We start from the raw sequence: 110,780 nt of genomic DNA, 5'->3' as shown, positions 1-110,780 counted from the left end.
ACGGCACGCACACGCCGCCCGTGATCCTTCGCAACATCCTGGAAAATCCGGGCTGGTACACGGCCTACACCCCGTATCAGGCCGAGATCGCCCAGGGCCGCCTGGAAGCGCTGGTGAATTTCCAGACGCTCATCACCGATCTGACGGGCCTGCCCGTCGCCGGCGCCTCGCTGCTCGATGAGGGCACGGCGGCGGCGGAAGCCGTCACGCTCGCCCACTCCACCCACAAGGGGAAGAGCGACGTGCTGGTGGTGGCGGCCGATTGCCACCCGCAGACCATCGCCGTCGTGCAGGTGCGCGCCGAGCCCGTGGGCATCCGCATCGTTCTCGCCGAGCCCGCTCAGCTCGCCGCCACCGTGGCCGCCGAGAAGCCCTTCGCCGTGCTGACGCAGTATCCGGGCACCACCGGCGCGCTGCGCGACATCACCTCCGAGATCGAGGCGGCGCATGCCGCCGGCGCGCTCGCCATCGTGGCCGCCGACCTGCTGGCGCTGACGCTGGTCACGCCCCCGGGCGAGATGGGCGCCGACATCGTCGTCGGTTCCTCGCAGCGCTTCGGCGTGCCGCTCGGCTATGGCGGCCCGCATGCCGGCTACATGGCGGTGCGCGATGCGCTGAAGCGCAGCATGCCGGGCCGCCTTGTCGGCGTCTCGATTGACGCGGCCGGCGCGCCGGCCATGCGCCTGGCACTCCAGACGCGCGAGCAGCATATCCGCCGCGAGAAGGCCACCTCCAACATCTGCACCGCGCAGGTGCTGCTGGCCGTGATGGCCTCGATGTACGCCGTCTGGCACGGCCCCGAAGGCCTGAAGCGCATCGCCCGCCGCGTAGCCCTTCAGGCCCGCGTTCTGGCCGGCGCCTCGCGCTTCCCGGTGCGGGACACGGCCTTCTTCGACACGATCTGCCTGGAGACCGGCGCCGAGACCGACGCGGTGATGCAGACGGCACTCGACGCCGGCTTCAACCTGCGCCGCGTGGGCGGCAATGCCATCGCCATCGCGCTCGATGAGACGGTGACGCGCGGCGAGCTCGCCACGCTCGCCGGCCTCCTCGGCCAGGGCGACCTCGCCGCCGTGACGCCCAGGGGCGGCATCCCTGCGACGCTGGCGCGCACCACCGCCTTCCTGAAGGCCGAGGTGTTCAACTCGCACCACGCCGAGCACTCCATGCTGCGCTACATGAAGCGGCTGGAGGACAAGGATGTGGCGCTGAACCGCTCCATGATCCCGCTCGGCTCCTGCACCATGAAGCTGAACGCGACGGCGGAGATGATCCCCGTCACCTTCCCGGGCTTCGCCGATATCCATCCCTTCGCGCCGGTGGATCAGGCGCAGGGCTATATCGCGATGATCCGGCAGCTGGAGGAATGGCTCTGCCGCGTCACCGGCTTCGCCGCCGTCTCGCTGCAGCCCAACGCCGGCAGCCAGGGCGAATATGCCGGCCTGCTCGCCATCCGCGCCTATCACCAGGCGCGCGGCGAGGGGCATCGCAACATCTGCCTCATCCCGAGCTCCGCGCATGGCACCAACCCGGCCTCGGCCGTGATGGCGGGCATGAAGGTCGTCGTCACCGGCTGCGACCGCGACGGCAATGTGGATGTCGAGGACCTGCGGGCCAAGGCCAGGCAGCACGGCCCGAACCTGGCCGCGCTCATGGTCACCTACCCTTCGACCCATGGCGTCTTTGAGGAGGCGATCCGCGAGATCTGCGCGATCATCCATGCCGAGGGCGGGCAGGTCTACATGGACGGCGCCAACATGAACGCGCAGGTGGGCCTGACGTCGCCCGCCTCGATCGGTGCCGATGTCTGCCACCTGAACCTGCACAAGACATTCTGCATCCCGCATGGCGGCGGCGGGCCGGGCGTGGGGCCGATCGGCGTGGCCGCACACCTCGCCCCGCATCTGCCGAACCACCCGCTGGTGGCGGAAGCGGGCCCGGCCACGGGTTTCGGCCCTGTCTCCGCCGCGCCCTTCGGCTCGGCGGCCATCCTGCCCATCAGCTACGCGTATATCCGCATGATGGGCGGCGAGGGCCTGACGCGCGCGACGCAGATCGCCATCCTCAACGCCAACTACATGGCCGCCCGCCTGCGCGACCACTTCCCCATCCTCTACCGCGGCGGGCAGGGCATGGTGGCGCATGAGTGCATCCTGGATTGCCGGGGCTTCCAGCAGAATGGCGGCGTCCTCGTCGAGGATATCGCCAAACGGCTGCAGGATTACGGCTTCCACGCCCCCACCATGTCCTGGCCGGTGACTGGCACGCTCATGGTGGAGCCGACGGAGAGCGAGACGAAATCCGAGCTCGACCGCTTCTGCGACGCGATGATCAGCATCCGCGCCGAAATCCGCGCCGTCGAACAAGGCCGGATGGACCGCGCCGACAACCCGCTGAAGAACGCGCCGCACACCATGGCGGAAGTCATGGCGAGCGAATGGGCACACCCCTACTCGCGCGAACAGGCCGCCTTCCCGCTGCCCTATGTGCGGATGAACAAGTACTGGCCGCCGGTGAAGCGCGTGGACAATGTCCATGGCGACCGGAACCTGGTCTGCACTTGCGCGCCGCTCGAAGCCTATGCGGAGACGGCCACTTTGCAGGCGGCAGAGTAACCAACTGGGGAGAGCTCTGCTCTCCCCAGACCCCTCTCGCCGAGGGGCTCGCCCCTCGGAACCCGGGACTAGGCCTGCGGCCGCGTGAACGCCTGGCGCGCGTAGAGCTTCCAGGCGCCGCCCTGCTTCTTCCACACCTGCAAAATACCGATGTTCACGGGCGTGATGCGCCCGCCACCCGTGGTGTGGCCGGTGAAGACATGGCGCACGATCGCGTCATCCCCATTCACCTGGATGGTCTGGTTGGTGATGTTGATCTCGCCGAAGGGGTTGTTGCGCTCGACGATGTTGCCCACGAACTGCGCCCGGTTCTCGATGCGCCCGGCCGAGTGGCCATAGCTCAGCCCCTCATGCGTCAGCGCCTCCAGCCCGGCGCGATCGGCCGCCAGCATGGCGCGCGTGAGTGCCGCGACGGCCTGGGCGATGGCCTGCTCATCGGCGGATTGAGCGTTCGCGAGAACGGGGGCAAGCGTGGCGGCCAGAATGGCGGCCCCGCCCAGATGGCGACGATTGATTGGCATGATGTCCTCCCTGGCCGGTCTGATGCCGGCTGCGGGAAGGCTAGGCCCGGCGCGCGCGCCCGTCCATCAGGTTCGCAACACCGGCTCCGGCGCCGGCCCCACCAGCCGGCGGATCGCCGCCACGAAGGGCGCCGTGTCCCAGGCCGCATCGCCCTCCAGCCGCGCCCGCTCCTGCCCCTGGCGATCCACGATCACCGTCGTCGGCAGGCCGCGCGCCCCCAGCGCCCGGGCCGCCGCGCCGCGCGGGTCGAGCCAGATGCCAAGCCCCGTCAGCCCGATGCGCTGGTAGAAGGCCTCCACCACCGCCCGCCCGCCGCGGTCGGAGGAGAGCGGCAGCACCGGGATGCGGTCCCCCGCCAGCGTCCGCGCCAGCCGCTCCAACGCCGGCATCTCGGCCACGCAAGGCGGGCACCAGGTGGCCCAGAGGTTGATCACCAGCCCCTGCCCCGGGAAATCCGCGAGGCTCTTCTCCGCCCCCTCGGCATCCTGGAAGGTGATGGCGGGCATGGGGCGCGTGCCCTCGCGCAGCCGCTCGATGCCCGCCGCCGCCCGCGCGGCTTGCGTGCCGAGCAATGCGGGCGCTAGGACCATGCCAGCCAGAGCGCGGCGCGACGTCAAAACGGAAGCCATATCCTCGTGTCCATCCCGAACGAAACCAACACCAACCAGCAATGGGGCGGCCGCTTCGCCGAAGGCCCCTGGGCGATCATGCAGGCCATCAACGCCTCGATCGGCTTCGATGCCAAGATGTGGCGCCAGGACATCCGCGGCAGCCTCGCCCACGCCGCCATGCTGGCCCATGTAGGGATCATCAGCGCGGATGACGAGGCCGCCATCAAGCGGGGCCTCGCCGAAATCGCCGCCGAGATCGAGGCCGGCCGCTTCGAATGGTCCGAGGCGCTGGAAGACGTCCACATGAACATCGAGGCGCGGCTGACGGAGCGCATCGGCGAGGCCGGCAAGCGCCTGCACACCGCGCGCAGCCGCAACGACCAGGTGGCCACCGATTTCCGCCTCTGGACGCGCGACGCGATGGATGGCCTGGCCGCCCAGATGCTGGACCTGGTGCGCGCGCTCGTCGCCCGCGCGGAGGAGCATGCCGGCACCATCATGCCGGGCTACACCCACCTCCAGCCCGCGCAGCCCACCACCTTCGGCCACCATATGCTGGCCTATGCGGAGATGATCTGGCGCGACCGCGGCCGCATGCTGGATGCCCGCGCGCGCCTCAATGAATGCCCGCTGGGTTCGGCCGCCATGTGCGGCACCGGCTTCCCCATTGATCGCCACGCCACGGCCGCCGCGCTGGGCTTCGACCGGCCGACGCGCAACAGCCTGGACGCCGTCGGCAGCCGCGACTTCGCCATGGAGTTCCTCGCCGCCTGCGCCATCTGCGCCACGCATCTCTCGCGCCTCGCCGAGGAGATCGTGATCTGGACCAACCCCTCCTTCGGCTTCGTGAAGCTCTCGGACGGGCTGACCACCGGCAGCTCCATCATGCCGCAGAAGCGCAACCCCGACGCGGCCGAGCTGGTGCGCGGCAAGACGGGGCGCATCAACGGCAACCTGGTCGGCCTGCTGACGGTGGTGAAGGGCCTCGCGCTCACCTATGCGAAGGACCTGCAGGAGGACAAGGAAGGCGTCTTCGACTCGGCCGAGAACCTGACGCTCTGCCTCGCCGCCAGTGCCGCGATGGTGCGCGACATGCAGCCCAACATCGCCCGCATGGCCGCCGCCGCCGGCGATGGCTTCTCGACGGCGACCGACCTGGCCGACTGGCTGGTGCGCGAGCTGAAGCTGCCCTTCCGCGACGCGCATCACGTCACCGGCAGGCTGGTGGCGAAGGCGGAGAGCATGGGCGTGGACCTCTCCGGCCTCACCATCGCCGAGATGCGCGAGGTGGAGCCCCGCATCAACGACAGCGTCTTCGGCGTGCTGACGCCCTCCGCCTCCGTCGCCTCGCGCCGCTCCTATGGCGGCACGGCGCCGGACAATGTGCGCGCCATGGTGGCCGAATGGCAGGAGCGCCTCGCATGAGGCGCCTCACCGCCCTGGCTCTGGCCGGCCTGGCGCTCGCCGCCTGCGGCCGCGTCGGCCCCCCGCGCCCGCCGGGGCCGCAGGAGGCGATCACCTATCCGCGCTCCTACCCCGCGCTGACGGCCGAGGAACGCGCCGAGCTCAACGCCCGCCGCGCCGCCCAGGGCCTGCCGCCCCTGCCCGCACCCCGGTAGAGCGCCGCGGTGAGGTTGACTCCCCCGCCGAGCCCGCCTATTTCGCGTGCTCCCCGGGGTCGGCATCGCTTTCCCCGCAACCTTTTTCGTGTTTCGTGAGTTCGCGCCATGAAGATCCGCAACAGCCTGAAATCCGCCAAGTTGCGGGACAAGAACTGCGTCGTGGTGCGCCGCCGCGGCCGTCTCTACGTCCTCAACAAGAAGAACCCGCGCTTCAAGGCCCGCCAGGGCTGAACCGCTTCCGGTTCGACGGATGATGACGGGGGGCCTGGCCCCCCGTTTTCATGTCCGGTGCCTAGACATCCAGGGCGAGTTGCCGCCGCGCCTTGGCCTCACGCCGCGCCGCCCTGGCGCGCTCGCCCATGGGGTCGTCCTGCGCGAATCGCCGCTGCCGGCTGCCATGCTTCTGGAAGACGCGCCGCGCCTCCGCCTCGAAGCCCGCCACCCGGCGAATCCCGCTGATCCGATCGCGCGCCGCCTGCAACGCGGCTGACAGCTCCACCACCGGCGCGGGATAGCCCGCGGGCGGCACGTCCAGCCGCCAGGGCATGTGGCGCAGGCCGGACGGCAGCGCCGCAACCTCCGGCACCCAGCGCGCGATGAAGACGGCGTCGGGGTCCTGGTCCAGCCCCTGCTTCACCGGGTTGTAGAGGCGCGGCGTGTTGATGCCGGTGGCGCCCGATTGCATCTGCACCTGCGGCCAATGGATGCCCGGCTCGTAATCCACGAAGAGGCGGGCCAGATGCGCCCCGCTCGCCGCCCAGTCGAGCCCCAGATGATGGCTCGCGAAGCTTTGCAGCATCGCCCGCATGCGGAAATTGATCCAACCGGTCGCGATGAGCGAGCGCATGCAGGCATCGAGGAAGGGATAGCCCGTCCGCCCCTCGGCCCAGGCGCGCAACAGAGGGTCATCCGGCGCGGTGGGCCGCCGCGCCGCCTCGGCGGCCGGATGCGCGGCGCGGCGTTCCAGTTCGGGCTCGCTCTCCAGCTTCTGGATGAAGTGGCAATGCCAGTGCAGCCGCGAGGCGAGCGATTGCACCGCCCCCACCGGCACTGGCCGCTGCCCGGGCGGCAGCGCCGCGAGCTCGCGCGCCGCGCGGTCCACGCGCTGCACCACCTCCCGCATGGAGAGGCTGCCCATGGCCAGATGCGGTGAGAGGCGGGAGCAGGCCATGGGCGCGCTGAGCGGCGAGGACATCCCACGCCGGTAATCCGCGCCACGCCCGGCAAAGAAGCTCTCCAGCAAATCAAGCGCCACCGCGCGCCCGGCCGGCTGCGCGTCAACCAACCCGTCCTCGGGGTTCCAGTCGAACGGTTCCGCCGGAATCGCGCCCTCGATCACCTCGGGCGCAACCAGCCCCTGCGGTGCCGCCAGAACCGGCGCGCCCATGAAGCCCGCCCAGCGCCGCGCCCAGCCATCGCGCGAGCCAAGCCGTCGCACCACGCCGAATTGCGGGTATTCCTGCCAGGGCACGCCCGCCTCCCGGCAAAAGCGTGCCACCGCCCGGTCCCGCGCATAGGTCCAGAGGTTACCCGTCTCCTCGTGGCTGTGCAGCGCGCGGATGCCCCGCTCGGCATGCAGCCGGGCCAGCAGCGTCACCGCATCGCCCTTGCGCACCACCAGCGGCAGGCCGAGCGCGGCAAGCTTTGCCCGCAGATCCTCCAGCGCCGCGCGGAGAAAACACCATTGGCGCGGCGCGGCATCCGCGCCGCGCCAATAGGCCGGCTCCACGATGTAGAGCGGCAGCACGGGCGCGCGCGCCGCCGCCAATGCCGCATGGTCGGCCACGCGCAGATCCCGCTTGAACCAGACCACGTCGAGCATGCCCCTGATCTGCCCGCTTGCGCGCATCCGGCAAGGGGGAGAGGCTGCGGGAAAGCAGGGAGATCATCATGGACGTGCGTTGGGAGAGACTGACCGGCCCCGAACTCAAGGCGCTGGCCGCGCGCGGCGCCTTGCCCGTGCTGCCCATCGGCAGCCTGGAGCAGCACGGCCCGCACCTTCCCGTCTGGACCGACAGCTTCATCGCCCATGCGCTGAGCGTGGAGGCCGCGAAGCTGGCCACCGACATCCCGGCCATCGTCCTGCCGCCGCTCTGGACCGGCCTCTCCGAGCATCATCTGCCCTTCGGAGGCACCATCACGCTGGATCACGCGACGCTGCACGCCGTGCTGCGCTGCGTGGTGCGCAGCCTGCAGGCGCAGGGCTTCACGCGGCTGCTCATCGTCAACGGGCATGGCGGCAACATCGATCCGCTGAACGTCTCGGTGCGCGAGCTGGCGCATGAATTCGGGATGCCCGTCGTCACCACCACTTGGCCGAACGTGGCACCGGTCGAGATCGCGAAGGCGCTCACCACCCAGCCCGGCATCATGCATGCCTGCGAGGGCGAGACGGCGCTCTGGCTGGCGCTGGACCCCAGCCAGGTGCGACAGGACAAGATCGAGGAGGCGGCCGGCGGCAATGCCGGCGTACAGGCGCCGGCCGGATTCTCGCGCTTCTACAGCTTCGCCGAGCGGGCGCCCCGCACCGGGGTGAAGGGCGACCCGCGCGCCGCCACCGCCGAGAAGGGGCAGGCGATGATCACCGCCATCGCCACCAACCTCGCGCGCGCCATGCGGGACCCGGTGCTCTGGAGCAGGCCGGAGAAGGTCTGGGAGGCGTGAGGGCCGGTCGCTACCCCACCTTCTGCTTCAGCCGCTCCAGCAGCGCCGCGCGCTGCACCGGCTTGCCGAGGTAGTCGTCCATCCCCGCCGCGCGGCACTGCGCCTCGAAGACCGGGCCGACGGCGGCCGTCAGGCCGATGATGCGGGTGCGGCGATTGGGGCCGGGGGCCGCGCGGATCTGCCGCGTGGCCTCCAGCCCGTCCATCACCGGCATCTGCAGGTCCATCAGGATCACGTCATAAGGGCTGGCATGGGCCATCCGCACCGCCTCGCCGCCATCACCCGCCACATCCACATGGCAATGCGCCTTGCCGAGGATGGTCTTCATGACGAGCTGGTTGGTGGCATTGTCCTCCACCAGCAGCACGCGCTGCAGGGGGGCCTCCTCCGTGGCGGCGGGGGCGGGCTCCATCGCCGGGGGCGCATCCGCCTCGGCGCGGGGCGCCAGCGCCGCCAGCAGGCTGTCGCGCAGCCGGGCCGGCAGGGCGGGCTTGAGCAGCATGCCCTCGACCAGCCCCTCCTCCGGCTGGTCCTTGCCGAGCGAGGCGCCGGAGGAACAGAGCAGGATGGCCGGGCGCGGCAGGCCGGGCTCCGCGCGGATCTGCCGCGCCACGTCCAGGCCGCGCGCATGCTCCAGCTGCCCATCCAGCACCACGGCGCGGATCGAGCGGTCGCGCGCCGCGGCCTCGCGCAGCAGGGTCAGCGCCTCGGCCCCGTCGCGCGCCAGGACGGGCTCGGCCCCCATGCTGACGAGCTGGCGCGCCATGATGTCGCGGTTGAGCGCCAGGTCATCCACCACCATGACCTTCACGCCGGCGAGCGCCGTGGCCGGCGTGGCCTCGACGGGGCCGGGCGGCTGGCCGAGCTTGGCCGAGAAGGTGAAGCGGCTGCCCGCGCCGCGCGGCTTGGTCGGATCGCGCGGGCCGGCCTCGATGCCCCCGCCCATCTCCTCCGCCAGGCGCCGGCAGATGGCGAGGCCGAGGCCCGTGCCGCCATATTTCCGGCGGATCGAGGCATCGGCCTGGGTGAAGCGTTCAAAGAGGTGCGGCACCTGGGCGGGGTCGAGGCCGATGCCGGTGTCCAGCACCGCGCATTGCATCAGCCAGCCGCGGCGCTGGCCGAGCGGCTCCAGCGTCACGTCGAGCTGGATCCAGCCCTTGTCCGTGAATTTCACGGCATTGCCGACCAGGTTGAACAGCACCTGCCGCACGCGCCCCGGATCGCCCACCATGATGCGCGGCATGTCGCCCGGCAGCGCCACCAGGAGCTCCACCCCCTTGCTCGCCGCCTTGGGCGCGAAGAGCTCGACGATGGTGGCGAGTTCCTTCTCCAGCTCGAAGGGCACGCGCTCCAGCTCGACCGCGCCGGCCTCCAGCTTGGAGAAGTCGAGGATGTCGTTCAGCACCATCAGCAGGTGCTCGGCCGAGTTCTGGATGGTCTCGGCGTAGCGTCGCTGCAGGTCATCCAGGCGGGTGTCCAGCAACAGGCCGGTCATGCCGATGACGCCGTTCATCGGCGTGCGGATCTCATGGCTCATCGAGGCCAGGAAATCCTCCTTGGCGCGGGAGCCGGCGCGGGCCGCGGCCTCGCTCTCGGCCAGCTTGTCGCCCTGGGCGCGCAGGCGCTGCGCCTGGCGCACCATGAGGCCGAGCGCCATGAGGATGAAGGCGCCGGCGCCGGCGACACCGAGGCCCAGCAGCAGGCCGAGCGCGCGGTTGGCCGCCATCGCATCGGAGCGCGCGCGCACCACCTCGACCACGAAGAGGCCCTGGCGCGTGACGGCGAAGCTGGCCATCACGTTCTCGCCATCCTGGTCCACGCCGACGAAGCTGCCGCGCTCAAGGCGCGGCAGGAAGCTGCGGAAGGGCCAGGCGCCCGGATGGATCTGCCCGATCCCCGCCCGGCTGCCATCCGACCGCGCCAGCAGGGCGCCGTTGAAGGAGTGCAGCCGCACCGTGACGCCGAAGCCCTCGGCATATTGGCGCGCGATGCTGCTGAGGTATTCCGGGTTGATCAGGGCGATGACCGTGCCCTCGAACTCGCCGCGCGCATTGCGGACGGCGCGCACCAGCGGGATGGACCAGAGGCCGGTCTCGCTGATCGGCCGTGCATTGGGCGCGGCGATGAAGCGCCCCGCCTCGGGCGCGCCGAGGCGGACCGTCTGCCCGCTCAGCCGCAGCACGCGGAACCATTCGCGATCGCCCAGGCTCTGGCCGACCAGGCCCTCGACGGTGGAATGGATGATCAGGCCGTTGCCATCGGTCACCACCAGGGCACGCAATTGGGACACGTCCCGCAGCAGGCTGGTGCGCTGGCCGGGGATGGTGTCCAGCCCCTGCCCGCTGCGCTCGGCCTGGTCGAGCATGACGATGTCCACCGTCTGCATCGCCCGCGTCAACTGATCGGCAAGGGCTTCGGCGACAGATTGCGTCAGTCGTTCCGCCTCGATCACCGCCTCCTGCTGGCCGCGATACATGACGATGCCATAGACGGTCATGAGGCATAGGATGACGAGACCTGCGACAAGCGCGTAGAGTCGGCTGGGTCGGGGGGCGACAACGGAGGCATCCGACGCCTCGCCACCCGGGGAGCCGCCCGAAGAGGCGCCCGAAGAGCCGAAGGAGAGGCGAATGCTGTTGCGGAGTGCTTTCAGGCCCATGATCCTTGCGATTATTGCAGGATTATTCCCGCTTTGCGAGGCATGGTCCCAGACGGGGATACAAAGCCCATCCCAGGCCACGCCCCCCTCCGCGCCCGCCGCGGCCCCGCCCGCCGCCGCTTCCGCGCCGGCCCAGACCTCGCGCCTGGAGTTGATCCGGGCACGGGGCGAGTTGAAAGTTTGCATCTGGCCTGATTATTTCGCCATCTCTTTCCGAAATCCTCGCAACAGCGAGCTGGAAGGGATCGACATCGACCTCGCCCGGGCGCTCGCCGCGCGGCTCTCGGTGCGGCTCACCTTCGTCGAGACCAATTTCGCCGTCTTCATGGACCGCATCGAGGCGGGCGACTGCGACATCGCCATGATGGGCGTGGGCATCACGCCGGCGCGCGCCCAGCGCGTCGCCTTCAGCCGCCCCTACCTGGCCAGCCCCATGTATGCCGTGACCACGCGGAACAATGCCCGCATCCGCAACTGGTCCGACATCGACACGACCGGCACCGTGGTCGCCGTCGCGGCCGGGACCATCATGGAACCGCTGATGAGCCGCACGCTGCGCCGCGCCGAATTGCTGGTCGTGGTCCCGCCCCGCTCGCGCGAGGCGGAGATCCAGGCGGGCCGGGCGGATGTCTTCATGAGCGACTTCCCCTACACCCGCCGCATGCTGCTGATGCATGACTGGGCGCGCGTGATCGATCCGCCCGACCGCTTCGGCGAGACGCTCTACGCCTGGGCGCTGCCCATGCATGACGCGCCCTGGCTGGCCGAGGTCAACAGCTTCGTGGGTCAGGCGCGGGCCGATGGCACGCTGGCCCGCGCCGCCGCCCGGCACGGGCTGACACCCATCCTGATCCGATAAACTACGCCACCAGGCCCGGATCGGTGTTGGCGCCGCAGACCAGCACCCCGACCCGGGCGCCCGGCGGCGGCGTCCAGGCGCCGCTGAGGAGCGCGGCGAGCGCCGCAGCGCCGCCCGGCTCGGCCACCAGCCGGGCATTTTCCCACAAGGCCCGCTGCGCGGCGCGGATCGCGTCATCGGCGACCAGCACGGAGGCGAGGCGTCCCTGGGCCGCAAGGCCGGCCACGAGGGGAAACATCAGCCCACCCACCTGCCGCGCGCCCAGGCTGTCCGCCGCCAACCCACCGACCGGCGCGGGCACGGGCCGCCCCGCCGCCAGCGCCGCATGCAGGCCCGGGCAGCCCTCCGGCTCGACAGCGACGAGGCTCACCCCCGTCGCCGCGTGCCAGGCGGCGATGCCGCCCAGCAGCCCGCCGCCGCCCACCGCGATCAGCAGATGCGTGAGGTCCGGCGCCTGCTCCTGCCATTCCAGGGCCACCGTCCCCTGCCCGGCCAGGACCTCGGGCTGGTCATAGGCATGGACCATCAGGGCGCCCGTTTCGGCCGCTCGCGCCTCGCTCGCCTGGCGCGCCTCGTCATAGGTGGCGCCGCCCACCACGAGGCGGGCGCCGAAGCCGCGAATGCGGGCGCGCTTCGCCTCGGCCGCGATCTCGGGGACGTAGATCTCGGCCGGCACGCCGAGGCTCTGGGCGGCGGCCGCCACCGCCGCGCCGTGATTGCCGCCCGAGGCCGCGATGACGCCGGCCTTCGGCACGCCCAGCGCCCGCATCCGGTTGAAGGCGCCGCGCGGCTTGAAGCTGCCGGCCACCTGCAGCAGCTCGAGCTTCAGGCAGCCCCAGCCGGGCATCTCCAGCAGGGGCGTGCGGCGGATGTCGCCGGCGATGCGACCAGCGGCGGCGGCGATGGCGGGCTGGGTGATGGCGTCGGAATCAAGGGCTTGGGACATGCGCCGAGGTGGCCCGAGGACGCCCTTCCGCACAAGCCCCGATCCTGCCATAAACTGCCCGGGTGGAACCTTGTGGACGCCGGGAATGCTCCTGCACGGTAGCTGCGCGGCCCTGGCAGGCGAAGGCGTCCTCCTTCTCTCCCCCCCGGGCGGCGGCAAGTCGGACCTGCTGCTGCGCCTCCTCGGACAAGGCTGGATCCTGGTAGCGGATGACCAAGTGATGCTCGAGGCGGATCAAGGCCTGTTGCGCGCTTCCCCGCCCGCCCCACTGGCCGGGCGGATGGAGGTGTTCGGCCTTGGCCTGCTGGAGCGCCTGCCCTGGCAGGCCGCGCCGCTGCGCCTCGTCGCCCATCTGGCCCCGCAGGCCGAAGTGCCGCGCCTGCCCGAACCCGCCGCCTGGTCCGCGCTCGGCGTGGAACTCCCCGCGCTGCGCCTGAACGGCGCCGCCGCCGCCGCCCCCGACCTGCTGCGCCGCGCGCTCGATGTGCTTTCCGGCCGCCTCGGCATGACCGCTGGCGCCTTCGCCGCATGAGCGAGGAACCACGCCCCTTCGTCCTGGTCACGGGCCTCTCCGGCGCGGGCAAGGCCTCCATCCTGCGCGTGCTGGAGGATCTCGGCTTCGAGACGGTGGACAACCCGCCGCTCGCCATCCTCGACGCGCTGGTGCAGGAGGGCGCCGGCCCGATCGCCGCCGGCATCGACACCCGCACCCGCGGTTTCGATCCGGCCCGCGCGCTGGCCGCCATCGCGCGCCTGCGCCAGCGTCCCGACATCGCCGCCACCCTGGTCTACGCGACGGCCGAGGAGGAGGTGCTGCTGCGCCGCTACACCGAGACGCGGCGCCGCCACCCGCTCGCTCCCGGAGGCCCGCTCGGCAGCCGCGTACAGGACGGCATCGCGCGCGAGGCGGCGCTGCTCGCCCCCCTCCGCGAGGCGGCGGATCTCATCCTCGACACCTCCACCCTGCCGCTCCCCGAGCTGCGCCGCCTGATCGAGGCGCGCTTCAAGCCCGAGGGCGCGCCGGGGCTGAACATCAACATCAAGTCCTTCGGCTTCCCGAAAGGGCTGCCGCGCGAGGCCGACCTCGTCTTCGACATGCGCTTCCTCGCCAACCCGCATTACGATGCGCTGCTGCGGCCGATGACGGGCCGGGATGCGGCGGTGGCGGAATATGTGGCGGCCGATCCGGACTTCCCGGGTTTCTGGACGCGCCTTGTCGGCTTCATCGAGCCCCTGCTGCCGCGCTACGTGGCCGAGGGCAAGAAATACCTCACCATCGCCATCGGCTGCACGGGCGGGCGCCATCGTTCCGTCTTCGTGTCCGAAAAACTGGCAGCCCATCTCCGCCAGCAGGGCTGGCGTGTGGATGTCGCGCATCGGGAACTGGGTCAGCTGCCCGATATGGTGTTATCAACCCCCGTCCCCCCCGCATCGCCCCCCATGCCCATTTCCGCGAATACCGAAACATGATTGGTCTTGTGCTCGTCACCCATGGGCGGCTCGCGCTCGAATTGCGCCACGCCATGGAGCACGTGGTGGGGCCCCAGGCCGCCGTCGCCACGGTCTGCATCGGCCCGGAGGACGACATGGAGGGCCGCCGCGCGGATATCCGCGCCCGCATCGCCGATGTGGACCAGGGCGATGGCGTGATCGTGCTGACCGACATCGCGGGGGGCACACCCTCCAACCTCGCCTTCTCGCTGGCGGATCACAAGACGATCGAGGTGATCGCGGGGGTGAACCTGCCGCTGCTGGTCAAGCTGGCCAAGATCCGCGGCAGCGAGCCCCTGGCCGAGGCGGTGGACCATGCCGCCAAGGCGGGCCGAAAATACATCACGGCGGCGAGCGACCTCGCAAACGGTAAGGCCACGCCCCAAATGGCGGGCAAGAACGGGAATGGAAGCGCTCAATGAACGAGTGGCCCACGGAAGAGGGCGGCACGCCGCATCTGGCCTCCGCCGCCGAGAGCCCGGCCCCGCCGCTGGATTGCGGCTGCCCGGGCGGGGACGGCATGGTGCTCAAGCGCACCCTCAAGATCATCAACAGCCGCGGCCTGCATGCGCGCGCCGCGGCGAAGCTGGTCGCCGTGGCCGAGCGCTACTCCGCCTGCCTGAACGTGACGCGCGCCGGCCAGACCGTGCCCGCCTGCTCCATCATGGGGCTGATGATGCTGGGCGCCGGCCAGGGCAGCGAGGTGACGCTCGAGGCCGAGGGCTGGGACGCGCGCGAAGCGCTGGACGCGGTGGCCGGGCTGATCGAAGCCGGCTTCCATGAAGACTGAGGCGGGCAAGAGCGAAGCGGAGCCCCGGCCGGAGAAGCCGGAGGCCAAGCCCGCGCGCCGCGGCGCGAAGCCGGCCGAGCAGCGCCTCTCGGGCATTCCCGTCTCGCCCGGCATCGTCATCGGCACCATCTACGACACCACCGAAGCGCCCGCCGAGGCGCCGCGCCGCGAAATCACCGCCAATGCGGTGGAGCTGGAGCGCACCAAGCTCCAGGACGCCGCCGCCCTCTCCCGCAAGCAGGTCGGCAAGCTCAAGACCCGCCTCACCGTCCTGCCCGAGGAAGCGCAGGAGGAACTCGAGCCGCTGCTCGACGCCTATATCCTCATGCTCGGCAATTCGCGGCTGCTGCGCGGCGCGCGCAAGCGCATCGGCGAGGAGCTGCTCTCGGCCGAGACGGCCGTGCAGGACGAAGCGGAAGCCATCGCCCAGGCCATCCTCGCCGCCAAGGGCGATGACAAGGCCGGGCTGAACCGCCGCGCCGGCGAGGTGCGCGAGATCGCCCGCCGCCTCACGCGCAACCTGACCGCCACGCCCTTCCGCAGCCTGAAGGGCGTGCCAGCGGGCGCGATCGTGGTGGCGGATGAACTCACGCCGGCCGATGCCGCGCTGCTGGAGCCGGGCAAGATCGCCGCCGTCGCCACCGAAGAAGGCGGCGCGGATGGCCACACCGCCATCATGCTGCGCGCGCTGGGCATCCCGGCCGTTCTCGGCTGCCACGGGCTGACCGCGGCCGCCCGGCGTGGCGACATGGCGATGCTGGATGGCGGCGCGGGCATCGTCGCGCTCCATCCGGATGCCGCGACCCTCACCCGCGCCAAGGCCGGCCTCGCGGCCCAGGCGAAGGAGCGCGCGCGCCTCGGCAAGCTCAAGACCCTGCCGGCCGAGACGTTGGACGGCCAGGCGGTGGAGCTGCAGGCCAATCTGGAAATCCCGGCGGAACTCCCGCTCATCGCCGAGGCCGGCGCGCAGGGCATCGGCCTGCTGCGGACCGAGTTCCTCTTCATGAACCGCGACGACCTGCCCGACGAGGACGCGCAGGTGGAGGCCTATCGCGGCATCCTGGAGGCGATGGGCCAGGACCCCGTGACCATCCGCGTGCTCGACTGGGGCGGCGAGAAGGACATGGAAGCGCTCGCCGAGGGCGTGCCGGTGCCGACCGGGCCCAACCCGGCACTCGGCCTGCGCGGCCTGCGCCTGCTGCTGAAGCGCCCCGCTTTGCTGGAGGAGCAGTTCGCCGCCATCCTGCGCGTGGCGCATCTGGGCCAGGTGCGCATCCTGCTGCCCATGGTGACCGTGCCCTCCGAGGTCGCGCAGGCGCGCGAGATCTATGAGCGCGTGGCGCGCCGCCTGCGCCGCCGCGGCGAGGCCCTGCCCGAGAAGTTGCCGCCGCTGGGCGCCATGATCGAGACGCCCGGCGCCGCACTCGCCGCCGATGCCATCGCGCTGGAGGCGGATTTCTTCGCCATCGGCACCAATGACCTGACCATGTACACGCTGGCGGTGGACCGCGCCGAGATTGATGTGGCGCACCTCTATGATCCGCTGCACCCCGCCGTCCTGCGCCTCATGCAGTTCGCGACCGAGGCCGCGCTGCGCCTGCGCATGCCGGTCAGCGTCTGCGGCGAGATGGGCGGCAACCCCAAGCTGGTCCCGCTGCTGCTGGGGCTCGGCCTGCGCAGCCTCTCGATGAATGCGAGCTCCATCCCCCGCGTGAAGCAGGCGGTGCGGTCGCTCGACATTGACGACTGCGCCCGCTTCGCCCGCCGCGTGATGGAGCAGAGCGACCCGAAGCGGATCGCGGAGCTGGTCGAGGAATTCGCGGCGCGGACGAGCGAGAAGTAAGCGCCGCGCCGGCTCAGATCAGCCCGCCATTCACGTGCCAGACCTGGCCCGTGACATAACCGGCCTCGACCGAGGCCAGGAAATTCACCGCCGCCGCCACGTCATCCGGCGTGCCGAGGCGCCCGAGCGGCACGCTGCGCTTCACCATCTCCCATTGCGCGGGCGAATAGGCGGCGTGCGCGCCGGGGTCCTTCTGGGTGAAGCCGGGCGCCACCACATTCACCGTGACACCGCGCGGCGCGTATTCGATGGCGAGGCCGCGCGCCAATGCCTCCACCGCCGCCTTCGCCGCGGACGTCGCGGGGAAGACCGTCACGTCGTTGCGAAACGTGTGCGCGACGAAGGAGGAGATGGCGATCAGGCGAGGATCGCGGCCTTCCGCCAGCACCGGGAGCGCGGCGCGCGCGAGCCGGATGAAGGCCCAGAGCACCGTGTCCAGCGTGCGCGCGATCTGCGCGTCATCGGTTTGCAGCAGTGGCGTCTTGTCGGCGAAGCCGGCATTGGCGACGACGACGTCGAGCCGGCCGAAGCGTTCGCGCGCGGCCTCCACCAGCGCGGCGGGCGTGGCCGGGTCGGCGATGTCACCCAGCACGATATGGGCGAGGCCACCCTTGGCGCGCACGGCCTCCGCGGTGCGTTCCGCGCCCTCCGCATTCTTGCGCGTGTGCACGAGGATGGCGGTGCCCGGACCCGCCATTCGCCGGCAGCAAGCGGCCCCGATTCCCGTCGCCGCCCCAGTGACAAGAACAACCCGATCCATCTCTTCTCACTCCTGGGGTCCGGGGAAGTGATCCGCCCCTTTGGCGGCCCCGGCGGGTGCAGGGCGCAGCCCCGCGATCTATCGGATTCCGACCAGCTGCCGGATGAGCTTTTTTGCAAACCCAGTCTGCGGCCGATCGAAGAGCCGCGCTAGCGCCCAGCCGCCGTTGCGCATGCGCGCGCGGGGGTTGCTGAATTCGCGGAACCCGGCCTCGCCATTGCGCCGCCCGAAGCCCGAGGCGCCGACGCCGCCGAAGCCCAAGCCCGGCAGGGCCGCGTATTCCACCGCGCGGCCGGTCACCAGCGCGCCGGACTTGGTCTGGGCGGCGACCTGCGCTTCCTCGCTCGCATTGGCGCCGAAGAGGTAGATGGCGAGCGGATGCGGCCGCGCCCGCACCCAGGCCAGCGCATCCTCCAGCGAGGCGCTTTCCTCCATGGCGAGGATGGGCCCGAAGATTTCCTCCTCCGCCAGCTGCCCGGTGGCGAGTGCCAGGCCCACCGAATGCGGCCCCGGCCCCATCCAGGCGATGGTGGCCCCCTCGCTGATGCGATCGAGCCGCGCCTGTTGGCGGGCGTTGATCACGGCGGTGCCGGTCTCGGTCACGCCGCTCTCCCGTGCCGCACGCGCGAAATCGGCCGCGCTGTGGCCGATGAGGAGCACGGTGTCGGGCGCGATGCAGGTCTGGCCCGCATTCACCGCCTTGGCGACGAGGATGTGCCGCGCGGCGCGCTTGAGGTCCGCGCCGGGCAGCACCAGCGCGGGGCATTTGCCGCCGAGTTCCAGCGTGAGCGGCGTCAGGTTCGGCGCGGCGGCGGCCATCACCTTGCGGCCGATCTCGGTGCCGCCGGTGAAGACCAGATGATCCCAGGGCTGCCCCGCGAAATCCTGCGCCACTTCCGGCCCGCCCTGCACGACCAGCGCGACGCGCGGCCCCCAGGCCTCGGCCAGGATGGTTTCGATCAGCGCCGCCACGCGCGGCGCGGCCTCGGAGGGCTTGATCACCACGCGGTTGCCGGCGGCGATGGCATCCAGCGCCGGCATCAGCGCCAATTGCACCGGATAGTTCCAGGGCGCCATGATGCCGATGACGCCCTTGGGCACCTGCTCCACCCAGGCGCGGGCGGGGAAGAAGGGCATGGGCACGGCGGCGCGGCGGGGCCTGGCCCAGCCGCGCAGCTTGCGGCGGGAATAGCTGCAAGCATCGGCGATGAGCAGCACATCGGCCAGCAGCGTGTCCTCGGCGCTGCGCGCGCCGTAATCGGCGGCCGCGGCCTCGGCGATGGCGGCCGCGTGCTTCAGCACCACGCGGCGCAGTTCGGCCAGCAGGGCGCGGCGCGTATCGAGGCTGGGCGCGCCCTCTCCCGCTTCGACGGCACGCAGGGCGGTCAGCGCATCGGCCGGCGTCATCGCAGGATCTCCCGCGCGGCGGCCTGACCCGAGCAGATGGCGGCCTCTATGGTCGCGGGCAGATCGGGCCAGGTCCAGTCTCCGGCGAGCGCCAGGTTTGCGAGCGGCCGGCGCGGCGGCGCCGGGATGGGGCCGGGGCGCTGGCGCGGCGTGGCGCGGCGTTCCTTGATGACGCGGCAGGGCGGTGGTGCCACCGGCCAGTCGCCCGGCACATGAAAAGCGCGCACGGCGGCGAGGATCTCGGCCCAGGCGCGCGGCGCCAGTTCCTCCACATCCTGCTCGGCCTCGGCATCGCCGGCGCTGACGGTGACAGCCACGCCGCCGGGGCGGATCAGCACCCATTGGCAGAGCGCGCCAAGCAGGCCGAGGAAGCGCACTTCGCCACCGGGCTGGAAGGCGAAATGCAGGTTCACGATGGGCGCGAAGCTGTCGGGCGCGGGCAGGCCGGGCAGCATGCGCGTCGCCTCCCAGGGCGGCAGGGCGAGGATCACGCGGTCCGTTTCGCCCAGCATCACGTCCTGGTCCTGGAAGGTGAGGCTGGTGGCGCGGCCCTCCTTCACCTGGATCGCGCGCAGCCGGCTGCCGGGGCGGTATTCCGCGCCGGCCGTGGCGAGCACGGCGAGCGCGGGGTCCACCAGATCCGGCCCCAGGCCACGGCTCGCCACGAAAAGGCGTGCGGCCCCCGGTGCGCCCAGCTTGCGCAGCACCTGGCCCAGGCGGCGCGTCGAGGCCTCGGCCGAGGGCGTGTTGAGGGCAGCGATGACCAGCGGGTCCACGAAGCCGCGCAGGAAGGCGGGATGCGCCGCCATGGCCTCCGCGATGGTGCGGTCCTTCAGCGGCAGCGCCATCGCCATCAGCGCCAGCACGCCGCCCCAGGAGACGCCGGCCGGCCGCCGCGCGCCATTCCACCACCCCGCGGGCGAGAGGGCCACGAGCCGCGAGGAGCCATCGGCGCAATCATGCACCGGCAGGCCGCCCGGCTGGGGCTGCACCCAGTATTGCCGCGCGCCGATGGCATCGAGGAAGCCGAGGGCCGCCATGTTGCAGCCGATCAGCGCATGCGTGCCGTTATCCGTGCCATCCGGCAGCGCGCGCGCGCGGCCACCCGCGCCGGGCGTGGCTTCGTGCAGCGTGACGGCATGGCCCTCGGTGGCCAGCGCATGCGCGGCGGCGAGGCCGGCCATGCCGGCGCCGATCACATGGATGGTCATCGGCCGGTCACCGCGAAGACGGCCATGCGGAATTTCTCGGCGCGCGTCATCCGCGCCCGTGGGCGCGCGCCGGACCAGCCACGCCGCAGCATGTGATCGAGGATGCGGCGATAGCCCCACATCATCACGCGCGCGGGGCGCAGCGCCTCGATGTCATAGCGCGGCAACTCCGCCTCGGCACGGAAGAAGCCCGCCACGGCGCGGCCCGCGAGTTCCTTGCAGATGGCGGGAAAGGCCGGATGCGTGACGATGGAGCGCGCCGGGCCATCGGGGATGCCCGCCTTCTCCAGCACGGAGAGCGGGATGTAGACGCGATCGCGCGTCGCATCCTCATCCACGTCCCGCAGGATGTTCGTCAACTGGAAGGTGTGGCCGAGCGCCAGCCCCCAGGCCTCGGCGCGCGGCTCGCCGAAGATGCGGACGGACATCGCCCCCACGCTGCCGGCCACGCGGCGGCAATAGAGATCGAGCGCCGCTTCGTCCGGCAGGCGGAGATGGTCGGAGGCGTCGGTCTCCATGCCCGCCACCATCGCCTCGCATTCTTCGAGCGGGATCTCGAAGGCCTCGCGCGCCAGCAGCAGCTCGCGGGAAAGGGCGCAATCGGGCGTGGTCATCTTCGTGCGCCAGATTCCCAACAGGCGGCGCTTCTCGCCCTCCGGCATGGCGCCATCGGCGATGTCGTCCACCACGCGACAGAAGCCATAGACGGCCCAGAGCGCGCGGCGGCGCTCGCCCTTCAGCGTCGCCATGCCGCGCGCGAAGGAGGAGCCGGCGCGGCTGACGCGATCGGCGACCAGCACCGGATCATGCGGGCCGAGCAGGGGGGCCGCCAGCAGTTCCGCCGCGAAATCGAGCTTGCCGAGCGCGACGCGCCCCAGCACCGGATCGGCCGCGCGCAGCTTGGCGAGCAGCCGCCGCGCAAGCCCGATGGTCATGGCCGACTGGATGGCGAGCCGCCGCGCGGTGCAGAGCCGCGGCAGCGCGCTCGCGCGGTCCAGCAGATCCTCCACGCGGTCGAGCGCGGCATCGAGGATCTCGCGCCGCTTCGGGTTGCCGGGTTCGAAGAAGGCGGCCTCGCCGCCCGCCAGGGACAGCCAGGATTGCGGGAGATAGACGCGGTCCAGCTTCTCGCGGTCCGGCACCAGGTCCTGCAGGTGGTTCAGAATCTGCAGCGCGGTGCAGAGGCCGTCGGCGGCCTGCTTCGCGGCCTCGGCCGTCGTGCCGTGCAGGCGCAGCAGCATGCGGCCCACCGGGTCCGCGCTGCGGCGGCAGTAATCCTCGAGGTCCGGCCATTCGGCATAGCGCGCCTGCTCGGAATCCTGCCGGAAGGCCGAAAGCATGAGGCGCGCTTCCTCGACGCCCACGCCTTCCGCCTGCATCCGCGCGCCCTCCGCGATGGGCGTGCCCGGATCGTCCAGCGAGGCCTCCATGGCATCGAGGCGCGCCAGCTTCTCGGCCGGGCTCAGGCTCTCGCTGTCGGCGATGTCGTCGGCCATGCGGACGAAGCGGTAGAAGGCCATGACCTTCGCCCGCACCGGCTTCGCCAGGATCAGCGAGGCGGTCGGGAAGTTCTCCGTGTCATGGGTGCGGTTGGGCGCACCGGGCGCGGTCACATCATTCATGGAGCCTTTGTGGCTTGTGTCGCGCGCGCTTTCCAGCCCGGGCATGACGATTGGCGCCGCCGATCCGCGCGAGAGGTGCCATTGCGTTGTCACCCCGCCCGGGTTTCGGCGACGTTCGGCGCAGCACGGAGACCCACAATGAGACCGCTGATCCTCGCTGCCGTCGCCAGCACGCTGGCGCTGCCCGCCACCGCCCAGGGGTTCTTCACCTGGCCCTCCAACCGCATCACCGTCACGCAGCGGGCGGGGAATGCCTGCCAGCCTTCCATCCTCTCGGTCTCGGGCGCACCGGGCGCGCGCTACCTCCAGATCCAGGTCAATGCGCCGGTGGATGGCAGCTTCACCGCGACGCTGGAGGTGAACTGGCGCCAGGGCAATGAGGTGCTGAGCTATCGCGGCGGGCAGAACCTGCCGCGCGGCACCGGCAGCATGAGCGTCTCCGGCCCCGCACTGCCGGCCAACCTCGCGGGCAGCACGATCGAGGTGTCGGTGGTGTATTGCGCCGTCTATCCGCGCGGCGCCCCGCCCCCGGGCGGGATCATGTAGGGCTCAGCCCTCGGCCTTGGCCGCCGCATAGGCCCGGCCCTTCCAACCCGCCTTGAGCCCGAGGGCCGAGCGCACCAGCGCCGTCCACTGGATGGCGAGCGCCACCAGCACGGTGAAGGGGTGCAGCGGCACGGTCCACCAGGGCTCGCCCGTGCGCCAGGTGACGGCGGCGCGCAGCGCGAACATCAGGCAGATGGTCAGCGCTGCCTCGATGTCGGGCAGCAGGGCCCAGGGCCAGAGATGCGCGCCCGCCAGCAGCACGGTCCAGATCGGCAGGCCGACCGGCGTGGCCATCCCCTCGCGCGCATTCTTGATGAAGCCGCCCCAGGCATGGCCGAAATTGTCATACATGCGGCAGGTGGCGAGCGGCGCGCCGTCCACGATCTCCGTGTCATGCCCCAGGTCGCGGAAGCGACGGGCCAGCGCGATGCCATCATGCAGCACGCCCTTGATCGCGGTGTGCCCGCCGATCGCCTCATAGGCCCGGCGCTCGACAAGGATGAGCTGGCCGCAGGCGGCGGCAAGGCTCGCCTTGCGCTGCACGGCGCGCCCGCCGAAGGGCAGGTAGCAGATCAGCAGGAAGTTGATGAAGGGAACGGTCAGCCCTTCGCCCAGGCTTCGGATGATCTGGCGCGGCACGCCGCTGACCATCGCGATGGACTTGCTGGCGCTGTGCGCGGCCATGGCGGCGGCCGCATGCGGCGCGAGGCGCACATCGGCGTCGATGAACAGCAGATGCGTGCCCGTCGCGGCCTCGGCGAGGCGCGCGCAAGCATGGACCTTGCCGGTCCAGCCCGGCGGCAGGCTCGGCGCCTGCACCAGGCGCACCCGCGCATCCCGCGCGGCATAGCTCTGCACGATGGCGGCCGTCGCGTCCGTGCTGCCGTCATCCATCACCACCACCTCGACCTCGCAGCCGGTGGAGGCCAGCGCCGCATCGAGGCAGGCGGCGATGTTGGCCGCCTCGTTGCGGGCGGGAATCAGGATGGAGACGCAGGTGCCGGCAGGGGGCGTGCCGCGCAGGCGCGGCATGCGGCGAAGGTTGATGATGCCGAAGATGATCGGCATGAGCGCAAGGGCCAGGGCGATATGGGCGAATTCCATCCTAGTCCCGCTGCTCCGGTCGCCGCCCACGCGTGTCGTGGCGCGGGTCATGCCGCTCTCCGCGCATGACCGATCTGATATACTGCCATGCGCCGTAGATTCCACCCATGCCGGCGCGACCATCGAGGACGATCCGGAAGCGTTCCGGATCCCGGCTGATCGCATCCTGCGCCAGGCGGTCCATGGTTTCGGTCATGGCGGCACGGATCGTCTCGGTCCGTGTGTCCCGGTCCTCCGCCAGCAGCGCGCGGGCGTCGAGCGGCGGTCCGAAGGCCATCAGCGCCTCGCCACGCTTTTCCGTCCAATGCACATATTCGAAGGCGAGCGGCACCAGCACCGCATCGGGCGCGATCTCGGGCAGGCGCGTCACCCCCGGGGCCAGCGGCACGGGCCGCTCCCGCACATCGGCGAAGCGGCCGGGCGCGTTCATCCAGAGCATGTGGCGCGGGTCCTCCAGCGCCTGCTTCGCCGTCTGGAGGAAGCGAACCGCGCCGCGCGCCGAATTCTGCTCGACGCCAAAGACGCCGAGCCGCTTCATGAAGGGGTATTTCTCCAGCGCCGCGGCGTCCATCGGCGTGAAGCCGGGGCGCTCCAGGAAGAAGCGGCGCATGAGCAGCATGAACATCACGCCGTCCCACCAGCCGGGGTGGTTGGCCAGCATGATCGCGGGCCGCCCCTCGGGCAGCGCGGGCTCACCCCAATGGGCGACGCGCAGCGCCGAGAAATGCCCCGCGAAGGTGCGGCTGAAGGCGATGTTGAAGAACGCCATCATCCGCTCGGAACGGAGCGCGACAGGGGAAGGCGGCGTCTCCGTCGCCATCGGCGTCAGGCGCCGATGAGTTCGGACTCGCGCCGCCCGGCCAGCTCCGCCTCGGGGCTCATGCCGCGGCCGCCCAGATCCTGATCGAGGCTGTCGGCCGCGATCCAGCCGGACATCATCACCATCGGCATGCCCGGGCCGGGATGCGCGGCACCACCGGCGAGGTAGAGGCCCTTCACCTGGCGCGAGCGGTTGCCCGGCTTGAAGGCGCCGAGGAAGGAACCGTGCGAGGCGAGGCCATAGATGGCGCCCTCCAGCACGCGGTAGCGGTTGTGGATGTCCACCGGCGTGAGGCGCTGCTCGACGACGATGTTCTCCTCGATGTCGTCGAGGCCCGCGGTGCGCTTCAGCTTGTCCAGGATCTTCTGGCGATAGCCGGGGAAAATCTGGTTCCAGTCGTGATGCGGGCGGAGGTGCGGCGTGTGCACCAGGGCATAGAGCGCCTCGCCGCCCGGGGGCGCGCTGGTCGGGTCGGTCTCGGCGGTGGCGGCGAGATAGACTGTCGGGTCCGGCGCGGGCTCGCCCTTCTTGTAGATCGCGTCGAACTCCTCCTCCGCATCGCGGGAGAAGACGAAGCAGTGATGGGCGAGGTGCGGGTAGCGCTTCTTCAGGCCCATATAGAGCACGACGCCGGAGCAGGCGGGCTCGAAGCCCTTCTTCTCATAGGTCTCGCCCGCCGCACCACCGACCAGCTCCTTGTAGGTGCGGATCGCGTCCATGTTGGAGATCACCGCGTCGCAGGCGATGCGCTCGCCGGTCGCGAGCTTCACGGCGACGACCTTGCCGTTCTCGATGTCGAAGCCGGTCACGTCGCTGCTGGGGCGCAGATCGGCGCCAAGCTCGCCCGCCAGCTTGGCCAGGCCCTCGGCCACGGCGCGCGTGCCGCCCACCGGATACCACACGCCCTCGCTCGCCTGCATGTCGCCGATGGAGGCGAGCACGGCCGGCGCGAGATAGGGGTTGGAGCCGACATACTGGCAGTAATGGTCCAGCATCTGCGCCAGGCGCTCATCCGGCACATTGCCGCGGATGACCTTGGCGACGGTCTGGCCCATGCGCAGGCTCAGCACATCCTTCAGCGTGTTGGGGTTGAGGTTGGCGCGCATGTTCAGCGTGTCGCCGATGCCCTCGACCGACTTCCAGAAGAAGAATTTTTCCGAGACGCCGTGCAGGTGCTTGGCCAGGCGCTGGAACTTGCGATAGCCCTCACCGAGGCCCTTGCCCGGCGCGAATTCCTCCATGGCCTTCGCCATCACGTCCACATCGGCCATCAGGTCGATGCGGCTGCCATCCTCGAAGAAGCAGCGCCACTGCGGATCCAGGCGGATCAGCGGCAGTTCCTTCGCCTGGTCGCGCCCCGCCTCGGCATAGATGCGGCGCAGGACGCGCGGCACGGTGAGGATGGTGGGGCCCATGTCGAAGCGGAATTTCCCGCTGCCATCGGGCGCGTCCAGGAACAGCTGGGCCGCCTTGCCGCCGAGCCAGTGGTTCTTGTCCAGCAGCGTGACCTTGTGGCCGCGCGCGGCCGCGGTGCAGGCGGCGGCAAGGCCGCCGAGGCCGGCGCCGACAACAACGACATGGGACATGTTCAAGCCTCCGTGGCGGGCGCGAGGGCGGGTTCGGCCGTCAGCGCCAAGTCTTGCTGGATGAGGCGCGAGGTGATGCGCGCGCCCTCATAGATCACCGGCAGACCGGAGCCCGGATGCGTGCCGCCGCCCACGAGGTAGAAGCCCTGCGTGTCGTTGAAGCGGTTGCGTGGCCGGAAGCTCAGCATCTGCATCAGGTCATGGCTGAGATTGAAGGTGGCGCCGAAACCCACCGAGAACTCATCCTGCCAATCCTGCGGTGAGACCATGCGCTCGTAGCGGATGCGGGATTCGAGGTCGGTGAGGCCCAGCACCTTCAGCCGCTGGATCGCGATGTCACGGTAGCGCGGCCCTTCCACGCTCCAATCCGCACCGTGGCGCAGATTGGGCACGGGCACCAGCACATAGAGCGCGGCATGGCCGGGAGGGGCGAGGCTCGGATCCGTCACGCAGGGGTTCTGGATGTAGAGGCTCGGCACATCCGGCAGCTCGCCATTCTCGATCTGGTGGATGTTGCGCTGATATTCCTCGGCCAGCAGCACATTGTGGTGCGACAGCTCGGGATAGGTGCCCTCGACGCCGAGATAGAGCATGAAGGTCGAGCAGGAATAGCGCGACTTCTCGATCTTCTGGTCGGACCAGGCCTTGCGGATGGCATTGGGCACAAGCTTCGGCACCGCATGCGCGAAATCGCCATTGAGCACCACCGCGTCGGCCGCGATGTGCTGCCCGCCCACCTCGACGCCCACGGCGCGGCGGCCGGCGAAGGTCACCTGATCCACCGGCGTGTCCAGGCGGATTTCCACGCCCAGGCGTTCGGCCACGCGGGCCATGGCATTGCTCACCGCGCCGCAGCCGCCCACCGGGTGGTACACGCCGTATTCGTATTCGAGGAAGCTCAGGATCGTGAAGAGCGAGGGGCACTTGAAGGGCGACATGCCCAGGTATTTGGTCTGGAAGCTGAAGGCGAGCCGCGTGCGCGGATCCTTGAAGTAGCGCTTCAGATCCTGGTCCACCTGCTTGTGCGGGCGCAGCTGCGGCAGGCTCTTCAGGATATCCGGGCTCACCATGTCGGTGTTCGAGAGGAAGGGCCGCTCCAGGAAGGGACGGAACACCGCCAGCTTCTCGCGGTTCTCTTCCATGAAACGGCGGATGCCAGGCACATCGCCCGGGGCGAAGCTGCCGATATTGCGCTCCATCTGCGCCAGGTCGCCCGTCGCATCGATGCTGATGTTCGGCTTGCCCTCGAAGATCAGGCGGTATTGCGGGTCGAGGCGGATCATCTCCACCTCCTCCTGCAGCTTGGCGCCGCAGGCCGCGAAGATCTCCTCCAGGATGCGGGGGTAGAGGAAGAAGGTCGGCCCCAGGTCGAACTTGTAGCTCTCGGGCGAGGTCAGGGTGCGGGTGCGGCCACCCACCACGCCGTCCTTCTCGAAGAGGGTCACGCGCGCGCCGGAGGCGGCCAGTTGCATCGCCACGGCCAGGCCCCCGGGGCCGGCGCCGATGACAGCGACATGCGGGCGCGGGCGGCGGACCGAAGGGGAGGAGAGAGGTGCGTTCATGCCTGATGGATATCTCGTGACCCGTGCAAGATGCTGCGTTGCGTCATTCGCGCAAGTCCCCGTGCCTTGGAAGGTCGGGCGCTTGCCGCCCGATTGTGGCGTTTTAGCGACACGACGCCCGCCTCACGCCGGGATCAGCGCCAGCACCTCCGCCGCGCCGGTCACCTCCGCCGCATGCGCCTCCGCCCGCGGCAGCAGGCGGGCGGCGTAGAAGGCCGCGATGGGGGCATAGCGCCCATCCAGCCGCGCGGCCCGGGCCAGCAGCGCCCCGCCCAGGACCCAGCCGCAGGCCTCCAGATAGGCGGTGGCGCTCGCCGCCACTTCCTCCGGCGCGGCGGAGAGGATCCAGCTCGTCGCCCGTTCCAGCGCCTCCACGGCGGGGGCGAGGCGCGGATCGGCGGCCTTGGCCTCGGCCAGCATGCGGCGCAGCAGCGCCCCCTGGTCCCGCGGCAGCTTGCGGGTGACGAGGTCCAGCGCCTGGATGCCGTTGGTGCCCTCATAGATCGGCGTGATGCGGGCATCGCGCAGCACCTGGGCGGCGCCGCTGCCCTCCACGAAGCCCATGCCGCCATGCACCTGGATGCCGAGGCTCGCCGCCTCCACGCCGCGATCGGTGCACCAGGCCTTCACGATGGGCGTCAGCAGCGCGAGCTTCGCCTCCGCCTCGGCATCGCCGGCCCGCGCATGGTCGGCCGCGATCACCGCCTCATAGGCCAGGAAGCGGCCGGCCAGGGTGGTGGCGCGGATCTCGGCCAGCATGCGGGCCACATCCGGATGGAGGGCGATGGGCTTGCCACCCTGCACGCGATCCGCCGCATAGGCCTCGGCCAGCTTCCCGGCGCGGGCGCCGATGGCCACCCCCTGCACGCCCACCTGGAGCCGCGCATTGTTCATCAGCGCGAACATCGCCTGCAGCCCGCGATGCGGCTCATGGATCAGCTCCGCCACCGCGCCCTCGAAGAGCATGGTGCAGGTGGGCGAGGCATGGATGCCGAGCTTGTGCTCAATGCCGCCGCAGCGCAGCGCATTGGGCGTACCATCGGGCAGGAGGGTCGGCGTGGCGAAGAGGCTGATGCCGCGCGAGCCGGGCGGCGCATCCGGCAGCCGGGCAAGGACGAAATGCAGCGTGTTCGCCGCGATGTCGTTGGCGCCATAGGTGATGTAGATCTTCTGCCCGTGCAGCGCGTAGCGGCCGTCGCCCAGCGGCTCGGCACGGGTGCGCACCGTCGAGAGATCGCTGCCCGCCTGCGGCTCGGTCAGGCACATGGTGCCGTTCCAGCGGCCGCTGTTCAGCTCCGGCAGCCATTTCTCGCATTGCGCGGGCGTGCCGTATTTCTCCAGCACCTCGATCGTGCCGGTGGTGAGCAGCGGGCCGAGCGAGAAGGCCATGTCGGCCGTCGCCAGCAATTCGGACATCGCGGTCCAGAGCGCCAGCGGCAGCCCCTGCCCGCCATGCTCCTCGCCGGCGGCCAGCCCCTGCCAGCCGCCCTCGACCCAGGCGCAATAGGCGTCCTTGTAGGCGGGCGGGCAGGTGACGACGCCATCCGCGAAGCGCGCGCCGATGCGGTCGGCCTCGATGCAATTGGGCTCGATCCGCCCTTCGGTGAATTTCCGCATCTCCTCCAGGAGGGCGGCGATGTCATCCGCCTCCAGCCCGCAATCGGGGAGCCGGTGCAGCTTCGTCAGCGCGAAGAGGATGTCATCTGTCTGGCTCATGCGGGGATCACCTCGTCGCCGGCGGCCCAGGCGGGCAGCGCGGCGGCTGTTGCGGGTTGCGCGATGGCGAGGGCGAGACGCTCGCCCAGCACCGCGCCGAACTTGAAGCCATGGCCGGAGAAGCCGGACATCACCCAGGCGCGGGGGCCCAGTGGTTCGATCACGAAGCGCTCATCCGGCTCCACATCATAGAAGCAGGTGGCGGAGCCGAGGCGCGCGAAACCCTCGATGCCGGGGATGCGCTTGCGGGCCAGGGCCAGGATGCGCTCCACCTCCCGCGGGTCGGGCGTGCGGTCGTCATCCGGGTGTCCCTCGCGGGAGAAGCTGTGGTCGCCGATCTTGATCGGCGTGCCCGCGACGGGCGGCACCAGGTAGAAACCGCCCTCGACCGCAAGGTCGAGCAGCATGGGGGCCTGGGCCCAGGCGGCGCTGGGTGCCTCCAGCCGAACCACCACCTGGCGCGAGGGGGTGACGCGCGTGGCGATCTCCGGCAGCAGGCGCGGAATCCAGGGGCCGGCGGCGACCACCAGCACATCCGCGCCGCGCGTGGCGCCACCTCCCAATGTCACGCTGGCGCGCGCGGCATCAAGGGCGGTGGCGCGCGCCACCTCGATCACCGCACCTTGCGCCTGCACATGCCGCGCCAGCCCCGCCACGATCCGCTCGGCCAGCAGCACGCCGCCGGCCGGGCAGAACAGCGCATCGCGGATGCCGGCGCCGGAAAGATAGGAGAAGCGCGCCTCGACCGCGGCGGCCGTCATGTCCTCATGCGCGCGGCCATCGGCGCGGAGGGCAGCGCGCGTCTCACGCAGCCAGGCGCCCTCCGCCTCATCCAGCGCCAGCACGCCGGTCGGCACATGCAGCACCTCGCCGAGATCCGCCCAGAGCCGGTCCCAGGCGGCATAGGCTTCATCCACCATCCGCATGTAGCCGCGCTGCGCGCCATAGGCGTGGCGGATCAGCCGGTGATGGTCCACCGAGGAACCGGCGGGGTTGGGCGGCGCCACCTGGTCCAGCACATGCACGGCGAAGCCCTGGCGCAGCAGCGCCCAGGCGGTGCAGAGCCCCATGATGCCGGCGCCGAGGATGAGGGCGGTCGGGCGTTTCTCCATGGCCCCATCCTGCCCGTTTCGCCCGATGCCGGGAAGCGGTTGCGGGGGGATGCAACGCATGCCAGCCTCCATCCAGCGGAACATTCCGCGATGGGAGACCCGAATGCATCGTCGTGACCTCCTGGCGGCGGGTGCCGCCCTCGCCGCCGCCGGCCCTATGGCCGCCCCCACCGCCGCCTCGGCCCAGGCCCAGACCACGCTGCGCGTCGGCATGACGGTGGCCGACATCCCCTTCACCACCGGCCAGCCGAGCCAGGGCGCGGAGGGCAACCGCTTCCTCGGCTATACGCTCTATGATCCGCTCATCGCCTGGGACCTGACCCGCGCCGACCGCGCGGCTTCCCTGCGACCCAGCCTCGCCGAATCCTGGACGGTGGACGGCGAGAACAAGAAGCTCTGGATCTTCCGCATCCGCCCCGGCGTGCGCTTCCATGACGGCTCGCCCTTCAATGCCGAGGCCGTGGCCTGGAACCTCGGCAAGCTGCTGGACCGCGACGCGCCGCAATTCGACCGCGCCCAGGCCGCGCAGGGCAGCCTCTATTCGGGCAACATCGAGCGCTGGCGCGTGCGCGACCCCATGACCATCGAGATCGAGACCAAGGTGGTGGACGCCGTCTTCCCCTATCTCATGGCCAACATCTTCTACTCCTCGCCGGCGCGGTGGGAGGAGGTGGGGCGCAACTGGGAACGCTTCGCCCAGCGCCCCTCCGGCACCGGCCCCTACATCGCGGACCGCTTCGTGCCCCGCGAGCGGCTCGAGATGGTGCGCAACTCCGGCCATTTCGACCGGACGCGCATCCCCCAGCATGACCGGCTGGCGCTGATCCCCATGCCGGACTCACTCACGCGCGTGGCGGCGCTGCTCTCCAACCAGGTGGATTTCATCGAGGCGCCGCCGCCCGATGCGGTGCCGCGCATCCGTGCCGCCGGGCATCAGGTGGTCACCAATGCCTATCCGCATATCTGGTGCCACCAGCTCTCCTTCGTGGAGGGTTCCCCGTTCCGGGACGTACGCATCCGCCAGGCGGCGAACCTCGCGATTGATCGCGCGGCGCTGGTGCAGCTGCTGGGCGGCCTCGCGCTGCCGGCCAAGGGCATGATCACCGAGGGGCATCCCTGGTTCGGCAACCCCAGCTTCCAGATCGGCTACGACCCGGATCGCGCCCGCCGCCTCCTGGCGGATGCCGGCTTCAGCCGCGCCAATCCGGTGCGCACGAAGTTCATCGTGGCCCCCACCGGCTCGGGCCAGATGCAGCCCATGCCGATGAACGAGGCGATCCAGCAGAATTTCCGCGCCGTCGGCATCGAGCTCGAATTCGAAGTGATGGATTGGGAGGCGCTGCGCGGCCGCCGCCGCCTGGGTGCCGAGGCGCCGGAGAATCGCGGCCTGCACGCCAACAACAATTCCTGGGCCTTCTGGGACCCGGATATCGGCCTGCTCGGCCCCAGCTACGGTGCGGGCCGCGTGCGTGGCGGCTTCAACTGGGGCAACTACCAGGATCCGGTGGCGGACGCGCTCGTGGTGGAGGCGCGCAACACCTTCGAGATCGAGGCGCAGAACCGCGTGCTGGCGCGGCTCCATTCGCGGCTGGTGGATCAGGCCATGTGGATCTGGGTGGTGCATGACACCAACCCGCGCGGCCTCTCCCGCCGGGTGCAGAACTTCACGCAGGCACAGAGCTGGATGCAGGATCTGACACCGATCCGGATGCAGGGCTGAACCGCAGCTCCGCATAGCCCCCCGCGGCAATCGCCTCGCCGCGGGCGCGATAGGCCGGCGCGCTGCCGCTGTAGCGCGAGAGGGTGCGGACCTGCCGCCCCTCGACATTCTTGTTCACGCCGGTGAACCAGGAATCCACCTCGTTGGAGAGCAGGCCGATGGAGCACTCCAATACGTGCTGCATCCAAGCCTCCACCGCCTCGGGCCGCGCCTCGGCCATCGTCAGGTGTTGCGCCTGCATGTGGCGCAGCAGCGCCGTCACCCATTCCACATTGTATTCGATGCTGCGCGGAATGTTGCCCAGCGCCGTATGCGGCCCCAGCAGCATGCACATGTTGGGGTAGCCCTCCGCCAGCATGCCCACCAGCGTGCGCGCGCCGCTGGCCCAGTCCTGGCGCAGCGAGCGGCCATCGCGGCCGCGGATGTCGATGCGGTCGAAGGCGCCGGTCAGGCCGTCGAAGCCGGTGGCGTAGATGATGATGTCGAATTCGAAGTCGCGCTCGATGGTGGAGAGGCCCTGGGGCGTGATGCGCGTGATGGGTGTCGCCTTGCTGTCCACCAGCTCGACATTGGGCTGGTTGTAGACCTCGTAGTAGCGAGTCTCCATCGGCACGCGGCGGGTGCCGAAGCCGTGGTTCTTCGGGATCAGCATCTCCGCCACCTTGGGGTCCTTCACCCGCTCGCGGATCTTGCGGGCGATGAAGGCGGAGAGTTCGGCATTGGCGGCGGGGTCGGTGTAGCTGTCCTTGAAATTGCCGACCCAGATGCCGAAGCCGGGCGAGGCGTAGAGCTTCTCCCAGAAGGCCTCGCGCTCCTCCTTCGGGACATCGAAGGTGTTGCGCGGGTCGGCCGTGTGCAGGAAGCAGGCATAGGTCTCGGCGCAGCGGGCGAAGATCTCGGGGTAGCCCTGCTTGATGCGGGCCTGCTCCTCCTCGGTGATGCGGCTGTTGTGCAGCGGCGTGCACCAGTTGGGCGTGCGCTGGAAGACGGTGAGGTGGCCGGCCGTCTTCGCCACCTCCTGGATGGTCTGCACGCCCGTGGCGCCGGTGCCGATGACGGCGACGCGCTTGCCCACGAAATCCACGCCCTCCTTCGGCCAGCGGGCCGTGTGGAAGGAGGGGCCCCGGAAGCTCTCGATCCCCTCGATGCGCGGCAGGGTATGGGCCGAGAGCGCGCCGATGGCGGTGATCAGGAAGCGCGCCTCATGCATGGACCCATCGGCCAGCGTCACGCGCCATCCATCGCCGATGAAATCCGCGGACTTCACCTCGGCGTTGAACTGGATGTCGCGCTGGAGGTCGTATTTCTCGGCCACGCGGTTCAGGTAGCGCAGCGTCTCCGGCTGGGGCGCGAAATGCTCGGACCAGCTCCATTCCTGCAGCAGCTCGGGGTCGAAGGAGAAGCCGTAGGAATAGCTCTCGGAATCGAAGCGCGCGCCGGGGTAGCGGTTCCAGTACCAGGTGCCGCCGACGCCCGTGCCCGCCTCGAAGACGCGGACGCTCATGCCGAGTTCGCGCAGGCGGATGAGCTGGAACATGCCGGACATGCCGGCGCCGATGATGATGGCGTCGAAGCGGGCCATCACGCGGCCCGCTTGATGAAGTCGGCGCAGCGCTCGCCGATCATGATGCAGCCCGCATTTGTGTTGCCGCTCACCACCGTGGGCATGATGCTCGCATCCGCCACGCGCAGCCCCTCCACGCCCTTCACCCGCAGCTGCGTGTCCACGACCGCGCCCGCATCCTCGCCCATGCGGCAGGTGCTGGTGGGGTGGTAGATGGTGCCGCTGTTGCGGCGCACGAAATCCAGCAGCGTCGCGTCATCGCGGCCCGCGCCGGCCGGGGGCGCATAGGGCGCCTCGACGAAGCGGCCGAGCGCCTTGGTCTCGGCCAGGCGATGGGCCAGCTTCACGCCCTCGACCATGCATTGCTTGTCCGTCTCGCTGGTCAGATAGCGCGCATGGATATGCGGCTTGGCCATGGGGTCGGGGCTCGCCAGCCTGATCTCGCCGCGGCTTTCGGGGCGCAGCTGGCAGACGCTGATGGTGAAGCCCGGGAATTTGTGCAGCCCCTCCTTCACGCTGTCGGCGCTCCAGGGGATGAAGTGGAATTGCACGTCGGGCGTGGCGCTCTGCGGCAGCACACGGGCGAAGAGGCCGGAGGTGCCGGCGGCGAAGCTGAGCGGCCCGCCGCGCGTCAGCGCGAATTCGATGCCCATCTTCGCCATGCCGATCCAGGAATTCACGCGCTCATTCATCGTGACGTTCTGGTTGGCGCGGTACATCAGCCGCGCCTGCAGGTGGTCCTGCAGGTTCTGGCCGACCTGCGGGATGTCCCGCTGCACGGCGATGCCCATCTCGGCGAGATGCTGCGCCGGGCCGAGGCCCGAGAGCATCATCACCTGGGGCGAGTTGATGGCGCCCGCGCTCAGCACCACCTCGCGCGTCACCTTGATGGTGCGTTCCTCGCCGCCCACGCGATAGACCACGCCGGTCACGCGCCCGCCCTCGATCACCAGGCGCTGCACCTGCGCATCGGTGATGAGGCGCAGGTTCGGGCGCTTCAGATTGGGCTTGAGATAGGCGGTGGCGGCCGAGCAGCGGAAGCCGTTGCGCACCGTCACCTGGTACCAGCCCGCACCCTCCTGGTCCGCGCCGTTGAAGTCGTCATTGCGGGGGAAGCCCAGTTCCAGCGCGGCATCAATGAAGGCCTGGGGCAGCACGCCCTTGTCGCGCAGGTCGCTCGTCGTCAGCGGGCCGCCCTGGCCGTGGAATTCGTCGCCGCCGCGCTCCTGGTTCTGCGAGCGCTTGAAATAGGGCAGGCAATCCTCATAGGCCCAGCCGGTGCAGCCGAGCTGCCGCCAATGGTCGTAATCCGCCGCCTGGCCGCGGATGTAGATCAGGCCGTTGATGGCGGAAGATCCGCCCAGCACCCGGCCGCGCGGCCAGGGGACGGAGCGGCCATGCAGCTCGGCCTCCGCCTCGGTCTGGTAGTTCCAGCTGATGGTCGGGTGGTACATGGTCTTGGCGTAGCCGATCGGCACGTGCAGCCAGGGATTCGTGTCGCGGGCGCCGGCCTCCAGCACCGTCACGCGGATGCGCGGATCCTCGCTGAGCCGCCCCGCCAGCGCGCTGCCGGCCGAGCCGCTGCCCACCACCACCACATCCGTCTCGTCCATGCCGCGATCCTCCCGGGTTGCATGGGATGGTCCATGCGGCTTGCGCTCGGGTCAACTCCTTGACGTGGGCGCCTCCCGGGTCTGCGATACGGCCATGTCCCCGCTCGATGCCCTGACCCAGTCCCTCGGCCCCGCCGCCTGCCTGCGCGCGGAGGCCGACATCGCCCCCTATGCGGTGGATTGGCGGGGCGTCTATCACGGGCAGCCCGTCGCCGTGCTGCGCCCGGCCGATACGGGCCAGGTCAGCGCGGCCCTCAGGCTCTGCGCCGAGCTCGACCTCTGCGTGGTTCCGGCCGGCGGCCGCACCTCGCTGGCCGGCGCGGTGGTGCCGATCGCCCAGGGTCCGGCCAGCGTGGTGCTGAGCCTGGAGCGCATGAACCGCCTGCGCGAGGTGGACCCGCTCGACAATTCCATCACCGCCGAAGCCGGCTGCACCATCGAGGCAGTGCAGAACGCGGCCACCGAGGCGGGGCGGTTCTTCCCACTGCATTTCGGCGCCCAGGGCTCGGCCATGGTGGGCGGCGCGCTCTCCACCAATGCGGGCGGCATCCGCACGCTGCGCTACGGCAATGCGCGCGACCTGGTGCTGGGGCTGGAGGTCGTGCTGCCCGATGGCCGCGTGCTGGATGATCTCCGCCGCGTGCGGAAGGACAATACGGGTTACGCGCTGCGGCACCTCTTCATCGGTGCGGAGGGCACGCTCGGCGTCATCACCGCGGCCTCGCTCAAGCTCTTCCCGCAGCTCGCCAAGCGCGAGACCGCGATGGTCGCGGTCCGTTCCCCGCGCGAGGCGCTGAAACTTCTCGCCCGCTGCCAGGAAAGCGGCGCGGAACTCGTGGCCTTCGAGCTGATCCGCAAGATCTGCATCGACATCACGCTGCGCCACGGCACCAATATCCGCCAGCCGATGGAGCTCTCCACCGACTGGTACTGCCTGATCGAGGCCGCCAGCACGCATGCCGCCATCCCGGTGCGGGAGGCGCTGGAATCGGCGCTGATGGAAGCGATCGAGGCGGGCGAGGCCGAGGATGTCGTGATCTGCGAGAGCGAGGCGCAGCGCCAGAACCTCTGGAATATCCGCGAGACCTTCCCGACCTGCTCCCGCATGGAGGGCCCGGGCCTGTCCACCGACACCTCGGTCCCGGTCTCGCGCATCCCGGATTTCCTGGAGCGCAGCCAGGCGCTGATCGACGGGAACTGGCCCGAGGGGCGGATGATCGCCCTCGGCCATATGGGCGATGGCAACATCCATCTCTCGCTGCAGGCGCCGGCCGGCATGGGCCATGCCGAATGGCAGGCTCGGGCCCCGGAATTCGAGGGGCTGATCGGCGAGATCGCGGTGGAACTGGGCGGCAGCTTCTCGGCCGAGCATGGCATCGGGCAATCCAAGCGCGCCGCCATGGCCAAGCTGAAATCGCCCGTGGCGCTCGATCTGATGCGCGCCATCAAGGCGACGCTGGACCCCGGGGGCCGGATGAATCCCGGCAAGGTTCTGCCGCCCGCTTGAAGCGCTGCCCGCGCGCGCCTAAACAGCCGCGTGACGGGGCGTAGCACAGCCTGGTAGTGCGCCTGCTTTGGGAGCAGGAGGTCGGAGGTTCGAATCCTCTCGCCCCGATATCCTCCCTACTCGATCCGGATATCCGCCCGGCGCACGATCTCCGCATGGCGCGCGATTTCGCTCGCCAGGAAGCGCTCCGCATCGGCGGGCGTGCCGCCGGCCGCCCCCTCCTCCAGCTCCAGGCCCAGTTGCGCCAGCGTCTCCCGCCCTGGCCCGGCCAGCGCCTCGTTCGCGGCCGCGTTCAGCGCCTGGATGATGCGCGGCGGCGTGCCCTTAGGCGCCAGCAGCATGAACCAGGTGCCCATCACAACGCCGGGCAGCCCCTGCTCGATCGCCGTCGGCACCTCGGGCATCACGCGGGCGCGGCGCTCGGCCAGCACGGCCAGCGCACGGATCTGCCCGCCGCGCAGCAGCGGCACCGTGCCCGGCGCGCCCAGGAACATGGAATCGAGCCGCCCGGCGATCAGATCCGTCGTCGCCGCTGCGGGCGAGCTGTAGGGGATATGGTTCAGCTCCAGCCCCGCCGCCTCGGAGAGCAGCGCGCCCGCCAGGTGCATGGAGCTGCCGCTGCCGGTCGAGCCATAGGCCAGCGAGCCCGGCCGCGCCTTCGCCCGCGCCACGAAATCGGCCAGGTTCTGGATCGGCGAGCCCTGCCCCACCACCAGCACATTGGGCACGCCGCCCATCCGCACGATCGCGTCGAAATTGCGCTGTGTCTGGAACGGCAGGTCGCGATAGAGGGCGAGGTTGGTGGCCAGGGGGCCGGCGAAGGCAAACAGCAGCGTGTGGCCATCCGGCGCGGCGCGGGCGGCCGCCGTCATCCCGACATTGCCGGCGGCACCCGGCCGGTTCTCCACCACGAATGCCTGGCCGAAACGTGCCGCATAGGCCTGCGCCAGGAGCCGCGCGATCGGGTCGCTGCTGCCGCCACCGGCGGCCGGCACGATGATCCGCACCGGGCGCTGTGGCCATTCCTCCTGCGCAAAGACCGAGGGGGCCAGGGCCGGCGTGGCCAGCGCCGAAAGGGCGAGGACGTGGCGGCGTTTCATGGCGTTCCCCCTTGGGCCAGCAAGCGTTCGGCGAGGCGCAGATGCGGCCGGTCCAGCATCTTGCCATCCATCCGCGTCGCCCCTGCGCCCCCATCGGCGAAGGCGGCGATCACACGCCGCGCCCAGTCGAGTTCCTCCGGCGCCGGCGTGAAGGCGGCGTTGGTGGCGGCGACATGGCTCGGGTGGATGATCATCTTGCCCGCGAAGCCGTCGCGCCGCGCCGTGCGCGCATCGGCAGCCAGGCCGTCCAGGTCGTTGATCTCGACATGCACGGTGTCGATGGCCGGCACGCCGGCCGCCGCCGCACCCGCCAGGCACATCTCCCGCGCCAGGCGATACACGCCGAGCCAGGCGCCTTCCGCGCGATTGGCGAGGCCGCCGATATCGGCGGAGAGGTCCTCCGCCCCCCAGGTCAGCGCGGCGAGGCGCGGCCCCGCCTGCCCGTAGCTGCCGAGACCGAAGAGCGAGCCCGCCGTCTCCGTCGCGATGGCCAGGATGCGCGTGGAGCCCGCCGCCAGCCCATGCGCCGCCTCGAAGGCATCGAGCCAGTGGCCGAGCTGCCGCACCTGCCCCGCCTCGGCGCATTTCGGCAGGACGATCCCATCCGGCCGCGCCGGCATGACGGCGGCGAGGTCCGCCAGCGTCAGCCCGGTGTCGAGCGCATTCACGCGCACCCAGCGCTGCTGCCGGCCGCGCTGGGCCTGCAGCATCGCGTGCGTCATGCCACGCGCAGCCACCTTGTTCGCGGGCAGCACGCTGTCCTCGAGGTCGAGGATCAGCGCATCCGCCTCGCCTTCCGCGGCGCGGGCGAACTTCCGCTCGCTGTCGCCGGGGACGAAGAGCCAGCTGCGCATCACGCGGGTTCCCCCTTGGGCACCGGCCGCTTGCGCATGAAGGCCATGCGCCGGCAGGTGGCGACGATCTCGCCGCGCTGGTTCAGGCATTCATGCTCGAACTCGACCAGGCCCGCGTCGCTGCGGGAGCGGCTTTCGCGCTTGGCGACGACGCGCGTGCGCGAGCGCAGCGTGTCGCCATGGAAGACGGGCTTGGGGAAGCGCACCTCCGTCATGCCGAGATTGCCGATGGTGGTGCCGAGCGTGGTGTCGCTCACCGACATGCCGATCATGATGCCCAGCGTCATCAGGCTGTTGAACAGCGGCTGGCCCCATTCGGTGGATTCCGCGAAGTGGCGATCGATGTGCAACGGCTGCGGGTTCAGCGTCATCAGGCTGAAGGTCATGTTGTCGGCCTCGGTCACGGTGCGCGAGAGCGCGTGCTCGAAGACCTGGCCTTCGGTGAATTCCTCGTAGTGCAGACCGGGCATGGGGGTTCCTTCAGGTGGGACGATGGCCGAGGCGGCGGGAGATCTGCGTCGCCGCCTCGCGTACGCGGCGGGAGAGCAGGGCGAGGCGCGGCTCGACCCGCGCGATGGGGCCGGCGAGAACGATGGCCGCCACCACCTCGCCCCGCGCGTCGAAGATGGGGGCCGCCAGCCCTGCAACGCCCTCCGTCGCTTCGCCCAGCGTGACGGCGAAGCCCTGCTCGCGCGTTTCGGCGACGATGCGTCGCAGCGCGCGGCGATCGGTCACGCTGGCCGGGCTATGGGCGGTGAGGCGCGCGGTGCGGAGGAATTCGGCCGGCCAGGGCGGTGGCAGAAAGGCCAGCATGACGCGGCCGGAGGCGGTGCAATGGATCGGCCGCGCATCGCCCACCGTGGCCGCGAAGCGCAGCGCGGTGCGGCTTTCCACCTTGTCGGCATAGACCATGGCGCGGCGATCCGGCGCGAGGACGGCCAGCATCGCCGTCTCGCCCACCGCGCTGGCCAGCGCTTCCAGCGTGGGGCGCGCGGCGTTGACCAGATCGCCATCGCCGGCGGCCGAAAGTATCGCGCGCGCGAGGCCCACCGCCTCCGGCCCCAGGCGCCAACGCGCTTCCTGCTGGATGGCATAGCCCTCGGCCGCCAGGCCACGCAGCAGGCCGAGCAGGCTGGTCTTGGGCGCGCCCATGGCGCTGGCGAGCGCGGCGAGCGTCACCCCCTCCGGCACGGCGGCGAGGCGGGCGACCAGATCCAGCACGCGCGCGACGGAGCGCGGTCCGGCACGCGTGAACCCGCCATCCACTATTGCGGCTCGACGCCTGCAATGCGGACCAGTTCGCCCCAGCTCGCGAGTTGCGTGCGGATGTAATCGCTGAACTGCTCCGGCGTCTGGGTGAAGGGCAGGAAACCCAACTGCCGCAGGCGGCCCACCACGGCCTCATCGCGCAGCGCGCCGTTCAGCGCCTCGTTCCAGCGGCGGACCATGGGTTCGGGTGTGCCGGCGGGTGCGGAGAGGCCGAACCAGACATTGATGTCATAGCCCGGCACCACCTGCGCGACCGGCGGCACCTCGGGCGCGAGCGGCGTGGGCTGCCCGGCGGATTGCGCGATGCCGCGCACGCGGCCGCCCTGCGCCTGGGCCAGGCCGTTGGCGAAATCCGTGAAGGTGCAGTCGATGCGTCCTGCGGCAACATCGGTCAGCGCCTCCGCCCCGCCGCGATAGGGCACGGCGTTGAGGCGCACGCCGGCGCGGCGGGCCATCACCTCGGTCATGATGAGCGCGCTCGCATTGCCGTGACTGAAGGTGAGCTCCCCAGGCCGCGCCCTGGCGCGATCGACCAGCTGTGCGAGGCTCGTATCCGGGCTCGATGCGGGCACGACGAGCAGATAGGGCGCCTCGGCGATGGCGCCGATATGCGTGAAGTCCCGCACCGGGTCGAAGGGCAGGCGGCGGATGATGTGCGGATTCACCGAGGCCGCGCTGGTGCTGATGATCAGCACCGTGTTGCCGTCGGGCGGCGCCTGCTGCACCGCGATGGTGCCGACCGTCCCGTTCCCGCCCGCGCGGTTGTCCACCACCACGGGCTGGCCCAGGCGCTGGCCGAGCGGCTCGGCCAGCAGGCGCGCCAGCACATCGGTGAGGCTGCCGGCGGGGAAGGCGACGACGAGCCGCAAGGGGCGGTCGGGCCAGGATTGCGCCAGTGCCGGGGCCGCGAGCGACAGGGCGGGTGCGGCCAGCAGCGCGCGGCGCCGGATCGGCGTCAGAAGCACCATGTTTCCTCCAGCGCCTGCCCTCAGGCGTTCGTTTATGCGAACATGCTATGGTTTTGCGAATGCATGCGTCAAGCGCCGCGTTGACGCGCGCGCCGCCGCGCCGCATGCTTGGCGCACTGGGAAGGAAACGCCATGGACTTCACCCTCTCGGCCGAGCAGGCCGCGATCCGCGAACAGATCAGCCGCATCTGCGCCGATTTCCCCGACGAATACTGGCTGGCGAAGGACCGCGAGGGCGTCTTCCCGCATGATTTCCACGCTGCCATGGCGCAGGGCGGCTGGCTCGGCATCGCCATGCCCACCGAATATGGCGGCGGCGGATTGGGCATTTTCGAGGCGGCGCTGATGATGGAGGCCATCGCGGCCTCCGGCGCCTGCATGTCCGGCGCATCGGCCCTGCACATGAACATCTTCGGCCTCAACCCCGTCGTCATCTTCGGCAGCGAGGAACAGAAGCAGCGCTTCCTGCCGCCGCTCATCGCGGGGCGCGACAAGCCCTGCTTCGCCGTGACCGAGCCCGATGTCGGCCTCAACACCACGCAGCTCAAGACGCGGGCCGAAAGGCACAATGACCGCTACGTGGTGCATGGGCAGAAGATGTGGATCTCCACCGCGCAGGTGGCGAACAAGATGCTGCTGCTGGCCCGCACCACGCCGCTCGACCAGGTGCGGCGCAAGACGGACGGCCTCACGCTGTTCTACACGGAGATCGATCGCAGCAAGGTGGAGATCCGGCTCATCGAGAAGATGGGCCGGCATGCCGTGGACTCGAACATGGTCTTCTTCGACGGCTTCGAAATCCCGATGGAGGACCGCATCGGCGAGGAAGGCCGCGGCTTCCAGGCCATCCTGCACGGCATGAACCCCGAGCGCATCCTGATCGCCGCCGAGGCCGTGGGCATCGGCCGCGCCGCGCTGCGCAAGGCGTCCAACTATGCGAAAGAGCGCCGCGTCTTCGGCCGCCCGATCGGCCAGAACCAGGCGATTCAGCACCCGCTCGCGCGCAACTGGGCGGAGCTGGAGGCGGCCGAGCTCATGGTCTGGAAGGCCGCCAGCCTCTACGATGCGGGCCAGGAATGCGGCGCCGAGAGCAATGCGGCCAAGTATCTCGCCGCCGAGGCGGGCTTCCGCGCCTGCGAGACGGCGGTGATGACACATGGCGGCATGGGCTATGCGCAGGAATACCATGTGGAGCGCTACCTGCGGGAAAGCCTGATCCCGCGCATCGCCCCCGTCTCGCGCGAGCTGATTCTCTCGCACATCGCCGAGCGCGTGCTCGGCCAGCCCAAATCCTATTGAGCCTGGACCTCGCACGACATATCCGCACAGGGGATCACATCCTCTGGGGCCAGGTGACGGGCGAGCCGCCTTCGCTGGTGGAGGCGCTGGTGGAACAACGCGCCGCCTTGGGCGGCGTCAGCGTCTTCCTCGGCACGGGCCTCGCGCGCGTTCTCCGGCCTGCGCATGCGGATCACATCGCCATGCGCGGACTGGGCGGCCTCGGCACGTTTCGCGCGTTGGCGAGTGCCGGCGTGCTGGAGGTGCTGCCGGTCCATGGCGGCCAGGTGCATCGGATGATCGCAACGGGGCAGATCCGCTGCGACGTCGCGCTGCTGCTGCTGCCGCCAGCCGATGCGGCCGGCACGCATAGCCTTGGGCCCTGTGTGGACTACATGGATGCGGCGGTGGCGCGCGCGCGCACCGTGATCGCCGAGGTCAGCCCGCATGTGCCTGACACGGGCGGGCATGCGCGCATCCCCACCGCGCGGCTGGATGCCGTTTGGCAGAGCGACCGCACGCCCTGTCTGCTGCCGCGCGCGGCGCCCAATGCCGTGGAACGCGCCATCGGTGCGCATGTGGCCGCCCTCATCCCCGATGGCGCCACGATCCAGACCGGGCTCGGCGCCCTGCCCGAGGCAGTGCTGGCGGCGCTGCTGCATCACCGCGACCTCGGCCTGCATTCCGGCATCCTGGGCGATGGCGCGATGGCGCTGATGCAAGCGGGGGTCATGACCAATGCGCTGAAGCCGCTCGATCCAGGCATCTCCGTCACCACCACGCTGGTCGGCAGCGCGGAACTGCTCCGCTTCGCGCATCGCAACCCGGCCATCGCGCTCAAGCCCTCCCGTCATACGCATAACGAGGTGGTGCTGGCGCAATTGCCGTGCCTCTTCGCCATCAATGCGGCGGCGGAGGTGGACCTGACCGGCCAGGTGAATGCCGAACGCATCGGCGCGAATGTCATCGGCGGCGTCGGCGGCCAGGCGGATTTCGCCCGCGCCGCCGCCCGCTCCCCAGGCGGCGCCTCCATCATCGCGCTGCCGGCCACCGCCTCGGATGGATCGAGCCGCATCGTGGCGCGGCTTTCCGGCCCCGTGACCACGCCGCGCTCGGATGTGGATGTCGTCGTCACCGAGCATGGCGTGGCCGATCTGCGCGGCGCCAGTGAGCGCGAGCGCACCCGCCGTATCCTCGCCATCGCTGCACCGTCCGCACGCGAAGTCCTGGAACGTGCCCTGCAGGAGAACCCGCCATGACCACGCAACCCGGGCGCGGCTTCGGCGCGCTGGCAGGCCTGAAGGTCCTGGACCTCACGGCCGTGCTGATGGGCCCCTTCTGCACGCAGATCCTCGCCGATCACGGAGCCGAAGTGATCAAGGTGGAAGGGCCCGAGGGCGACACGACGCGCGAAGTGCCGGTGATGAAGGCGCCGCGCGAGGGTGCCATGTTCCTCAACCTCAACCGCGGCAAGCGCGGCCTCGCGCTCGATCTCAAGAAGCCCACCGCGCGCGCGGCACTGCTGCGGCTCGCGGCCTCGGCCGATGTCTTCGTGCATGCGATGCGCGCCGATGCGATCGCGCGGCTTGGCCTCACCTATGCCGATGTCGCTGCGGTCAATCCGCGCATCGTCTATGCCAATGTCTATGGCTTCTCGCGCCGCGGGCCCTATGCGCCCAATGCGGCCTATGATGACATCATCCAGGCGATCAGCGGCATGGCGGGCATCCAGCAGCGCATGCAGGGCACGCCCAGCTATTCCGGCACGCTGGTGGCGGACAAGGTCTCCGGCCTCACCGTGCTCTACGCCATCCTCATGGCACTGCTGCATCGCGCCCGTACCGGCGAGGGGCAGGAGATCGAGGTCGGCATGTTCGAGACCATGGCGAATTTCGTGCTGACCGATCACATCAACGGCGCCCTCTTCGAGCCGCCCATGGGCCCGCCCGTCTATCCCCGCGCCGCCTCCCCCGAGCGGCGGCCCTACCGCACGAAGGATGGCTGGATCGCCGCACTGGTCTACACCGACAAGCAATGGCGCGCCTTCTTCGCGCTGATCGGCCACCCCGACTGGTCGAAGGATCCGCGCTTCCAGAGCTTCAAGGGCCGCTCGCAGAACATCGACGCGTGTTACGGACATGTGGCCGCCACGCTGGCCACCCGCACCACCGCCGAGTGGCTGGAGGGCTTCGCGGAAGCCGGCATCCCCGCCGCCCCCGTGAACAGCACCGAGGATGTGCTGCGTGACCCGCACCTCGCCGCCACCGGCTTCTTCATCGAGCAGGAGACGCGGCACGGAACCATGCGTTTTCCAGGAATGCCCGCCTGGTTCTCGGCCACGCCGGGCCGCGTGGACGGCCCCGCCCCCGCGCATGGCGAGCATGGCCACGCCGTGCTGGAAGAGGGTGGCTTCACGGCGGAGGAGATCGCGGCGCTGGCCGCCGAGGGCGCGCTGATCCTGCCGGAATGATCGCTTGACTTGTCCGGTCCTTTACACCGAGGATTGACTAACAATCTTCGGATCAGGGGCCATTCCCACCGCCAAGCCCTTCGCCCGCCCCGAAAGCCTGCCGCACCGCCTGGCTGATTGGCTGCGGGAGGAGATCCTGGAGGGCCGCATCGCACCCGGCGCCCGCCTGGTCGAGGCCGAACTCGTCCTGCGCTCCGGCACCAGCCGCGTCACCCTGCGCGAGGCGCTGCGCATCCTGGCGCAGGAAGGCCTGCTCGATCTCTCGCCGCATCGCGGCGCCTCGGTCCGGCCGCTCTCGGACCAAGAGCTGCGCGAGCTGTTCGGCGTGCGCGCCGCGATCGAGGCCTTTGCCGCGGGCGCCGCCGCGCGCCGGCGCGACCCCGTGGTGATGGAGCGCCTCCAGGCGCTGGCGGGGCGCATGCGAAAGGCGGTGGTGAAGGGTGACATGGCGGGCTACGGCCGCCTCGCCGCCGAATTCCACGAGGCGCTGGTGGCGGCGGGCGACAACGCCATCCTCGCCGGCATGTATGCGCAGATTCGCGCGCGCCTGCGCCGCTATCAGGCCGCGATGAGCCGCGTGCCGAAGCTGCCGCAGACCTCCATCGCCGAGCATGACGCCATCCTCGCCGCCATCGCCAAGGGCGACGCGGCGGCCGCGATGGCGCTGAGCAACGCGCATCTGGACAGCCTGGTGGGGCAGTTCGCCGCCCCGCCCAAGACCGAAATCACCGAGGGAAGGACCACCGCATGACAGGCTTCGGCCTCGCCTATATCGCGCTCGCCACCAGGGATGTCGCAGCCGCCTCGCGCGTGCTGGGCGAGTTGCTGGAACTGCCACGCCAGGATCTGCGCTTCGCGGGCCACACGGCACCCTGCTTCGCCATCGGCGAGACGGCGCTGGCACTCTTCGCCCCGGAGGATCCCTTCCTCGGCGCGGGCACGCAGCCGGGCGTGCACCACATCGCCTTCGCGACGGAGGATCCGGCCGCGGCAAGCGCGGCGCTGGCGCAGGCGGGCTTCGCCACCCACGCGGCCCCGGGCGGCGCCGTGGCGCTGGACCCGGCGCAGTGCTCGGGCGTGCGCGTGCGGCTTTCGCCCGCGCTGCGCATGGGCGTCGGGCGATCCGGCTGGGTGGACCGGATTGACCACATCGGCATCGCCAGCGCCGACAACCAGGCCGCCATCGCCACCTTCTGCCAGCGCCTGGGCTGCCCGCTGGAAAGCCAGCAGACCGACATGGAGGTGCAGATCGCCGTCGAGAGCTTCACCTCCGACCGCTACGGCGTGGTCTATCACACGCGCCCGCCCGTGCCGGTGGGCGGCCTGCGCGTCGCCTTCATCACGACCGGCGATTGCGAACTGGAGTTCCTGCAGAACTTCGACCCCGCGCAATCGGGGCAGGTCTCGCACGGCACGTCGGGCAATACGCGGCAGGACCAGGGCGCCATCGCGCGCTTCGTCGCGAGCCGGGGCGCGGGGCTGCACCACATCGCCTTCAAGTCGCGCGATATTGACCGGACCCTCGCGCATCTGCACGCGGCCGGCCTGCCGATGATCGACCTCAAGGGCCGCCCCGGCTCGCGCCGCGCGAGGATCGGGTTCTGCCACCCACAGGCGATGGGCGGGGTTCTGATCCATGTCGTCGAGCGTGACTGAACCCGGCTTGCGGGAGGAGCGCGCGGGCGGCGCCCTGCTGCTGACGCTCGACCGGCCCGCCGCCGGCAATGCGCTGGACGAGGCGACCATCCTGGCCTTGCGCGCGCGGCTCGACCACGCGGTGCGGGACGAGACGCTGAACTGCGTCATCCTTTGCGGGACCGGCCGCTTCTTCTGCGCGGGAGGAGACCTCAAGGCCTATCGCGCGCTGGAGGACGCGGCCGCGCTGGAGCGCGTCTTCGGCGCCGCACGCGCGCTGCTGGACGCGATCGAGGCGCACCCGCTGCCGGTCATCGCCGCGATTGACGGCTATGCGCTGGGCGGCGGCGCCGAGCTCGCTCTCGCCTGTGACCTGCGCGTGGCCGGCGCCGGTGCCGTGCTGGGCTTCCCGCAGCTGCGCCTTGGCATCATTCCCGGCTGGGACGGCACGGAGCGCCTCGCGGCCCGGGTCGGCCGCGGCACCGCCATGCGCCTCCTGCTGACGGGCGAGCGCCTGACCGCCGAGGCCGCGCAGGCCATGGGCCTGGTCGAGCTGGTGGCCGGGAATGCGCGCGAGGCCGCGCTTCGCCTCGCCGCCGGCCTCGAAGCCGCGGCCCCCCTCGCCATCCGCGGCGCTAAGCAGGCGCTCTCCGCGCTCGACCTGCCGCGCGCCGAAGCGCGCAAGCTGGCCGCCGAGGTCTTCGCGCGCCTATGGTTCACCGAAGATCACCGCGAGGCCGAGCGGGCCTTCGCCGAAAAGCGGGAGGCTGTCTTCCATGGCCGATGAGAAGCTCCGCATTCTTGGGCGCCCCAATTCCTTCAATGTCCGCAAGCTGCTCTGGCTCTGCGACGAGATCGCCCTGCCCTACACCCGTGAGGATTGGGGGCGCGGCTTCACGCCCACCCACACGCCCGAATTCCTGCGCCTCAATCCCGTCGCGCAGATCCCCGTGGTGCTGGATGGCGATCTCGTGCTGCGCGAGTCCAACGCCATCATGCGCTATCTGTGCCTGAAGCATGGTGCCGAGTGGATCTATCCCTCGCCGCCCGAAAAGCGCGTGCGCGTCGAGCAATGGATGGACTGGGTCGCCTATGACCTGACGCATGCCATGCGCGGCGCCTTCCTGGGTGGGCAATTGCAGGAAGCGCCCTGGAACAACCCCTGGTTCGTCGAACAGGGGCGGAAGGATTTCACGCATGCGATCGGCCTGCTGGATGGCGAGCTGGCCGATGGCCGGCCCTTCCTCTGCGGGGAGGGCTTCACGCTGGCCGACATTCCGATGGGCCTCGTCGTCAACCGCTGGTTCGCGGTGAAGGGCTTCGACAAGCCCGACTATCCGCATGTCAGCGCCTATTTCGAGCGGCTTTCCGAGCGGCCGCCTTATCTGAAGCACGGCCGCAACGGACTGCCCTGACCACGCACGACAACGACAACAACAACTGGGAGGAAACAACAGATGAGACGGACATTCCTGAAGGGCGTCGCCACCCTCGCCACGCTTGGCACGCTCGCGGCACCCGCCCTCGCCCAGGCGCCCTTCCCCGACCGGCCGATCCGCCTGATCATCCCCTATGCGCCGGGCGGCGGCACGGACGCCACGATGCGCGTGCTGACGGGACCGATGGGCGAGATCCTGGGCCAGCCCTTCGTCATCGAGAACCGCACCGGCGGCGCCGGCACCATCGGCGCGGCCATGGTCGCGCAGGCGCGGCCCGATGGTTACACGCTGCTGGCGGACCCGTCCGCGCATGCGCTGAACCACATGCTGATCCGCAACCTGCCCTTCAATTATGAGCGCGACTTCGCGCCCATCGCGCGCATGTCGGTCATGCCGCTCATCATGATCGTGCCGGCGAATGAGCGCGCTTCGGACCTCCGCACCTACATCGCGCGGCAGCGCGAGCAGGGCGGCCGCGTCTCCTGGGCCAGTGCCGGCATCGGCACGGCCTCGCATCTCTCGGGCTTCCTTTTCGTGCAGCGCGCGGGGATCGAGTCCACCCATGTGCCCTATCGCGGCGGCAGCCAGGGCGCGCAGGCGGTGCTGGCGGGCGACACGCAGTTCAACTTCGCGACGGCGCCCTCTGCCGTCGGCCTGGTGCAAGGCGGGCAGTTGCGGGCGCTGGCCGTCTCCTCCGCCGCGCGCATGTCCGTGCTGCCCGATGTGCCGACGGTGGCCGAGGCGGCCCTGCCCGGCTTCGAGCTGGTCGAGTGGATCGGCCTCTGGGCACCCACCGGCACGCCGCCCGCCATCCTGGATCGCATCCAGGATGCGGCGCAGCGGACGTTGGCCATGCCCGAGATCCGCACGCGCCTCGCGGCCCTCGGCATGGAGGCCGCCTTCCAGTCCCGACCGGACTTCACGCGCTTTGTCAGCGACCAGCGCGCCCTGCTCACGCGCATCGCGACGGATGCCGGGCTCCGCCCCGAATGAGCGGCGCGCTCGATGGCCTGCTGGTGCTGGACCTGACGACCTTCCTGTCAGGTCCCTACTGCACGATGATGCTGGGCGACCTCGGCGCCGAGGTGATCAAGGTGGAGCGGCCCGAGGGCGACGAGGCGCGGCGCATGCCGCCCTTCGTGGAGGGCCGCAGCCAGCCCTTCGCGCTGTGGAACCGCAACAAGCGCAGCATCGCGCTTGACCTCAAGTCGCGCGCGGATGCCGAGGTGCTGTGGCAGCTCGTCAAGCGGGCCGACGTGCTGGTGGAGAATTTCCGGCCTGGCGCACTGGCCCGCGCCGGCTTCGGGTGGGAGGCGCTGCATGCCGCCAATCCGCGGCTCGTCGTCGCTTCCATCTCCGGCTTCGGGCAGACGGGGCCCTGGGCGCAGCATGGCGGCTTCGACATGATGGCGCAGGGCATGTCGGGCCTCATGGCCGGCAATGGCCCGCCCGATGGCGAGCCCTATCGCCTGCCCGTCGCCATCACCGACCTCACGGCCGGGATGTTCACCACCAGCGCCATCCTGGCGGCGCTGATGGCGCGACACCGCACGGGACTGGGCCAGCATATCGACCAGTCGCTCTTCGAGGCGGGGCTCGCGCTCGGCGTCTATGAGGCGGCGCATGTCTTCAGCCAGGGCACGCGGCCTGAGCGCATGGGGCAGCTGCATCGCGGCAATTCGCCCTATCGCGTGTTCCGGACGCGCGATGGCTGGATCACCATCGGTGCGAACAAGGACGCCTTCTGGCGCAGCCTCTGCGACCTGTTGGACCTGCCCGATCTGCCCGCCGATCCGCGCTTCGCCACCAATGCCGACCGCGTGCGGAACAATGACGCGCTGGTGCCGCTGCTGCAGGACGCGTTCATGACAGGCGACAGCGCGCATTGGCTGGACGCACTGGGCGGCGCCGGCATCCCGGCCGAGCCGGTGCTCGCCTATGATGAGGCGCTGGCGCATCCGCAGGCGGTGGCGCGCGGTGTTTCGGCGGAGATCAACGACCCCGAGCGGGGCGCGATCCGCACCCTCTCCTCGCCGCTCAAGCTGCGCGGCACGCCCGCCACGTTGCGCAGCCGCACGCCCGACCTCGACGAGCACGGCGCGGAGATCCGCGCCTGGCTCGCCGGGTCGAACTGACGCGCGCTACCGCGCGAAGACCCAGTCATAGCTGCCGCCGGCGCGCCTCAGTCGGCCGGCGGTGGGCGTCGGGAAATGGATCGGCAGCAGCAGCGTGTCGGTCTCGGCCACCTCCTCGAAGACGCGCTTGCGGCTCTCGGCCGCCGCATGCGGGTCCCAGCAGAAGATGGTGGACATGGTGGGGTCCAGGCATTGCAGCTGGTGGTGCATCATGTCGCCCGCGATGATCGCGGTCTGGCCCTTGCTGCTGATCTTCACGCAGACATGGCCGGGCGAATGGCCGGGCGTCAGGATGAGGCTGATGCAGTCATCCAGCGTGAAGCTTTCATCCACCAGCAGCGCCTGGCCGGCCTTCACGATGGGCTCGCAATTCATCCGCCAGACGCCGCCCGCGCCACCCATGCGCTCCTTGCCCTCGCGCTCCAGCGCCTCCCAGGCGGCGTATTCGCCCTTGTGGAAGATGTACTTGGCGTTGGGGAAGGTCGGCACCCACTCACCGTTCACGAGCTTCGTGTTCCAGCCGCTGTGGTCGATGTGCAGGTGGGTGCAGAAGACGTAGTCGATATCGGCCGGCGTCAGCCCCTCGGCAGCCATCGCGTCCAGCCAGGGCTGCTTCGGGAAGTCCATGGGCGGGCCATAGCCCTTGTCCTCGCCGGTGCAGGTGTCCACCAGGATGGTGTGGCGGCCGGTGCGGACCACGAAGGTCTGGTAGGTGATGACCATCTTGCCCGAGGCGCGGTCGAAGACCTCCGGCGCCAGCTTCGCCACATCGGCGGCCTTGGCCGCGCTGTCATAGTTGAGGAAGAAATCCTCAGGCCGCCGCCAGGGACCGTCGCGCTCGATGAGGCTGGTGATGGCGACGTCGCCGATCTGCAGGCGCTTCATGTGTGTTCCTCCGGAATCTTGGACCCGCGCATCCTGAATCGGATCGCGCGGCGGCGCCAGGGAGGGTCAGGTGCCCCGCGCCAGCACCGCGCGGGCGAGTGCATCAAAGGCGCTGACGGGCAGTTCCTCGGCACGGCGTTCGCCCGCGATGCCGCATTGCTCCAGCAGCGCCTCCGCGCCGCCAAGCGATTTCAGCGCGCCGCGCAGCATCTTGCGGCGCTGGCCGAAGGCGGCGGCCGTCACGCGCTCCATCGCGCGGAACAGTTCGGGCGGCGGCTGCTCGGCATGGGGCGTGATCACCACCACGGCCGAATGCACGCGCGGCGGCGGGCGGAAGGCGCCGGGCGGAAGGCGCAGGCCGATCATGCACTGCGCCACCCATTGCGAAAGCACGGCGAGCCGCCCGTAATGCTCGGTCTGGGGGGCGGCGGTGATGCGGAAGGCCACCTCCTCCTGGAACATCAGCGTCAGCCGCTCCCAGGACGCGGCCTCGCGCAGCCAGCCGATCAGGAGCGGCGTGCCGACATTGTAGGGCAGGTTCGCCACCACCTGGCGGGGCGCGGGCAGCGCCGCCACGCCGTCGAATGTCATCGCATCCTGGCGCAGCACGGTGAGGCGGTCCGGATGCGCCGCCACCACCTCTTCCAGCGCGGCGATGGCGCGTTCATCGAGCTCGACGGCGGTGAGATGCGCGAGGGGCTTGCCCAGCAGCGCGCGGGTCAGCCCGCCTGGGCCGGGCCCCACCTCCAGCACATGCCGCCCCGTGAGGTCGCCGGGCAACAGCGCGATGCGGGCGCAGAGCGTCTCGTCCAGCAGAAAGTGCTGGCCCAGCGCCTTGCGGGCATCCAGGCCGTACTTGCCGACGACGCCGGCGAGGGGCGTCAGCTCAGACACGCATCTCGATCACGGCACGGCGGCGCAGGTCGCGCTGCAGCTGGCGCGAGAGCAGTTCCACGCGATCACGCAGGATCTGCTGGCGCGCGGCGTCGGGCGTGAACTCGTTCAAGTTCCGCTGCTCGCGCGAGCAGACCATGAGGAGCAGCACGCCATCGGGTGCGATCACCGGCTGGCTCGGCCGGCCGATGGCGAGGCTGCCCAGCATGCTGCGAAGCGCGGGGGGGTTCAGGCCCTCGAGGCGGATCGGCCCTGGATCGGTCGGCCGGTCGCTCGAACGGGGGAGCGCGTCCACCTGCTCGCAGCCGCGCAGGGTCTGCGAAAGGCGCTGCGCGCGCTCCACCGCCGCGCGCTGCTGCTCCGTCGGCGCCGTCGGGTCGAGCGGGCGGTCGAAGGGCGTGAAGATCTGGCGGATGGTCAGCATGGTCGAGAGCTGCGCCGCCGTCCCGCCCTCGCGCCGGGCCCGCAGCGTCATGATCTGGAAGCCGCCCGCCACGCGGATCGGATTGCTGACCGCGCCGGGCGGCATGCGGGTGACGATGCCCGCCACTTCCGGGTCAAGCTGGCTGATACCCACCCAGCCGACATCGCCGCCGCCCAGCGCCGTCTGCGCCTGACTGAACTGCGAGGCCACCACCGGGAAGGGCGAGCCACGGCGGATCTGGCCGATCACCTCATCCGCGAAGCGGCGCACCTCGGCCTCGTTCGCGGGGTCGTCCACCGGCAGGTAGATTTCGCTCACCAGGTATTCGGCCTGCGCCTCCTGCGCGCGGCGGGAGGCGATGGCATCGGCCACCTCCTGCTCGCTGATCTCGCCGAGCGGGCCCAGCGCCTGGCGCAGCAGCCGGCCCCAGCCGATCTGCGCGCGGATCTGGTCGAAGAGCACGCGCGGCTGGATGCCGGCATTGCGCAGCTGGTTCCGCATGGAGCCGGGGGGCAGGTTGTTGCGCCGCTCGATGTCGGCGATGGCCTCGGCGATGTCGGTGTCGGTGACGCCGATGCGCCGGCGCTGGATCTCCTGGATGCGCAGGCGCTCATCCACGGCGAGGCGGAGCACCTGGGGCTGCAGCCGGGTGAGGATCTCCGGTGCCACGCCCATGCCCACGTTCAGCGCGAAGAGGCGCGAGCGTGAGTTGACCTCGGCCTGGGTGATGGGGTCCCCGTTCACGACGGCGAGGATGCGGTTGCCGGTCGGCGGCGCCGCCGCCCCCTCGGGCGCGGCGCCCGGGCGCGGCTGGGCGGCGGCCATGGGCACCACGGCCACGGCGAGGAGGAGCGCCGTACCGAGCGGGAGCAGCCTGGAGGCGATTCGGGGACGGGTGCGGGTCATGATCCCTGTGTCTTAAAGCAGAACCGCCCGGGCCGGAAACCGGGCCTCAGATGGCCCGGAAGAAGTAGTCGCCCACCGTCTTGAAACCGAGCCGGACCAGGAAGACGGTGTTGCCGATGAACGGCTCGCCCGTCACCGAGTTGCGGGCATAGCGTTTCAGGAAGCGGCCCTCCAGGATGAAGCATTCGTCCTCATAGCCGAAATTCGCGACGATCATCGCCGGCGTATCGGCCACCACGTCGTAGCGGAGGGAGCCCGCGGCGCGCCAGACGCCGCCCGCCGCCGTGCGGTATTGCAGCGCGGCGCCGACCAGGACCTCGTTGCGGCCGGTGCTGGTCGGGAACTGCGGCAGCCGGTTGTTGAACAGGTAGCCGCCGCTGAGCGACACATTGCTCAGCGCCCCCACCCGGCCCAGGTTGAAATTGGCCACCGCATCCGTCGCGCGGTGCTGGAAGCTCTCGCTGTCGAAGCGGTTGCGGGCGATCAGGTCCACCCAGGAGACGGGCGTCCAGGTGGAGCGGGTCACCCAGTCCGAGGCGGGCAGGTTCAGGCCGGTGTTCAGCGGGAAGGTGGTGGATTGCGTGGCGCGGATGGAGCGGCCGATCACGGCCTCCGCGCGCCCGCCATTCACGAAATCCCAGCTGCCGCGCAGCGCCATGTCGGCGCGCGTCGTGCCTTCCATGCGGTCCCGGCCGGTGTAGCGGCTGAGCTGGAAGAGGTTCGCCTCGGTAAACTCGAAATCCAGCGCGTCCTCGTTCGGGAAGCGCAGCTGCCGGCCGAGATTGGGGCCGGTGACGAGCTGCACGCGCGGCTCGATCATCTGCGTGCCCCATTCGCCGGCGGAGCGGATGAAGGGCATGCGCCAGTCGGCCGCGATGCGGACATTGCCGTTGGCGTGGATGCCGTTCGCCTCGGGCAGCGGGTTGAAGCCGTTGTTCTGCTGGTTGCCGGCGTAATAGCCGGTGCCGTCGAACTGCCCGCGGAGGGTGATCTGGTCGCCGAAGAGGCCCTGCCGCGGGTTCTCGTAGACGACGCGGCTGGCGAGGCGCTGGCTGAAGGTGCCGGTCGGGCGCGTCAGGCCCAACACGCCGACATCGGCCGTGACATAGCCGCCCAGGATCTGCTTGCGCGGCGCGTGCTCATAGATGCCGTAGGGGCCGACGAAGGGGATGGACGAGAGATTGTCCTGCGTGTTGAGGCCCTGGTAGTAGCGGACATCCAGGCGCGCATAGGCCTCGGTGCCCCAGAAGCCCTCCACATAGGCGGTGCTGGTCAGGACGCGGCGGTATTCGAACTTGTAGGTGCGCAGATAGGCGTCGCTCGACGCGTAGTTGCCGTCGAAGCCGATGCGCCAGTTCTCGTTGATGGCGAAGCGCCCGCGCGAGAAGAAATGGCCGTTGATGCCGGGTGAGCCGGTGCCGCCGGCCGCCGCGCGCTCGGCCTGCTCCTGGTTCAGGTAGCCGATCGAGCCCTGCATCGTCAGCTCGCCGTTGTTGAAGCGGCGGCGGTAGTCGAGGGCCAGGTTGGGCGGCGCCAGCGTGCCGATGGTCGGCGTGATCAGCAGGTCCTGCGTCTCGTCGATCGCCCAGAAATATGGTGTCTGGGTGAAGGCGCCCAGGAAGCGCGTGTAGCCGTTGGTCGGGAAGAGGAAGCCCGAGGCGCGCGGCGTCTGCGGATCGGGATGGGAGAAGAAGGGCGTGTAGAAGAGCGGAATGCCGCCGATCTGCACCGTGGCGTCACGGTAGGAGATGCGTTGCGATTCACGATCCTGCGTCGCCGTGCGGGCGCGCATCTGCCACAGTGGCGGGCGCGTCGGGTCGGCCTCGCAGAGGTTGCAGGAGGAATAGACCGGGCGCGCGATCTCGGTGACCGTGCCGTCGGTCCGCCGCGCGCCATTGCCTGCGAGCCGCGCATTCTGCGCGAGGCGGGCGCGGATCTCGGTCAGCACGCCGTCGCGGAAGCCGTCGCCGAGTTCGGCCTCCTCCGCGTAGAAGACCTGCCCGTCCGCCTCGATGATCTGGACATTGCCCTGCAGCAGCGCCACGCGCGTGTTGCGGTCATAGGTGAAGCTGTCGGCGCGGAGGAAGCGTCCGCCCTGCCAGGCCTCGACGCGGCCGCGCGCCACCACGCGCTCCCGCTCGCGGTCATATTCCACCTCCTCGGCCGAGAAGGTGACGGGGCCGTCGGTGCCGCCGCCCCCCGGCTGGGGGGTGGCGCCGGCCGGGCCGGTGGGCGCGGCGGCGGCGGGCGCGCCGACCAGGCTGGGCAGCGTCTCCCGCGCCATCTGCGAGTCCACGAAGCCCGTGGGCGCGAAGGTCTGCGAGACCGGGTCGAAGGAGGGCGCGATCTGCGCGCTGGCGGGCAGCAGCAGTTCGGCCGGTGCCAGCAGGAGGGCGAGGGCCAGGGTGCGCCACAGGCGCGGGCCGGGCCGCAGGCCGAGGCGGCGCGCCTGGGCGCGCCGGATCAGGCGGCGCGCGAAGCGCGGCAGGGGCTGCGGCGGGCGCAAGCGGGGGATCAGCGGCGTGGGGGGCAAGGCGTTCACCCATCCTCCAGATGCAGCAAGAGGGCGAGGGCCAGCAGCAGCCCTGTCGCCGTGGGGGCCCAGGCGGCGAGCCAGACGGGCAGCGTGCCCGACTCCCCGAACTCGCCGGTGATGCGGTCCAGCACGAAAAGGCCGAAGCCGGCGGCGACGCCGGCCGCGATGGTCTGCGCCACGCCGCCGCGGCGGCTGTTGCGCATGGAGAAGCCGGCCGCCAGCAGCGCCATCGTCATGGCGAGGATCGGCGTGCTGAGCATGGACTGGAATTGCAGCCGGTGCCGCAGCGCCGAGAAACCCGCCTGCTCCAGGATCGCGATGAAATCGGGCAGCGCCCAGAAGGAGAGCGTGTCGGGCGAGGCGAAGCTGTTCTCGATGCGGTCGGGCGTCAGGTCGGTGGGCAGCGTCAGGCGCGCGGGCGGGCGCGGCAGGCGGTCGGCGCCGAAGACCGTCGCCTCCTCCACCTCCCAGCGGCCGGGGCGCAGCGTGGCGCGCGGCGCCTCGATCCGCGCGAGCGCGGCGCCGCCCGCCGAGATGCGCCAGATGGTCACGTCCGCCAGGCTGAAATCGGCCGAGCGATCGGTGCCCAAAAGCCGCGCCGGCCGGCCCGAGATCACGGCCACCCCCCCCGGCTCCAGCCCGGAATCGCCCTGCCGCAGCCAGAGCCGCCCGCCGGCCAGCGCGGTCACGCCGCCACCCGCGCGCAGATAGGAGGCCTCAAGCCGCTCGGCCCGCCCCAGCATGGCGGAGGAAATGGGCGAGACGGCCATGATGGCGAGCAGCCCGAAGCCCAGCGCCACCGCCAACGGGCCGGAGAGGAAGCCCCAGGCGGAAATGCCGGCCGCGCGCGCCACGATCAGCTCGGAGGAGCGCGTGAGCCGCCAAAAGGCGAGCAGCCCGCCCAGCAGGATGGCGAAGGGCATGATCTGCAGCCCGACGAAGGGCATGCGCAGCCCGGCGATGGAGGCCACCAGGGCGAAGCCCGCATCCGGCCGGGTCGCGGCGCGGCGCAGCAGCTCGATGAAGTCGAACATCGAGACGAGCAGCGTCAGCGCCAGCAGCATGCCGGCTGTGGCCGCGAGGAAGCGGCGCGCCACGTAGAAGGTCAGCGTCCTGGCCACGATCATCGGGCGAAGCCGCGCAGCTGGTCGGGCAGGCCGGGCAGGCCGGAGATCACCCAGGCCGAGGCGAATCCCGGCAGCAGCGCATGCAGCCAGATCAGCGGGATCAGCGCCGTCTGCCGTGCGGCGAGATTGCCGATGGACAGGCCAACCGCCAGCAGCGCCACCATCAGCAGGCTGCCGATGAAGAGGTTGATGCCGCCGCCGAAGCGCCGGAACTGGCCGGAGAGCGCCACCGCCAGCGCCAGCAGCGCGAAGGTGACGGCGGTGAGCGGCCCGGTGAGCCGCTGATGCGCCTCGGCCAGGAAGCGCCCGCGGTCCCGCACCGAAACCCCTTCCTCGGGATAGAGCAATTCGCCCAGCGTGCGCTCCTGCGCGTTGCGGAAGCGCTGCCCCTCGCTGCGATTGGCGCGGGCGAGGTCGAGGCTGTTCTCCTGGAAGGTGAGCACCGTGAGGCGCAGGGTGCTGGTGCCGTCGGGCTGCACCACGCGCTCCACCTGCTGGCGCTGGCCGTTGAACAGCGTGACGCGCGGCCCCTGCGGCGTGGAGATGATGCGCCCGCTTTCCGCCAGAATGGTCACCGGCGCGCCGCGCTCACGCGAGTCATGCACCAGGATGCCGGAGAGCGTGCCGCTCGCGTCGCGGTCCCGCGCATAGACGGTCAATTCCTCGCCCACCGAGCTGAACACGCCCTCCTGCAACAACAGGCCCGCCATCTGGTTGCGGATCTCGAACTGCCATTCGCGGAAGGCCTGGTGCGAGGCGGGCGTTATCCAGAGGTTCAGGAGGAAGCAGACCCCCATCGCGCCCATCGCCACCAGGAGCGCGGGGCGCGAAAGCTGCCATTGGCTGAGGCCGGCCGCGCGCATCACCACCAGCTCCCGGTCCGAGGCGAGACGGACATAGGTGAAGAGCGTCACCACGAAGGTGGTGATGGGCAGGATCACGCCGAAGAAGCTGGGCAGCAGCAGGCCCGTCAGTTCCAGGAAGACCCAGATGGAAAGCCCGCGGTCCAGCACCAGCTCGATGAAGCGCAGCGACTGGGTGAGCCAGACCAGCGCCGCCAGCCCCACCGTCACCGCCAGCAGCGACAGACCGAGCTGCCGCATGATGTAGAGGTCAATGCGCTTCATAGGGGCCCGGTCTTACCAGCCCATGGCCGGAAGGTCACGCATCGGGAAGCAGCTTGCCGGGGTTCATGATCCCCTGCGGGTCCAGCGCCGCCTTGATCCGGCGCATCGCGTCCAATTCGGCGCCACCGCGCCAGGATTCCATCATGTCGGTCTTGAGGCGCCCGATGCCGTGCTCGGCGCTGAAGCTGCCGCCGAGGTCGCGCACCACCTCATTCACCGTGTCCATAATGTCATGGCTGCGGGCCAGGAAATCCGCCGCCGCCATGCCTTCGGGCTGGGCCAGGTTCATGTGGATGTTGCCGTCGCCCATATGGCCGAAGGGCACCGGGCGGCTGCCGGGAATGAGGGCGCGGCAGGCGGCCGACGCCCGGCGGATCAGCTCCGGCACGGCCGAGACGGGGACGGAGACATCATTCTTCACGCTGGCGCCGGCGCGCTTCTGCGCCTCCGGGTGCTCCTCGCGCAGGCGCCAGATGGCGGCGCGCTGCCCCTCGGATTCCGCGAGTGCGGCGTCCTCGACCTCGCCGGCCTCCATGGCGGCTTCCAGCACGCCCTCCATCAGGCCGCGCAGCCCGGCGCCCTCGCGCGAGGCGGAGAGGTCCACCAGGACATAATGCTCGGCGGGGGCCGAGAGGGGGAGCGTGGCGCCCTCGATCGTGGCCTGCACCATGCCCATGCCGATGCCGGACATGTATTCGAAGGCACGGACCGCGCCCTCATCGGCCGCGCGGAAGCGGCGGAACAGCGCGAGGGCCGCATCCTCCGACGGCACGGCGCACAGGGCCGTCGCCGTCTCACGTGCGGCGGGAAACAGACGCAGCACGGCGGCGGTGATGATGCCGAGCGTACCCTCGGCGCCGACGAAGAGGTGGCGCAGGGCGTAGCCGGTGTTGTCCTTGCGCAGGCGGCGCAGGCCGTTGATGACGCTGCCATCGGGCAGCACGACCTCAAGCCCCAGCATGAGCTCGCGCGCATTGCCGTAGCGCACCGTTGTGTTGCCGCCGGCATTGGTGGAGAGAAGGCCGCCGATCATCGCCGTGCCCTCCGCGCCCAGGCTGAGCGGAAACATCACGCCATGCTCCGCCGCCACCTGCTGCGCCCGGGCGAGGACGAGGCCGGCCTCCACCGTCATGGTCATGTCGGCCGTGTCCACCTCCCGCACGCGGTTCATGCGGGCGAGACTCAGCACCACCTGGCGCGGCCGCGCCTCGGGTGTCGCGCCCCCCACCATGGAGGTGTTTCCGCCCTGCGGGATGATGGCGATGCCCTGCGCGGCGCAGAGCTTCACGCAGGCGGCGACCTCCTCCGTGCTGGCCGGGCGCAGCACGGCCATGGCCTGGCCCTTGTAGAGGCCCCGCCAGTCGCTGAGGTGCGGCGCGATGTCATCGGGCTCGGCCAGCAGGCCGGTGGGGCCCAGAATGTCCCGGAAGGCCGAGAGCAGGGAGGGGTCCGCGGGAGGGGGGGCGTGGTCGGGCATGCGGGTTTATAGCGGGGCCGCCGGGCATCTCCAGAGACCCGGGCGAGCCGCCACCCATCTTTTCCGACGGCATGCCGTCTCCGCCCAAAAAAGGGAACGATTGTTATTTTGCATACGCGACGAGGCTGCTATATTGCCTCGGCAAGCGTTTCATTTATGGAATTTCTCTCATGGCGCCCGGAAAATTCCTGTCCAGCCTCCTGGTGATCGTGGTCTGCTCGGCCGGCGGCTTCGGACTGATGCACTGGCTGCAAGGCGCGCCGGCGCCGGTGACGGTCGCCACCAGCACGGCGGGCCCGGTCATCAACCGCCTGAGCGGCTGCCAGGGCTTCAACCAGTCCATCGACGAGGAGATCGCCCGGCAGAACCGGATCGGCCACAACCACAATTCGGTCCGGCTGGCCGCCCTGAAGCGCGACTGCACGGCCGACGACCAGGAGCATTACCGGGTGATGCCGCGCTGACCAGCAAACGATACGCAAAATTTCAACCTCGCGGCTCCGCCGCGGAGCGTTATTCCCGCGGCTCCGCCGCGCGGCGCTATTCCCGCGGCTCCGCCGCGCGGGCCAACCGGTCGCGAATGGCGGGCCCCAGCCCCTCCCCCGGCACCTCCATGGCGGCGATGCCCCTGAGCCCCGGCCGGTCCAGCGCGCGCAGCCCGGCGAAGAGCCGCGCAGCCGCCTCGCGCAGGTCACGCGCTTCGGAGAGCTGGTAGGTCAGCGCCGCCCCCGGCAAAGGCGGGCCGAAGGCGAGCAGCGCCTCATCAGCCGCCACATCCCGCGCCTCCAGGCGCAGCGGCAGTGTGGGCGCGTAGTGCGAAAGCATCATGCCCGGGCTGCGCAGCGTGGGCGCGGGGCCCGCATGGCGCGGCAAGGGGCGCCCCACGGGGCCGATCACCGCCTCGATCGCCTCCACCGGCACGCCGCCCGGCCGCAGCAATGCGGCGCCGCCCGCGGCCAGGTCCAGCACCGTGGATTCCACGCCGACCTTGCATTCCCCCCCCTCCAGCACGGCCGCGATCCGGCCGGACAATTCCTCCATCACATGCGCGGAGGTGGTCGGGCTCACCCGTCCCGAGCGGTTGGCGGAAGGTGCCGCTATGGGTGTGGCCGCGGCCCGCAGCAGGGCCAGCGCCCCCTCATGCGCCGGCACGCGCACCGCCAGCGTGTCGAGCCCCGCGCCGGCCAGGAGGTCAATCCGGCAATCGGCCCGGCGCGGCAGCACAAGCGTGAGCGGCCCCGGCCAGAAGGCGGCGGCCAGCGCGCGGGCGCGGTCATCGGCCCGCACCTCGGCCCAGGCGGCCTCGGCTTCGGGGAAGTGGCAGATCAGCGGGTTGAAATGCGGGCGGCCCTTCGCCTCGAAGATGCCGGCCACGGCCTGGCCGTTCCGCGCATCGGCGCCGAGCCCATAGACCGTCTCGGTCGCGAAGGCGACGAGCGCGCCCGCGCGCAGCAGCGCCGCCGCGTCCAGCGGGTCGTCCAGGAGGGCGGTCATGCCCTGGCACACATCGCGTGGACCGGCGGCGTCATGCCGCCCCCCAAGCCACGAAACCGGGATTGCGGAAGCCCGGCTTGCCGTAGCGCAGCGGCTGGCCCGCCGCGTCCACGACGCGCCCGCCCGCCGCCTCCAGCACCGCCTGCCCCGCCGCCGTGTCCCATTCCATGATGCCGGAGGCGAGGCGCGGCATCAGGTCGGCGCGGCCCTCGGCGATCCAGGCGAACTTCAGCGCGGAACCCAGGCGCGTCGTCTCGCGCACCGGCCAGTCGCGGCAGAAGGCCGCCGTCGCGTCGGCGTCGCGGTGTGAGCGGCTGTCCAGCACATGCAGGCCCTCCGCCGGCGGGCGGCGGGCCCGGATCGGGCGGCGCGCGCCGCCCTCCTCCATCCAGGCGCCCTGCCCCACGATTCCGGCATAGAGGCTGCCCCGGCCCGGTGCGCCCAACACGCCCAGGACCGGGCGCCCGGCCTCGATCAGCGCGATGCAGGTGACGTATTCATCACGGCCGGCGGCGAATTCGCGTGTCCCGTCCAGCGGGTCCACCAGCCAGAAGCGCTGGCCCACCTCGGGCAGGTCGCCGGCCGCGCAGGCCTCCTCCGCCACCACCGGGATGCCCGGGGCGGCGTCCAGCAGCCCCTCGGTGATGATGCCCTCGGCCAGGCGGTCGGCCGCGGTAACGGGGCTGGCATCGCCCTTGCGCTCGATGGCGAAGCCCGCCCGCCGCACCGCCTCGATCGCATCGCCCGCCTGGCGCGCGAGGCGCACGGCAAGCTCCAGGAGTTCGGCGTGGGTCATCCCATCGGTCTATCCACCCGGCCGGGATGACGCAATGCGAGGCAGCCCCTATCCTATGGGGAAGCCTCACACCGGAACGGACCCTCCATGCTCGACATCGCCTTCGCCAAGCCTGCGCTGCCGAAAGCCGGCGCGCTCGTCCTCCTCATCAGCGAGGGCGCGGCACTCGCCGGCCTCGCCGCCGCGCTGGATGCGGCGATGGAAGGCGGCCTCGCCCGCGCGCTGGAAGCCGCCGGCTTCAAGGGCAAGACGGGGCAGTCGGCCACGCTCTGGGCGCCGCAGGGTGGCATCACCAAGCTGGTGGTCCTCGGTACGGGCGAGACCCCGGATGCCGAGAAGCTGGGCGGCAGCCTCATCCCCATGATCGCGGGCGAGGCGGCGGCCATGGTCGCGGCCGATGGCCTCACGGCGGAGCAGGCGGCGAGCCTTGCCATGGGGGCCGCGCTGCGCGCCTATCGCTTCGACCGTTACCGCACGACCGAAAAGGCCGAGGAGAAGCCCAAGCTCGCGAAGCTCACCATCGGCACGGGCGAGGCCGCCGCCGCGAAGTCGGCCTTCGCGCCGATGAAGGCCGTGGTGGAGGGCGTCTTCCTCACGCGCGACCTCGTCTCCGAGCCCGCCAATATCCTGACGCCGGCCGAATTCGCCGATCGCCTGAAGGGACTCGAAAAGCTCGGCCTCGGCGTCGAGGTGCTGGGGCCGAAGGAGATGAAGAAGCTCGGCTTCGGCGCGCTGCTGGGCGTGGCGCAGGGCTCGATCAACGAGCCGCGCATGGTGGTGATGAAGTGGAACGGGTCCGGCAAGAAGAAGATGGACAAGCCGCTCTGCTTCATCGGCAAGGGCGTGACCTTCGACACGGGCGGCATCTCCATCAAGCCGGCCGGCGGCATGGAGGACATGAAGTGGGACATGGCCGGCGCCGGCACGGTGGCCGGCCTGATGGCGGCGCTGGCCGGCCGCAAGGCGAAGGCTGACGTGATCGGCATCGTGGGTCTCGTCGAGAACATGCCGGGCCACAATGCGCAGCGCCCCGGTGACGTGGTGACCAGCGCCTCGGGCCAGACCATCGAGGTGATCAACACCGACGCCGAAGGGCGCCTGGTGCTGGCCGACGTCATCCACTACGCGATCCAGAAGTTCGACCCGGCCTTCATGGTGGACCTGGCCACGCTGACGGGTGCGATCATCGTGGCGCTGGGCCATGAGCATGCGGGCCTGTTTGCCAATGACGAGGAACTGGCCGCGCGCATCATCGCGGCCGGCAACGCGGTGGGCGAAGCCGCCTGGCGCATGCCGCTGGGCGAGGCCTATGACAAGCAGATCAAGTCCGACATCGCCGACATGAAGAATGTGGGCGGCGGCCGGGCCGGCGGCTCGATCACGGCGGCCTGCTTCATCCAGCGCTTCGTGCAGGGCAAGCCCTGGGCGCATCTCGACATCGCCGGCACCGCCTGGGCGACGAAGGACAGCGCGACGATCCCGAAGGGCGCCTCGGCCTATGGCGTGCGCATGCTCGACCGGCTTGTGGCGGAGCATTACGAAGGCTGAGCGGTGCTGAAGATCCGGCGCGCGCCCTCACGCGGCGCGCTCAGGCTGCGGCCCATGACGGAAGGGGCGCACCCTTCAGGATTCCGCGGCCGGCCGGGCGAAGTGCTGGAACTCTCCCCCGGCGAACGCTGGGTGGGGGCCGAGGGCGCCTCCTCCCCGCATGACTGGGAGCGTGTGGGGGCGGCCTGCATCGCGGCGGCGGGGGATGCGGGGCGGGTCGCGCTGGATGCGCGCGGGTTGCCCGTTGCATGCGGCGTGGCGCTGGCGACGGGCGGCGTGCTGCGCGCCTGGCGCTTCGAGCGATTGAAGGCGAAGAAACAACCGCGGCGGATCGAACTGCTGGTGGATGAGCCTGCGCTGCTGGAAGCGCCATGGAAGCGGGCCGCGGCCGCGCTGGCCGGCGCCGCCTTCGCGCGCGAGCTGGTGGCGGAGCCGGGCAATCACCTGACACCAGGCGTCTTCGCGGACCGGCTGAAGGCGCTGCGGAAGGATGGCATCGAGGTCACGGTGCTGGGTCGCAAGGATTTGCGCCGGCTGGGCGCGGGTGGGCTGCTGGCGGTGGGCCAGGGCAGCGCCCATCCGCCACGCCTCCTCGTGCTGCGCTGGAAGGGCGGCTTCAAGGCGCCGCCCGTCGCCTTCATCGGCAAGGGCATCTGCTTCGATACGGGCGGCATCTCCATCAAGGGCGCCACGGGCATGGAGGCGATGCGCGCCGACATGGCGGGAGCCGCCGCCTGCGCGGGGGCCATGCTGGCGCTGGCCCGCCGGCGCTCCCCCTGCCCTGCCGTCGCCGTGCTCGCCATCGCCGAGAATGCGACGAGCGGCATGGCCTATCGCCCGGGCGACGTGCTGCGAATGATGAATGGCCGCAGCGTGGAAGTGGTGGACACCGACGCCGAGGGCCGCCTGGTGCTGGCCGACGCGCTGCATTTCGCCGCGCGCCGCTTCCGCCCGCAGGCGCTGCTCGACCTCGCGACGCTGACCGGCAGCGTGGTGACCGCGCTCGGCCATCACCGCGCGGGGCTCTTCGGCAATGACGCCGCACTGGGCACAGCGGTGGCTGCGGCGGGCGAGGTGGTGGGCGAGCGGCTCTGGCCCCTGCCCATCGGCGAGCGGCACCGCGAGGATCTGAAGAGCGACATCGCCGATCTCAGGCAATGCCTGCCGGCCGGGCGCGGGCCACAGCCCGACGCCTCGCATGCCGCGGCCTTCCTGCGCGAATTCGCGGGGGCGCTGCCCTGGGCGCATCTGGACATCGCGGGCGTGGACAGCGCCGAGACGGAGGATTTCCTGGCCGCGAAAGGCACGCCCAGCGGCTTCGGCGTGCGGCTGCTGGACGCGCTGGTGGAGCGCCATTTCGAGGACCCGCATCGGCTATGATGCCGCATGCCCACTGGAGATCATGATGATGAAAGCCGTCTGGTACGAGGCGACCGGCGCCGCGCGCGATGTGCTGGTGCATGGCGAGATGCCCACCCCCGAGGCAGGGCCGGGCGAGGTGCTGGTCCGCCTCCACGCTTCCGGCGTGAATCCCTCGGATTGCAAGGCGCGCGGCGGCTCCCGCCCCATGTCGGCGCCGCGCGTCATCCCGCACAGTGACGGTGCGGGCGTGATCGCGGGCGTCGGCGCTGGCGTGGATGCGGCGCGCATCGGAAGCCGCGTCTGGATCTGGAACGGGCAATGGAAGCGGCCCTTCGGCACGGCGGCTGAATACATCGCGCTCCCCGCGGCCCAGGCCGTGCCGCTGCCGGAGAATGTGAGCTTCGAAGAGGGCGCCTGCCTCGGCATTCCGGCGCTGACGGCGCTGCGCGCGGTGATGGTGGATGGCGGCGTGATCGGTCATTCCGTGCTGGTGGCGGGCGGTGCGGGCGCCGTCGGCCACTACGCCATCCAGTTCGCGAAGCGGCTGGGTGCGAAGCAGGTGATCGCGACCGTGAGCTCGGAGGCCAAGGCCACGCATGCGCGCGCGGCCGGGGCCGATGCCTTGATCAACTACCGCGCCGAGGATGTGGCGGCGCGCGTGCAGGAATTGACCGGCGGGCGCGGTGTGGACCGCGTGATCGAGGTGGACCTCGCCGCCAATGCCGCGCTGCTGCCGCGCATCGTGAAGCAGGACGGGCTCTGCGTGACCTATGGCTCGGGGGCGGCCGAGATCACGCTGGGCTTCTTCCCGATGATCCTCTCCGGCACGGCGATCCGCTTCTTCATCGTCTATGAACTGAGCGCCGAAGCGCGCGAAGAGTGCGAGATGGTGCTGGACAAGCTGCTCCGCGAAGGGCGGCTGCAGCATGCCATCGCCGCCACGCTGCCCCTCGCGGAATGCGCCGCGGCGCATGAGCGGGTGATGGATGGCACGGCGATGGGCAATGTGGTGCTCACCCTTGGCTGATCACGCGGCCGGGAGGGTTGGTGTGGCGGCTGCCGGCGGCGTGGGGAAGATATGACGGAGATCGGCTTCTACCACCTCACGCGCAGCACGCTGGAACAGGCACTGCCGCGCCTGCTGGGCCGTGTGCTCGCCTTGCAGCAGCGCGCGCTGGTGCTCTGCGCGAGCGAGGAGCGGATAAAGTCGCTGGATGACACGCTCTGGACCTGTGCCGAGCCCGACTGGCTGCCGCATGGCACGCGGGACGGCGCGGTGCAGCCCATCTTCCTCACGCTGGCCGATGCGCCGCCGCCCAATGGCGCGCAGCACCTGTTTCTCACGGAGGGCACGGAGAGCGCGCATCTGCCGCTCTATGCCCGCGCCTTCGATCTCTTCGATGGCGGCGATGAGAATGCCGTCGCCGCCGCGCGCCGTCGCTGGAGTGCCGCCAAGGCGGCGGGGCACACGCTCACCTATTGGCAGCAGGGCGAGCGCGGCTGGGAGAAGAAGGCCTGAGCCTCAGAGCTTCAGCGCCATCTCGCCGGTCTCGCTGAAGCCGAGGCGGGCATAGAGCGGCAAGGAGCGCGGCCCGGCATGCAGCAGCGCGCGGCCGCAGCCTTGCGCCGCCAGATGTGCGAGGCAGGCCTCAACGAGGCGCCGGCCCAAGCCCTGCCCGCGCTCCGCTGGCTCCACATAGAGGCCCCAGATATAGCCGACGCGAACGGCATCCACGTCGCGGAAGGCCGGATAGGCGGCGGGCATGGGGCGGGCGCAGGCGCTGCCGAGGGCGATTCCGTCACGCCGGACGACGAAGCCCGCGAAGCCACCCGCCTGCCGCGCCTCGGTGAGGAAGGCCAGCGCCAGCTCCCGCCAATCCGCGCGCGTCTCGGCGGGGCCCACGCCCATCTCCAGCCAGTGGCGCCGGTAGAACTCGATCAGCAGCGCGTCATCGGCCGAGGGCGCGATGAGGGGCGCCGCCATCTCAGCTCTCCATCATGATCCCGGTCAGCGTCGCCATCTCCTGCCAGCGGCGCACCTCCGCCTGCTGGAACGCGGCGAAATCCGCCGGGCCCATCGGTGCCGCGTTCAGCCCGGCCTGCGTCGCGCGCTCGGCCGTCTCGGGCTGGGCGAGGGCGCCCAGGAAGGCCTCCGAGAGGCGCGTCACCCGCGCCGCATCCACCCCGCGCGGGGCGAAGAGGCCGAACCAGGCATCCACCGCCATGAAGGGCACGCCGGCCTCGGCCGTCGTCGGCAGGTCGGGGAAGCCCGGCACGCGCTGCGCCGCGCCGATGGAGAGCGCGCGCAGGCGCCCCTCGCGCACCAGCGCGACCACGCCGGGCCAGGTGGAGACGTAGAAATCCACGACACCCGCCACCGTGTCCTGCGTGGCGGGGCCGCCGCCGCGATAGGGCACATGCACCGCATCCATGCCCGAGCGCCGCACGAAGGTCTCCGCGATCACATGGCTGGCCGAGCCCGCCTGGGAGGAGGCGTAGGAAACGCGCCGGCCGCCGCGGCCCATCTCGATCAGCCCCGCCATGTTCCGCGCGGATGAATTGGCCGGCACCACCGTCGCGTGATGCACGGTGGCCAGCCGCGCCACGGGCGTGAAGCTCTCGATCACGTTGTAGGGCAGGTTGCGCGCCATCCATTGGTTGGAGGCATGCGTCTGGTTGTGGCCGAGGATGATGCTGTTGCCATCCGCCGCCGCGCGCGCCGCCGCTTCCGTGCCGATGATGCCGCCCGCCCCGCCACGATTATCAACCACCACCGGCTGGCCCAGCGTGGCGCCGGCGCGCTCGACCAGGATGCGGGCCAGGATATCCGTGCTGCCGCCGGGCGGGGCGGGGACGATCAGGCGCAGCGGCTGGGTCTGGCCGCGCGCGATGGCGGGGGTGGCCAGGATGCTGGCGATCAGGAGACGGCGCTGCATGATGTTTCCTCCGGCGATGGCCGGGTTCTAGCGCAAGCGCGCGCTCAGGCGAAGGCGGCTTCGGTGCGGGCCGGAAGCGCGCCATGCGCCACCGCCTCGCCCAGCAGCAGCAGCACGGGCCCATCGCCGGCCCAGCCGGGGGCGAAGGCCGCGATCTCGGTCAGCGTGCCACGCAATTCGCGCTGCCGGGGTGAGCCGCCGCGCTCGATCAGGGCGGCGGGGGTATTCATGTCGAAGCCCTCCCGCGCCAGGCCCTCACGCAACTGGGGCAGCGTGGTGAGGCCCATATAGATGGCGAGCGTCTGCCCGGGCCGGGCGAGCGCGGCGAAGTCCAGATCGAGCCGCCCCTCGCGCGTGTGGCCGGTGACGAAGGTGAGCATGCGCGCGGCATCGCGATGCGTCAGCGGGATGCCGGCCTGGGCGGCGCAGCCGAGTGCGGCGGTGACGCCGGGGACCACCTCGAAGGGAATGCCGGCCTCGGCGAGCGCCTCGGCTTCCTCGCCGCCGCGGCCAAAGATGAAGGGATCGCCGCCCTTGAGGCGCACCACGCGGTGCCCCTCCCGCGCGAGCTCGATGAGCAGCGTGTTGATTCCCTCCTGCGGGACGCAATGCAGCGCGCGCTTCTTGCCCACGAAGATGCGCCGCGCATCGCGCCGCGCGAGGTCCAGCACCTCCGCGCTTACCAGGCGGTCATGCACGATGACATCGGCCTCGCCCAACGCGCGCAGGGCGCGCAGCGTCAGCAGATCGGCGGCGCCCGGCCCGGCACCGACGAGTTGCACGAAGCCGCGCGGCGCAGCTTCGGCATGGTCCAACAGGCGTGCGAAGGCGGCCTCGGCCTCGGCCTGGCGGCCGGCGAGCGCGAGGTCGGCCGGCGTGCCGGTCAGGGCGCGCTCCAGGAAGGCGCGGCGCGCGGGCAGGCTCGGCAGGCGCGCGCGGACAGCCGCCTGGAACCTCGCCCCCAGCGCCGCGACGCGGCCGAGCAGCGGCGGCAGCACCGCCTCGATCTTCTGGCGGATCAGCCGCGCCAGCACGGGTGCGGCGCCGCCGGTGGAGACGCCGATGGTGATGCCGTCCCGCGTGATGATGGCGGGCGTGATGAAGGAGCAGAATTCCGGCCGGTCCACCACGTTCACCGGGATGCCGCGGGCCGTGCAGGCGGTGTGCAGCGCAGCCAGATCCTCCTCCGGCGCGCCGGCCGCAACAGCCATGGCGCAGCCTTCGAGCAGCGCCGCATCGAAGCGTGGCGCCTCGCGCAGCTCGGCCCCGGCGGCGCGCAGCAGCGCGGCCTTGGCCTCCAGCGCCTCACCCGTGCCGAGCAGCAGCACGCTGCGGCCTTGCAGATCGAGGAAGGCGGGGAAGTGGCGCATCAGGCCGGCGCCATCGCCAGCAGCGCGGCAAGCTCCGGCTTGCAGCTGCCGCAACCCGTGCCGGCGCAGGTGGCCGCGCCGATGGCGGCCACATCCCCTGCCCCGGCCTCGATCGCGGCGCGGATGGTGGCCGCACTCACGCCATGGCAGGCGCAGAGCGTGGGTGATGGCGCCGGGCCATCCGGCAGCATGCCCGCCAGCAGCGCGTGGCGGGCTGCGCTGCCGATGCGCGCCTCGGCGAAGAGGGTGATGAGCCACTCACGCGGCGGCAGGGCATGGTCGGCCCCCAGGAAGACGACCGCGATGAGCTGCCCGTCACGCAGCCAGGCGGCACGGTGCTCCCCTGTCGCTTCGGCATGGAGGGCGATGGTGGCCGGGCCTTCGCCAAGGGCTTCGACGAGACGCCCGAAGGGTGCCGCATCGCTGCCGGCGAGTTCGTGGCGCATCATGCCCTCGGCGGCGGGCGCGATGGCGCACCAGTCGGCAAGCTGCGCGCCCAGGGAGCGGCGGGCAAGGATGAAGCCGTGCCAGCTGGCCGCGAAAGGGGCCAGCGTGACGGGCGTATGCTTCAGCTCGGGCTGACCGCTGACAGGGTCCGTGGCGGGCGTCACCGCCGCGTTGATGCGCGCGCGTGGGGCAAGCTGGTCCGTCCAGTGCATGGGCGCGAAGCAGGCGCCGCGCGGTGTTGCGGCATCAAGCGCGAGGCGCAGCACCGCCTCGCCCCATGCGCTCGTCACGCGCACAAGGCCGCCCTCGGTGAGGTCCGCGGCGTCGGCCGGGTTCAGCGTGAGCACGGGCTCATGGGCGTGCTGCATCAGGCGCGGCACGCGGCCGGTGCGGGTCATGGTGTGCCATTGGTCGCGCAGGCGGCCGGTGAGCAGGATCATCCGGCCCTCATGCGCCGGCGGGCGGAAGGGCGTGGGAATCAGCCGCTGCACGGGCGGCGTGATGCGCCCACCGCGCGGGCCATGCCGGGGCACCGGCCATTGCGTGGGCGGCAGGGCCTCGTATTCGGCATCGCTGAGGTCGGCGAGGCCGCCCAGATCGAAGACGCGCGGCGCGGGGCGGGCGAGTTCCGTGACCGCCGCATGCTCGCGGAAGATGGCGGCGGCGTTCGGCCAGGCGAAGTGCTCGCCCCAACCGAGGCGCGAGGCCACCTGCGCGATGATCCACCAATCAGGCCGCGCCTCGCCGGGTGCGGGCAGGAACCCGCGCTGGCGGCTGATCACGCGCTCGCTGTTGGTGACGGTGCCGTCCTTCTCGCCCCAGCCCAGCGCGGGCAGCAGGATCCGAGCGTGTGCCGCCGTGTCGCTGCCCGCATGGCAGTCAGAGAGGATGAGCGTGGGGATGCGCGCCAGCGCGCGGCGCACCTGCGCGGAATCCGGCAGCGAGACGGCGGGATTCGTCGCCATCACCCACATGGCGCCGATGCGCCCCGCCTCCGCCGCGCGGAACAGCTCCACCGCCTTCAGGCCGGGCTTCGTCGCGAGGTTCGGCGCCTGCCAGAAAGCGCGCAGCGCGGCCACCTCCTCCGGCTGATCGGCGTCGAGATGGCCGGCCAGCATATTGGCCAAGGCCCCCACCTCGCGCCCGCCCATCGCATTGGGTTGGCCGGTGACGCTGAAGGGTCCCATGCCGGGGCGGCCGATGCGGCCCGTGGCAAGGTGGCAGTTGATGATGGCGTTCGCCTTGTCGGTGCCGCTGCTCGACTGGTTGGTGCCCTGGCTCCAGAGCGTCACCACGCGCTCCGTGCTGGTGAACCATTGGTGGAAGGCCGCGATCTGGGCGGGATCAAGGCCAGTGAGTGCGGGCACGTCCAGCGCCTGCCGCAGGCCGTCGGGGATGGGGAAGCCGGCGCGGCCGAGATGGACGAGCAGCCCGGCGAAGAGCGCGACATCGCTGCCCGGGCGCAGCGCCAGATGCAGATCGGCCGCCTCGCAGCTCGCGGTGCGGCGCGGGTCCACCACGACGAGGCGCATCATCGGTCGGACCGCCTTGGCGGCAAGGATGCGCTGATGCAGCACCGGGTGGCACCAGGCGAGATTGCTGCCGACGAGGATGACGAGATCCGCCTGCTCCAGGTCGGCATAGACGCCCGGCACCAGATCCTCGCCGAAGGCCCGCCTGTGGCCGGCGACGGCACTCGCCATGCAGAGGCGGGAATTGCTGTCGATATTGCCCGTGCCGAGGAAGCCTTTCGTGAGCTTGTTGGCGGCGTAATAGTCCTCCGTCAGCAATTGGCCGGAGACGTAGAGGGCCACGCCCTCCGGCCCGTGCTCGGCGAGGGCGCGGCGGAAGCCCTCGGCGGCCGCGTCCAACGCCGCGTCCCAGCTTGCGCGCTTGCCGTCCACCATCGGATGGAGAAGGCGGCCTTCCAGGCCGGTCGTCTCACCCAGCGCGGCGCCCTTGCTGCACAGGCGCCCCTGGTTGGCGGGATGCGCGGGATCGCCGCGGACGGCGCTGCCGGGAGCGGCCAGCACGCCGCAGCCCACGCCGCAATAGGGGCAGGTGGTGCGAGTCGTGGGCGGCAGGGAGCCGTCCATCATCGGTCCGATCGCGGAGCGGCGAAGCTGCGGAGCATGAATCGGCCCGGCGGCATCAATACACGTCCCGCTGGTAGCGGCCCTGCCTGGCCAGAGCCACGATCCAGTCGCGCGCCTGGTCGGGGCCCATGGCACCCTCGCGCATCGCCACCTCCCGCAGGGCCGCGTCCACATCCTTCGCCATGCGGCCGGCATCCCCGCAGACATAGAAATGCGCGCCATCCTGAAGCCAGCGCCAGAGATCGGGCGCATCCTCCAGCATGCGGTGCTGCACGTAGTCCTTCGCCTTGCCGTCACGCGACCAGGCGAGGGACAGGCGTTGCAGCGTGCCGTCCTTGCGCCAGGCCGCGAGTTCCTCGGCGAAGAGGAAATCGGTGGCCGCATGCCGGTCGCCGAAGAAGAGCCAGGTGCGGCCCTTGAGGCCGAGCGCCGCGCGCTCCTGCAGGAAGGCGCGGAAGGGCGCGATGCCGGTGCCGGGGCCGACCATGATCACGGGCGTCTCGGCGCGATCGGGCAGGCGGAAATGGCTGGGCTGCGTGTAGACCGGCAAGGCTTCCGCGCGAAAGGCGAGGTGGCAGGAGGCGACGCCATCCCGCATGCGTCCGCGCCGCGCATCGCGCACCACGCCGACGCAAAGCTCGACCCGCCCCGGTGTGGCGCGTGGCGAGGAGGCGATGGAATAGAGCCGGGGCTTCAGCGTCGGCAGCGAGGCCACGAGATCCGCCACGGGCGGGCAGGCCGAGGGGAAGGCCTCCAGCAGGTCGAGCAGATCGGCATCGGCTGGTTCCACACCCTCCTCGCCATCGGCCAGGCGGCGCAGGGCAGCGGCCTCGCGCGGGTCGCGCGCCGCGCCGGCCAGCAGATCGAGCGTGCGGTCCAGCGGGCGGGCGATGTCGCGCTCGGCGGAGAAGGCTTCGCGCAGGGTGTCGTCGCCCGTGGCGTTGAGCCGCGCGAGGCAGGCCTCGACCAGCTCCGGATCGTTGCGGACGACGACCCCGAGCGAGTCGCCCGGTTCATAGGTCACCGAGGTGCCGCTGAGGTCGACCACGATGCGGCGCACATCCTTGCCGCTGCCCTCGCCGGTCAGCCGCTCGGAGGCGAGGAGCCGCGCCGTCTCGCCACGCGGCTTCACGGCGGCGGGGGCGGCGGCGGCCGCCACCTTCACGTCGGCCATGAGGCGCTTCACCGCATCGCGCGTCACCTTGCCGCCGGGCTGGCAGAGCGCGGTGGAGGTCTCGCGCCCTTCGGCCAGGGCTTCGGCATAGGTCTGGCAGAGATAGCCGCATTGCCCGCAATCGAGCTGCGCCATGGCCGCCATCAGCCGGCGCGGCAGGCTGCGGCCCTCGGCGAGCGCCAGGCGTTCGTCGAGTTCCAGCGCCGGGTCATGCCAGGGGAAGTCCTCGGCGGGCGGCGGCGGCGCGGCGGAGAGGTCCGGCTGCTCGGCGCCGCCATAGAGGCCGGCGAGAAAGCCGTTCAGCCAGGCGCGCTGCTCGGCCGTGAAAGGCGCGGATTCGGGGATGAGCGGCACGGGGGCGGGGCCGAAATTTCGGGCGATGACGTTCATGCTTCCAGCATTCCGTTCAACTCGGCATCGGCGTGGCGGGCGCAGAAATCACGGAAGCTCTCGCCCTGCTGCCGCTCCTGCTGCCAGTGCCGAAGAATGTTCAACAGCAGCGGCGCCACATGTTCGGCCTGGACCTTGGGGCGGATGAGGCGGCCGATCCGCGCCTCCCGCGCGGCGCCACCACCGAGATGGATGTCGTAGCCCGGCAACACATCGTCAGCCTGCTCCACCTTGGCACCGAGCAGGCCGATATCGGCGATGAAATGCTGCGCGCAGGAATGGTGACAGCCGGTGAGATGGATGTTCAGCGGCGCGTCCAGCGTGATGCGTTCCTCGAGGAAGGACGCGATCTCGATCCCGTTGCGCTTGGTGTCCGCGGCGGCGAATTTGCACCCGGCAGAGCCCGTGCAGGCGACGAGGCCGGCGCGGATGGCGTTCGCTTCCGTACAGAGACCGAGTTCCGCAAGCGCGGCCTGCGCGCCCGCCACATCGGCCACATGCGGGATGAGCAGGTTCTGCCAGACGGTCAGGCGCAATTCGCCATTGCCGAAGCGATCGGTCACGCCGGCCAGGCCGCGCAGCTGCTCGGCGGAGAGCCGCGCGGCCGGCACCACCACGCCGAGCCAATGCCGCCCCTCCTGCCGCTGCGGATGACGGCCCACATGCGCGAGGCGATCCGGCGCGGGCGGGCGCTCCATCGCCGCCACGTCGAAGCGCGGCAGGGGCGCGCCCAGCACCGCCTCGACCTCGCTCAGGAAGCGCGCATGGCCCCAGGCATCGAGCAGGTATTTGAGGCGCGCCTTCTTGCGATCAGTGCGGTCGCCATGGGCGATGAAGACCCGCAGGATCGCGTCGCACAGCTTCACCACCTCGCCCGGCAGCACCGCGACGTCGGAAGGTGTCGCCAGGTCCTGGTGGCCGGTAATGCCGCCCAGGCCAAGGCGGAAACGGTATTCGCCATTCACCCGGACCACGCTGAGCGCGATGTCGTTCGTCTCCTCCAGCACGGCGATGGAGCCGCCGCCATCGAGGCTGATGTTGAACTTCCGCGGCAGGCCGAAGAGGTCCCGCGTGTTCAGGATGTGGTGGTGCAGCGCGCGCACGATCGGCCGCGTATCCACCCATTCGCGCGGATCGATGCCCACGGTGGGGGAGGCCGTGATGTTGCGGATATTGTCCGCCCCGGTGCCGCGCGGCAGCAGGCCGATCTCGCCGAGGCGCATCACCACCTCCGCGCCCTTGGCGGCCGGGATCAGGCGGATCTGCAGGTTGGCGCGGGTGGTGATGTCGATGAAGCCGCCGCCGCATTCCTCGGCGATGGCGGCCACCTCGCGCGCCTGATGCGCGGTGAGGATGCCGCCCGGGATGCGCAGGCGGCACATGAAGGCATCCTGCGCGGGGCCCACGAAGAACAGGCCGTGGAAGCGGCCGATGAAATCATCAATCGGCTTCGGGAATTGCCCGGCCTCGGCGCGGGCGGTGATTTCGCTCCAGCGGTCGAGCGGATGCTTGTCGCGCTTGGCTTCCTCCTGCGGGACGAGTTTTCCCCCACGCGCGATGGTGGCGTCCTGGGCCGCGCGCAGCGCATCGGCGGGCGCGGTGCCGCCACCCGCCGGGGCCAGCGCGCCACGTCGAGCTTCCACGCCGGCCATGAAGCCCTTGAGATAGTTCTGCTGCTCGGGCGAAAAGCCGGGGCCTTCCATCACATCGCCTCCGATCGCTGGGGCGTGCGCGGCGCGCGGAGGCATGAATGGGCGGCCAGCATCACGCGAGCTCCTGGGCATAGGCAGGGCCGAGCGCCAGGGCGGCGGCGTGCCGCCCGATGCGCCGGCCGGAAGCGATGAGGTTCAGGTAGAAGCCGCTGTCGCTGACATCGCCATAGAGCACGGCGCCCACCAGCCGGTCCTCGCGCAGGAAGAGCCGGCGATAGTGATCCTCCTCCTCGTCGCGCAGGGTCACGCCCTCCCCCGCGATCTCACCGGCGGACCAGACGGCGGTGCCGGAAACCTTGAGCGCCGCCGCATCGGCGCGCGGTGCGTAGCGCGCAGGCTGGCCGGCGAGCGTCGCGGCGGCTGTCTCGGCCTGTTCCAGCGCGGGCGCGACGAGGCCGATGGTGCGGCCCTCCAGCTCCGCGCATTCGCCGATCGCGAGGATGGCGGGGTCGCTGCTGCGCATGGCCGCGTCCACCTGGATACCGCGGCCAGTGGTCAGGCCCGCGGCGGCGGCGAGCGCCGTGTCAGGCCGGATACCGACGGCCATGATGACGATGCTGGCCGCGATGCGCTGTCCATCGGCCAGCACAACGCCGGTCACGCGCTCCTCGCCCTCGATGGCGGCGAGCTGCGCGGGCATGGCGAAGCGGATTCCGCGCTGGCCCATGCGACGCGTGAGCAGGCCGCCGGCGCCGGCATCGAGCTGACGTTCCATCGGCCATTCGACAGGGTGCAGCACCGTGACCTTCATGCCGCGCTGGGCAAGGCCCGCCGCGGCTTCCAGGCCGAGCAGCCCGCCCCCCACCACCACGGCCGAGCCACCACCACGCGCCGCGCGCAGCATGGCGCGCACATCGTCCAGCGTGCGGTAGGTCAGCACGCCGGGCAGGTTGGTGCCGGGCACATCCAGCCGGATGGCGCGCGAGCCCGTCGCGATCACCACGCGGTCATAGGCGATGCGCTCGCCGCGCGCCGTCACCGCCTCACCCGCCGCGCGGTCCAGCGCGACAACGGGCGTGGAGGGGCGGAAGGCGATGCCCAGGGCCTGCAGACTGGCCAGGTCCTGCGTGATCAGCGCGGGCAGCGTCGTCTCGCCCGCCAGCAGGGTGGAGAGTGCCACACGGTCATAGGGCAGCGCGGCCTCCGCGCCGCAGAGCGTCACGCGCGCGCCCGCCTCCGCCGCGCGCACCGCGCAGCGCGTGCCGGCCGGGCCCGCGCCGATGACCAGAACCCGATCGCTCACGCCGCGGCCGGCAGCGCGTGGCGCTCGTGCAGGAAGCGCAGCACCGCCTCCCGCGCCGCCAGGAAGCGCGGCTCGGAGGCGAGCGCCAGGCGGTCGCGCGGGCGGGGCAGGTCCACATCCAGCACCTCGCCGATGGTGGCATTGGGGCCGTTGGTCATCATCACGATACGGTCCGAGAGCAGCACCGCCTCATCCACGTCATGCGTGATCATCATGATGGTGGTGCCGAGGCGGGCATGGATCGCCATCACCTGGTCCTGCAGATGCGCCCGCGTCAGCGCATCCAGCGCGCCGAAGGGCTCGTCCAGCAGCAGCACCTTCGGCTTCATGGCGAGTGCGCGGGCGATGCCGACGCGCTGCTTCATGCCGCCCGAGATCTCGGCCGGCCGCTTCTGCGCATGCGCCTCCATGCGGACCAGCGCCAGGTTCTCCATGGTCCAGTCATGGCGCTGCGCGCGGGACATGTTGCGCCCCACCGTGCGATCCACGGCGAGCTTCACGTTCTCGTAGACCGTCAGCCAGGGCAGCAGCGAATGGTTCTGGAACACCACGGCACGGTCGGGCCCGGGCTCCGTCACCTCGCTGCCTTCCAGCAGCACACCGCCCAGTGTCGCGGGCAGCAGCCCCGCGACCACGTTCAGCAGGGTGGACTTGCCGCAGCCGGAGTGGCCGATCACGGCGACGTACTGCCCCTGCTCCACCTTGAGGTCGATGCTGTTCAGCACCAGAGGCGCCGTCGGCCCGAAGCGGACCGAGAGGCGGGAGATTTCGAGGAAGCTGCGGTTCATGGCGGTGGCCCTCACTGTTCCGTGGTGCCGCGCGTCACCGCGCGGCCGGCGAAGGCCATGATCCGGTCCAGCACGAAGCCGACGAGCCCGACATAGATCAGCGCCACGATGATGTCCGAGAGGTTGGAGCTGTTCCACGCATCCCAGATGAAGAAGCCGATGCCGACACCGCCGATCAGCATCTCGGCCGCGATGATGGCGAGCCAGGAGAGACCGACGCCGATGCGCAGCCCCGTGAAGATGTAGGGGGCGGCGGCCGGCACCACGATGCGCAGGAACCACTCATGCGGGCGCAGGCGGATGACGCGCGCCACATTGCGGTAATCCGCCGGCACGTTCCGCACACCCACCGCCGTGTTGATGATGATGGGCCAGACCGCGGTGATGAAGATCACGAAGATCGCGGAAGGCTGCGCCTCGCGGAAGGCGGCAAGCGAGAGCGGCAGCCAGGCCAGCGGGGGGACGGTGCGCAGCACCTGGAAGATCGGATCGAGCCCGCGCATGGCGAGCTTCGAGGAACCCACCAGCATGCCGAGACCCACACCGGCGACGACGGCCAGCGCAAAGCCCAGCGCCACGCGCTGCAGGCTGGCGGCCAGATGCAGGCCGAGGCCCTTGTCCAGCCCGCCACGATCATAGAACGGGTTGAGGATCAGCTCCCGCGCGTCGGACCAGACGCGCGAGGGCGGCGGCAGCGTGGCGCCGGGGCCCGAGCAGAGCCATTCCCAGAGCAGGAAGAGCCCGGCGACAACCAGCAGCGGCGGGATCACCACCCCCAGCGTCTCGCTCGCGCGGCGCATCAGGGCGGAGGCTTTCGGCGCGGGCGCCGCGGCCGGGGTGGCGAGCGGCGCGGTGGCGGTGACGGGCGGGGGCGTGATCGCGTTCATGGGTCAGGCCGCCGAGAGCTTCTTGATGGAGAGCGAGGCCAGGTAGGCCGCCGGGTTCTCGGGGTCGAAGACCTTGCCGTCGAAGAAGGTCTCCCGCCCGCGCGAGGTGCCGCTGGGCGTCTCGGCATGGGGCACGCCGGCGCGGGCGGCGGCGGCGCGCCAGATATCCTCGCGGTTCACCTGGGCGATGAGCGGCGCCGTCTCCAGCCCTTCAGGCAGGATGCCCCAGCGCTGGTTCTCGGTGAGGAACCAGAGGTCGTGGCTGCGGAAGGGGTAGCTGGCGTGGTCGCGCCAGAACTTCATCGTCAGGTCGAGGTTCGTGGTGGTGCGGCCATCGCCGTAATCCACCTCGCCGCGCATGCGGCCGATGATGTCCGCCACCGGCACGTTGAACCAGGCGCGGCGGCCCAGGATCTCGCACATCTCCTGCTTGTTGGCGGGCGTGTCGCACCAGCGCGCGGCCTCGATCACGGCGGCCGTCAGCGCCTCTGTCGCGCGGGGGTTCTGCTGCACGAAATCGGCGCGGAGCGCCAGGCACTTCTCCGGATGGTCCTTCCAGAACTCGCCGGTCACGATGGCCGTGTAGCCCAGGCGCTGTGTGACGAGCTGCGCGTTCCAGGGCTCGCCCACGCAGAAGGCATCCATGGTGCCGACGCGCATGTTGGCCACCATTTGCGGCGGGGGCACGACGATGGTCGAGACGTCGCGCTCCGGATCAATGCCGGCGGCGGCGAGCCAGTAGCGGATGAACATGTCATGCGTGCCGCCGCGGAAGGTCATGGCGACCTTGCTGTCGCTGTTCAGCGCACGGCGCAGCGGCGAGGCATCGAGCCGCGCGCCCAGCTGCATGTGCTTGGCGGCGACGCTGATCGCCTGGCCATTGGTGTTGAGACGCGCCAGCAGCGCCATGGGCACCGGCTGGTTGTTCTGCACGATGCGCCCCATGTGGATGAGGTAGGCCATGGGTGTGAGCAGATGCGCGCCGTCAATGCCGCCGCGTCCGCCGCCCAGCACCAGATTGTCACGCGTCGCACCCCAGCTCGCCTGACGGTTCACCTCCACCTCGGGCATGCCATGCTTGGCGAAGAAGCCCTTCTCCCGCGCAATGATGAGCGGCGCGGCGTCGGTCAGCGCGATGAAGCCGAAGACGGCCCGGCGCACCTCCGGCGTGGTGCTGCCCTGGGCGTGCACGCCCGGGGCGCCCACGGCTTTCGCGGCGGCGAGGAGGGCGGCGGTGCCGGCGACGGCGTTGCGGCGAGAGAGGCTCATGCGTGGGTCTCCAGGAGGGGTTCGGGTTCGTTCAGGCGGGCGGCGGCGTCGCGCCACAGCCCGTCATGGAAGGGGGCCAGGGCCTGGGCATCGGGAACGCTCTCCGGCATGTGCCCGGCCTCGCGCATCGCGCTGAGCCAGAGTGCGGCTTCCTCGCGGCGCGGCAGGGTGGCGGTGCGGAAGCGGATGCGGTGCGTCGCGTCGAAGGCGCTTTCGATGGTGGCGGGGCTGAGCTGCCAGAGCGCGCGGCCGGCCATGATGGAGATGGCCTCCACGCGGTTGGCGGGATCGTCCAGCCAGCGCGCGGCGGCGATGACGGCGGCCGTGGCCGCCACCGCCTGCTCGCGATGCGTGGAGAGATATTCGGTGCTGAAGGCGAAGAGCTTCTCGGGGTGCTCGGGCCAGATCTCCGCCGTGCCGGCGACGACCTGGCCCGCCCCCATCGCCTCGGCCGCCGCCCCCCAGGGCGCACCGACGCAGAAACCATCAATCTCGCCGGCAGCGAGGCGCGCGGCCATGCGGGGCGGCGGCACGGCGGTGAAGCGGACGTGGCGCTCGGGGTCCACGCCCTGCGCCATGAGCCAGCGGCGCAGCAGGTAGTTGTGCGAGGAGAAGGGGAAGACGACGGCGAGCGTGGCCGGCCCGCGGCGGGCCTTCAGCTTGGCCGCGAGGTCGCCCCCCGCCAGTTCGTTCGACAGCGTGATGCCGTTGCCGTTGCGCGAGAGGCCGCAGGCCACCTGAAGCCGCGCTTCGACGCCGCCAAGCCCGGCGGCCAGCGCGATGGGCATCGGCGCCAGCAGATGCGCGCCGTCCAGCGCGGAGAAGGCGAGCTTGTCCCGGATCGCGGCCCAGGAGCCCTCGGGCGAGAGCGCCACACGCAGGCCGACCGCCTCGAAAAGGCCCAGCGCCTCCGCCACCAGCAGGGGCGCGGCGTCGAAGAGCGGCACGAAGCCCAGGCGCATGACGCGGGCGGCGGGGCGGATGCGGGGGGAGGCGACGCCGAACGGGGGCAAGCGGGTGATCCACGCATCGGGCGGACCGTCATGGGCCACCGGGAGGAGGGTCGGGCTTGCCTGGGATGCGCCATTGCACCCCGCCCGTGAGGAGGCTCGTATCCGGGGCACGGGCGGGGCGCAAGCAGAAAAATGCACGCCATTTAGGCGAAATGAATCAAACGGCCTCTATTCGATTCGAATTGCTGGTTTTTTGTTCAAATAGGCCGCTGCCATGGGTCCGAGCTTCAGTCGCCTCTCCATGGCCATGCGCTGCAGGCGCCGATGCGCCTCGGGCTCCGAGAGGCCCTCATCCCGCATCAGGCGGCGCTTGGCGGCGGCGATCTGGTCGCGCTCCTCCAGCGTGGCGCGCGCCTCGGCCAACTGGGCGCGCAGCGCCTCATGCGCGCGGAAGCGGCGGATCGCGACCTCCAGCACCGGCCGCACCCGGGCGGGCGCCAAGCCCTCGACGACATAGGCGGCGACACCGGCCTCCAGCGCCGCCTCGATCTGCTCGGGCGCGCCGCGTTCGGCGAAGAGGACGACGGGGCGGGGCTCGTCGCGGTTCAGGGCGCGCATGGATTCGAGGGCATCGCGCGAGGGGTCGTCCAGGTCGCAGACGATGACATCGGCCTGGCTGGCGCGCACGCGCGCGGTCAGGTCGGCCACGTCGGGCGCGATCGCCACCACGACACAACCCGCCGCCTCCAGGCCCAGGCGCACCGCTTCCGCGCGCTCGGCCTCGCCATCCACCAACAAGACCCGCAGCGCACATGCCCCCTGATCCGGGCCGCGCTGGCGTATTCCCCGCACCCTCCATGCCATGAATGGGGCGGGCGGGAAAAGACGGGAAGGTTTCGGCTTCCGTTTTTGGTATTATTTTCCTATCATTCGACCGTGACCCAAACCCCCGCCCGCGCCATCCCCCTGCCGACCAGGCCGGGGGCGAGAGGGAATTTGTCCGAAACCGGGGTTGGGCGAGAAAACGGGGAATGGCGGTTTCCCGCCGGGCTACTCCACCGTGATGCGCGCCTCGCGCACCACGCGGCCCCATTTTTCCGACTCGCGCGCGATGAAGGTGCCCGCCTCCTCCGGCGTGCTCACCTCCGGGTCCACGCCGGCGCCCGTCATGCGCTGAATGGCGACGGGGTTGGCGAGGGCCGCGCGGAGCGCCTCCGAGAGACGGAGCACGGCGGCGGGCGGCGTGCCGGCGGTGGTCATCACCGCCCCCCAGGAGGTGGCGGTGGCCTGGGGGTAGCCCTGCTCGGCCAGCGTCGGCACGTCAGGCATCAGCGGATGCCGGCGCGGGCCGGTGGCGGCCAAGGCGCGCAGCCGCCCCTCACGCACCGGGCCGACCGTGGCCGCGATCTGCACCAGCATCATCTGGATGGTGCCCGACATGAGATCCGCCATCGCGCCGCCCGAGCCGCGATAGGGCACGTGCAGCAGGTCAATGCCCGCGGCCAGGCGGAACAGCTCGGCCGCCGTATGGGTCGAGGCGCCATGGCCGGAAGAACCGAAGGAAAGCTGCCCCGGCCGCGCCTTGGCCAGCGCCACGAATTCCGCGAGATCCCGCACCGGCAGCGAGGGCGGCACCACGATCACCATGTCGCTGGTATAGGCCATGCCGACGGGCGCCAGGTCGCGCGCCGGGTTGAAGCCCATGTTGCGGTAGATGTGGATGTTGGTGCTGAGCAGGCCGGTCACGCCCATCAGCAGCGTGTGCCCGTCGGGCGCCGCGCGCGCCACCATCTCGCCGCCGATATTCCCGCCCGAGCCGCCGCGATTCTCGACGATGACGGGCTGGCCCAGCCGCTCGCCCATCGGCTCGGCGAGGATGCGCGCGGCCACATCCGTGCTGCCGCCGGCGACGAAGGGGACGATCATGCGGATGGGCCGCGTGGGCGACCAGGATTGCGCGAAAGCGGGCGTGGCGAAGGGTGTGGCGAGAAGCGCGCGGCGCAGCATGTCACGCATGGCCGGTCACAGCCCCAGCCGGTCGCGCAGCCGGCCTTCCATCACCTTGGCCGCCACGCCGATGCGCCAGAAGCGGTGGAAGGCGATGGGGCGGATGGGCGTGACCGGCATGTCCACCCGCTCGCCCAGGATCCGCCGCGCCAATTGGCGGCCCATGGCAGTGCCCATCGCCACGCCGCGGCCATTGTAGCCCAGGCCCGCCAGCAGCCTGGGCGCGGGTTCGTGCAGATGCGGGTAGTGGTCCTTGGTCATCGCGAGCTGCCCGTTCCAGCCATGCGTCCAGGCGACACCCCTGATCTCGGGCCAGAGGCGCTCGGCATAGTCCTTCAGATACTGGATGGGCTGCGTGTCGGTGATTGGGCGCTGCGGGCCGCGGCCGCCCATCAGCAGGCGGTTCTTCTGGTCCAGCCGGTAATAGACGGTGATGTTCCCAGCGTCGTAGAGCGAGGCGCGCAGCGGCATGATCTTCCGCGCCACCGCCTCATCCAGCGGCGCGGTCGCGGCGATGGAGCTGAAGACCGGCACGACGCTCTGCCTGAGGCCGGGCCAGAGATCGCCCGTGTAGCCATTGGTGGCGAGCACCACATGCGCGGCCGTCACGCTGCCGTTTGGCGTGGTCACGCGCCATGCGTCGCCGGCCTGCGCCAGCGCCGTCGCCGGCGTTCCACCATGCACGCGCGCGCCGGCCTGCATCGCGGCCCGCGCGAGGCCCCGCGCATAGGAAAGCGGCTGCACATCGCCGCCCCGCCGGTCGAGCATCGCGCCCGCATAGCGGCTGGTGCCGGTGAGCTTCGCGATGGCATCGGCATCCAGATATTCCACCGGCCAGCCGCGCCTCGCGCATTGCTCGGCGGTGCGGCGAACCGCCTCGGCATTATTGGCGTCAATGGCGGCGCGGATCGTGCCCTCCTGCCGCGCCTCGCACTGGATCTGGTGGCGGCGGATCAGCTCGAACACCGCATCCGGCGCGCCGTAGGAGAGCTCCAGCATGCGCCCGCCGAGGTCCTCGCCGTGATCGGCGATCACCTGGTCCGGGTCGGGCTTCAGGCCGGGATTCACCTGACCGCCATTGCGGCCCGAGGCACCCCAGCCGGGCTCCTCCGCCTCGATCAGGATCACGTCCCGACCGGCTTCCGCGAGATGCAGCGCGCAGGAGAGGCCGGTGAAGCCGCCGCCGATGACGCAGACTTCCGCGCGTGTCTCGCGCGTGAGCGGCGGCGTGGGCATCGCGGGGATGGCGGTCTCGGCATAGAGGCTCGGCGGAAGCATGGGCTACTCCAGGGGGCGCAGTACGCGGCGCAGGAAATCCTGCGTGCGCGGCTCGCGCGGCGCGGTCAGCAGTTCGGCGGGCGGGCCTTCCTCGACGACGCGGCCCTTGTCCATGAAGACCACGTGGTCCGCCACCTCGCGCGCGAAGCCCATCTCGTGGGTCACGACGGCCATGGTCATGCCCTCGCGCGCGAGGTCGCGCATCACGGTCAGAACCTCGCCCACCAGCTCGGGGTCCAGCGCGCTGGTGGGCTCGTCGAAGAGCACGGCCTTGGGCCGCATGGCGAGCGCGCGGGCGATGGCGACGCGCTGCTGCTGCCCGCCCGAAAGCTGCGAGGGGTAGGAGCTCTCCTTGCCCGTGAGCCCGACGCGCGCCAGCAATTCACGCGCATGGCGTTCGGCCGAGGCGCGGTCTTCGCCAGCCGCAAAGATCGGGCCCTCGGTCACGTTCTCCAGCGCGGTGCGGTGGGGAAAGAGGTTGAAGCGCTGGAACACCATCGTCACCTGCTGGCGCGTGGCGCGGATCTCGGGGCTGTTGCGATCGACGCGCCGGCCCAGCACGCGCACCTCGCCCCCCTCATAGGATTCGAGGCCGTTCACGCAGCGCAGCAGCGTGGACTTGCCCGAGCCCGAGGGGCCGATGATGCAGACCACCTGACCCTGGCGGATGCTCAATGAGATCCCGTCCAGCACCCGGTTCGTGCCGAAGGATTTCTGCAGGCGCTCGATTTCGATCATCGGCGGCCGAACCGCTTTTCAAGCCGCGCCACCAGGATGATGAGCGGAATGGAGAGGCAGAGATACAGGATCGCCGCCATGGTCCAGACCTCCTGGTTCTTGAAGGTGGAGGAGGCGATGAGCCGCGCCTGCGTCGAGAGCTCGGCCACGGTGATGACGCTGGCCTGGGAGCTGTCCTTCAGCAGCATGATGAGGTTGTTGCCATAGGGCGGCAGCACGATGCGCACCGCCTGCGGCAGCACCACGCGCGTGAGGATGCGCGCGCGGCTCATCCCCAGGCTTTCCGCCGCCTCGATCGTGCCGGCATCCACGGCGAGGATGCCCGCGCGGAACACCTCGCCCATATAGGCGGAGTAGGCGACGCCGAGGCCGATGACGCCGGCCTGGAAGGCGTTGAGGTCCACGCCGAGCTCCGGCAGCACGAAGTAGATGTAGAAGAGCTGCACCAGGATCGGGATGCCGCGGATCGTGTTGGTGAAGATCATCGCCGGCCATTCCAGCCAGCGCTTCCCCGAAGTGCGCATCAGGGCCCAGACGATGCCGAGCGCGGTTGAGAGCAGCAGCGCGCAGAGGGTGACGGCGATCGTCACCCACACGCCCTGCAGCAGGATGGGCAGGAATTGCTGCCCGTCCTTGAGAAAGCCCGACCAGGTCAAGCGCCGCTCACGCGGCCGAGGGCGGCAGGTTCCACTTGGTGACCAGCGCGGTGAAGGCGCCATCGGCCTTCATGCTGGCCAGGCCCGCATTGATCCGCGCCATCACGGGGTCGCCCTTGCGGGTGCCGATGGCGATGCTGCCGACGATGGAGGGGCGATAGTCCGGCAGCAGCCGGACCCCGCGGAAGGTGCCCTGCGCGATCTGGTAGGAGACGATGGGCGCATCGCCGAAGCCCGCCGCGATGCGGCCGAGCGAAACGTCGCGCATGATGTCCGCCACGCTGTCATAGGTGCGGACATCGAGGCCGGCGGCGCGCAGCGGCTCAATATAGACGGTGCCGATCTGCGCGCCGGCCGAGACGCCGCGCATGTCGGCCAGGGTCCGCCAGGGGCGCTGCTCGCCCTCGCGCACCGCCACACCTTCCCCATAGGCGTAGACGGGATCGGAGAAGTCGATCTGCTCGCGCCGCGCGGGCGTGGCCAGCATCGCGGCCGCAATGAGGTCGATGCGCGAGGAGGTGAGGGAGGCGATGAGCGCCGCGAAGGGCGTGGCCTGCACATCCACGGCGAAGCTCTGGCGGCGGCCGATCTCGGTGATCAGCTCCACCATGAAGCCCGTGATGGTGTTGCGGCTGGTGTCGAGGAAGGTGAAGGGGATGCCGGTCGGCGTGGAGCCGACCTTGAGTGTCTGGCCCTGCGCCAGCGCGCTGCCCCCGGAGAGCGCGAGCGCGGCCCCTCCCCCCAGAACATGACGGCGGTTGAACATGCCGGTCTCTCCTTCTTGGCCTTGCCTGGACGCGATGAGGGCACGGCTGGGCGCCGGGTTCAAGCGCCCCCCTGGCGGGCGACCGATGCGGAAAAGCCACATTGTGGCGCACAACTGTGGGGAACAGACCACGCCCCATGGTGCGGAGGCCCCCCGCATGCCTACATACAGCGCATGCGCGAGAGACGCCTGTCCCCCCGGCTCATGCTCCTGGGCCTGACCTTGCTTGCCGCCTGCGCGGCGGGCGGGCCCAATGTCGTGGACAGTGCCGGGCGCTCGGCGCCGAGCCGGGGCGAGATCGCGGCCAGCGGCACCGTCTTCGGCAATTACCTGGTGGGCCGTTTCGCGGGCGAGGAACTGGACACGAAGGTGGCCGCCGACAGCCTGCTCGCCGCGCTGCGCGCCGACCCTGACCAGCCGGACCTGATCCACCGCGCCTTCATCGCCTCGCTCATGGATGGCCGCCCGGACGCGCTGCGACTGGCGCGGCGCCTGCCGGACAATGCCTCGGCGCAGCTTGTGTTGCTGGGGGCCGATGTCGCGGCCGGGCGTTGGGCGGGGGCCGAGGCGCGGGCGCGCAACCTGCATCGCCAGGGGCCGATCGCGGCCTTGCAGCCCGTGCTGCTGGCCTGGAGCCAGGCCGGGCGCGGCCAGACCGACCAGGCGCTGGCCACGCTCCGCCCGCTGGCCGAGCAGGGCCGCTTCCGCGCGCTGAACGCACTGCACGGCGCGCTGATCGCCGATGCCGCCAACCGCCCGCGCGAGGCCGAGCGCTTCGTGCGCCTCGCCTTGGCCGACCAGCCCGAGCCGACGCTGCGCCTCGCCATGCTCTCGGCCGGCATCCTGGAGCGCGCCGGCCGCCCGGCCGAGGCCGCGCGGCTGCTCGATCAGATCGCCGGCTCCAATGACGAGCTGGCCCTGGCCGTGCTGCCGCCCGCGCGGCGGCTCGTGCTGACCCAGCGCGCGATCGAGGGCCCGGCGGATGGCATCGCCGAGGCCTATGTGGCGCTTGGCAGCGCGCTGCGCGGCCAGGGGCTGGAGGAAATGGCGACGCTGATGGCGCGCCTGGCCCTCCGCCTGCGCCCGAATTTCGCGCCCGCCCTGCTGCTGCTGGCCGACACCCTGGCAGAGGGCGAACGCCTGGAAGCGGCGCGCGAGACGCTGCTGCTGGTGCCCGAGGGGGATCCGCTCTCCGGCCCCGCCCAGCTGCGTCAGGCCGGCCTGCTCGACCGGCTCGGCCGCTCGGACGAGGCCGAGGCGCTGCTGCGCCGCCAGGCCGAGGCGCTGCCCGGCGTGCCGCAGCCGCTGACCCGCCTGGGCGACCTGCAACGCCGGCGCGGCCGCTTCGCGGAAGCGGTGCTCGCCTATGACGGCGCCATCGCCCGCAGCCAGCCCATCCGCCCGGCCGACTGGCCGCTCTTCTATGCGCGCGGCATCGCGCGGGAGCGTTCGGGCAACTGGCCGGGCGCCGAGGCGGATTTCCTCCAGGCCCTCGCGCTCTCGCCCGAGCAGCCCTTCGTGCTGAACTACCTCGCCTACACCTGGGCCGACATGGGCGTGAACCTGGAGCGTGCGAAGACGATGCTGGAAGAGGCCGCCGCGCAGCGCCCGCAGGATGGCAACATCGCCGACAGCCTGGGCTGGGTGCTGTTCCGCATGGGACAGATCCCGGCCGCCATCGCGCAACTGGAGCGCGCGGTGGAGCTGGAGCCGCGCAACGCCACCATCAATGACCACCTGGGCGACGTGTACTGGGCCGCCGGGCGCGAGCGCGAGGCGCGCTTCCAATGGCAGCGCGCGCTCACCATGGACCCGGAGCCCGCCGAGGCGCAGCGCCTGCGCATGAAGCTCGACAGCGGCCTGCCACGGCCCGCGCGGCGCTGACATGACCGCGCTGGAGGAGGCCGCCCCGGCCAAGGTGAATCTGTTCCTGCACGTCACCGGCCGCCGCGCCGATGGCTACCACCTGCTGGACAGCCTCGCCGTCTTCGGGCCGGCCGCCGACCGCCTCACCGCCACCCCGGCTGAGGCGTTGAGCCTGACACTGGCCGGCCCCTTCGGCGAAAGTCTGGCCACCGAGCCTGACAACCTCGTGCTGCGCGCCGCCCGCGCGCTGGCGGCGGAGGCGGGCGTGACCGCCGGCGCGGCGCTGCATCTGGAGAAGCATCTGCCGGTGGCGTCCGGCATCGGCGGCGGCTCGGCCGATGCGGCGGCGGCGCTTCGACTGCTCAACCGTCTCTGGCGTTGCGGATTGGACGAAGCGGCGCTGGCACGGCTTGCCGCGCCTCTGGGTGCGGACATCCCGGTCTGCGTCGCCTCGCGCCCCGCCCGCATGCAAGGCATCGGCGAGGTGATCAGCGTGGCACCGGACCTGCCGGAATGCGGGCTGCTGCTGGTCAATCCCCGCGTGCCGGTGGCGACACCCGCCGTATTCCGCGCGCGCCAGGGGGGATTCTCGCCGCCCGCCGCGCTGCCGGATTGCTGGGCGGATGCCGCCGCGATGGCGGCCAAGCTTGCGCGCCTGACCAATGACCTGGAAGCGCCCGCCCTCTCCCTCTGCCCCGTGATCGGCGAGGTGCTCGACGCGCTGCGCGCCGCGCCCGGCTGCCTGCTGGCACGGATGAGCGGCTCGGGTGCCACCTGTTTCGGCATCTTCGCCACGCCGGCCGGGGCCGCTGCCGCGGCGCGCGCCATGCCCCCGGCGTGGTGGGCGGCGGGCGGCGCCCTGCTCCCTTGACGGGCGCGTAACTTCCGCGACAGCTTGTCCGGACATCGAAGGAGCCCGTCATGATCGCCTCCCGCCGGACCTTTCTCACCGCCAGCGCGCTTTGCGCCCCCTGGGTCACCAGCCGCGCGCAATCCGGCGGCACGCTGACCGTGGTGCTGAACCAGGGCCTGCTGGCCCGCCTCTGGATCGACGAACTCCACCCGGTCTTCGAGCGGGAGACGGGCGCCCGCATCAACGTGCAGCAATCGGTCACGGCCAACATGCTGGCCATGCTGCGCACCCAGCGCGACAACCCGCCGGACCTCATGCAGTTCTCGGAAGCCGGCGTCTTCGCCGCGGCGCAAGCGGGCCTGCTGCGCCCGCACAACCCGGCCAACATCCCCAACTGGGCCTCGCTGCGGGACGCCTTCAAGCTGGCCGACAACTACTCGGCCGGCGTCATCGATGCGGTGCACACGCTTTACTACAACACCCGCGCGCAGACGACGCAGCCCACCGCCTGGGCGCAGCTCTGGGATCCGTCGTCCCGCCGGCGCGTCGCCATCCCGCCCATCACCTGGAACAGCGGCGTGCGCATGGTGACGACGGCGGCGCAGATCGCCACCGGCAAGCCCTTCGCCGAGGCGCAGCGGGACCTGGATGCCGGCATCCGCCACCTGGCGCGGCTGAAGGAGAACGGCGCCATCGCCTATACCGGCGCGCCGCAGGCCATCCAGATGCTGCAATCGGGCCAGATCCCGCTCGTGCCCTTCTACGGCATCTTCATCAACCCGATCATCGAGCAGGGTGCCCCCATCAAGCCCGCCGTGCCGCTGACCGAGGGCATCCATGGCGAGATCGTCGGCCTCAACATGCCGGTGAATGCACGCAACGTGGAACTGGCCGAGCGCTACGTGAACATGAGCCTCTCGCGCGAGTTCCAGAGCAAGATCGACAGCGTGCTGCACTCGCGCGCGGCCAACAAGGATGTGAACCCCTCGCCCCGCACGCTGGAGCTGCTGGGCCCACCGGACAACATCCTCTACGCCGACTGGCGCTTCCTCTCGGAGCAGCGCGGCCGCCTCACCGATGCCTGGAACAACGTGTTCGGCTGATGCAGGGCGCCTCCCCGCGCCTCACCGGGTTCCTGCTGCTGGCGCCCGCGCTGGTGTTCCTCGCGGCCTTCTACCTGGTGCCGCTCGGCTTCATGGTGGAGGAGAGCCTGCGTTCGGCACCAAGCGACATGGACCCGCGCGCAGGGCTGCACCTCTTCCAGTATGACCGCGTCTGGAATTCCGGCCGTTCCTGGCGCGCGTTGGAGCGGACGGTGCGCATCTCCGCGATCTCGACGCTGCTGACGCTGCTCATCGCCTATCCCATCGCGCTGTTCCTGTTCCAGGTCCGGGCCTTCTGGCGCACGGCGATCCTGATCACGATCTTCGTCTCGCTCGCCTCCAGCCTGATCGTGCGCAACTATGGCTGGCTGGTGACGCTGGCCGATGCGGGGCCGGTCAACCAGCTTCTTCTGGCGCTCGGCCTGACCGAGGAGCCGCTGCGGCTGGTCTATAGCGAAGGTGCGACCATCGTGGCGCTGGTGCATTACGCGCTGCCCTTCATGATCCTGCCCATCTATGGCGCGCTCACCCGCATCCCGCCCTCCTTCGTGGAGGCCGCGCAGTCGCTCGGCGCCGGGCCCTGGCGCGCGCTGTTCGGCACGGTGCTGCCGCTTTCCATGCCGGGCATCTTTGGCGGCACCACCCTCACCTTCGCCATCTGCATGAGCGCCTTCGTCACCCCCCTCATGCTCGGCTCGCCCGCCACCGCCATGATCAGCCAGGTCGCGGCCGAGCAGTTCCTGGTGCAGCTGAACTTCCCCTTCGGCGCGGCGATGATCGTGGCGCTGACGCTGGTCACCTTCGCGATCCTGCTCACCTATACGCTCATCATCCGCCTGGTGTTCCGCCACCATGCCTGAGGCCAGGGGCTTCCGCGCGGTGGTGGCGGTGCTGGCCTGGCTCGGCCTCGCCTTCCTGATCTTTCCCGTGGTCTTCACCGGCGTCGTCGCCTTCGGCGGCTCGATCTTCATCGAATTCCCGCCGCAAAGCCTCTCGCTGCGCTGGTTCGAGAATATCGGGCGGATCAACCGCATCTGGGACGCGACGATCACCAGCCTCTATATCGGCCTGATCACCGCCGCCCTCGCCACCGCCATGGGCGCGGCGGCGGCCTTGGCCCTGGTACGCAGCCCGCTGCCGGGCAAGGCGATGCTCACCTCGCTGCTCCTCTCCCCCATCGCGCTGCCCATCGTCGCCATCGGCATCGCGCTGATCCAGTTCTTCATCCTGCTCGGCATGGCCTTCACCTGGTGGAGCCTGGTCATCGGCCACCTCGTGCTCGTCATCGCCTATCCGGTGCGGACGGTGGCCGCGGCCCTCACCCTCTCCAACCCCTCGCTGGAGGAGGCGGGCGCCTCGCTCGGCGCCTCGCCCTGGCAGGTCTTCCGCACAGTGACACTGCCGCAGATGGCGCCGGGGCTGGTGAGCGGCTTCCTCTTCGCCTTCCTCATCAGCTTCGACAACTACCCGATCAGCGTCTTCCTGGTGCGCGGCGAGCTGACGACGCTGCCGATCGAGCTGTTCAACTACATCAGCCAGAACCTCGACCCGACGCCGGCCGCCTTCTCCTCCGCCTATGTCGCGGTCGTCGCCCTGCTCATCCTGCTGGCGGAGCGGCGCTGGCGCATCATCTCCCTCTCCATCCCCCGCTGAGGAGACCGCATGGCCCGGCTTGAGCTCGATCGCGTGGAGGTGACGCTCGGTGGCAACCGCATCCTGCACGGCGTCAGCCTCGATGTGGCCGATGGCGAATGCGTGGCGCTGCTCGGCCCCTCGGGCTGCGGCAAGACGACGACCTTGCGCGCCATCGCAGGCTTCACGCCGGTGAGCGCAGGGGAGATCCGCATCGCCGGCCGCTCCGTGCTCGGCCTGCCGCCGCACAGGCGCAACCTGGGCCTCGTCTTCCAGGATTACGCGCTCTTCCCGCACATGACGGTGGCGCAGAACATCGGCTACGGGCTGCGCATGCGGGGCCAGGACCGTGCCGCCATCGCGAAACAGGTGGCGGAAGCCCTGGCGCTGGTGCGCCTGAGCGACATGGCCGAGCGCTACCCCGCCCGCCTCTCCGGCGGTCAGCGGCAGCGCGTGGCGCTGGCCCGCGCGCTGGTCATCAAGCCCGACATCCTGCTGCTGGACGAACCACTGGGCGCGCTGGACCGCAAGCTGCGCGACGCGATGCAGGTGGAGCTGAAGCGCATCCATCGGGAAGTGGGGGTGACCACCATCATCGTGACGCATGACCAGGAGGAGGCACTCTCCCTCGCCGATCGCGTCGCCGTGATGTTCGCGGGCGACATCTGCGAGGTGGAGCGCCCGGCGACGCTCTACGCCCGCCCCAAGAGCCGCGCGGTCATGGATTTCCTGGGCGAGGCGAACCTCATCCCGGCCGAGGTCACGGCGGAGGGCACGTTGCGCATGCCCGGTGGCGCCGAGATTTCCCATGGCGGCGGCAACCGCGGCCCGGTGCGCCTGGGCATCCGGCCGGAGCACATGGCGATCCTGCGCGAGGAAGCGTCCGGCAGCATCCCCGCGCGCGTGACGGAGATCGTCTTCAAGGGCGCGCATGCCTCGCTCTATGCCGAGGGGCCGGCGGGCCTGGCCCTCTCGGCCAGCCTCCCACTCTCCGCGCTGGCGGCGCCGCCCGCCATCGGCGAGACTGTGCATCTGCGCCCCGACCCGGCGCATCTCATCCTGTTCGAGGAGGACCCGGCATGACCAGTGAGCGTGCCATGCATGACATCGGTGGCCTCGACCTCGGTCCGATTGATCGCACCGAGCATCCGCGCACCCTCTACGAACTGCGCGTGGACGCCATGCTGATGCTGCTGACCGGCCCGGCCTGCGGCGCCTTCAAGACGGATGCACTGCGCCGCGCCATCGAGGAATTCTCGCAGGACGACTACGACCACCTGCCCTATTACGACCGCTGGCTGCAAGCCATCACCAATCTGCTCGTCGAGCAGCAGGTGCTGAATCGGGACGAGATCGAGGCGCGCGTGGCCGCCATCACGCGGGAGCTGGCCGATGCCGCATGAGCCACGCTATGCGCCAGGCACGCCGGTCCGCGTCGCCGACCGACCAGTCACCGGTCATTGCCGCACGCCCTATTATCTGCGCGGTCAGCGCGGCGTCGTGCTGGAATATGCCGGGCGCTTCCATGATCCGTCACAGCTGGCACAGCATCGGCCCGGCCTGCCGAAACTGTTCCTCTACCGCGTCCGCTTCCCGCATCTGACGCCCGACGGCCAGCCGACGCGGGATGAGATCGAGGCCGACATCTACGAGGATTGGCTGGAAAGCGAGGCCGCCGCATGAGCACGCCGCATCATCATCACGACCATGATCATCACGACCATGATCACGACCACGCGCCGATCGAGGATGGCGAGGGCCCGCCCGGCCCCTTCCAGATCCTGGAGCGCGCGGTGCGCGAATTGCTCATCGAGAAGGGCATCCTCACCGCCGAGCAGATCACCCGCCAGATCGAGCTGCAGGAGGGGCGCACGCCCGAGCTCGGCGCCAGCGTCATCGCCAGGGCCTGGACCGACCCGGAGTTCCACGCCGAGCTGAAGCGCGATGCGCGGGCCGCCGTGGCCAGGCTCGGCATCACCATCCCCGACGCGCCGGAGCTGATCGCGCTCGAGAACGAGGAAGGCGTTCACCATGTCATCGCCTGCACCCTCTGCTCCTGCTATCCGCGCATGCTGCTGGGCGTGCCGCCCGCCTGGTACAAGAGCAAGGCGTACCGTTCGCGCGTGGTGCGCGACCCGCGCGGCGTGCTGGCGGAATTCGGGCTGACCCTGCCGGAGGAGACGCGCATCCGCGTGGTGGATAGCACGGCCGACCTGCGCTACCTCGTCATCCCCCGCCGTCCTGCCGGCACGGAGGGCTGGGACGAGGCGCGGCTGGCGAAGCTGGTGACGCGCGATTCGATGATCGGCACCGCGGTCGCGCTTGATCCGGAATAGGGAAGCTGGTTGGGGTGCTAGGATTCGAACCTAGGAATGGCGGTACCAAAAACCGCTGCCTTACCACTTGGCTACACCCCAGCCGTGCCGCCGTTTAGCGAGGCCCGGAGGGGTCCGTAAAGCCCCCCTCCGCGTTTCATCACTCAGCGTCGTCAGATGCGGATATTCGCCTCCCGCACCAGCTGCTGCCAGCGGCCGAGATCGGTGCGCAGGATATCCGCCAGCCGCTCCGGCCCGCCCGGTGGTGCCGCCTCGACGTTCTGCGTGGCGAGGCGCCGCACGAAGGCGGGGTCGGCCAGCAATTCGTTGAAAATGCGGTTCCAGTAGAGCGTGACGGCGGGCGGCGTGCCGGCTGGCCCGAACAGCCCGGCCCAGGCGAGGCTCTGGAAATCCACCACCTCCGGCACGCCCGATTCGCGCATGCTCGGCACGTTGGGCAGGATGGGCGAGCGCGACTGCGCCAGCACCGCCAGCGCCTTCACGCGGCCACCCACCACCTGCGGCTGGGCACTCGTCATCGCGTCGATCATGAAGTGCACGCGCCCCACAGAGAGATCGAGCAGCGCCTGCGCCGAGCCGCGATAGGGCACCTGCTCCATCGGCACGCGTGCAAGGCGGGAGAACATCTCCGTCGTCAGATGCCCCGCCGTGCCCATGCCGGGATTGGCCGCGATGTAGCGCCCGGGATTGGCCCGCATCAGGGCCACCAGCTCGGCAAGGTTATTGGCCGGCAGGTCGGGCGGCACCACGATCAGGAAGCCCGTCCAGCCGATGAGCGACATGGGCGTGAGGTCGCGCAGCACGTCGAAGGGCAGGTTGGGTGTCACCGCCGGGTTCACCGCGACGGGCGAGTTGCTCGTCAGCAGCAGCGTATGCCCGTCAGGCGGCGCGCTGGTCACGGCCTGGACGCCGATCGCGCCCGTGGCCCCGGCCCGGTTGTCCACGACGATCTGCACATTGTGGCGCGTCTGCATTTCCTCCGTCAGCACGCGGGCGATCAGGTCGCTCATGTTGCCGGGCGGAAAGGGGACGATGATGCGAACGGGACGCGATGGGTAGGCCTGCGCGAAGGCCGGCGGGGCGAGCGCCAGCGCGGGTGTGGCAAGCAGGTGGCGGCGTTGGATCATGCGGCGGGGTTCCTTTGCCAGTCGAAGGGAGCGGCGCGCGGCAGCCCGAGATTCTCGCGCAGCGTGGTGCCGGCGAATTCCCGCCGGAACACGCCGCGGCGCTGGAGTTCCGGCACGACGAGGCGCACGAAATCCTCATAGGCGCCCGGCATATGCGTGGCGGCCAGCACGAAGCCGTCGCAGGCCTCGCTCTCGAACCATTCCTGCATCTCATCCGCGATGGATTGCGGGGTGCCGGTGAAGCAGGGGAATTCACGGATGGTGCCGCGGCCGCTGATCTCGACGAAGTCGCGCAGCGTCGGGTTCTGCTTGCCGGAGGTGCTCACCACCCGGTCGCGGATCGCCTGCAATCCCTTGATGCCGGCCAGCTCCTCGTCGGTGAAGGCTTCATCCATGCCCTTGCTGGCGAAGTCGTAGTTCAGCACCTCGGAGAGCAGCGCGAGCCCGTCCACCGGCTTGGCCAGGCCCTCGATCAGCGCGCGCTTCTCGGCCGCTTCATCCTTGCTGTTGCCGATGATGGCATAGACCGCGGGGCAGACCCGCACCTTGGCCGGATCCCGGCCCGAGGCCGCGACCTGCGCCTTGAACTCGGCATAGACCTTCTGCCCCGCCTTGAGGTTCGGGTAGAGCACGAAGATGAGGTCCCCCCAATTGGCGGCGAAGGCCTTGCCACGCCCGCTCTGCCCGGCCTGGATCAGCACCGGCCTGCCCTGCGGCGTGCGGGGGACGGTGAAGGTGCCCTCGCTCTTGTACCAGCGCCCCTGGTGGTTCAGGCGCCGCACCTTGGTCGGGTCGGCGAAGATGCCCGAGGCGCGGTCATTGATGATCGCGTCATCGCCCCAGGCGTCCCAGTGGCTGAGGACGATCTCCATGAACTCGTCCGCGCGGTCGTAGCGCAGATCATGCTCGGGATGTTCGGCACGGCCCATGTTGTGCGCCTCGCTGTCGTTCAGCGAGGTGACGACATTCCAGGCGACGCGCCCGCCCAGCATGTGGTCGAGCGTCGCGAAGACGCGGGCCACATGGTAGGGCTCGTAATAGGTGGTGGAATAGGTTGCGCCGAGGCCGAGCTTTTCGGTGGCGAGACCCATCGCCGTCAGGATCGAGATCAGGTCCAGCTTGACCACGCGGATGCCGTTCTGCATCGCCTGCGCATGGTCCCGCCCGAGGATGTCGGGCAGAGCCAGGCGGTCATCGAAGAAGGCCATGTGGAAGCGGCCATCCTCCAGGTTGCGGGCGATGCGCTGGTAGTATTTCGGCGAGAGGAAATCCTGCATCGTCTCCGGGTGCCGCCAGGACCCCGGATAGTTCGAGCAGTTCTGCGCCTGCAGAAAGGCGACCATGGCCATTTCGCCGCGTCGTGACATCACTTCGTTTCCTCAACCGTTGAGCGCTTCCGTGAGCGCCATCACATCCGACGCCGCATCGAGGCGCATGACAAGATCAAGAATGTGCCGCGCCTTCGCCGCCGAGAATTGCCGCCCGGCATTCTCCATGAACTTCCGTTCGACATCGGCCATGGTGAGCGGATTGCCGTCCGAGCCGCGGTTCATCTCCTCGCGGTGGCGCAGCACGCGGCCATCCGTGGTCTCGATGACCAGTTCACCACCATAGTAGCGCGGGAAGTTCAGCGTGGCGTCGGTCTCGTAGCTGGTGCGGGCGCAGAGGGCCAAGGCGCGAGGATCGCGGATCATCTCCTCCTCCAGCTCGTCGAGCGAGAGGCGGCCGCGCAGCAGGCAGGAGGCGACGGCGTAATGCACGCTGAACTGCGCGTCATAGGAATTGGCCGGCTGCTTCTTCGCCGCCTCCGGCTCGCACACCACCTTCACCTGGCCCGGATGGATGCGGACCGTGATGTGCCTGATCTCCTCCGGCCGCAGCCCGTGCGCGGCGCGCAGCGCCAGCGCCGCATCGGCGAACACGTGGTTGAAGTGGCAGCAGGGATAGGGTTTCAGCGCGTTGTTCCGCATCTCCCACAGCTCGCCCAGGCGCTCGGTGCAGCGCGAGAGATCGGCCGGCGATTTCTCCTGCAGGTGGCTGCGGAACAGGCCGAATCGTCCCTCATAGGCGGCGGGCGGCGCCTTGAAGCCATTGCGCGCCAGCGCTGTCGCCGTGATGGCAGCGAAGCCCGCCCAGCCCGGATGGATGCGCTTGGTCCAGGAGCCATCCTCCAGGAATTCGAGCGAGCCCGCGGCCATCGAAAGCAGGATGCCCTGCGCCGCGCCGATCTGCGCGGGCGTGGCGCCGGCGAGCCGCCCCGCCGTCAGTGCGCAGCCGAAGGCGCCGACCATGCCGGTCGGGTGGAAGCCCACCTGGTGGAAGCCGCCCTGCGCGGCCGCGCCGATGCGCGAGGCGGCCTCGACGCCCAGGATATAGGCGGCCAGCGCCTCCGCCCCGCTCGCCCCATGCTCGCGCGCCATGTGCAGCGCGGTCGGCACCGTGCTGGCGGAGGCATGCACGATCGCGTCCGAATGGGTGTCGTCATAATCGAGACCGTGGACGAGCGAGCCGTTCATCATCACCGCATCGCGGAGCGGCAGCCGGTAGGGCATGCCGATCACCGGATGGCTGCCCTGGCCCGCAATGCCGTGGATCGCCCCGATGGTGCGCCTCGCATAGTCGAAGCCCGAGGCCGCGACGGCGATGCCCAGGCTGTCCAGCATGTGACGCTTCGCCTGGTCCATCACATCGGCGGGAATGTCTTCCACGCGCAGGCTCGTGGCAAATGTGCCCAGCTCCAAGGAAATGGGTGTGCGCGTGGCGAGCTCGGTGGGCAGGCTGTCCATGGCGTGTGTCTCCCTTTTCGGAAGGATGGGCATGTCCGGCTGAGCCTGTCAAACATACGGACAAATCCATCTGGACGCGGCCCGACGCGCCCCCTATCAGCGAAGCTCCATCGTAGGAGACGCCGCATGACCGCCCCGAACCGTACCTTCCTCTTCGCCCCAGGCGACCATGCCCGCCGCGCCGAGAAGGTGCTGACCGCGGGCGCCGATGCCTGCATTCTCGACCTCGAGGACGCGGTGGCGATCTCGGCCAAGGTGGCCGCCCGTGCGCTTGTGAACGCGGCGCTCGAACGCCCGCGCACCTGCCGTGGCTTCGTGCGCGTCAACGCCTTCGACACGGAGTTCTGCCCAGGCGACATCCAGGCCGTGATCGGCCCGCGGCTCGACGGCCTGGTGCTGCCAAAGCTGGAGGACCCTGCCCAGCTCATCGCCGTGGATTGGCTGATCTCCGCCTTGGAGCGCCAGCTCGGCCTGCCCCATCGCGGCATCGAGGTGATGCCCATCATCGAGACGGCGCGCGGCATGGCGGGGCTTGGCGCACTGACGACCTGCGCGGCTTCTCTTGGCGGCCGCGTGAAGCGCTTCAGCTTCGGCGCGGGCGACTACACGCTCGACCTCGGCATCACCTGGGACCTGGCGGAGACGGTGCTGGAAGGGGCGCGCGAGAAGATGGTGCTGCACAGCCGCGCCGCCGGTCTGGAAGCGCCCATTGATACCGTCTGGATCGAGCTGCGCGAGATGGAGGCCTTCGCCGCGTCCTGCGCGCGGGGCGTGTCACTGGGCTTCCAGGGGAAGCTCTGCATTCATCCGGACCAAGTGCCGGTCGCGAATGCCGCCTATTCGCCGCCCGAGGCCGAGGTGGCGCGCGCGCGGCGCATCATCGCCGCCTTCGCGGAGGCCGAGGCGCAGGGCCTGGCCTCCATTCAGGTGGAGGGCCGCTTCGTGGACTACCCGATCGTCGACCGCGCCCAGCGCATCGTGGCGCTGGCCGAGCGGATCGGCCTCACACCTCGCGCCTGAGCGTCGCGCGATAGGTGAAGCGCGGCGCCGGATGGCAGCCCTCCGAGACCTCGAAGACGCGGCCATTCTGGTCCAGGTAGCGCCGGCGGATCATCAGCGCCGGCGCGCCGGGCTCCACCTCCAGCAGCGCGGCCTGCGCCTCGGGCACGCCGCCGGCCGAGAGATCCACCTCGACCGAGGAGAGCTGCAGCCCGAAGCGGCGCTCGATCAGCGCATAGACCGAGACGGGCTGCTGGCCGATCTCCTCGATCACTGCGGCGTATTCGGTGGGGATGTGGATGGTCGTGAAGGCGATGGGCGCGGTGGTGAGCCGGACGCGGCGGATTCCCTCAACGCGCAGCCAGGCTTCGCCCACAGGCACACCAGGCACTTCGCCCGCCGGCACCTCGCGGGCGCGCAGCACGGTGAGGCGCGTCTCCTCCGGGTATTGCAGCAGCCCGCCCATGCTGGTCAGGTCCTGCACGAAGCGGCCGCGATTCTCCTGCGCGATCACCGTGGTGCCGCTGCCCTGACGGCGCGCGACCAGACCCGCCTCCTCCACCAGGCGCAGCGCCTCGCGGATGGTGTGGCGCGAGGCGCCGTAGAGCGCGCAGAGTTCCGTCTCGGTGGGCAGCATGCTGCCGATGGCATGCTGGCCGCCGCGGATCTGCGCGAGCAGCTCGTCGCTGATCTGACGGTACCGCGGGCGCGGATCGGCGCCGGAATTCGTGATGTCGCGCCGGCTCACGCCGTCGCCCCTGGTTGTGTCGCCCTTGGTCACGGCGCCCCCCGATTGCATTCCGCTCTAGTTACCCGGGGTCCTTCACCAATGCCAGCAGGGAACGCCAGCGCGGGTCCGTCGCGTCCTCGGCCCATTCGAAGCCGGCCATCTCGGTGGTGATGATCTCCGCCCCAGCGCGCGCCAGGCGGGCCAGCGCCGCCTCCTTGCTGATGCCACGGCGCGAGCCCATGGCGTCGCGCACAGCCCAGACGCGGCGGCCCAGCGTGCGGAGGCCGAGTGCCGTCTGCATCACGCAGACATGCGCCTCATAGCCGCAGATCACGACATCGGTGCGATCCGCCGGCAGGGCGTCGCGGAAGGCGGGTGTGCGGCAGGCGTCGAAGCTGGTCTTGTGGAAGGTGTTCTCGCTGAACGCGGCGAGCTCCGGCAGTAGCGGCCCGATGCGGTCCGGGCAATGCTCCGTCGCCCAGACAGGCACGCCGAAAAGCTTCGCGAGCTTGGCGAGGCGCGTCGCCTCGCGCAGCACAACCGGCCCGTCCTCGATGGCGGGGTGCAGCTTGCCCTGCAGATCCACGAGCAGCAGCAGCGAGGTCCGGCGGTCCAGCATCAGCATGGCATGCGCTCCAGCAGGCGTTGCATGAGCCCGCGTGCGGGCAGCCCAAACAAGCGCAAACGGCGGGTTTCGGAAAGCACCAGCAGCCCGACCGCCTGGGCGAAGATTTCCGCCACCAGCGCATCCGGCTCAGGCGCGGCTGTGGCGGCAGCTTCGCGGATGGGCGCCAGGGCCGCCAACAGCAGCGCGTTCAGCTCCGGGTCGACGCCCTGCCCCAGCCCGCGCGGCGCCGGGCCGCCGGGCCCAAGATAGAGGCCCAGCGCCAGCTCCTGGGGCCGAGCCGCATAGAAGTCGAACAGCGCCAGCGCGCCCTGGCGGAAGGCATCCGGCCCTCGCGCGGCCGCGGCGATGGCAGCCGTGAGATCGGCCAGCGAGGCCCGCAGCAACTCGGCATAGATCGCCTCGCGGCTGTCGAAGTGGAAGTAGAGCGCGGCGGGCGTATAGCCCGCCCGCGCGGCGATGGCGCGCAGGCTCGCCCCCTCCAGCCCCTGCTCGGCGAAGACCTCGCGCGCGGCATCCAGGATGCGCTGCCGGCCCAGTTCCTTCTTCGTCGCGATGCTCATTGACCCAGATAATCGAACAGCGTTAGATTTTTCGCAAGCACATAGGGAAACGCCACCATGCTGATGTCCGCCGAAGCCTATCGCGACTCCCTCCGCGCGCTCTCGCCGCGCGTCTTCGTCAATGGCCAGCAGGTGAAGAGCGTGGCCGACGAGCCGCTGCTCGCCCCAGGCATCAATGCCCTCGGCGTCACCTATGATTTCGCGCTCCGCCCGGAATACGAGAAGCGCATGGTCGCCACGCAGCAGGGCTCCGGCCGTGTCACCAACCGCATGCTGCATGTGAATGGCAGCACGGATGACCTGCTGACCAAGCTCGAGGCCGTGCGCCTGCTATGCCGCGAGTCCGGCTGCGCGCAGCGCTACCTCGCGCATGATGCGCTGAACGCGCTGCACCAGGGCACCAGGCGCGCCGATGACGAACATGGCGGCGAGCGCCATGACCGCTTCCTCGCTTATCTGGACGATGTCCAGGCGCGCGACCTCTCGCTCGGCATCGCCATGACGGATGCGAAGGGCGACCGCAGCAAGCGGCCCGGCCAGCAGGCCAATCGCGACGTGCATGTCCACATCAAGGAACGCCGTTCGGATGGCATCGTCATCCGCGGCACCAAGGCCATCGTCACCGGCGCGCCCTACATGCACGAATTCCTCGTCATGCCCTGCCGGACGATGACGCCGGAGGATGCCGATTTCGCCGTCTGCTGCGCCGTGCCGGTGGATGCCGAGGGCGTGACCATCGTCTCCCGCCCCGCCGGCCGCCCGGGCGAGGCCGCGGCCCGCTTCAGCAACAAGTACGGCCAGTCCACCGGCGTCGTCATGTTCGAGGATGTCTTCGTCCCCTGGGAGCGCGTCTTCTTCGCCGGAGAGACCGTCGAAGCCGGCTTCATGACGACCAGCTACGCCACGCATCACCGTCATTCCTGCATCGCCGCCCGCGCCGGCTTCGGCGATTTGCTGATCGGCGCGGGCGCGCTGATGATCGAGGCGAACGGCCTCGACACCGACCGCCACGCCCATGTGCGCGATGCGATGGTGGACCTGATCAAGATCGTCGAGGGCTTCTATGCCTGCGGCGTCGCCGCAAGCGTCTATGGCACGCGCGACCCCTCGGGCGCGGTGATGCCCGAGACGGTGTTCAGCAACATCGGCAAGCTGCTGCTGGCGACGCAGATCTACGACATGCACCGCCTCGCGCATTACGTCTCGGGCGGCCTGATCGTGGCGCTGCCCGGCCCGGATGAGGACCACAACCCGGAGACTGCGGCCTCGCTCTCCGCCGTGCTGGCCGGCCGGCCCGACATCCCGGCCGAGAAGCGCCTCGATGTGGCGCGCTTCATGGAGGACCTGACCGCCTCCAACCAGGGCGGCTGGTATTCCGTGATCTCGCTCCATGGCGGCGGCAGCCCGGAGGCGATGAAGCGCGAGATCTGGCGCAACTACCCGGTGGAGGAACGCAGCGCGCTGGTCGAGCGCCTGCTCGACCGCGGCATCCTGGACGAAGGCCAGCGCACCTCCAAGCAGCCCGGCCGTTGCTGCGAGACGGGCTGCGAACCACCCGCGCTGCCAGTGCGCAACGCGGCCGAATAGGCTCAGGCCGCGCGGATCGCCCGCAGGAAGCCATCCACCTTTCCGCGCAGCGCAGCCGCCTGCTGCGACAGCCCGGCCGAGGCGTCGCGCAGGCCGGTTGTGGCGCTTGCCGTCACCTCCGCGCCCTCGCGGACTTGCGATGTCTGGCGCGAGACCTCCTCCGTGCCGCTCGCGGCGCGCGAGACGGCGCGGCCGATTTCCTTGGTCGCCGCCGCCTGTTCCTCCGCGGCCGCCGCCACCTGCACCGCGATGGCGCTCACCTCGCCGATGGTCCGGCCGATGCCGCGAATGGCCTCCGCCGCGCGCCCGGTCTCGCCCTGCATGGCGCCGATCTGCTCCCGGATCTGCTCCGTGGCCCTGGCGGTCTGCGCGGCCAGCGCCTTGACCTCGCCGGCCACCACGGCGAAGCCCTTTCCGGCATCACCGGCCCGCGCCGCCTCGATCGTGGCGTTGAGTGCAAGGAGATTGGTCTGGGCGGCGATGGAGTTGATCAGCACGACCACGTCGCCGATGCGCTGGGCGCCCTCCACCAGTACGCCCACCGCCGCATCCGTCGCGCGGGTATCCTCGGCGGCCTTGGCCGCGATGCGGGCGCTTTCCGCCACCTGGCGGGCCACATCGGCGATGCTGCCGGCCAGTTCCTCGGTGGAGTTGGCGACGAGGCCGACCTCCTCGAAGGCGCTCCCGGCGGCGCGCGCCATGTCCTCGGCCCGGTCGCGCGCTTCCTCCGCCGCGCGTCCCAGCTGGTCCGCCGTGTCGTCCAGCGGCGCGGCGGCGGCGGCGAAGGCGTCCAGCGTCTCCGCCACCTCAGCCTCGAAGGCCCGGACCAGGTGCTGGGTGCGTTCGCCCTCGGCCAGCTTGGCGGCCTGGGCGGCGGCGGCCGCGGCCTCGGTGGCACGGGCGGCAGCGGCCTTTTCGCGGAGGACCTCCAGCGCGCCGGCCATCCGGCCGATCTCATCGGGGCGCTCATCATGCGGAATCTTCCGCGACAGGTCGCCCTCGGCCAGATTCTGCACGCTCTCCGTCAGGTCCAGCACCGGCGTCACGACACGGCGCCGCAGCAGGGCGGCCAGGGCCGCCAGGAGCAGCCCGGCGATGATCGCGCCGGTCAGCACCATGGCGAAGCTCCACCAGGCCGCGCGTTCCAAGGCGCCCGCCTCCGCCACGGCCTCCTCCAGCGCGGCGTCGCGCAGCAGCAGGATGTTCTGGAGCGCTGGCGTGGCCCAGGCGGTGAAGGCATCGCCGCTCAGCGGATAGGCCGCACCGGCGCGGCCCGCCGCGACCAGCGCTTCCGTCATGCGCATGGGCTCGCCGAAATAGCGCGTCTGCACCTCGGTCACCGCCTGCGCGACGCGCGGCGGCTCGCCCAGCATGCGGACCACCATGCGGGCGCGGTTCCAGCCGCTCTCAACGGCGAAGCTCGCCCCCGCGATGGTCTCAAGTTCGGCCGGCGTCAGGGCGCGGCCACTGTTCAGCGCCGTCCCCACGGCGACGATCCGCCGGCTGGCGGCGTCACGAACATCCCAGGTGATGCGCGCGACCAGGAGCAGCCCCTCCAGCCCGCCGCCCGCCTCGGCCACGGCACGGTGACTGCCATCGAGCGATTGGCTCACACGCGTCAGCATCTCCGTATAGGCAGCCTGTGGCCGGCCCCGGAGCGCCGCCTCCCGCGCTGTGAGCGGTTGCTCGGCAGCCGGTCGCAGTTGCGCCCGCAGCGCGGAGAGCTCGGCCGGCATCCCCTCAAGGCGGCGCAGGCCCGCTTCCAGGCCTGCGCCGCGCAAGGCCCCCAATGTCCGCCCGAGGGCAGCGTCGGTTTCGGCTTCCAGCGCGCGCAAGCGCCCCATGACGCCGGAATCCGCGGCGCCGGCCGCGTTCATGCGGATGACGTAGTTGCCGCGCTCGATCACCAGCCGCTCGGTCAGGCGCAACAGCTCCGCGGAGACGGCGACCTGCGCGGTTGCCTCGCGCGCGCCCATCGCCTTGCGGAACTCGGCCCAGGCCAGGCCGCCCGCGACAATGCCGGCGACACAGCCGATCGACAGCATCGCCAGGTTGAACAGGGTTCTCACGCGCATTCTCTTGCATCCTCCGGCAGCGGGTGCCGGGTTGAATAGCCAGGAGGTCTTGCCGAGAGGTAAAGGCCGCCGTTAACCGCGATTTCATGCCTCCTCTCCTATTGCCGCCTGGTTTGCCGCTGACGAGGTCCCCGAGCATGTCGAACGAGTTTCCGCCTGCCCTGCAGGATGCGCTGACCAACGCCGTAGGCGCCGCGGTCCGCGCCGAGTTCCAGCCGCTCTTCACCGAGATGAACCGCTTCCTGGACCGCCGCATCGCGGAGTTGAGCGCGGAACTGAATGCAAGCGTGCAGCTCGCCGACATGAGCGAGGAGCGCATCTCGCGCGAGCTCGCCCAGGTGCATGAACGCATCGCCAACCTCGTCGCCATGCCGGCTGAAGCGAGCCGCAACAGCGGCGTGGAGCTGGAAGCGGTGGTGATGGCCACCGAATCCGCAGCCAACGTCATCCTCGAAGCGGCCGAGGCGATTCAGGACTGGATCTCGGGCGGCGCGCGCGACGCAGAGGGCATGCAGGACCTCGCCGCCAAGGTGAATGCCATCTTCGAGGCCTGCAGCTTCCAGGATGTGACCGGCCAGCGCATCCGGCGCGCCATCCAGCATCTGCAACAGGTCGAGACGATGCTGGAGCGCGTGCTGCCCGGCCAGGCGCGCCCGGCCGAGACCAAGGTGGTGGTGCGGACGCAGATGCAGACGGTCGCCGCCGCGCCCAACGCCGCCGACCTGGCCCAAGCCGACATCGACGCGCTGCTCAACGCCTGAGGCGGATCGCCCAGGCCAGCAGCCCCAGCGTGCCGGCGAAGCCCAGCATCGCAACGGCCAGCGCGTTCGCCTCGGGCGTCATGCCCAGGCGCAGCTGCGAGAAAAGGTAGACCGGCAGCGTCGTGGCCCCCGGGCCGGAGACGAAGCTCGCCAGCACCACGTCATCCAGCGAGAGGGTGAAGGCGAGCAACCAACCCGCCGCGAGGCTGGGCGCGATCAGCGGCAGCGTGATGGTGCGGAACACGACGGCGGGGCTGGCGCCGAGATCGGCCGCCGCCTCCTCCAGCGCCGGATCCAGGCCCGCCAGCCGCGCCTGCACCAGCACCGCCACATAGGCCATGCCGAGCGAGGCGTGGGCCAGCCAGACCGTCACCGCGCCACGCTGCGCCGGCCACCCCGTCACCGCCTGCAGCCCCACGAAAAGCAGCAGCAAGGCGAGGCCCATCACCACCTCAGGCAGCACCAGCGGCGCGCCGGCCAGGATGCCGAAGATCGGCCGCCCCCTGAAACGCCCATGCCGGGCCAGGACCCAGCCCAGCGCGAGGCCGAGCAGGGTGGCGAGCGTGGCGGCGGCCGCACCAATGCGCAACGAAAGCCAGGCCGCCTCCAGAAGGCGCTCATTCGCGGCCAGCGCCGCAAACCAGCGCAACGAGAAGCCACCCCATTCGAAGGGCACGCGGCTGCCGGAAAAGGCATAGGCGGCCATCAGCAGGATCGGCGCCCAAAGGAAGAGCAGCCCGAGGGTGAGCAGCGCCCGCCTCATCGCGCCACCGAGAGGCGCTGGTACAGGGCGATCGGCAACAGCAGGAGCACCAGCAGCGCCGTCGAGAGAACCGCGGCGGCCGGCCAGTCGCGCGTCTGGAAGAACTCGCCCCAGATGGCGCGGCCGAAGAGCACGGAATCCGGCGCGCCCAGCACCTCCGGGATCACGACCTCGCCCGCGGCGGGGATGAAGACCAGGAGGAAGGCGGCGGCCGCGGCGGGTGCGGCGAGCGGGAGCGTGATGGTGAAGAACACCGTCCAGCGTCCCGCCCCGAGATCGGCCGCCGCCTCCTCCAGCCGCCGGTCGCGCCGCGCCAGCGTGGCGGTCAGCGGCAGCACGGCGAAGGGCAGGTAGCCATGCACCATGCCGAGCAGCATGGCTCCCTCGCTGTAGAGCAGCGGCAAGGGCTCCTGGATCACGCCCGCCTGCATCAGCGTCGCGTTGACCCATCCGCCGTCGCGCAACAGCCCGACCCAGGCGGCGAGGCGCAGCACGAAGCCGGACCAGAAGGGCAGCAGCACCATCGCCAGCAGCGGTGCCTGCCAGCGCGGCGCGGCCGAGGCGATGCCGAGCGCCATGCCGAAGCCGAGCACGAGACAAAGCCCGGCCGTTATCGCGGCAAGGCGCAGCGAGCGCAGCGCAGCGTCGAGGTAGTAGCTGTCGGCGACGAGCAGCGCCCAGGCGGCAAGGCTGCCCTGCCAGCCCCCCCGCCCGAGTGGCGGGATCACGGGCGGCACGCCGGGCGCCGAGGTGCCGAAGCCCATCCCCAGCACGATCAGCAGCGGCGCCGCGACCAGCAGCAGCAGCGCGAGCCAGGCACCCATGCGGATCATGCCGAAAGCGGCGCAAGTGCGGCGCCGTCCCAGGCGAGGAACACCTCCGCCCCGGGCTCCGCCGGAAGCGTGCCGACGGGCAGCACCAGGCGGAATACCTCTCCCTCCGCCGCCGCCAGAAGCAGGACATCGGCGCCGCGGAAGGCAACCTCGGTGACGATCGCACGCACGCCGTTCACCTCGGCCAGTCTCGGCGTGATGAAGATGCGCTCGGGCCGCAGCGCATAGGCAGGCGCCGCGGCCTCGGCCCGCAGGCGGAAGCGTCCGGCCTCGATCACATTGGCCGCCCCCAGGAAGCGCGCGACGGAGCGCGTGGCCGGGCGGTCATACAGCTCGCGCGGTGGCGCCACCTGCGCGATGCGACCGCCCTCCAGCACCGCCACGCGATCGGCGAGCGAGAGGGCTTCGGACTGGTCATGCGTGACCATCACGAAGCTGGCGCCGAGGCGGCGTTGCAACGCGCGCAACTCGAGCCCCGTGCGCTCACGCAGCCCGGAGTCCAGCGCGCCCAGCGGCTCATCCAGCAGGACCAGCGGCGGGCGGCGGGCCAGCGCGCGGGCCAGCGCCACACGCTGCTGCTGCCCGCCCGAGAGCTGCTGCGGCCGCCGCGCCTCCAGTCCATCGAGGCCGAGCAGCGCCACCAGTTCCGCCACGCGTGGCCCGGGGTCGCGCTCGCCCGCGCGGCGCAGGCCATAGGCGATGTTCTCGCGCACGCTCATGTGCGGAAACAGCGCGTAGGACTGGAACATCATGGCCAGTTCGCGCTTGGGCGGCGGCGCGTGTGTGATGTCGCGGCCTTGCAGGATCACGCGGCCCGCATCCGGAGCCTCGAAGCCCGCGATCACCCGCAGAAGCGTGGATTTGCCCGAGCCCGAGCCACCCAGCAGCGCGAAGAACTCGCCCGCGCCGATCTCGAGCGAGAGCGCATCCAATGCCGTGGTCGCGCCGAAGCGCTTGGTCAGCCCTTCCAGCGCAAGCAGCGTCACCGGCCGGCCTTGAACCGCGCCCAGAGCCGCGCCCGCGCGCGCTCACCTGCCTGGGCCGGCGTGCCGGCGACGAAGCTCCGCGCCAGCGCCTCGGCCGGCGGAAACACGCTCGGATCGTTCGCAACCTCGGGCGGCAGCAGCGCGCGGGAGGCGGGGACGGCGTTCGGATAGCGCACCTGGCGGGTGATGCCGGCCATCACATCGGGCTGCAGGATGAAGTTGATGAAGGCATGCGCCGCATCGGGGTTCGGCGCATCGGCCGGGATCGCCATCATGTCGAACCAGAGCTGCGCGCCCTCGCGCGGCATCACATAGGTCACCTCATGCGCGCGCCGCGCCTCGCGGGCGCGGGCCGTCGCCTGGATCACATCGCCGGAATAGCTGAAGGCGAGGCAGATCTCGCCCGCTGCCAGCGCGTCAATGATGGCGGGCGGCGAGGGGATGGAGCGCAGGAAGGGACGGATCGCCAGCAGCGCGCGCTGCGCGGCGTCCAGGTCCGCCGGCGCCGTGCTGTCCGGATGGCGCCCCAGATGCCGCAGCACGGAGGGCAGGACATCCACCGCACTGTCCATCACCGCGATGCCGCAACGCGCGATGCGGCGCGCATGCTCGGGGTTCAGCAGCAGGTCGAGGCTGTCGAGCGGCGCGTCGGGCGCCAATTCGCGGATGCGCGCCGCATTCATGCCGAGGCCGACCGTGCCCCAGAGATAGATCACGCCATGCCGGTTCTCCGGGTCCACGCCCGCGATGCGCGCCATCAGGGCAGGGTCGAGATTCGCGGCATTGGGCAGGCGGGCGCGGTCGAGCGGGCGCAGCGCCCCGGCGCGGACCAGGCGATTGAAGGCGGGCTCGCTGGTGGGGACCACGATGTCATAGCCCGAACGACCCGCGGATAATTTTCCTTCGAGCGTCTCCAGCGTGTCATAGACATCGTAGCGCACACGGATCCCCGTCTCGCGCTGGAAGCGCTCGATCGCGTAGGGGTCCATGTAGTCGGCCCAGTTGTAGATGTTGAGCGTGGCTTGCTGTGCCTGGGCGTTCAGGCCAGCCAGCAGCAGGGCCAGGGTCAGCAGCAATCGGCGCATGGGGCGGGCTCCGCGTCGGGGTGATGAGCCTATGGCGCAGCGGCGGCGGTTTCACAATATCCGCATTTTTTCCTTGACGTTCATTATTTGTTCTCGTAAGGAAAGCGGGCCAAGGGGTGAATTGCGTCCAGTGCCGCGCCCCGGGCCGCACCCCTCCCCTCTCCCTCCCGATCTGCCCGCGCCCCGCGCGGCTTGTCGCCCCCATGGCTTAGGAGACGCACGCCCATGCCCTTCATCGCAAGCGACCTCGTGCCGCTGATCCAGACCGCGCGCTTCAACCTCTGGCACTACCGCAGCACCGACCTGCAGGCCGCGATCACCACGGCCGGCTATTTCGCTCCCGCCGCCGCCACGCTCCGCGCGGGTGACCTGATGATCGTGCAATCTGCCGACGCCATGTCCATGCTGCCCGTGCGCAGCAACGCGGCCACCGGCCCAGGCGTCGTCCTCGACGGCGCGATCGCGCCGATCGCGCTGACGCGCTCCATCGCGCAGACGCTGCGCATGATCCAGGCGGCGAGCGCGGTCGCCTCCACCATCATCCTGGCACCGCTGATGGCCGGCATCATCGTCGGCACCTCGATCCCGGTGCAGGCGCAGGTGACGGGGCCGATCCAGCAGGTTGTGATCACGCTGCGCAACGCGCAGAACCAGATCATCCCGCCCGCGGTGCTCGCCAATGTGGACCAGGGCTACGTCACCGCCACCCTGCCGACGCCGGCCGTCGGCAACGGCTACCGCATCCGCGTCGAGGATGCGCTGGACACCGGCGTCGTCGCCACCTCGCGCAGCTTCAACATCCTGCCCGACCTCCGCCTCATCCTGATCGAGGACGGCGCGAAGCTGCTGCAGGAGGACGGCTCCGCCATCTCGCAGGGCTGAGCGCCGCCGCCCTTCTCTTTCCTCCAGACCGGACGGAGCCCCATGCCCGACCTCAAGATCAGTGAACTGCCCGCGGCCAGCGCCGTCGCGGATGGCGACCTCACGCCCTTCGTGCAGACCGCGCCCACGGCCGCCACGCGGCGCGCCACGCTGTCGCAGATGCGCCGCGCCGTGCTCGCCGACCGTGGCGTGGACGTGCGCGACTTCGGCGCGCTCGGCAACGGCACGACCAACGACGCGCCCGCCATCCAGGCCGCGATCAATGCGCTCGGCACCGCCGGCGGCGTCGTGCAGTTCGGCCCGCGCACCTATCGCCTCGCCACCGGCATCACCATCAACAGCGGCGCGGTGCGCCTGCAGGGCGCCGGCTTCAGCGAGGGCGGCAGCCCCGGGCAGGGCACCTGGCTCACCGTGGACCAGACGGGCTTCACGCCCTTCACCTTCACGGGCGTCGGCGCACGCGGCTCGGCCGTCTGCGACATGGCCTTCCGGCAGAACCACACCGCCGCGCTGAACGCGAGCTGGGCGCCCACCAATTACGACTGGCTGTTCCGCGTGACCGACTGCCTGGGCGGCGTGGATTTCGACAACGTCATGCTCTCGGGAATCAATCGCGGCATCTTCGTGCGCAACTCGGGCCGGACCGATTTCCGCCGGATCCGCGGCCAGGTCTTCACGGCCGGCATCGAGATCGACGAGGGCTATGACACCTCGCGCATGCTGAACCTGCATTTCTGGCCCTTCTGGTCGGCCGACGACAATGTGGTGCGCTGGCAGCAGGCCAATGGCGACGCGCTGATCTTCCGCCGCTGTGACGGCGTCTTCGTGGACCAGGCCTTCGCGCTCGGCTACCGTTCCATGTTCCGCTTCACCTCCTCCGCCGCCGGCTTCACGCAGAAGTTCAGCATCGGCCAGGCCTATGCGGATTTCGTGCGCCACGGCCTCTGGGTCGAGGCGGCGGGCACCGACGGGCAGGTGGATGCCATGACGGTCCAGTGCGAGATCTTCAACGCGGGCGGCGCGCCGCTGCCGGGCTCCATCGGCATCTATGTCAACACCAGCCTCAGCCGCGTGCAGATCGGCTCGCTGCGCATCGACGACGCCGAGGACAATCCGATCCGTATCGAGGGCGCGGGCAACCGCGTGGACATCGCCGCGCTGCGCTGCGTGAACTTCAACCTGCGCAACAATGGTGCGGCGGCCATCCATCTGGCGAATGTGGCAAGCGGCACGCCCAACCGGGTGAATCTCGCCAGCCCGCCGCTGCTCGAGACGGCCAATGTCGGCCCGGTCTTCAACGCGGGCAGCAACGGCTCGGTGGGCCTCCAGGCCCCGGCCGGCGAGGCGGCGCGGCCCGGCTTCTCCGTCGCGCAGGCGGATACGGGCCTGTTCCTGCCATCAGCCGGCGCGCTCGGCGTGAGTGCGGCCGGCGCCGAGCTGGCCCGCATGGCCGGCGGCACGATGAGCCTCGGCGCGGCCAGCGGCGCCCACGGCCTCGAAGTGACGACGCCGGCGAGCGCGGTGAACCGGCCGGAAGTGCTGGGCGGCGTGACGGGCACGCCCGCACGGACCGGCTGGCGCGCCAAGGGTTCGGACGCGAACATCTCCGCCGTGATGCAGCCCAAGGGCACGGGCGCCTTGCTCGGGCAGTTCCCGGATAACGCGGCGTCGGGCGGCAATGCGCGCGGCACGAACGCGGTGGACTGGCAGACGACCCGCGGCTCGGCGGCCCAGGTGGCCAGCGGTGGTTCGGCCGTGATCGCCGGTGGCAACGGCAACACCGCATCCGCGACCAATGCGTCCGTCCTCGGTGGACAGTCGAACGTGGCCTCCGCGACCAATTCCACGGTCGGCGGCGGGCGGGCCAACACGGCGAGCGGCGTTTCGTCCGTGGTCTCGGGCGGTGGGAACGGCTCGGGCGGCGGCAATGTCGCCAGCGGCATCGCCTCCTGGGTGCCCGGTGGCTACGCGGCGACGACGCGTGGCGTGATCGGGCGCGGCGCCTGGTCCAGCGGGCAGATCGCGGCGACGGGCGACAACCAGTCCGGCGAGCATCAGCTCGGCATCCAGACGACCAACGCCACGGCGACGCGCATGACCTCCGATGGCGGGGCGGGAGGCTCCACCAACCAGATCGTCCTGCCCAACTTCGGCAGCTATGCGGGCACGCTGACGGTGGTCGCCAAGGCCACGGGCAGCACGGCCGCGGCCACGTGGCGCGTGAACGTCTCGGCGGTGCGGGGGAACGGCGCCGGGACCATCCTCCTCTACGAGGGCGCGGG

At 70.8% G+C, this 110,780-nt stretch carries 102 protein-coding genes and 2 tRNA genes (2 of these 104 running past the window's edge); 43 read left to right on the top strand and 61 right to left on the bottom strand.

The window, feature by feature from the left end:
* On the top strand, positions 1–2,615 hold the 3' portion of the coding sequence (gene gcvP / locus ACQ860_RS18775; RefSeq protein WP_431304858.1) for an aminomethyl-transferring glycine dehydrogenase. Its footprint begins 274 nt before the window's first position; the window shows 2,615 of its 2,889 coding nt (coding positions 275–2,889); the start codon falls outside the window, past its left edge; the stop codon is at positions 2,613–2,615.
* Between the two features lie 68 nt (positions 2,616–2,683).
* On the opposite strand, the gene ACQ860_RS18770 is transcribed toward gcvP, so the two are convergent.
* On the bottom strand, positions 2,684–3,136 hold the full coding sequence (locus tag ACQ860_RS18770; RefSeq protein ID WP_431304857.1) for a nuclear transport factor 2 family protein: 453 nt from the start codon (positions 3,134–3,136) through the stop codon (positions 2,684–2,686).
* A 66-nt stretch (positions 3,137–3,202) separates the two neighbouring features.
* Positions 3,203–3,727, bottom strand: coding sequence for a TlpA family protein disulfide reductase (locus tag ACQ860_RS18765; RefSeq protein WP_431304856.1), 525 nt, complete (start codon positions 3,725–3,727; stop codon positions 3,203–3,205).
* A gap of 117 nt (positions 3,728–3,844) precedes the next feature.
* Between ACQ860_RS18765 and argH the strand changes: the two genes are divergently transcribed.
* The 3 genes from argH to ykgO all read left to right on the top strand — a co-directional run bounded on the left by argH (position 3,845) and on the right by ykgO (position 5,601).
* Positions 3,845–5,173 (top strand): argininosuccinate lyase, encoded by a 1,329-nt coding sequence (gene argH / locus ACQ860_RS18760; RefSeq protein ID WP_431305782.1) that lies wholly within the window; start codon positions 3,845–3,847, stop codon positions 5,171–5,173.
* Complete coding sequence (locus ACQ860_RS18755) at positions 5,170–5,367, top strand: hypothetical protein (protein ID WP_431304855.1); 198 nt, start codon at positions 5,170–5,172, stop codon at positions 5,365–5,367. The genes argH and ACQ860_RS18755 overlap by 4 nt, the downstream gene beginning before the upstream one ends.
* A 108-nt stretch (positions 5,368–5,475) precedes the next feature.
* Positions 5,476–5,601 carry a type B 50S ribosomal protein L36 gene (gene ykgO / locus ACQ860_RS18750; RefSeq protein ID WP_213610077.1) on the top strand — a complete coding sequence of 42 codons (126 nt, stop codon included), beginning with the start codon at positions 5,476–5,478 and terminating at the stop codon, positions 5,599–5,601.
* 61 nt (positions 5,602–5,662) lie between these two features.
* Here ykgO and ACQ860_RS18745 read toward each other — a convergent pair whose 3' ends face one another.
* On the bottom strand, positions 5,663–7,192 hold the full coding sequence (locus tag ACQ860_RS18745) for an FAD-binding domain-containing protein (RefSeq protein WP_431304854.1): 1,530 nt from the start codon (positions 7,190–7,192) through the stop codon (positions 5,663–5,665).
* 68 nt (positions 7,193–7,260) lie between these two features.
* On the opposite strand from ACQ860_RS18745, the gene ACQ860_RS18740 reads away from it, so the two are divergent.
* Entirely contained in the window at positions 7,261–8,034 is a 774-nt protein-coding gene (locus ACQ860_RS18740; protein ID WP_431304853.1) for a creatininase family protein, read from the top strand.
* Between the two features lie 10 nt (positions 8,035–8,044).
* Here ACQ860_RS18740 and ACQ860_RS18735 read toward each other — a convergent pair whose 3' ends face one another.
* Positions 8,045–10,531 (bottom strand): response regulator, encoded by a 2,487-nt coding sequence (locus ACQ860_RS18735; RefSeq protein WP_431304852.1) that lies wholly within the window; start codon positions 10,529–10,531, stop codon positions 8,045–8,047.
* 334 nt (positions 10,532–10,865) lie between these two features.
* On the opposite strand from ACQ860_RS18735, the gene ACQ860_RS18730 reads away from it, so the two are divergent.
* Positions 10,866–11,552 (top strand): substrate-binding periplasmic protein, encoded by a 687-nt coding sequence (locus tag ACQ860_RS18730; protein ID WP_431304851.1) that lies wholly within the window; start codon positions 10,866–10,868, stop codon positions 11,550–11,552.
* Between the two features lies 1 nt (position 11,553).
* Here the strand turns inward: ACQ860_RS18730 and ACQ860_RS18725 are convergent, their stop codons facing one another.
* Complete coding sequence (locus ACQ860_RS18725) at positions 11,554–12,498, bottom strand: serine/threonine dehydratase (protein ID WP_431304850.1); 945 nt, start codon at positions 12,496–12,498, stop codon at positions 11,554–11,556.
* Positions 12,499–12,583: 85 nt separating this feature from the next.
* On the opposite strand from ACQ860_RS18725, the gene ACQ860_RS18720 reads away from it, so the two are divergent.
* From ACQ860_RS18720 to ptsP, 5 genes are all read left to right on the top strand, one after another.
* Entirely contained in the window at positions 12,584–13,030 is a 447-nt protein-coding gene (locus ACQ860_RS18720; protein ID WP_431304849.1) for an HPr kinase/phosphorylase, read from the top strand.
* Positions 13,027–13,968 (top strand): RNase adapter RapZ, encoded by a 942-nt coding sequence (rapZ, locus tag ACQ860_RS18715; RefSeq protein ID WP_431304848.1) that lies wholly within the window; start codon positions 13,027–13,029, stop codon positions 13,966–13,968. The genes ACQ860_RS18720 and rapZ overlap by 4 nt, the downstream gene beginning before the upstream one ends.
* Positions 13,965–14,411 carry a PTS sugar transporter subunit IIA gene (locus ACQ860_RS18710; RefSeq protein ID WP_431304847.1) on the top strand — a complete coding sequence of 149 codons (447 nt, stop codon included), beginning with the start codon at positions 13,965–13,967 and terminating at the stop codon, positions 14,409–14,411. The genes rapZ and ACQ860_RS18710 overlap by 4 nt, the downstream gene beginning before the upstream one ends.
* 98 nt (positions 14,412–14,509) lie before the next feature.
* Positions 14,510–14,779: an HPr family phosphocarrier protein gene (locus tag ACQ860_RS18705; protein ID WP_431305781.1), complete on the top strand. Its 270-nt coding sequence runs from the start codon at positions 14,510–14,512 to the stop codon at positions 14,777–14,779.
* Positions 14,769–16,622 (top strand): phosphoenolpyruvate--protein phosphotransferase, encoded by a 1,854-nt coding sequence (gene ptsP / locus ACQ860_RS18700; RefSeq protein WP_431304846.1) that lies wholly within the window; start codon positions 14,769–14,771, stop codon positions 16,620–16,622. The genes ACQ860_RS18705 and ptsP overlap by 11 nt, the downstream gene beginning before the upstream one ends.
* A 13-nt stretch (positions 16,623–16,635) precedes the next feature.
* On the opposite strand, the gene ACQ860_RS18695 is transcribed toward ptsP, so the two are convergent.
* From ACQ860_RS18695 to ACQ860_RS18680, 4 genes are all read right to left on the bottom strand, one after another.
* Positions 16,636–17,382: an SDR family NAD(P)-dependent oxidoreductase gene (locus ACQ860_RS18695; RefSeq protein ID WP_431304845.1), complete on the bottom strand. Its 747-nt coding sequence runs from the start codon at positions 17,380–17,382 to the stop codon at positions 16,636–16,638.
* 78 nt (positions 17,383–17,460) lie between these two features.
* Positions 17,461–18,789 (bottom strand): aldehyde dehydrogenase family protein, encoded by a 1,329-nt coding sequence (locus ACQ860_RS18690; RefSeq protein WP_431304844.1) that lies wholly within the window; start codon positions 18,787–18,789, stop codon positions 17,461–17,463.
* Positions 18,786–20,000 carry a hydroxysqualene dehydroxylase gene (locus ACQ860_RS18685; RefSeq protein ID WP_431304843.1) on the bottom strand — a complete coding sequence of 405 codons (1,215 nt, stop codon included), beginning with the start codon at positions 19,998–20,000 and terminating at the stop codon, positions 18,786–18,788. Before ACQ860_RS18685 ends, ACQ860_RS18690 begins: the two co-directional genes overlap by 4 nt.
* On the bottom strand, positions 19,997–21,622 hold the full coding sequence (locus ACQ860_RS18680; RefSeq protein ID WP_431304842.1) for a squalene/phytoene synthase family protein: 1,626 nt from the start codon (positions 21,620–21,622) through the stop codon (positions 19,997–19,999). The genes ACQ860_RS18685 and ACQ860_RS18680 overlap by 4 nt, the downstream gene beginning before the upstream one ends.
* A 138-nt stretch (positions 21,623–21,760) precedes the next feature.
* Between ACQ860_RS18680 and ACQ860_RS18675 the strand changes: the two genes are divergently transcribed.
* Positions 21,761–22,168 carry a hypothetical protein gene (locus tag ACQ860_RS18675; RefSeq protein ID WP_431304841.1) on the top strand — a complete coding sequence of 136 codons (408 nt, stop codon included), beginning with the start codon at positions 21,761–21,763 and terminating at the stop codon, positions 22,166–22,168.
* Positions 22,169–22,171: 3 nt separating this feature from the next.
* Here the strand turns inward: ACQ860_RS18675 and ACQ860_RS18670 are convergent, their stop codons facing one another.
* The 6 genes from ACQ860_RS18670 to ACQ860_RS18645 all read right to left on the bottom strand — a co-directional run bounded on the left by ACQ860_RS18670 (position 22,172) and on the right by ACQ860_RS18645 (position 30,068).
* Positions 22,172–23,323: a glycosyltransferase gene (locus ACQ860_RS18670; RefSeq protein WP_431304840.1), complete on the bottom strand. Its 1,152-nt coding sequence runs from the start codon at positions 23,321–23,323 to the stop codon at positions 22,172–22,174.
* A complete protein-coding gene (locus ACQ860_RS18665; protein ID WP_431304839.1) occupies positions 23,274–24,041 on the bottom strand; it encodes a lysophospholipid acyltransferase family protein in 768 nt (255 codons plus the stop codon). The genes ACQ860_RS18670 and ACQ860_RS18665 overlap by 50 nt, the downstream gene beginning before the upstream one ends.
* A gap of 56 nt (positions 24,042–24,097) precedes the next feature.
* Entirely contained in the window at positions 24,098–25,678 is a 1,581-nt protein-coding gene (locus ACQ860_RS18660) for a phytoene desaturase family protein (protein ID WP_431304838.1), read from the bottom strand.
* A 2-nt stretch (positions 25,679–25,680) separates the two neighbouring features.
* Positions 25,681–27,240, bottom strand: coding sequence for a phytoene desaturase family protein (gene crtI / locus ACQ860_RS18655; RefSeq protein WP_431304837.1), 1,560 nt, complete (start codon positions 27,238–27,240; stop codon positions 25,681–25,683).
* A gap of 123 nt (positions 27,241–27,363) precedes the next feature.
* Positions 27,364–28,956 (bottom strand): acyl-CoA dehydrogenase, encoded by a 1,593-nt coding sequence (locus ACQ860_RS18650; RefSeq protein WP_431304836.1) that lies wholly within the window; start codon positions 28,954–28,956, stop codon positions 27,364–27,366.
* Entirely contained in the window at positions 28,953–30,068 is a 1,116-nt protein-coding gene (locus tag ACQ860_RS18645; protein ID WP_431304835.1) for an FAD-dependent oxidoreductase, read from the bottom strand. Before ACQ860_RS18645 ends, ACQ860_RS18650 begins: the two co-directional genes overlap by 4 nt.
* A 103-nt stretch (positions 30,069–30,171) precedes the next feature.
* Here ACQ860_RS18645 and ACQ860_RS18640 point away from each other — a divergent pair, with 103 nt between their 5' ends.
* Positions 30,172–31,788, top strand: a complete 1,617-nt coding sequence (locus ACQ860_RS18640; protein WP_431304834.1) for an ABC transporter substrate-binding protein — start codon at positions 30,172–30,174, stop codon at positions 31,786–31,788.
* Here ACQ860_RS18640 and ACQ860_RS18635 read toward each other — a convergent pair.
* Both ACQ860_RS18635 and ACQ860_RS18630 read right to left on the bottom strand, forming a co-directional pair.
* The gene (locus ACQ860_RS18635) at positions 31,733–33,370 is read right to left on the bottom strand and encodes a flavin-containing monooxygenase (protein WP_431304833.1); all 1,638 of its coding nucleotides are present in this window, start codon (positions 33,368–33,370) and stop codon (positions 31,733–31,735) included. The genes ACQ860_RS18640 and ACQ860_RS18635 overlap by 56 nt on opposite strands.
* A complete protein-coding gene (locus ACQ860_RS18630; protein ID WP_431304832.1) occupies positions 33,370–34,965 on the bottom strand; it encodes a GMC family oxidoreductase in 1,596 nt (531 codons plus the stop codon). The genes ACQ860_RS18635 and ACQ860_RS18630 overlap by 1 nt, the downstream gene beginning before the upstream one ends.
* Before the next feature lie 94 nt (positions 34,966–35,059).
* On the opposite strand from ACQ860_RS18630, the gene ACQ860_RS18625 reads away from it, so the two are divergent.
* Both ACQ860_RS18625 and ACQ860_RS18620 read left to right on the top strand, forming a co-directional pair.
* Complete coding sequence (locus tag ACQ860_RS18625) at positions 35,060–36,472, top strand: FAD-binding oxidoreductase (protein ID WP_431304831.1); 1,413 nt, start codon at positions 35,060–35,062, stop codon at positions 36,470–36,472.
* A gap of 34 nt (positions 36,473–36,506) precedes the next feature.
* Positions 36,507–36,580, top strand: a tRNA-Pro gene (locus ACQ860_RS18620).
* Positions 36,581–36,588: 8 nt separating this feature from the next.
* Here the strand turns inward: ACQ860_RS18620 and ACQ860_RS18615 are convergent.
* Genes ACQ860_RS18615 through ACQ860_RS18595 form a run of 5 tightly spaced genes read right to left on the bottom strand, consistent with a single transcriptional unit; the run spans position 36,589 to position 40,663 of the window.
* Positions 36,589–37,572 (bottom strand): Bug family tripartite tricarboxylate transporter substrate binding protein, encoded by a 984-nt coding sequence (locus ACQ860_RS18615; protein WP_431304830.1) that lies wholly within the window; start codon positions 37,570–37,572, stop codon positions 36,589–36,591.
* Complete coding sequence (locus ACQ860_RS18610) at positions 37,569–38,426, bottom strand: HpcH/HpaI aldolase/citrate lyase family protein (RefSeq protein WP_431304829.1); 858 nt, start codon at positions 38,424–38,426, stop codon at positions 37,569–37,571. Before ACQ860_RS18610 ends, ACQ860_RS18615 begins: the two co-directional genes overlap by 4 nt.
* A complete protein-coding gene (locus tag ACQ860_RS18605; RefSeq protein WP_431304828.1) occupies positions 38,426–38,896 on the bottom strand; it encodes a MaoC family dehydratase in 471 nt (156 codons plus the stop codon). Before ACQ860_RS18605 ends, ACQ860_RS18610 begins: the two co-directional genes overlap by 1 nt.
* Before the next feature lie 10 nt (positions 38,897–38,906).
* Positions 38,907–39,692, bottom strand: a complete 786-nt coding sequence (locus ACQ860_RS18600; protein ID WP_431304827.1) for an IclR family transcriptional regulator — start codon at positions 39,690–39,692, stop codon at positions 38,907–38,909.
* The gene (locus ACQ860_RS18595) at positions 39,692–40,663 is read right to left on the bottom strand and encodes a Bug family tripartite tricarboxylate transporter substrate binding protein (protein WP_431304826.1); all 972 of its coding nucleotides are present in this window, start codon (positions 40,661–40,663) and stop codon (positions 39,692–39,694) included. The genes ACQ860_RS18600 and ACQ860_RS18595 overlap by 1 nt, the downstream gene beginning before the upstream one ends.
* Positions 40,664–40,795: 132 nt before the next feature.
* On the opposite strand from ACQ860_RS18595, the gene ACQ860_RS18590 reads away from it, so the two are divergent.
* Genes ACQ860_RS18590 through ACQ860_RS18580 form a run of 3 tightly spaced genes read left to right on the top strand, consistent with a single transcriptional unit; the run spans position 40,796 to position 44,411 of the window.
* On the top strand, positions 40,796–41,962 hold the full coding sequence (locus ACQ860_RS18590; RefSeq protein WP_431304825.1) for an acyl-CoA dehydrogenase family protein: 1,167 nt from the start codon (positions 40,796–40,798) through the stop codon (positions 41,960–41,962).
* Positions 41,959–43,200, top strand: coding sequence for an acetyl-CoA hydrolase/transferase family protein (locus ACQ860_RS18585; protein WP_431304824.1), 1,242 nt, complete (start codon positions 41,959–41,961; stop codon positions 43,198–43,200). The genes ACQ860_RS18590 and ACQ860_RS18585 overlap by 4 nt, the downstream gene beginning before the upstream one ends.
* Positions 43,197–44,411: a CaiB/BaiF CoA transferase family protein gene (locus ACQ860_RS18580; protein ID WP_431304823.1), complete on the top strand. Its 1,215-nt coding sequence runs from the start codon at positions 43,197–43,199 to the stop codon at positions 44,409–44,411. The genes ACQ860_RS18585 and ACQ860_RS18580 overlap by 4 nt, the downstream gene beginning before the upstream one ends.
* 52 nt (positions 44,412–44,463) lie before the next feature.
* Here ACQ860_RS18580 and ACQ860_RS18575 read toward each other — a convergent pair whose 3' ends face one another.
* The gene (locus ACQ860_RS18575) at positions 44,464–44,682 is read right to left on the bottom strand and encodes a hypothetical protein (protein ID WP_431304822.1); all 219 of its coding nucleotides are present in this window, start codon (positions 44,680–44,682) and stop codon (positions 44,464–44,466) included.
* Between ACQ860_RS18575 and ACQ860_RS18570 the strand changes: the two genes are divergently transcribed.
* The 6 genes from ACQ860_RS18570 to ACQ860_RS18545 are packed head-to-tail and all read left to right on the top strand — an operon-like array spanning position 44,578 to position 49,620.
* Entirely contained in the window at positions 44,578–45,162 is a 585-nt protein-coding gene (locus ACQ860_RS18570) for a GntR family transcriptional regulator (RefSeq protein ID WP_431305780.1), read from the top strand. The two genes, ACQ860_RS18575 and ACQ860_RS18570, sit on opposite strands and share 105 nt — an antisense overlap.
* Positions 45,159–46,067 carry a VOC family protein gene (locus ACQ860_RS18565; protein ID WP_431304821.1) on the top strand — a complete coding sequence of 303 codons (909 nt, stop codon included), beginning with the start codon at positions 45,159–45,161 and terminating at the stop codon, positions 46,065–46,067. The genes ACQ860_RS18570 and ACQ860_RS18565 overlap by 4 nt, the downstream gene beginning before the upstream one ends.
* Positions 46,060–46,833 carry an enoyl-CoA hydratase/isomerase family protein gene (locus tag ACQ860_RS18560; RefSeq protein ID WP_431304820.1) on the top strand — a complete coding sequence of 258 codons (774 nt, stop codon included), beginning with the start codon at positions 46,060–46,062 and terminating at the stop codon, positions 46,831–46,833. The genes ACQ860_RS18565 and ACQ860_RS18560 overlap by 8 nt, the downstream gene beginning before the upstream one ends.
* On the top strand, positions 46,823–47,461 hold the full coding sequence (locus ACQ860_RS18555; RefSeq protein ID WP_431304819.1) for a glutathione S-transferase family protein: 639 nt from the start codon (positions 46,823–46,825) through the stop codon (positions 47,459–47,461). The genes ACQ860_RS18560 and ACQ860_RS18555 overlap by 11 nt, the downstream gene beginning before the upstream one ends.
* 42 nt (positions 47,462–47,503) lie before the next feature.
* Positions 47,504–48,478, top strand: a complete 975-nt coding sequence (locus ACQ860_RS18550) for a Bug family tripartite tricarboxylate transporter substrate binding protein (protein WP_431304818.1) — start codon at positions 47,504–47,506, stop codon at positions 48,476–48,478.
* Entirely contained in the window at positions 48,475–49,620 is a 1,146-nt protein-coding gene (locus ACQ860_RS18545) for a CaiB/BaiF CoA transferase family protein (protein ID WP_431304817.1), read from the top strand. Before ACQ860_RS18550 ends, ACQ860_RS18545 begins: the two co-directional genes overlap by 4 nt.
* A gap of 6 nt (positions 49,621–49,626) precedes the next feature.
* On the opposite strand, the gene ACQ860_RS18540 is transcribed toward ACQ860_RS18545, so the two are convergent.
* The 7 genes from ACQ860_RS18540 to ACQ860_RS18510 form a co-directional block, all read right to left on the bottom strand.
* Positions 49,627–50,505: an MBL fold metallo-hydrolase gene (locus ACQ860_RS18540; RefSeq protein ID WP_431304816.1), complete on the bottom strand. Its 879-nt coding sequence runs from the start codon at positions 50,503–50,505 to the stop codon at positions 49,627–49,629.
* 66 nt (positions 50,506–50,571) lie between these two features.
* Complete coding sequence (gene rsmA, locus ACQ860_RS18535) at positions 50,572–51,399, bottom strand: 16S rRNA (adenine(1518)-N(6)/adenine(1519)-N(6))-dimethyltransferase RsmA (protein ID WP_431304815.1); 828 nt, start codon at positions 51,397–51,399, stop codon at positions 50,572–50,574.
* Positions 51,392–52,729, bottom strand: a complete 1,338-nt coding sequence (locus ACQ860_RS18530; protein ID WP_431304814.1) for a peptidylprolyl isomerase — start codon at positions 52,727–52,729, stop codon at positions 51,392–51,394. Before ACQ860_RS18530 ends, rsmA begins: the two co-directional genes overlap by 8 nt.
* 46 nt (positions 52,730–52,775) lie before the next feature.
* Positions 52,776–55,271: an LPS-assembly protein LptD gene (locus tag ACQ860_RS18525; RefSeq protein ID WP_431304813.1), complete on the bottom strand. Its 2,496-nt coding sequence runs from the start codon at positions 55,269–55,271 to the stop codon at positions 52,776–52,778.
* Complete coding sequence (gene lptG, locus ACQ860_RS18520) at positions 55,268–56,392, bottom strand: LPS export ABC transporter permease LptG (protein ID WP_431304812.1); 1,125 nt, start codon at positions 56,390–56,392, stop codon at positions 55,268–55,270. Before lptG ends, ACQ860_RS18525 begins: the two co-directional genes overlap by 4 nt.
* A complete protein-coding gene (gene lptF / locus ACQ860_RS18515) occupies positions 56,389–57,519 on the bottom strand; it encodes an LPS export ABC transporter permease LptF (RefSeq protein WP_431304811.1) in 1,131 nt (376 codons plus the stop codon). The genes lptG and lptF overlap by 4 nt, the downstream gene beginning before the upstream one ends.
* A 34-nt stretch (positions 57,520–57,553) precedes the next feature.
* Positions 57,554–58,996: an FAD-binding oxidoreductase gene (locus ACQ860_RS18510; RefSeq protein WP_431304810.1), complete on the bottom strand. Its 1,443-nt coding sequence runs from the start codon at positions 58,994–58,996 to the stop codon at positions 57,554–57,556.
* Between the two features lie 170 nt (positions 58,997–59,166).
* On the opposite strand from ACQ860_RS18510, the gene ACQ860_RS18505 reads away from it, so the two are divergent.
* Positions 59,167–59,460 (top strand): hypothetical protein, encoded by a 294-nt coding sequence (locus ACQ860_RS18505; protein ID WP_431304809.1) that lies wholly within the window; start codon positions 59,167–59,169, stop codon positions 59,458–59,460.
* 76 nt (positions 59,461–59,536) lie between these two features.
* On the opposite strand, the gene ACQ860_RS18500 is transcribed toward ACQ860_RS18505, so the two are convergent.
* Both ACQ860_RS18500 and cysQ read right to left on the bottom strand, forming a co-directional pair.
* Positions 59,537–60,490, bottom strand: a complete 954-nt coding sequence (locus ACQ860_RS18500) for an L-threonylcarbamoyladenylate synthase (protein WP_431304808.1) — start codon at positions 60,488–60,490, stop codon at positions 59,537–59,539.
* A 31-nt stretch (positions 60,491–60,521) separates the two neighbouring features.
* Positions 60,522–61,286: a 3'(2'),5'-bisphosphate nucleotidase CysQ gene (cysQ, locus tag ACQ860_RS18495; protein WP_431304807.1), complete on the bottom strand. Its 765-nt coding sequence runs from the start codon at positions 61,284–61,286 to the stop codon at positions 60,522–60,524.
* Between the two features lie 87 nt (positions 61,287–61,373).
* Between cysQ and ACQ860_RS18490 the strand changes: the two genes are divergently transcribed.
* The 4 genes from ACQ860_RS18490 to ACQ860_RS18475 are packed head-to-tail and all read left to right on the top strand — an operon-like array spanning position 61,374 to position 65,715.
* Positions 61,374–62,834: a leucyl aminopeptidase gene (locus ACQ860_RS18490; protein WP_431304806.1), complete on the top strand. Its 1,461-nt coding sequence runs from the start codon at positions 61,374–61,376 to the stop codon at positions 62,832–62,834.
* Between the two features lie 54 nt (positions 62,835–62,888).
* Complete coding sequence (locus tag ACQ860_RS18485) at positions 62,889–64,214, top strand: leucyl aminopeptidase family protein (protein WP_431304805.1); 1,326 nt, start codon at positions 62,889–62,891, stop codon at positions 64,212–64,214.
* Positions 64,215–64,239: 25 nt separating this feature from the next.
* The gene (locus tag ACQ860_RS18480) at positions 64,240–65,223 is read left to right on the top strand and encodes an NADPH:quinone reductase (RefSeq protein WP_431304804.1); all 984 of its coding nucleotides are present in this window, start codon (positions 64,240–64,242) and stop codon (positions 65,221–65,223) included.
* Between the two features lie 51 nt (positions 65,224–65,274).
* On the top strand, positions 65,275–65,715 hold the full coding sequence (locus ACQ860_RS18475; protein WP_431304803.1) for a DNA polymerase III subunit chi: 441 nt from the start codon (positions 65,275–65,277) through the stop codon (positions 65,713–65,715).
* A 3-nt stretch (positions 65,716–65,718) separates the two neighbouring features.
* On the opposite strand, the gene ACQ860_RS18470 is transcribed toward ACQ860_RS18475, so the two are convergent.
* From ACQ860_RS18470 to ACQ860_RS18390, 17 genes are all read right to left on the bottom strand, one after another.
* A complete protein-coding gene (locus ACQ860_RS18470; RefSeq protein WP_431304802.1) occupies positions 65,719–66,180 on the bottom strand; it encodes a GNAT family N-acetyltransferase in 462 nt (153 codons plus the stop codon).
* 1 nt (position 66,181) lies between these two features.
* Positions 66,182–67,132 (bottom strand): Bug family tripartite tricarboxylate transporter substrate binding protein, encoded by a 951-nt coding sequence (locus tag ACQ860_RS18465; RefSeq protein ID WP_431304801.1) that lies wholly within the window; start codon positions 67,130–67,132, stop codon positions 66,182–66,184.
* 44 nt (positions 67,133–67,176) lie between these two features.
* The gene (gene cysG / locus ACQ860_RS18460; protein WP_431304800.1) at positions 67,177–68,502 is read right to left on the bottom strand and encodes a siroheme synthase CysG; all 1,326 of its coding nucleotides are present in this window, start codon (positions 68,500–68,502) and stop codon (positions 67,177–67,179) included.
* Positions 68,502–71,048: a molybdopterin-dependent oxidoreductase gene (locus ACQ860_RS18455; RefSeq protein ID WP_431304799.1), complete on the bottom strand. Its 2,547-nt coding sequence runs from the start codon at positions 71,046–71,048 to the stop codon at positions 68,502–68,504. The genes cysG and ACQ860_RS18455 overlap by 1 nt, the downstream gene beginning before the upstream one ends.
* 52 nt (positions 71,049–71,100) lie before the next feature.
* The gene (locus tag ACQ860_RS18450) at positions 71,101–72,609 is read right to left on the bottom strand and encodes a sulfite reductase subunit alpha (protein ID WP_431304798.1); all 1,509 of its coding nucleotides are present in this window, start codon (positions 72,607–72,609) and stop codon (positions 71,101–71,103) included.
* Positions 72,606–74,312: a NirA family protein gene (locus tag ACQ860_RS18445; protein ID WP_431304797.1), complete on the bottom strand. Its 1,707-nt coding sequence runs from the start codon at positions 74,310–74,312 to the stop codon at positions 72,606–72,608. Before ACQ860_RS18445 ends, ACQ860_RS18450 begins: the two co-directional genes overlap by 4 nt.
* Positions 74,313–74,373: 61 nt before the next feature.
* Positions 74,374–75,564, bottom strand: coding sequence for an NAD(P)/FAD-dependent oxidoreductase (locus tag ACQ860_RS18440; RefSeq protein ID WP_431304796.1), 1,191 nt, complete (start codon positions 75,562–75,564; stop codon positions 74,374–74,376).
* Positions 75,561–76,352 (bottom strand): ABC transporter ATP-binding protein, encoded by a 792-nt coding sequence (locus tag ACQ860_RS18435; RefSeq protein ID WP_431304795.1) that lies wholly within the window; start codon positions 76,350–76,352, stop codon positions 75,561–75,563. The genes ACQ860_RS18440 and ACQ860_RS18435 overlap by 4 nt, the downstream gene beginning before the upstream one ends.
* A gap of 11 nt (positions 76,353–76,363) precedes the next feature.
* Positions 76,364–77,239, bottom strand: a complete 876-nt coding sequence (gene ntrB, locus ACQ860_RS18430; protein ID WP_431304794.1) for a nitrate ABC transporter permease — start codon at positions 77,237–77,239, stop codon at positions 76,364–76,366.
* A gap of 3 nt (positions 77,240–77,242) precedes the next feature.
* Positions 77,243–78,508, bottom strand: coding sequence for a CmpA/NrtA family ABC transporter substrate-binding protein (locus ACQ860_RS18425; protein ID WP_431304793.1), 1,266 nt, complete (start codon positions 78,506–78,508; stop codon positions 77,243–77,245).
* Complete coding sequence (locus ACQ860_RS18420; protein WP_431304792.1) at positions 78,505–79,521, bottom strand: CmpA/NrtA family ABC transporter substrate-binding protein; 1,017 nt, start codon at positions 79,519–79,521, stop codon at positions 78,505–78,507. The genes ACQ860_RS18425 and ACQ860_RS18420 overlap by 4 nt, the downstream gene beginning before the upstream one ends.
* A 168-nt stretch (positions 79,522–79,689) precedes the next feature.
* Positions 79,690–80,253: an ANTAR domain-containing response regulator gene (locus ACQ860_RS18415; RefSeq protein WP_431305779.1), complete on the bottom strand. Its 564-nt coding sequence runs from the start codon at positions 80,251–80,253 to the stop codon at positions 79,690–79,692.
* A gap of 258 nt (positions 80,254–80,511) precedes the next feature.
* Complete coding sequence (locus ACQ860_RS18410) at positions 80,512–81,477, bottom strand: Bug family tripartite tricarboxylate transporter substrate binding protein (protein WP_431304791.1); 966 nt, start codon at positions 81,475–81,477, stop codon at positions 80,512–80,514.
* A 6-nt stretch (positions 81,478–81,483) separates the two neighbouring features.
* A complete protein-coding gene (locus tag ACQ860_RS18405; RefSeq protein WP_431304790.1) occupies positions 81,484–82,746 on the bottom strand; it encodes an NAD(P)/FAD-dependent oxidoreductase in 1,263 nt (420 codons plus the stop codon).
* 3 nt (positions 82,747–82,749) lie between these two features.
* Positions 82,750–83,484 (bottom strand): amino acid ABC transporter ATP-binding protein, encoded by a 735-nt coding sequence (locus ACQ860_RS18400; RefSeq protein ID WP_431304789.1) that lies wholly within the window; start codon positions 83,482–83,484, stop codon positions 82,750–82,752.
* The gene (locus ACQ860_RS18395; protein ID WP_431304788.1) at positions 83,481–84,140 is read right to left on the bottom strand and encodes an amino acid ABC transporter permease; all 660 of its coding nucleotides are present in this window, start codon (positions 84,138–84,140) and stop codon (positions 83,481–83,483) included. Before ACQ860_RS18395 ends, ACQ860_RS18400 begins: the two co-directional genes overlap by 4 nt.
* Before the next feature lie 7 nt (positions 84,141–84,147).
* Positions 84,148–84,906: an ABC transporter substrate-binding protein gene (locus ACQ860_RS18390; protein ID WP_431304787.1), complete on the bottom strand. Its 759-nt coding sequence runs from the start codon at positions 84,904–84,906 to the stop codon at positions 84,148–84,150.
* A gap of 174 nt (positions 84,907–85,080) precedes the next feature.
* Here ACQ860_RS18390 and ACQ860_RS18385 point away from each other — a divergent pair, with 174 nt between their 5' ends.
* From ACQ860_RS18385 to ACQ860_RS18345, 9 genes are read left to right on the top strand one after another with little or no spacing between them, the layout of a single operon-like run.
* On the top strand, positions 85,081–86,790 hold the full coding sequence (locus ACQ860_RS18385) for a tetratricopeptide repeat protein (RefSeq protein ID WP_431304786.1): 1,710 nt from the start codon (positions 85,081–85,083) through the stop codon (positions 86,788–86,790).
* Position 86,791: 1 nt separating this feature from the next.
* Positions 86,792–87,643, top strand: a complete 852-nt coding sequence (locus ACQ860_RS18380) for a 4-(cytidine 5'-diphospho)-2-C-methyl-D-erythritol kinase (RefSeq protein ID WP_431304785.1) — start codon at positions 86,792–86,794, stop codon at positions 87,641–87,643.
* A gap of 50 nt (positions 87,644–87,693) precedes the next feature.
* Positions 87,694–88,728 (top strand): extracellular solute-binding protein, encoded by a 1,035-nt coding sequence (locus tag ACQ860_RS18375; protein WP_431304784.1) that lies wholly within the window; start codon positions 87,694–87,696, stop codon positions 88,726–88,728.
* Positions 88,728–89,588 (top strand): ABC transporter permease, encoded by an 861-nt coding sequence (locus ACQ860_RS18370; protein ID WP_431304783.1) that lies wholly within the window; start codon positions 88,728–88,730, stop codon positions 89,586–89,588. The genes ACQ860_RS18375 and ACQ860_RS18370 overlap by 1 nt, the downstream gene beginning before the upstream one ends.
* Positions 89,581–90,381, top strand: coding sequence for an ABC transporter permease (locus ACQ860_RS18365; RefSeq protein ID WP_431304782.1), 801 nt, complete (start codon positions 89,581–89,583; stop codon positions 90,379–90,381). Before ACQ860_RS18370 ends, ACQ860_RS18365 begins: the two co-directional genes overlap by 8 nt.
* 9 nt (positions 90,382–90,390) lie before the next feature.
* A complete protein-coding gene (locus ACQ860_RS18360) occupies positions 90,391–91,443 on the top strand; it encodes an ABC transporter ATP-binding protein (protein ID WP_431304781.1) in 1,053 nt (350 codons plus the stop codon).
* Positions 91,440–91,763 carry a hypothetical protein gene (locus ACQ860_RS18355; RefSeq protein WP_431304780.1) on the top strand — a complete coding sequence of 108 codons (324 nt, stop codon included), beginning with the start codon at positions 91,440–91,442 and terminating at the stop codon, positions 91,761–91,763. The genes ACQ860_RS18360 and ACQ860_RS18355 overlap by 4 nt, the downstream gene beginning before the upstream one ends.
* A complete protein-coding gene (locus ACQ860_RS18350) occupies positions 91,753–92,043 on the top strand; it encodes an SH3-like domain-containing protein (RefSeq protein WP_431304779.1) in 291 nt (96 codons plus the stop codon). Before ACQ860_RS18355 ends, ACQ860_RS18350 begins: the two co-directional genes overlap by 11 nt.
* Positions 92,040–92,696: a nitrile hydratase subunit alpha gene (locus ACQ860_RS18345; protein ID WP_431304778.1), complete on the top strand. Its 657-nt coding sequence runs from the start codon at positions 92,040–92,042 to the stop codon at positions 92,694–92,696. Before ACQ860_RS18350 ends, ACQ860_RS18345 begins: the two co-directional genes overlap by 4 nt.
* A gap of 6 nt (positions 92,697–92,702) precedes the next feature.
* Here the strand turns inward: ACQ860_RS18345 and ACQ860_RS18340 are convergent.
* The 4 genes from ACQ860_RS18340 to ACQ860_RS18325 form a co-directional block, all read right to left on the bottom strand.
* Positions 92,703–92,777: transfer RNA gene (locus ACQ860_RS18340), tRNA-Gln, on the bottom strand.
* Positions 92,778–92,848: 71 nt separating this feature from the next.
* Positions 92,849–93,823: a Bug family tripartite tricarboxylate transporter substrate binding protein gene (locus ACQ860_RS18335; protein ID WP_431304777.1), complete on the bottom strand. Its 975-nt coding sequence runs from the start codon at positions 93,821–93,823 to the stop codon at positions 92,849–92,851.
* A complete protein-coding gene (locus ACQ860_RS18330; protein ID WP_431304776.1) occupies positions 93,820–95,190 on the bottom strand; it encodes an LLM class flavin-dependent oxidoreductase in 1,371 nt (456 codons plus the stop codon). Before ACQ860_RS18330 ends, ACQ860_RS18335 begins: the two co-directional genes overlap by 4 nt.
* A gap of 12 nt (positions 95,191–95,202) precedes the next feature.
* Positions 95,203–96,609 (bottom strand): MmgE/PrpD family protein, encoded by a 1,407-nt coding sequence (locus tag ACQ860_RS18325; protein ID WP_431304775.1) that lies wholly within the window; start codon positions 96,607–96,609, stop codon positions 95,203–95,205.
* Positions 96,610–96,735: 126 nt separating this feature from the next.
* Here ACQ860_RS18325 and ACQ860_RS18320 point away from each other — a divergent pair, with 126 nt between their 5' ends.
* A complete protein-coding gene (locus ACQ860_RS18320) occupies positions 96,736–97,629 on the top strand; it encodes an HpcH/HpaI aldolase/citrate lyase family protein (protein ID WP_431304774.1) in 894 nt (297 codons plus the stop codon).
* Here the strand turns inward: ACQ860_RS18320 and ACQ860_RS18315 are convergent.
* The 3 genes from ACQ860_RS18315 to ACQ860_RS18305 all read right to left on the bottom strand — a co-directional run bounded on the left by ACQ860_RS18315 (position 97,613) and on the right by ACQ860_RS18305 (position 99,526).
* A complete protein-coding gene (locus tag ACQ860_RS18315) occupies positions 97,613–98,356 on the bottom strand; it encodes a GntR family transcriptional regulator (protein WP_431304773.1) in 744 nt (247 codons plus the stop codon). The two genes, ACQ860_RS18320 and ACQ860_RS18315, sit on opposite strands and share 17 nt — an antisense overlap.
* A gap of 61 nt (positions 98,357–98,417) precedes the next feature.
* A complete protein-coding gene (locus ACQ860_RS18310; protein WP_431304772.1) occupies positions 98,418–98,963 on the bottom strand; it encodes an isochorismatase family protein in 546 nt (181 codons plus the stop codon).
* A complete protein-coding gene (locus ACQ860_RS18305) occupies positions 98,957–99,526 on the bottom strand; it encodes a TetR/AcrR family transcriptional regulator (protein ID WP_431304771.1) in 570 nt (189 codons plus the stop codon). The genes ACQ860_RS18310 and ACQ860_RS18305 overlap by 7 nt, the downstream gene beginning before the upstream one ends.
* Positions 99,527–99,583: 57 nt before the next feature.
* On the opposite strand from ACQ860_RS18305, the gene ACQ860_RS18300 reads away from it, so the two are divergent.
* Complete coding sequence (locus ACQ860_RS18300; RefSeq protein WP_431304770.1) at positions 99,584–101,113, top strand: 4-hydroxyphenylacetate 3-hydroxylase family protein; 1,530 nt, start codon at positions 99,584–99,586, stop codon at positions 101,111–101,113.
* 2 nt (positions 101,114–101,115) lie between these two features.
* On the opposite strand, the gene ACQ860_RS18295 is transcribed toward ACQ860_RS18300, so the two are convergent.
* On the bottom strand, positions 101,116–103,188 hold the full coding sequence (locus ACQ860_RS18295) for a methyl-accepting chemotaxis protein (RefSeq protein WP_431304769.1): 2,073 nt from the start codon (positions 103,186–103,188) through the stop codon (positions 101,116–101,118).
* Positions 103,189–103,325: 137 nt separating this feature from the next.
* On the opposite strand from ACQ860_RS18295, the gene ACQ860_RS18290 reads away from it, so the two are divergent.
* Complete coding sequence (locus tag ACQ860_RS18290; protein WP_431304768.1) at positions 103,326–103,949, top strand: hypothetical protein; 624 nt, start codon at positions 103,326–103,328, stop codon at positions 103,947–103,949.
* On the opposite strand, the gene ACQ860_RS18285 is transcribed toward ACQ860_RS18290, so the two are convergent.
* From ACQ860_RS18285 to ACQ860_RS18270, 4 genes are read right to left on the bottom strand one after another with little or no spacing between them, the layout of a single operon-like run.
* Positions 103,939–104,712 carry an ABC transporter permease subunit gene (locus ACQ860_RS18285; protein WP_431304767.1) on the bottom strand — a complete coding sequence of 258 codons (774 nt, stop codon included), beginning with the start codon at positions 104,710–104,712 and terminating at the stop codon, positions 103,939–103,941. The genes ACQ860_RS18290 and ACQ860_RS18285 overlap by 11 nt on opposite strands.
* A complete protein-coding gene (locus ACQ860_RS18280) occupies positions 104,709–105,536 on the bottom strand; it encodes an ABC transporter permease (RefSeq protein ID WP_431304766.1) in 828 nt (275 codons plus the stop codon). The genes ACQ860_RS18285 and ACQ860_RS18280 overlap by 4 nt, the downstream gene beginning before the upstream one ends.
* A gap of 5 nt (positions 105,537–105,541) precedes the next feature.
* Positions 105,542–106,531 carry an ABC transporter ATP-binding protein gene (locus tag ACQ860_RS18275; RefSeq protein ID WP_431304765.1) on the bottom strand — a complete coding sequence of 330 codons (990 nt, stop codon included), beginning with the start codon at positions 106,529–106,531 and terminating at the stop codon, positions 105,542–105,544.
* Positions 106,528–107,616 carry an extracellular solute-binding protein gene (locus tag ACQ860_RS18270; RefSeq protein ID WP_431304764.1) on the bottom strand — a complete coding sequence of 363 codons (1,089 nt, stop codon included), beginning with the start codon at positions 107,614–107,616 and terminating at the stop codon, positions 106,528–106,530. The genes ACQ860_RS18275 and ACQ860_RS18270 overlap by 4 nt, the downstream gene beginning before the upstream one ends.
* A gap of 225 nt (positions 107,617–107,841) precedes the next feature.
* On the opposite strand from ACQ860_RS18270, the gene ACQ860_RS18265 reads away from it, so the two are divergent.
* Together ACQ860_RS18265 and ACQ860_RS18260 are read left to right on the top strand one after the other, a co-directional pair.
* The gene (locus ACQ860_RS18265; RefSeq protein WP_431304763.1) at positions 107,842–108,498 is read left to right on the top strand and encodes a hypothetical protein; all 657 of its coding nucleotides are present in this window, start codon (positions 107,842–107,844) and stop codon (positions 108,496–108,498) included.
* Positions 108,499–108,540: 42 nt separating this feature from the next.
* Positions 108,541–110,780: the 5' portion of a glycosyl hydrolase family 28-related protein gene (locus ACQ860_RS18260; RefSeq protein WP_431304762.1), read on the top strand. It continues 169 nt past the right edge of the window; the window shows 2,240 of its 2,409 coding nt (coding positions 1–2,240); the start codon lies at positions 108,541–108,543; the stop codon falls past the right edge of the window.

The organism is Sediminicoccus sp. BL-A-41-H5 (genome assembly GCF_050632405.1).
Lineage (GTDB): Bacteria > Pseudomonadota > Alphaproteobacteria > Acetobacterales > Acetobacteraceae > Roseococcus.
This window is presented reverse-complemented; position numbering and strand designations above follow the sequence as displayed.

Bases quoted from the DNA above. Each gene is read 5' to 3' on its own strand.
- ACQ860_RS18770 (WP_431304857.1), bottom strand. From the start codon at position 3,136: ATGCCAATCAATCGTCGCCATCTGGGCGGGGCCGCCATTCTGGCCGCC.
- ACQ860_RS18765 (WP_431304856.1), bottom strand. From the start codon at position 3,727: ATGGTCCTAGCGCCCGCATTGCTCGGCACGCAAGCCGCGCGGGCGGCG.
- argH (WP_431305782.1), top strand. From the start codon at position 3,845: ATGCAGGCCATCAACGCCTCGATCGGCTTCGATGCCAAGATGTGGCGC.
- ACQ860_RS18755 (WP_431304855.1), top strand. From the start codon at position 5,170: ATGAGGCGCCTCACCGCCCTGGCTCTGGCCGGCCTGGCGCTCGCCGCC.
- ykgO (WP_213610077.1), top strand. From the start codon at position 5,476: ATGAAGATCCGCAACAGCCTGAAATCCGCCAAGTTGCGGGACAAGAAC.
- ACQ860_RS18745 (WP_431304854.1), bottom strand. From the start codon at position 7,192: ATGCTCGACGTGGTCTGGTTCAAGCGGGATCTGCGCGTGGCCGACCAT.
- ACQ860_RS18740 (WP_431304853.1), top strand. From the start codon at position 7,261: ATGGACGTGCGTTGGGAGAGACTGACCGGCCCCGAACTCAAGGCGCTG.
- ACQ860_RS18735 (WP_431304852.1), bottom strand. From the start codon at position 10,531: ATGACCGTCTATGGCATCGTCATGTATCGCGGCCAGCAGGAGGCGGTG.
- ACQ860_RS18725 (WP_431304850.1), bottom strand. From the start codon at position 12,498: ATGTCCCAAGCCCTTGATTCCGACGCCATCACCCAGCCCGCCATCGCC.
- ACQ860_RS18720 (WP_431304849.1), top strand. From the start codon at position 12,584: ATGCTCCTGCACGGTAGCTGCGCGGCCCTGGCAGGCGAAGGCGTCCTC.
- rapZ (WP_431304848.1), top strand. From the start codon at position 13,027: ATGAGCGAGGAACCACGCCCCTTCGTCCTGGTCACGGGCCTCTCCGGC.
- ACQ860_RS18710 (WP_431304847.1), top strand. From the start codon at position 13,965: ATGATTGGTCTTGTGCTCGTCACCCATGGGCGGCTCGCGCTCGAATTG.
- ACQ860_RS18705 (WP_431305781.1), top strand. From the start codon at position 14,510: ATGGTGCTCAAGCGCACCCTCAAGATCATCAACAGCCGCGGCCTGCAT.
- ptsP (WP_431304846.1), top strand. From the start codon at position 14,769: ATGAAGACTGAGGCGGGCAAGAGCGAAGCGGAGCCCCGGCCGGAGAAG.
- ACQ860_RS18695 (WP_431304845.1), bottom strand. From the start codon at position 17,382: ATGGATCGGGTTGTTCTTGTCACTGGGGCGGCGACGGGAATCGGGGCC.
- ACQ860_RS18690 (WP_431304844.1), bottom strand. From the start codon at position 18,789: ATGACGCCGGCCGATGCGCTGACCGCCCTGCGTGCCGTCGAAGCGGGA.
- ACQ860_RS18685 (WP_431304843.1), bottom strand. From the start codon at position 20,000: ATGACCATCCATGTGATCGGCGCCGGCATGGCCGGCCTCGCCGCCGCG.
- ACQ860_RS18680 (WP_431304842.1), bottom strand. From the start codon at position 21,622: ATGAATGATGTGACCGCGCCCGGTGCGCCCAACCGCACCCATGACACG.
- ACQ860_RS18675 (WP_431304841.1), top strand. From the start codon at position 21,761: ATGAGACCGCTGATCCTCGCTGCCGTCGCCAGCACGCTGGCGCTGCCC.
- ACQ860_RS18670 (WP_431304840.1), bottom strand. From the start codon at position 23,323: ATGACCCGCGCCACGACACGCGTGGGCGGCGACCGGAGCAGCGGGACT.
- ACQ860_RS18665 (WP_431304839.1), bottom strand. From the start codon at position 24,041: ATGGCGTTCTTCAACATCGCCTTCAGCCGCACCTTCGCGGGGCATTTC.
- ACQ860_RS18660 (WP_431304838.1), bottom strand. From the start codon at position 25,678: ATGTCCCATGTCGTTGTTGTCGGCGCCGGCCTCGGCGGCCTTGCCGCC.
- crtI (WP_431304837.1), bottom strand. From the start codon at position 27,240: ATGAACGCACCTCTCTCCTCCCCTTCGGTCCGCCGCCCGCGCCCGCAT.
- ACQ860_RS18650 (WP_431304836.1), bottom strand. From the start codon at position 28,956: ATGAGCCAGACAGATGACATCCTCTTCGCGCTGACGAAGCTGCACCGG.
- ACQ860_RS18645 (WP_431304835.1), bottom strand. From the start codon at position 30,068: ATGGAGAAACGCCCGACCGCCCTCATCCTCGGCGCCGGCATCATGGGG.
- ACQ860_RS18640 (WP_431304834.1), top strand. From the start codon at position 30,172: ATGCATCGTCGTGACCTCCTGGCGGCGGGTGCCGCCCTCGCCGCCGCC.
- ACQ860_RS18635 (WP_431304833.1), bottom strand. From the start codon at position 33,370: ATGGCCCGCTTCGACGCCATCATCATCGGCGCCGGCATGTCCGGCATG.
- ACQ860_RS18630 (WP_431304832.1), bottom strand. From the start codon at position 34,965: ATGGACGAGACGGATGTGGTGGTGGTGGGCAGCGGCTCGGCCGGCAGC.
- ACQ860_RS18625 (WP_431304831.1), top strand. From the start codon at position 35,060: ATGTCCCCGCTCGATGCCCTGACCCAGTCCCTCGGCCCCGCCGCCTGC.
- ACQ860_RS18615 (WP_431304830.1), bottom strand. From the start codon at position 37,572: ATGAAACGCCGCCACGTCCTCGCCCTTTCGGCGCTGGCCACGCCGGCC.
- ACQ860_RS18610 (WP_431304829.1), bottom strand. From the start codon at position 38,426: ATGCGCAGCTGGCTCTTCGTCCCCGGCGACAGCGAGCGGAAGTTCGCC.
- ACQ860_RS18605 (WP_431304828.1), bottom strand. From the start codon at position 38,896: ATGCCCGGTCTGCACTACGAGGAATTCACCGAAGGCCAGGTCTTCGAG.
- ACQ860_RS18595 (WP_431304826.1), bottom strand. From the start codon at position 40,663: ATGGTGCTTCTGACGCCGATCCGGCGCCGCGCGCTGCTGGCCGCACCC.
- ACQ860_RS18590 (WP_431304825.1), top strand. From the start codon at position 40,796: ATGGACTTCACCCTCTCGGCCGAGCAGGCCGCGATCCGCGAACAGATC.
- ACQ860_RS18580 (WP_431304823.1), top strand. From the start codon at position 43,197: ATGACCACGCAACCCGGGCGCGGCTTCGGCGCGCTGGCAGGCCTGAAG.
- ACQ860_RS18575 (WP_431304822.1), bottom strand. From the start codon at position 44,682: ATGCGGCGAGAGATCGAGCAGGCCTTCCTGCGCCAGGATGCGCAGCGC.
- ACQ860_RS18565 (WP_431304821.1), top strand. From the start codon at position 45,159: ATGACAGGCTTCGGCCTCGCCTATATCGCGCTCGCCACCAGGGATGTC.
- ACQ860_RS18555 (WP_431304819.1), top strand. From the start codon at position 46,823: ATGGCCGATGAGAAGCTCCGCATTCTTGGGCGCCCCAATTCCTTCAAT.
- ACQ860_RS18550 (WP_431304818.1), top strand. From the start codon at position 47,504: ATGAGACGGACATTCCTGAAGGGCGTCGCCACCCTCGCCACGCTTGGC.
- ACQ860_RS18545 (WP_431304817.1), top strand. From the start codon at position 48,475: ATGAGCGGCGCGCTCGATGGCCTGCTGGTGCTGGACCTGACGACCTTC.
- ACQ860_RS18540 (WP_431304816.1), bottom strand. From the start codon at position 50,505: ATGAAGCGCCTGCAGATCGGCGACGTCGCCATCACCAGCCTCATCGAG.
- ACQ860_RS18530 (WP_431304814.1), bottom strand. From the start codon at position 52,729: ATGACCCGCACCCGTCCCCGAATCGCCTCCAGGCTGCTCCCGCTCGGT.
- lptG (WP_431304812.1), bottom strand. From the start codon at position 56,392: ATGATCGTGGCCAGGACGCTGACCTTCTACGTGGCGCGCCGCTTCCTC.
- lptF (WP_431304811.1), bottom strand. From the start codon at position 57,519: ATGAAGCGCATTGACCTCTACATCATGCGGCAGCTCGGTCTGTCGCTG.
- ACQ860_RS18510 (WP_431304810.1), bottom strand. From the start codon at position 58,996: ATGCCCGACCACGCCCCCCCTCCCGCGGACCCCTCCCTGCTCTCGGCC.
- ACQ860_RS18505 (WP_431304809.1), top strand. From the start codon at position 59,167: ATGGCGCCCGGAAAATTCCTGTCCAGCCTCCTGGTGATCGTGGTCTGC.
- ACQ860_RS18500 (WP_431304808.1), bottom strand. From the start codon at position 60,490: ATGACCGCCCTCCTGGACGACCCGCTGGACGCGGCGGCGCTGCTGCGC.
- cysQ (WP_431304807.1), bottom strand. From the start codon at position 61,286: ATGACCCACGCCGAACTCCTGGAGCTTGCCGTGCGCCTCGCGCGCCAG.
- ACQ860_RS18490 (WP_431304806.1), top strand. From the start codon at position 61,374: ATGCTCGACATCGCCTTCGCCAAGCCTGCGCTGCCGAAAGCCGGCGCG.
- ACQ860_RS18485 (WP_431304805.1), top strand. From the start codon at position 62,889: ATGACGGAAGGGGCGCACCCTTCAGGATTCCGCGGCCGGCCGGGCGAA.
- ACQ860_RS18480 (WP_431304804.1), top strand. From the start codon at position 64,240: ATGATGAAAGCCGTCTGGTACGAGGCGACCGGCGCCGCGCGCGATGTG.
- ACQ860_RS18475 (WP_431304803.1), top strand. From the start codon at position 65,275: ATGACGGAGATCGGCTTCTACCACCTCACGCGCAGCACGCTGGAACAG.
- ACQ860_RS18470 (WP_431304802.1), bottom strand. From the start codon at position 66,180: ATGGCGGCGCCCCTCATCGCGCCCTCGGCCGATGACGCGCTGCTGATC.
- ACQ860_RS18465 (WP_431304801.1), bottom strand. From the start codon at position 67,132: ATGCAGCGCCGTCTCCTGATCGCCAGCATCCTGGCCACCCCCGCCATC.
- cysG (WP_431304800.1), bottom strand. From the start codon at position 68,502: ATGCGCCACTTCCCCGCCTTCCTCGATCTGCAAGGCCGCAGCGTGCTG.
- ACQ860_RS18455 (WP_431304799.1), bottom strand. From the start codon at position 71,048: ATGATGGACGGCTCCCTGCCGCCCACGACTCGCACCACCTGCCCCTAT.
- ACQ860_RS18450 (WP_431304798.1), bottom strand. From the start codon at position 72,609: ATGAACGTCATCGCCCGAAATTTCGGCCCCGCCCCCGTGCCGCTCATC.
- ACQ860_RS18445 (WP_431304797.1), bottom strand. From the start codon at position 74,312: ATGGAAGGCCCCGGCTTTTCGCCCGAGCAGCAGAACTATCTCAAGGGC.
- ACQ860_RS18435 (WP_431304795.1), bottom strand. From the start codon at position 76,352: ATGAACCGCAGCTTCCTCGAAATCTCCCGCCTCTCGGTCCGCTTCGGG.
- ntrB (WP_431304794.1), bottom strand. From the start codon at position 77,239: ATGAACGCGATCACGCCCCCGCCCGTCACCGCCACCGCGCCGCTCGCC.
- ACQ860_RS18425 (WP_431304793.1), bottom strand. From the start codon at position 78,508: ATGAGCCTCTCTCGCCGCAACGCCGTCGCCGGCACCGCCGCCCTCCTC.
- ACQ860_RS18410 (WP_431304791.1), bottom strand. From the start codon at position 81,477: ATGCGTGACATGCTGCGCCGCGCGCTTCTCGCCACACCCTTCGCCACG.
- ACQ860_RS18405 (WP_431304790.1), bottom strand. From the start codon at position 82,746: ATGCTTCCGCCGAGCCTCTATGCCGAGACCGCCATCCCCGCGATGCCC.
- ACQ860_RS18400 (WP_431304789.1), bottom strand. From the start codon at position 83,484: ATGATCGAAATCGAGCGCCTGCAGAAATCCTTCGGCACGAACCGGGTG.
- ACQ860_RS18390 (WP_431304787.1), bottom strand. From the start codon at position 84,906: ATGTTCAACCGCCGTCATGTTCTGGGGGGAGGGGCCGCGCTCGCGCTC.
- ACQ860_RS18385 (WP_431304786.1), top strand. From the start codon at position 85,081: ATGCGCGAGAGACGCCTGTCCCCCCGGCTCATGCTCCTGGGCCTGACC.
- ACQ860_RS18380 (WP_431304785.1), top strand. From the start codon at position 86,792: ATGACCGCGCTGGAGGAGGCCGCCCCGGCCAAGGTGAATCTGTTCCTG.
- ACQ860_RS18375 (WP_431304784.1), top strand. From the start codon at position 87,694: ATGATCGCCTCCCGCCGGACCTTTCTCACCGCCAGCGCGCTTTGCGCC.
- ACQ860_RS18370 (WP_431304783.1), top strand. From the start codon at position 88,728: ATGCAGGGCGCCTCCCCGCGCCTCACCGGGTTCCTGCTGCTGGCGCCC.
- ACQ860_RS18365 (WP_431304782.1), top strand. From the start codon at position 89,581: ATGCCTGAGGCCAGGGGCTTCCGCGCGGTGGTGGCGGTGCTGGCCTGG.
- ACQ860_RS18360 (WP_431304781.1), top strand. From the start codon at position 90,391: ATGGCCCGGCTTGAGCTCGATCGCGTGGAGGTGACGCTCGGTGGCAAC.
- ACQ860_RS18355 (WP_431304780.1), top strand. From the start codon at position 91,440: ATGACCAGTGAGCGTGCCATGCATGACATCGGTGGCCTCGACCTCGGT.
- ACQ860_RS18350 (WP_431304779.1), top strand. From the start codon at position 91,753: ATGCCGCATGAGCCACGCTATGCGCCAGGCACGCCGGTCCGCGTCGCC.
- ACQ860_RS18345 (WP_431304778.1), top strand. From the start codon at position 92,040: ATGAGCACGCCGCATCATCATCACGACCATGATCATCACGACCATGAT.
- ACQ860_RS18335 (WP_431304777.1), bottom strand. From the start codon at position 93,823: ATGATCCAACGCCGCCACCTGCTTGCCACACCCGCGCTGGCGCTCGCC.
- ACQ860_RS18330 (WP_431304776.1), bottom strand. From the start codon at position 95,190: ATGTCACGACGCGGCGAAATGGCCATGGTCGCCTTTCTGCAGGCGCAG.
- ACQ860_RS18325 (WP_431304775.1), bottom strand. From the start codon at position 96,609: ATGGACAGCCTGCCCACCGAGCTCGCCACGCGCACACCCATTTCCTTG.
- ACQ860_RS18320 (WP_431304774.1), top strand. From the start codon at position 96,736: ATGACCGCCCCGAACCGTACCTTCCTCTTCGCCCCAGGCGACCATGCC.
- ACQ860_RS18310 (WP_431304772.1), bottom strand. From the start codon at position 98,963: ATGCTGATGCTGGACCGCCGGACCTCGCTGCTGCTGCTCGTGGATCTG.
- ACQ860_RS18305 (WP_431304771.1), bottom strand. From the start codon at position 99,526: ATGAGCATCGCGACGAAGAAGGAACTGGGCCGGCAGCGCATCCTGGAT.
- ACQ860_RS18300 (WP_431304770.1), top strand. From the start codon at position 99,584: ATGCTGATGTCCGCCGAAGCCTATCGCGACTCCCTCCGCGCGCTCTCG.
- ACQ860_RS18295 (WP_431304769.1), bottom strand. From the start codon at position 103,188: ATGCGCGTGAGAACCCTGTTCAACCTGGCGATGCTGTCGATCGGCTGT.
- ACQ860_RS18290 (WP_431304768.1), top strand. From the start codon at position 103,326: ATGTCGAACGAGTTTCCGCCTGCCCTGCAGGATGCGCTGACCAACGCC.
- ACQ860_RS18285 (WP_431304767.1), bottom strand. From the start codon at position 104,712: ATGAGGCGGGCGCTGCTCACCCTCGGGCTGCTCTTCCTTTGGGCGCCG.
- ACQ860_RS18280 (WP_431304766.1), bottom strand. From the start codon at position 105,536: ATGGGTGCCTGGCTCGCGCTGCTGCTGCTGGTCGCGGCGCCGCTGCTG.
- ACQ860_RS18270 (WP_431304764.1), bottom strand. From the start codon at position 107,616: ATGCGCCGATTGCTGCTGACCCTGGCCCTGCTGCTGGCTGGCCTGAAC.
- ACQ860_RS18265 (WP_431304763.1), top strand. From the start codon at position 107,842: ATGCCCTTCATCGCAAGCGACCTCGTGCCGCTGATCCAGACCGCGCGC.